General features: G+C 60.7%; 107 protein-coding genes and 4 pseudogenes (1 of these 111 only partly in view). 50 read left to right on the forward strand and 61 right to left on the reverse strand.

All coding sequences use genetic code 11. The annotated features are described in order from the left end of the window. From AC1DTN_RS20045 to AC1DTN_RS20080, 8 genes are all read right to left on the reverse strand, one after another. The coding region (locus AC1DTN_RS20045; protein ID WP_477922300.1) for an IS110 family transposase at positions 1–352 on the reverse strand (352 nt) is incomplete at its 3' end. A gap of 150 nt (positions 353–502) precedes the next feature. Beyond that, complete coding sequence (locus tag AC1DTN_RS20050; RefSeq protein WP_477922302.1) at positions 503–1,030, reverse strand: nuclear transport factor 2 family protein; 528 nt, start codon at positions 1,028–1,030, stop codon at positions 503–505. Positions 1,031–1,068: 38 nt separating this feature from the next. Beyond that, positions 1,069–2,028 (reverse strand): alpha/beta hydrolase, encoded by a 960-nt coding sequence (locus AC1DTN_RS20055; RefSeq protein WP_477922304.1) that lies wholly within the window; start codon positions 2,026–2,028, stop codon positions 1,069–1,071. 113 nt (positions 2,029–2,141) lie between these two features. Further along, positions 2,142–2,891, reverse strand: a complete 750-nt coding sequence (locus AC1DTN_RS20060) for a helix-turn-helix domain-containing protein (RefSeq protein WP_477922305.1) — start codon at positions 2,889–2,891, stop codon at positions 2,142–2,144. Between the two features lie 266 nt (positions 2,892–3,157). After that, a complete protein-coding gene (locus AC1DTN_RS20065; protein ID WP_439018804.1) occupies positions 3,158–3,511 on the reverse strand; it encodes a hypothetical protein in 354 nt (117 codons plus the stop codon). Between the two features lie 272 nt (positions 3,512–3,783). Beyond that, entirely contained in the window at positions 3,784–4,521 is a 738-nt protein-coding gene (locus AC1DTN_RS20070; protein ID WP_439018803.1) for a dienelactone hydrolase family protein, read from the reverse strand. A 372-nt stretch (positions 4,522–4,893) separates the two neighbouring features. Continuing rightward, positions 4,894–5,151 carry a CrpP-related protein gene (locus AC1DTN_RS20075; protein ID WP_477922307.1) on the reverse strand — a complete coding sequence of 86 codons (258 nt, stop codon included), beginning with the start codon at positions 5,149–5,151 and terminating at the stop codon, positions 4,894–4,896. Between the two features lie 175 nt (positions 5,152–5,326). Beyond that, entirely contained in the window at positions 5,327–5,599 is a 273-nt protein-coding gene (locus AC1DTN_RS20080; protein ID WP_439018801.1) for a hypothetical protein, read from the reverse strand. A gap of 367 nt (positions 5,600–5,966) precedes the next feature. Between AC1DTN_RS20080 and olsE the strand changes: the two genes are divergently transcribed. Further along, positions 5,967–6,884 carry an ornithine lipid hydroxylase OlsE gene (olsE, locus tag AC1DTN_RS20085; RefSeq protein ID WP_439018800.1) on the forward strand — a complete coding sequence of 306 codons (918 nt, stop codon included), beginning with the start codon at positions 5,967–5,969 and terminating at the stop codon, positions 6,882–6,884. An 87-nt stretch (positions 6,885–6,971) separates the two neighbouring features. After that, positions 6,972–8,012 carry a substrate-binding domain-containing protein gene (locus tag AC1DTN_RS20090; RefSeq protein WP_477922310.1) on the forward strand — a complete coding sequence of 347 codons (1,041 nt, stop codon included), beginning with the start codon at positions 6,972–6,974 and terminating at the stop codon, positions 8,010–8,012. 21 nt (positions 8,013–8,033) lie between these two features. On the opposite strand, the gene AC1DTN_RS20095 is transcribed toward AC1DTN_RS20090, so the two are convergent. Genes AC1DTN_RS20095 through AC1DTN_RS20115 form a run of 5 tightly spaced genes read right to left on the reverse strand, consistent with a single transcriptional unit; the run spans position 8,034 to position 13,076 of the window. Then, on the reverse strand, positions 8,034–9,299 hold the full coding sequence (locus tag AC1DTN_RS20095; protein WP_439018798.1) for an ABC transporter substrate-binding protein: 1,266 nt from the start codon (positions 9,297–9,299) through the stop codon (positions 8,034–8,036). Positions 9,300–9,324: 25 nt separating this feature from the next. Further along, entirely contained in the window at positions 9,325–10,164 is an 840-nt protein-coding gene (locus tag AC1DTN_RS20100; protein ID WP_113320261.1) for a carbohydrate ABC transporter permease, read from the reverse strand. After that, a complete protein-coding gene (locus tag AC1DTN_RS20105) occupies positions 10,161–11,087 on the reverse strand; it encodes a carbohydrate ABC transporter permease (RefSeq protein WP_477922311.1) in 927 nt (308 codons plus the stop codon). The genes AC1DTN_RS20100 and AC1DTN_RS20105 overlap by 4 nt, the downstream gene beginning before the upstream one ends. Next, positions 11,080–12,243 (reverse strand): ABC transporter ATP-binding protein, encoded by a 1,164-nt coding sequence (locus AC1DTN_RS20110; protein WP_477922313.1) that lies wholly within the window; start codon positions 12,241–12,243, stop codon positions 11,080–11,082. The genes AC1DTN_RS20105 and AC1DTN_RS20110 overlap by 8 nt, the downstream gene beginning before the upstream one ends. After that, the gene (locus AC1DTN_RS20115) at positions 12,240–13,076 is read right to left on the reverse strand and encodes a metallophosphoesterase family protein (protein WP_439018921.1); all 837 of its coding nucleotides are present in this window, start codon (positions 13,074–13,076) and stop codon (positions 12,240–12,242) included. The genes AC1DTN_RS20110 and AC1DTN_RS20115 overlap by 4 nt, the downstream gene beginning before the upstream one ends. Before the next feature lie 304 nt (positions 13,077–13,380). Between AC1DTN_RS20115 and AC1DTN_RS20120 the strand changes: the two genes are divergently transcribed. Further along, positions 13,381–13,707 carry a hypothetical protein gene (locus AC1DTN_RS20120; protein ID WP_477922415.1) on the forward strand — a complete coding sequence of 109 codons (327 nt, stop codon included), beginning with the start codon at positions 13,381–13,383 and terminating at the stop codon, positions 13,705–13,707. A 160-nt stretch (positions 13,708–13,867) separates the two neighbouring features. Next, on the forward strand, positions 13,868–14,602 hold the full coding sequence (locus tag AC1DTN_RS20125; protein WP_439018795.1) for a hypothetical protein: 735 nt from the start codon (positions 13,868–13,870) through the stop codon (positions 14,600–14,602). 38 nt (positions 14,603–14,640) lie between these two features. Here AC1DTN_RS20125 and AC1DTN_RS20130 read toward each other — a convergent pair whose 3' ends face one another. The 3 genes and pseudogenes from AC1DTN_RS20130 to AC1DTN_RS20140 all read right to left on the reverse strand — a co-directional run. Then, positions 14,641–15,045 (reverse strand): type II toxin-antitoxin system VapC family toxin, encoded by a 405-nt coding sequence (locus AC1DTN_RS20130; RefSeq protein WP_439018794.1) that lies wholly within the window; start codon positions 15,043–15,045, stop codon positions 14,641–14,643. Then, entirely contained in the window at positions 15,045–15,290 is a 246-nt protein-coding gene (locus tag AC1DTN_RS20135; RefSeq protein ID WP_439018793.1) for a type II toxin-antitoxin system VapB family antitoxin, read from the reverse strand. The genes AC1DTN_RS20130 and AC1DTN_RS20135 overlap by 1 nt, the downstream gene beginning before the upstream one ends. Positions 15,291–15,540: 250 nt before the next feature. Then, positions 15,541–16,437, reverse strand: a pseudogene (locus AC1DTN_RS20140) (LysR substrate-binding domain-containing protein); the annotation flags it as partial. Positions 16,438–16,582: 145 nt separating this feature from the next. Between AC1DTN_RS20140 and AC1DTN_RS20145 the strand changes: the two are divergent. From AC1DTN_RS20145 to fhuB, 3 genes are read left to right on the forward strand one after another with little or no spacing between them, the layout of a single operon-like run. Next, positions 16,583–18,727, forward strand: a complete 2,145-nt coding sequence (locus AC1DTN_RS20145; protein WP_477922315.1) for a TonB-dependent siderophore receptor — start codon at positions 16,583–16,585, stop codon at positions 18,725–18,727. Next, positions 18,721–19,638 carry an iron-siderophore ABC transporter substrate-binding protein gene (locus AC1DTN_RS20150; RefSeq protein WP_477922317.1) on the forward strand — a complete coding sequence of 306 codons (918 nt, stop codon included), beginning with the start codon at positions 18,721–18,723 and terminating at the stop codon, positions 19,636–19,638. Before AC1DTN_RS20145 ends, AC1DTN_RS20150 begins: the two co-directional genes overlap by 7 nt. Then, a complete protein-coding gene (gene fhuB / locus AC1DTN_RS20155) occupies positions 19,638–21,602 on the forward strand; it encodes a Fe(3+)-hydroxamate ABC transporter permease FhuB (protein WP_477922416.1) in 1,965 nt (654 codons plus the stop codon). The genes AC1DTN_RS20150 and fhuB overlap by 1 nt, the downstream gene beginning before the upstream one ends. Before the next feature lie 23 nt (positions 21,603–21,625). Here the strand turns inward: fhuB and AC1DTN_RS20160 are convergent, their stop codons facing one another. Beyond that, positions 21,626–23,884, reverse strand: coding sequence for a putative bifunctional diguanylate cyclase/phosphodiesterase (locus AC1DTN_RS20160; RefSeq protein WP_477922319.1), 2,259 nt, complete (start codon positions 23,882–23,884; stop codon positions 21,626–21,628). A 248-nt stretch (positions 23,885–24,132) separates the two neighbouring features. Between AC1DTN_RS20160 and AC1DTN_RS20165 the strand changes: the two genes are divergently transcribed. The 5 genes from AC1DTN_RS20165 (at position 24,133) to AC1DTN_RS20185 (ending at position 30,472) form a co-directional block, all read left to right on the forward strand. Next, entirely contained in the window at positions 24,133–24,939 is an 807-nt protein-coding gene (locus AC1DTN_RS20165) for a transporter substrate-binding domain-containing protein (RefSeq protein ID WP_477922321.1), read from the forward strand. A gap of 200 nt (positions 24,940–25,139) precedes the next feature. After that, positions 25,140–25,958 carry a helix-turn-helix transcriptional regulator gene (locus AC1DTN_RS20170; RefSeq protein WP_477922323.1) on the forward strand — a complete coding sequence of 273 codons (819 nt, stop codon included), beginning with the start codon at positions 25,140–25,142 and terminating at the stop codon, positions 25,956–25,958. Positions 25,959–26,253: 295 nt separating this feature from the next. Next, on the forward strand, positions 26,254–27,996 hold the full coding sequence (locus AC1DTN_RS20175; RefSeq protein ID WP_477922325.1) for a type I secretion system permease/ATPase: 1,743 nt from the start codon (positions 26,254–26,256) through the stop codon (positions 27,994–27,996). Further along, the gene (locus tag AC1DTN_RS20180; protein WP_477922327.1) at positions 27,993–29,297 is read left to right on the forward strand and encodes an HlyD family type I secretion periplasmic adaptor subunit; all 1,305 of its coding nucleotides are present in this window, start codon (positions 27,993–27,995) and stop codon (positions 29,295–29,297) included. The genes AC1DTN_RS20175 and AC1DTN_RS20180 overlap by 4 nt, the downstream gene beginning before the upstream one ends. Positions 29,298–29,431: 134 nt before the next feature. Beyond that, entirely contained in the window at positions 29,432–30,472 is a 1,041-nt protein-coding gene (locus AC1DTN_RS20185; RefSeq protein WP_477922329.1) for a calcium-binding protein, read from the forward strand. A 75-nt stretch (positions 30,473–30,547) separates the two neighbouring features. On the opposite strand, the gene AC1DTN_RS20190 is transcribed toward AC1DTN_RS20185, so the two are convergent. Next, positions 30,548–31,882 carry a calcium-binding protein gene (locus tag AC1DTN_RS20190; RefSeq protein WP_477922331.1) on the reverse strand — a complete coding sequence of 445 codons (1,335 nt, stop codon included), beginning with the start codon at positions 31,880–31,882 and terminating at the stop codon, positions 30,548–30,550. Between the two features lie 336 nt (positions 31,883–32,218). Further along, positions 32,219–33,760, reverse strand: coding sequence for a cation:proton antiporter (locus AC1DTN_RS20195; protein WP_477922417.1), 1,542 nt, complete (start codon positions 33,758–33,760; stop codon positions 32,219–32,221). A 104-nt stretch (positions 33,761–33,864) separates the two neighbouring features. On the opposite strand from AC1DTN_RS20195, the gene AC1DTN_RS20200 reads away from it, so the two are divergent. After that, positions 33,865–35,088, forward strand: coding sequence for a flavin monoamine oxidase family protein (locus AC1DTN_RS20200; RefSeq protein ID WP_477922333.1), 1,224 nt, complete (start codon positions 33,865–33,867; stop codon positions 35,086–35,088). Between the two features lie 63 nt (positions 35,089–35,151). Here AC1DTN_RS20200 and AC1DTN_RS20205 read toward each other — a convergent pair whose 3' ends face one another. Further along, positions 35,152–35,331: a hypothetical protein gene (locus AC1DTN_RS20205; RefSeq protein ID WP_477922335.1), complete on the reverse strand. Its 180-nt coding sequence runs from the start codon at positions 35,329–35,331 to the stop codon at positions 35,152–35,154. 133 nt (positions 35,332–35,464) lie between these two features. Next, positions 35,465–36,487 carry a cell division protein FtsZ gene (gene ftsZ, locus AC1DTN_RS20210; RefSeq protein ID WP_439018781.1) on the reverse strand — a complete coding sequence of 341 codons (1,023 nt, stop codon included), beginning with the start codon at positions 36,485–36,487 and terminating at the stop codon, positions 35,465–35,467. A 243-nt stretch (positions 36,488–36,730) separates the two neighbouring features. Here ftsZ and AC1DTN_RS20215 point away from each other — a divergent pair, with 243 nt between their 5' ends. The 9 genes from AC1DTN_RS20215 to glpK all read left to right on the forward strand — a co-directional run bounded on the left by AC1DTN_RS20215 (position 36,731) and on the right by glpK (position 46,794). Further along, complete coding sequence (locus tag AC1DTN_RS20215) at positions 36,731–37,504, forward strand: DeoR/GlpR family DNA-binding transcription regulator (protein WP_007812223.1); 774 nt, start codon at positions 36,731–36,733, stop codon at positions 37,502–37,504. 112 nt (positions 37,505–37,616) lie between these two features. Further along, positions 37,617–39,146 (forward strand): glycerol-3-phosphate dehydrogenase, encoded by a 1,530-nt coding sequence (gene glpD / locus AC1DTN_RS20220; protein ID WP_477922337.1) that lies wholly within the window; start codon positions 37,617–37,619, stop codon positions 39,144–39,146. A 42-nt stretch (positions 39,147–39,188) separates the two neighbouring features. Further along, entirely contained in the window at positions 39,189–40,265 is a 1,077-nt protein-coding gene (locus AC1DTN_RS20225; RefSeq protein ID WP_477922339.1) for an ABC transporter ATP-binding protein, read from the forward strand. Positions 40,266–40,274: 9 nt separating this feature from the next. Next, on the forward strand, positions 40,275–41,345 hold the full coding sequence (locus tag AC1DTN_RS20230; protein ID WP_113320245.1) for an ABC transporter ATP-binding protein: 1,071 nt from the start codon (positions 40,275–40,277) through the stop codon (positions 41,343–41,345). A 3-nt stretch (positions 41,346–41,348) separates the two neighbouring features. Continuing rightward, complete coding sequence (locus tag AC1DTN_RS20235; protein ID WP_037108406.1) at positions 41,349–42,215, forward strand: carbohydrate ABC transporter permease; 867 nt, start codon at positions 41,349–41,351, stop codon at positions 42,213–42,215. A gap of 14 nt (positions 42,216–42,229) precedes the next feature. Beyond that, positions 42,230–43,051, forward strand: coding sequence for a carbohydrate ABC transporter permease (locus AC1DTN_RS20240; protein ID WP_477922342.1), 822 nt, complete (start codon positions 42,230–42,232; stop codon positions 43,049–43,051). Positions 43,052–43,063: 12 nt separating this feature from the next. Beyond that, entirely contained in the window at positions 43,064–43,345 is a 282-nt protein-coding gene (locus AC1DTN_RS20245) for a DUF2160 domain-containing protein (protein WP_025668566.1), read from the forward strand. 79 nt (positions 43,346–43,424) lie between these two features. Next, positions 43,425–45,155, forward strand: coding sequence for an ABC transporter substrate-binding protein (locus tag AC1DTN_RS20250; protein WP_477922344.1), 1,731 nt, complete (start codon positions 43,425–43,427; stop codon positions 45,153–45,155). Positions 45,156–45,297: 142 nt separating this feature from the next. Continuing rightward, a complete protein-coding gene (glpK, locus tag AC1DTN_RS20255; protein ID WP_439018776.1) occupies positions 45,298–46,794 on the forward strand; it encodes a glycerol kinase GlpK in 1,497 nt (498 codons plus the stop codon). Between the two features lie 73 nt (positions 46,795–46,867). Here the strand turns inward: glpK and AC1DTN_RS20260 are convergent, their stop codons facing one another. The 5 genes from AC1DTN_RS20260 to AC1DTN_RS20280 form a co-directional block, all read right to left on the reverse strand. Beyond that, the gene (locus tag AC1DTN_RS20260) at positions 46,868–47,938 is read right to left on the reverse strand and encodes an ABC transporter ATP-binding protein (RefSeq protein WP_477922346.1); all 1,071 of its coding nucleotides are present in this window, start codon (positions 47,936–47,938) and stop codon (positions 46,868–46,870) included. Between the two features lie 17 nt (positions 47,939–47,955). Continuing rightward, positions 47,956–49,476, reverse strand: coding sequence for a DUF5060 domain-containing protein (locus AC1DTN_RS20265; protein ID WP_477922347.1), 1,521 nt, complete (start codon positions 49,474–49,476; stop codon positions 47,956–47,958). 29 nt (positions 49,477–49,505) lie between these two features. Next, positions 49,506–50,390: a carbohydrate ABC transporter permease gene (locus tag AC1DTN_RS20270; RefSeq protein WP_007812244.1), complete on the reverse strand. Its 885-nt coding sequence runs from the start codon at positions 50,388–50,390 to the stop codon at positions 49,506–49,508. Further along, positions 50,387–51,286 (reverse strand): carbohydrate ABC transporter permease, encoded by a 900-nt coding sequence (locus tag AC1DTN_RS20275; protein ID WP_477922348.1) that lies wholly within the window; start codon positions 51,284–51,286, stop codon positions 50,387–50,389. Before AC1DTN_RS20275 ends, AC1DTN_RS20270 begins: the two co-directional genes overlap by 4 nt. Positions 51,287–51,379: 93 nt before the next feature. Continuing rightward, the gene (locus tag AC1DTN_RS20280; protein ID WP_477922350.1) at positions 51,380–52,633 is read right to left on the reverse strand and encodes an extracellular solute-binding protein; all 1,254 of its coding nucleotides are present in this window, start codon (positions 52,631–52,633) and stop codon (positions 51,380–51,382) included. Positions 52,634–53,130: 497 nt separating this feature from the next. On the opposite strand from AC1DTN_RS20280, the gene AC1DTN_RS20285 reads away from it, so the two are divergent. Together AC1DTN_RS20285 and AC1DTN_RS20290 are read left to right on the forward strand one after the other, a co-directional pair. Next, positions 53,131–53,451, forward strand: coding sequence for a hypothetical protein (locus tag AC1DTN_RS20285; protein ID WP_477922353.1), 321 nt, complete (start codon positions 53,131–53,133; stop codon positions 53,449–53,451). After that, positions 53,448–53,681: a hypothetical protein gene (locus AC1DTN_RS20290; protein WP_477922354.1), complete on the forward strand. Its 234-nt coding sequence runs from the start codon at positions 53,448–53,450 to the stop codon at positions 53,679–53,681. The genes AC1DTN_RS20285 and AC1DTN_RS20290 overlap by 4 nt, the downstream gene beginning before the upstream one ends. A gap of 387 nt (positions 53,682–54,068) precedes the next feature. Here AC1DTN_RS20290 and AC1DTN_RS20295 read toward each other — a convergent pair whose 3' ends face one another. From AC1DTN_RS20295 to AC1DTN_RS20305, 3 genes and pseudogenes are all read right to left on the reverse strand, one after another. Continuing rightward, entirely contained in the window at positions 54,069–54,392 is a 324-nt protein-coding gene (locus AC1DTN_RS20295; RefSeq protein WP_477922355.1) for a type II toxin-antitoxin system PemK/MazF family toxin, read from the reverse strand. Next, on the reverse strand, positions 54,389–54,613 hold the full coding sequence (locus AC1DTN_RS20300) for an antitoxin MazE family protein (RefSeq protein ID WP_007812256.1): 225 nt from the start codon (positions 54,611–54,613) through the stop codon (positions 54,389–54,391). Before AC1DTN_RS20300 ends, AC1DTN_RS20295 begins: the two co-directional genes overlap by 4 nt. Positions 54,614–54,878: 265 nt before the next feature. Further along, positions 54,879–56,065: pseudogene (locus tag AC1DTN_RS20305) on the reverse strand (IS256 family transposase); the annotation flags it as partial. 547 nt (positions 56,066–56,612) lie between these two features. Here AC1DTN_RS20305 and AC1DTN_RS20310 point away from each other — a divergent pair. The 3 genes from AC1DTN_RS20310 to AC1DTN_RS20320 all read left to right on the forward strand — a co-directional run bounded on the left by AC1DTN_RS20310 (position 56,613) and on the right by AC1DTN_RS20320 (position 58,192). Continuing rightward, positions 56,613–56,747, forward strand: a complete 135-nt coding sequence (locus AC1DTN_RS20310) for a hypothetical protein (RefSeq protein ID WP_310380319.1) — start codon at positions 56,613–56,615, stop codon at positions 56,745–56,747. 129 nt (positions 56,748–56,876) lie between these two features. After that, the gene (locus tag AC1DTN_RS20315; protein WP_477922356.1) at positions 56,877–57,263 is read left to right on the forward strand and encodes a ketopantoate reductase family protein; all 387 of its coding nucleotides are present in this window, start codon (positions 56,877–56,879) and stop codon (positions 57,261–57,263) included. Beyond that, positions 57,215–58,192 carry a ketopantoate reductase family protein gene (locus tag AC1DTN_RS20320; protein WP_477922357.1) on the forward strand — a complete coding sequence of 326 codons (978 nt, stop codon included), beginning with the start codon at positions 57,215–57,217 and terminating at the stop codon, positions 58,190–58,192. Before AC1DTN_RS20315 ends, AC1DTN_RS20320 begins: the two co-directional genes overlap by 49 nt. Before the next feature lie 81 nt (positions 58,193–58,273). Here AC1DTN_RS20320 and AC1DTN_RS20325 read toward each other — a convergent pair whose 3' ends face one another. Together AC1DTN_RS20325 and AC1DTN_RS20330 are read right to left on the reverse strand one after the other, a co-directional pair. After that, entirely contained in the window at positions 58,274–59,995 is a 1,722-nt protein-coding gene (locus AC1DTN_RS20325; RefSeq protein WP_113320229.1) for an extracellular solute-binding protein, read from the reverse strand. A gap of 76 nt (positions 59,996–60,071) precedes the next feature. Next, positions 60,072–60,998: an NAD(P)-dependent oxidoreductase gene (locus AC1DTN_RS20330; protein WP_113320228.1), complete on the reverse strand. Its 927-nt coding sequence runs from the start codon at positions 60,996–60,998 to the stop codon at positions 60,072–60,074. Positions 60,999–61,475: 477 nt separating this feature from the next. Here AC1DTN_RS20330 and AC1DTN_RS20335 point away from each other — a divergent pair, with 477 nt between their 5' ends. From AC1DTN_RS20335 to AC1DTN_RS20395, 13 genes are all read left to right on the forward strand, one after another. Then, positions 61,476–62,264: a glucose 1-dehydrogenase gene (locus tag AC1DTN_RS20335; RefSeq protein ID WP_477922358.1), complete on the forward strand. Its 789-nt coding sequence runs from the start codon at positions 61,476–61,478 to the stop codon at positions 62,262–62,264. A gap of 89 nt (positions 62,265–62,353) precedes the next feature. After that, a complete protein-coding gene (locus AC1DTN_RS20340; protein ID WP_477922359.1) occupies positions 62,354–63,442 on the forward strand; it encodes a 2,3-butanediol dehydrogenase in 1,089 nt (362 codons plus the stop codon). A gap of 67 nt (positions 63,443–63,509) precedes the next feature. Beyond that, a complete protein-coding gene (locus AC1DTN_RS20345; RefSeq protein ID WP_113320225.1) occupies positions 63,510–63,794 on the forward strand; it encodes a YciI family protein in 285 nt (94 codons plus the stop codon). After that, positions 63,791–64,804 (forward strand): Gfo/Idh/MocA family protein, encoded by a 1,014-nt coding sequence (locus AC1DTN_RS20350; RefSeq protein WP_477922360.1) that lies wholly within the window; start codon positions 63,791–63,793, stop codon positions 64,802–64,804. The genes AC1DTN_RS20345 and AC1DTN_RS20350 overlap by 4 nt, the downstream gene beginning before the upstream one ends. 10 nt (positions 64,805–64,814) lie before the next feature. Then, on the forward strand, positions 64,815–65,798 hold the full coding sequence (locus AC1DTN_RS20355) for a zinc-dependent alcohol dehydrogenase (RefSeq protein ID WP_310380336.1): 984 nt from the start codon (positions 64,815–64,817) through the stop codon (positions 65,796–65,798). Between the two features lie 4 nt (positions 65,799–65,802). Next, a complete protein-coding gene (locus AC1DTN_RS20360; protein ID WP_442207238.1) occupies positions 65,803–66,861 on the forward strand; it encodes an SDR family oxidoreductase in 1,059 nt (352 codons plus the stop codon). A gap of 15 nt (positions 66,862–66,876) precedes the next feature. Beyond that, positions 66,877–67,758, forward strand: a complete 882-nt coding sequence (locus AC1DTN_RS20365; protein ID WP_113320221.1) for an intradiol ring-cleavage dioxygenase — start codon at positions 66,877–66,879, stop codon at positions 67,756–67,758. A gap of 9 nt (positions 67,759–67,767) precedes the next feature. Next, positions 67,768–68,832, forward strand: coding sequence for a maleylacetate reductase (locus tag AC1DTN_RS20370; RefSeq protein ID WP_477922361.1), 1,065 nt, complete (start codon positions 67,768–67,770; stop codon positions 68,830–68,832). Between the two features lie 197 nt (positions 68,833–69,029). Next, the gene (locus tag AC1DTN_RS20375; RefSeq protein WP_113320219.1) at positions 69,030–69,314 is read left to right on the forward strand and encodes a YciI family protein; all 285 of its coding nucleotides are present in this window, start codon (positions 69,030–69,032) and stop codon (positions 69,312–69,314) included. 420 nt (positions 69,315–69,734) lie between these two features. Further along, positions 69,735–70,709 carry an ABC transporter permease gene (locus AC1DTN_RS20380; protein WP_477922362.1) on the forward strand — a complete coding sequence of 325 codons (975 nt, stop codon included), beginning with the start codon at positions 69,735–69,737 and terminating at the stop codon, positions 70,707–70,709. Continuing rightward, positions 70,706–71,773 carry a substrate-binding domain-containing protein gene (locus AC1DTN_RS20385; RefSeq protein ID WP_113320217.1) on the forward strand — a complete coding sequence of 356 codons (1,068 nt, stop codon included), beginning with the start codon at positions 70,706–70,708 and terminating at the stop codon, positions 71,771–71,773. Before AC1DTN_RS20380 ends, AC1DTN_RS20385 begins: the two co-directional genes overlap by 4 nt. Before the next feature lie 63 nt (positions 71,774–71,836). Then, on the forward strand, positions 71,837–74,347 hold the full coding sequence (locus AC1DTN_RS20390) for an ATP-binding cassette domain-containing protein (protein ID WP_477922363.1): 2,511 nt from the start codon (positions 71,837–71,839) through the stop codon (positions 74,345–74,347). Positions 74,348–74,470: 123 nt separating this feature from the next. Beyond that, positions 74,471–74,962 (forward strand): VOC family protein, encoded by a 492-nt coding sequence (locus AC1DTN_RS20395; RefSeq protein ID WP_442207242.1) that lies wholly within the window; start codon positions 74,471–74,473, stop codon positions 74,960–74,962. A gap of 124 nt (positions 74,963–75,086) precedes the next feature. On the opposite strand, the pseudogene AC1DTN_RS20400 reads toward AC1DTN_RS20395, so the two are convergent. From AC1DTN_RS20400 to oiaX, 11 genes and pseudogenes are all read right to left on the reverse strand, one after another. Beyond that, a pseudogene (locus AC1DTN_RS20400) lies at positions 75,087–75,428 on the reverse strand (4Fe-4S dicluster domain-containing protein); the annotation flags it as partial. 107 nt (positions 75,429–75,535) lie between these two features. Beyond that, a pseudogene (locus AC1DTN_RS20405) lies at positions 75,536–75,819 on the reverse strand (ribbon-helix-helix domain-containing protein). A gap of 325 nt (positions 75,820–76,144) precedes the next feature. Further along, a complete protein-coding gene (gene apnL, locus AC1DTN_RS20410) occupies positions 76,145–77,992 on the reverse strand; it encodes a D-apionate lactonase (RefSeq protein WP_477922364.1) in 1,848 nt (615 codons plus the stop codon). Beyond that, positions 77,989–79,023 (reverse strand): Gfo/Idh/MocA family protein, encoded by a 1,035-nt coding sequence (locus tag AC1DTN_RS20415; RefSeq protein ID WP_477922365.1) that lies wholly within the window; start codon positions 79,021–79,023, stop codon positions 77,989–77,991. Before AC1DTN_RS20415 ends, apnL begins: the two co-directional genes overlap by 4 nt. Position 79,024: 1 nt before the next feature. Then, positions 79,025–80,089, reverse strand: a complete 1,065-nt coding sequence (locus AC1DTN_RS20420) for an ABC transporter permease (protein WP_007820528.1) — start codon at positions 80,087–80,089, stop codon at positions 79,025–79,027. After that, a complete protein-coding gene (locus tag AC1DTN_RS20425; RefSeq protein ID WP_477922366.1) occupies positions 80,086–81,636 on the reverse strand; it encodes a sugar ABC transporter ATP-binding protein in 1,551 nt (516 codons plus the stop codon). The genes AC1DTN_RS20420 and AC1DTN_RS20425 overlap by 4 nt, the downstream gene beginning before the upstream one ends. Beyond that, positions 81,633–82,277, reverse strand: coding sequence for a DUF2291 family protein (locus tag AC1DTN_RS20430; protein ID WP_477922367.1), 645 nt, complete (start codon positions 82,275–82,277; stop codon positions 81,633–81,635). The genes AC1DTN_RS20425 and AC1DTN_RS20430 overlap by 4 nt, the downstream gene beginning before the upstream one ends. 45 nt (positions 82,278–82,322) lie before the next feature. Then, the gene (locus AC1DTN_RS20435) at positions 82,323–83,264 is read right to left on the reverse strand and encodes a D-ribose ABC transporter substrate-binding protein (protein WP_007820525.1); all 942 of its coding nucleotides are present in this window, start codon (positions 83,262–83,264) and stop codon (positions 82,323–82,325) included. A 138-nt stretch (positions 83,265–83,402) separates the two neighbouring features. Continuing rightward, positions 83,403–84,230 carry a phosphogluconate dehydrogenase C-terminal domain-containing protein gene (locus tag AC1DTN_RS20440; protein ID WP_007820524.1) on the reverse strand — a complete coding sequence of 276 codons (828 nt, stop codon included), beginning with the start codon at positions 84,228–84,230 and terminating at the stop codon, positions 83,403–83,405. A gap of 96 nt (positions 84,231–84,326) precedes the next feature. Further along, a complete protein-coding gene (locus AC1DTN_RS20445; protein ID WP_477922368.1) occupies positions 84,327–85,661 on the reverse strand; it encodes a four-carbon acid sugar kinase family protein in 1,335 nt (444 codons plus the stop codon). Between the two features lie 2 nt (positions 85,662–85,663). Then, complete coding sequence (gene oiaX, locus AC1DTN_RS20450; RefSeq protein ID WP_477922370.1) at positions 85,664–86,920, reverse strand: 3-oxo-isoapionate-4-phosphate decarboxylase OiaX; 1,257 nt, start codon at positions 86,918–86,920, stop codon at positions 85,664–85,666. A 182-nt stretch (positions 86,921–87,102) separates the two neighbouring features. Between oiaX and AC1DTN_RS20455 the strand changes: the two genes are divergently transcribed. Continuing rightward, positions 87,103–87,807 carry a transcriptional regulator NanR gene (locus AC1DTN_RS20455; protein ID WP_310382156.1) on the forward strand — a complete coding sequence of 235 codons (705 nt, stop codon included), beginning with the start codon at positions 87,103–87,105 and terminating at the stop codon, positions 87,805–87,807. Positions 87,808–88,396: 589 nt separating this feature from the next. Further along, entirely contained in the window at positions 88,397–89,137 is a 741-nt protein-coding gene (locus AC1DTN_RS20460; protein WP_162747907.1) for a DUF6683 family protein, read from the forward strand. A 7-nt stretch (positions 89,138–89,144) separates the two neighbouring features. Here the strand turns inward: AC1DTN_RS20460 and AC1DTN_RS20465 are convergent, their stop codons facing one another. Together AC1DTN_RS20465 and AC1DTN_RS20470 are read right to left on the reverse strand one after the other, a co-directional pair. After that, a complete protein-coding gene (locus tag AC1DTN_RS20465) occupies positions 89,145–89,777 on the reverse strand; it encodes a pyridoxamine 5'-phosphate oxidase family protein (RefSeq protein ID WP_113320204.1) in 633 nt (210 codons plus the stop codon). A gap of 54 nt (positions 89,778–89,831) precedes the next feature. Then, positions 89,832–90,377 carry a carboxymuconolactone decarboxylase family protein gene (locus AC1DTN_RS20470; RefSeq protein WP_113320203.1) on the reverse strand — a complete coding sequence of 182 codons (546 nt, stop codon included), beginning with the start codon at positions 90,375–90,377 and terminating at the stop codon, positions 89,832–89,834. A gap of 121 nt (positions 90,378–90,498) precedes the next feature. On the opposite strand from AC1DTN_RS20470, the gene AC1DTN_RS20475 reads away from it, so the two are divergent. The 6 genes from AC1DTN_RS20475 to AC1DTN_RS20500 all read left to right on the forward strand — a co-directional run bounded on the left by AC1DTN_RS20475 (position 90,499) and on the right by AC1DTN_RS20500 (position 95,911). Next, positions 90,499–91,419 carry a LysR substrate-binding domain-containing protein gene (locus AC1DTN_RS20475; protein WP_477922371.1) on the forward strand — a complete coding sequence of 307 codons (921 nt, stop codon included), beginning with the start codon at positions 90,499–90,501 and terminating at the stop codon, positions 91,417–91,419. Positions 91,420–91,538: 119 nt separating this feature from the next. Next, positions 91,539–92,015: a MarR family winged helix-turn-helix transcriptional regulator gene (locus AC1DTN_RS20480; RefSeq protein ID WP_442207252.1), complete on the forward strand. Its 477-nt coding sequence runs from the start codon at positions 91,539–91,541 to the stop codon at positions 92,013–92,015. Continuing rightward, a complete protein-coding gene (locus AC1DTN_RS20485; protein ID WP_442207253.1) occupies positions 92,012–94,081 on the forward strand; it encodes an FUSC family protein in 2,070 nt (689 codons plus the stop codon). Before AC1DTN_RS20480 ends, AC1DTN_RS20485 begins: the two co-directional genes overlap by 4 nt. Before the next feature lie 5 nt (positions 94,082–94,086). Next, a complete protein-coding gene (locus AC1DTN_RS20490) occupies positions 94,087–94,296 on the forward strand; it encodes a DUF1656 domain-containing protein (protein ID WP_113320200.1) in 210 nt (69 codons plus the stop codon). Next, positions 94,293–95,156, forward strand: coding sequence for an efflux RND transporter periplasmic adaptor subunit (locus AC1DTN_RS20495; protein ID WP_477922373.1), 864 nt, complete (start codon positions 94,293–94,295; stop codon positions 95,154–95,156). The genes AC1DTN_RS20490 and AC1DTN_RS20495 overlap by 4 nt, the downstream gene beginning before the upstream one ends. Positions 95,157–95,425: 269 nt before the next feature. Further along, positions 95,426–95,911: a hypothetical protein gene (locus AC1DTN_RS20500; protein ID WP_477922374.1), complete on the forward strand. Its 486-nt coding sequence runs from the start codon at positions 95,426–95,428 to the stop codon at positions 95,909–95,911. A 184-nt stretch (positions 95,912–96,095) separates the two neighbouring features. On the opposite strand, the gene AC1DTN_RS20505 is transcribed toward AC1DTN_RS20500, so the two are convergent. The 8 genes from AC1DTN_RS20505 to AC1DTN_RS20540 form a co-directional block, all read right to left on the reverse strand. Next, positions 96,096–96,518: a type II toxin-antitoxin system VapC family toxin gene (locus tag AC1DTN_RS20505; RefSeq protein WP_442207257.1), complete on the reverse strand. Its 423-nt coding sequence runs from the start codon at positions 96,516–96,518 to the stop codon at positions 96,096–96,098. Then, positions 96,515–96,760: a FitA-like ribbon-helix-helix domain-containing protein gene (locus tag AC1DTN_RS20510; RefSeq protein ID WP_113320197.1), complete on the reverse strand. Its 246-nt coding sequence runs from the start codon at positions 96,758–96,760 to the stop codon at positions 96,515–96,517. Before AC1DTN_RS20510 ends, AC1DTN_RS20505 begins: the two co-directional genes overlap by 4 nt. Positions 96,761–96,864: 104 nt before the next feature. Next, entirely contained in the window at positions 96,865–97,194 is a 330-nt protein-coding gene (locus tag AC1DTN_RS20515; protein WP_007820508.1) for an L-rhamnose mutarotase, read from the reverse strand. A gap of 4 nt (positions 97,195–97,198) precedes the next feature. After that, a complete protein-coding gene (locus tag AC1DTN_RS20520; protein ID WP_477922375.1) occupies positions 97,199–98,317 on the reverse strand; it encodes a mandelate racemase/muconate lactonizing enzyme family protein in 1,119 nt (372 codons plus the stop codon). A gap of 8 nt (positions 98,318–98,325) precedes the next feature. After that, a complete protein-coding gene (locus tag AC1DTN_RS20525; RefSeq protein WP_477922376.1) occupies positions 98,326–99,849 on the reverse strand; it encodes a sugar ABC transporter ATP-binding protein in 1,524 nt (507 codons plus the stop codon). A gap of 1 nt (position 99,850) precedes the next feature. Then, positions 99,851–100,807 carry an ABC transporter permease gene (locus tag AC1DTN_RS20530; protein ID WP_477922377.1) on the reverse strand — a complete coding sequence of 319 codons (957 nt, stop codon included), beginning with the start codon at positions 100,805–100,807 and terminating at the stop codon, positions 99,851–99,853. After that, positions 100,804–101,823, reverse strand: a complete 1,020-nt coding sequence (locus AC1DTN_RS20535; protein ID WP_477922378.1) for an ABC transporter permease — start codon at positions 101,821–101,823, stop codon at positions 100,804–100,806. The genes AC1DTN_RS20530 and AC1DTN_RS20535 overlap by 4 nt, the downstream gene beginning before the upstream one ends. Before the next feature lie 72 nt (positions 101,824–101,895). Then, positions 101,896–102,921 carry a sugar ABC transporter substrate-binding protein gene (locus tag AC1DTN_RS20540; RefSeq protein WP_113320192.1) on the reverse strand — a complete coding sequence of 342 codons (1,026 nt, stop codon included), beginning with the start codon at positions 102,919–102,921 and terminating at the stop codon, positions 101,896–101,898. 151 nt (positions 102,922–103,072) lie between these two features. Between AC1DTN_RS20540 and AC1DTN_RS20545 the strand changes: the two genes are divergently transcribed. Both AC1DTN_RS20545 and AC1DTN_RS20550 read left to right on the forward strand, forming a co-directional pair. Next, entirely contained in the window at positions 103,073–104,062 is a 990-nt protein-coding gene (locus AC1DTN_RS20545) for an alpha/beta hydrolase (protein WP_477922379.1), read from the forward strand. Then, positions 104,034–105,050 (forward strand): GntR family transcriptional regulator, encoded by a 1,017-nt coding sequence (locus tag AC1DTN_RS20550; protein ID WP_113320190.1) that lies wholly within the window; start codon positions 104,034–104,036, stop codon positions 105,048–105,050. Before AC1DTN_RS20545 ends, AC1DTN_RS20550 begins: the two co-directional genes overlap by 29 nt. A gap of 163 nt (positions 105,051–105,213) precedes the next feature. On the opposite strand, the gene AC1DTN_RS20555 is transcribed toward AC1DTN_RS20550, so the two are convergent. From AC1DTN_RS20555 to AC1DTN_RS20595, 9 genes are all read right to left on the reverse strand, one after another. Beyond that, positions 105,214–105,978, reverse strand: coding sequence for an ABC transporter permease (locus AC1DTN_RS20555; RefSeq protein ID WP_477922380.1), 765 nt, complete (start codon positions 105,976–105,978; stop codon positions 105,214–105,216). A 4-nt stretch (positions 105,979–105,982) separates the two neighbouring features. Further along, a complete protein-coding gene (locus tag AC1DTN_RS20560; protein ID WP_113320189.1) occupies positions 105,983–106,768 on the reverse strand; it encodes an ABC transporter ATP-binding protein in 786 nt (261 codons plus the stop codon). Continuing rightward, positions 106,765–107,790, reverse strand: coding sequence for an ABC transporter substrate-binding protein (locus tag AC1DTN_RS20565; protein ID WP_477922381.1), 1,026 nt, complete (start codon positions 107,788–107,790; stop codon positions 106,765–106,767). The genes AC1DTN_RS20560 and AC1DTN_RS20565 overlap by 4 nt, the downstream gene beginning before the upstream one ends. 53 nt (positions 107,791–107,843) lie before the next feature. Beyond that, positions 107,844–108,275, reverse strand: coding sequence for a VOC family protein (locus AC1DTN_RS20570; protein WP_113320188.1), 432 nt, complete (start codon positions 108,273–108,275; stop codon positions 107,844–107,846). A 105-nt stretch (positions 108,276–108,380) separates the two neighbouring features. Continuing rightward, a complete protein-coding gene (locus tag AC1DTN_RS20575; RefSeq protein ID WP_113320187.1) occupies positions 108,381–109,241 on the reverse strand; it encodes a helix-turn-helix domain-containing protein in 861 nt (286 codons plus the stop codon). Between the two features lie 189 nt (positions 109,242–109,430). Continuing rightward, the gene (locus AC1DTN_RS20580; protein ID WP_477922383.1) at positions 109,431–110,723 is read right to left on the reverse strand and encodes an amidohydrolase family protein; all 1,293 of its coding nucleotides are present in this window, start codon (positions 110,721–110,723) and stop codon (positions 109,431–109,433) included. Between the two features lie 37 nt (positions 110,724–110,760). Then, positions 110,761–111,705 (reverse strand): ABC transporter permease, encoded by a 945-nt coding sequence (locus tag AC1DTN_RS20585; protein WP_113320185.1) that lies wholly within the window; start codon positions 111,703–111,705, stop codon positions 110,761–110,763. Then, positions 111,702–112,751, reverse strand: a complete 1,050-nt coding sequence (locus tag AC1DTN_RS20590) for an ABC transporter permease (protein ID WP_439018708.1) — start codon at positions 112,749–112,751, stop codon at positions 111,702–111,704. Before AC1DTN_RS20590 ends, AC1DTN_RS20585 begins: the two co-directional genes overlap by 4 nt. Then, positions 112,741–114,189, reverse strand: partial view of an ABC transporter ATP-binding protein gene (locus AC1DTN_RS20595; protein WP_477922384.1) — the 3' portion only. The gene runs 81 nt beyond the window's last position; the window shows 1,449 of its 1,530 coding nt (coding positions 82–1,530); its start codon lies beyond the right edge, outside the window; the stop codon is at positions 112,741–112,743. The genes AC1DTN_RS20590 and AC1DTN_RS20595 overlap by 11 nt, the downstream gene beginning before the upstream one ends.

Consider the following 114,189-nt stretch of genomic DNA (forward strand, 5'->3'; position numbering starts at 1 on the left):
GTGCCCAGGCCTCCGGCACCAGGTCGGCCCGCAGCAGATGCGCCAGCACCGTGGCATCGATCTTGTCGGTCTTGATCTTGGCGTCGGCGATCGCCTTGACCTTCAAGGGATGGGCGAGAACGACATCATCACAAATGTCGTCGAGCCAGTCGTACATCACCATCCAGTTGCGCGTCGCTTCGACAACCGCATGCGAGTTCTCGCGGTACCGCTCTAGAAACCCATCGAGCGACTGGCGATCGTTCTTCACGCGGCCGGATCGCAGCGTCTTGCCACTGCTATCCTGCACCACAAGGTGGCTATAGGATTTGTGGTAATCCACGCCGATATGGTAATTATAAGAGGCAGTCATGCTTCCAACTCCCTTGTTGAGATCTGCGAAACCCCAACAGGATAAGCCGAAAGGCTGGAAGTGTGACTGTCATCACCTGCATCTCAGTGATCCGTTCTCTCAATGGGCGCGGCCTCTTTCATGCCACCTCCTTGGGTCGAGAGGGATTGCTCAGCGCGACGCCTTGGCACGCTCCGCGGCACGGTTCACCAGGCTGCGGTCGCCGGTCTCATGCGTCGGCGTCATCACTAGCCGCGTGACCTTCCAGGCGCCGTCGCGTTTTGCGAGTTCGTACCGATAGTGGCCCATCAGCGTCCAGCTATCGGCATCAATGCGATGAACGGCCTGGAAATCGGCCTCGGCTAATGCCGCCCTATCGCCCGCCGCGACGATCGCGTGATTGGCGACAAGATGCAGCGTCCGGTCGAAGCCCGGCAGGAAGCCCGACCATTGGGCAACGATCTCGTCGGCGCTCTGGCTTGTCGCTTGCCCGCCCCAGAGGCCGGTATAATCGAGCGTCACCTGATCGGCGAAAGCGCCGCGCACGCGGCTCCACTGGTGCCGGTCGGCGCCGGCAGAGATGTCGGTGATCGTGTCGATGATGGCCATGCGGTCGTCGATGCCGATCGGCTCGGCGCCCGCTATATCCGGGCAGGCAAAGGGGGCGCAGATCGCCGCCATCAGGGTCAGGCGTTTCATCGGGCTCTCCTTGAATGGCGGGCTTGAGGACGGTCGGGTCAGGGCTTGTTGAAGCGCCGGAAATGCTGGGCCGCGGCATCGGCAGCACGCGAGACATCCTCCGGATTGTCGTAGAAATCGAACTGGCTGACACTGTCGAGCCAGAGCTCGGAGGCGTCACTCGTCAGTAGCGAGAAAAAGGCATGGGCGCCCTGCGGCACGGCGGCCGCCTCCGAATGAACGATCAGCAGCGGCTTGTAGAGGCGGCTGGCGAGCGCGACGGAATCATAGGTCAACCACGGCTCCCAGGAGGCGAGGTTGAACTTGTTGTCATATTCGCGGATCAGCCCGCGGCCGGTCTCGGTGTAATAGGGGATCTGGTACATGAGCGCCGTCTCGTCCGTCATGCTGGCGGCCGTGATGAGCTGCGGCGTGCCGTTCCGTTCGGCCTCTTCGGCCCCGCGTGACAGCGCGATCAGCCTGTCGACGCCATCCTTGCCGCCATAGACCTGCTCGACGATGCCGCCATTGTGCAGCCAGGGGGCGACCAGCGACACGCTCCGGAAATGGGCGCTCCCGGTCGCGGCCGCCGCCATATAGCCGGCCGATGCACAAATGCCGAGACCCGTGATCCTGGACGCATCGATCTCCGGCAGGCTGGCCAGGTAGTCGGCGGCGGCCGAAATATCTTCGGTCTTGGCGGTCGGGTCTTCCTTGAAGCGGATATTCCCACCCGATTGTCCCCAGCCGCGGAAATCGAAGGCGAGCGCCACGAAGCCGCGCTCGGCCATCTCGCGGGCATAGAGGCCCGACATCTGCTCCTTGATCGACGTCCAGGCACCGGTGACCAGCACGCCGGGGCGCTTCTCTCCGGGTCGGGAATCGGCTGGCAGGTAGAGCGTGGCGGCGAGTGTCGTTCCCTCGTTCTCGAAGGAGACCTGCCGCGTCTGAATATCGGCGGCAAAGGCGTTCGCGCTCATCAGGGCCGCACCGATCGTCGAAAGAGCAAGGCGTCTCATCGCAAATCCTCCATCCGCTCCTCATTGCGGTCGAAGGGAATTTGGCAGGGATGAGCGCCGGCAGCTGGAGCCATTCTTGGCGATGGGTGGGTATTTCTTGCGCTTTGTGGCTGTCAGTCCATGCGGAAGGCGGCTGGTGTGGTGCCGACATGGCGCCGGAAATGCCGGCCGAAGCGGGAGACGTCGTCGTAGCCAACGCGGGCTGCGACCTCCGCGACTGGTAGCCGCGTCGTCTTCAGGAGGATCTTTGCACGCTCCATCCGTTTGTGGATGACATATTGGTAAGGCGATATGCCGAAAGCCTTGCGAAAAGCGCGCACGAAATGAAAGCGGCTGATCGCGGCCTCAGAAGCGATCTCGTCCAGCGACAGATCTTCGGCGATATTGTCATGGATATAGCTGACGGCGCGCTGCAGGCGCCGGTCATCGATCGTTGCCGCCCCATCCGTGCGCGGCGACAGCAGATGCGCAAGATGGGCGGCAAGCGCGAGCTCCATCGTCTCGCGATAGAGCGATGCCGGTTCCGCGGCTGTCGAGACCGCCTGGCGCGCCAACTCTGCGAGCAGCGGATCGATGCGGCCGACAACCGGGCCCACATCCTGTGCCCGGTCGAAGCCAACATCGACAAGCAATGCATCGGTCAGTTCGAGCTTCAGATAGGAGAGGGCCGCATCATATTCGCAGATGCCGGATGTACCTGCCGGCAGGATCCAACCGTCGCCCGCGGCAAGCGGAATGGGCTTTCGCCTGTCTGATCCGACGGCGATGCGGTGGCCCGGTTGATCGGTGAGGAAGAGGCCGACAGCCATGCGTGGCAAGACGAATGCACCACCGCCGGGCGGCACATCAAAGCTTTCGGCCATCAGTCGCTTTTGCGCTGTGCGCGCCCGCAATCCGATCATCGAGTTGATGTTAGGCCGGACAGCGTGAAATTCAATCGGATGACGGTCCGTTCACGGCTTCGTCAGAAGTCTGAGCGTGAAAATCGGCGCCGCCTCGTGCTGGATATAAACGTGGGGACAAAGTTATGGCCGTTATAAGATGTGAGCTCTAATGCCCGGCATAGAATTTGTCCGTAAGCCCTCGGTCGGGAAACCGGCCGAGGGCGTTTCATATTGGCCGTCAGCCCCTATCGGAGCGCCGGGCAGCCGCGGACATTGGCAAAGCTGATCTCGCCGGGACCTCGCCGTGTCCAGCCCTGAACGATCACACGCCGCGGCGTGACGTCGACGACGCGAGCGCGGCGGAAGCCGAAATCACGCGCCTTGTCCTCTGCCCATCGGGGGTCACAGCCACCGCGCGGCGGCCGACCCCAACCGGGCGGCGGCGGGGGAGGCCTGCCCCAATCCCTGTCAGGTTCAAAACGGGGCGGCGGGCCTCTGTCGTAACCATCGTAATATTGCGCAGACGCGATGCTCGACGTGGAGGCAACGGTGCCAAAGGCAAGCAGAATGCCGATGGCAGATTTCGTGAAGTTGATCATCAATCCAATTCTCGTTTGGGGCACACGCCTGCGGAGGGTAGGGCACATCGTGGCAAACTGATGGCCAAGAGTATTGCCGCCACGCGGCGAGATAATTCTCTCTGTAAATACAACGGGTTAATGTTTCTTTCCTGCTTCGGTGCAACGGCGCGTCGTTCTGTAGGGCACTGCAGGTGGCCGGCATGATCGCACCAGCAAAGTCTGGATACTCTATGGCAGGTCGCAGTGATCTCAGACCCCGCCCGAGGCCGGGCGGGCCGCATCCGCTGATCTCAGCTCAGCGTTTCTGCAAAAAGTTCGAGCAGGCGCTTCCAGTGCCGCTCAGAACCCTTTTCGCTGTAGGTCTCGCCGCGGTCGGGAACGGTCCAGCCATGCGACATGCCGATATAGTTCTCGATAATGTGGTCGACGCCGCCCGTGCGGAGCGCCTCGGCAAGCCGCGCTGACTGTTCGGGCGGGAAGCTGCCGTCGACGCCGGCAACGCCGACATAGACGCGCGCCTTGATGTCGCCGGCGAGGCGATGCGGGCTGTCGGGCGCCTCGCTTGCCAGATTGCCGCCGTGGAAACTTGCCGCTGCCGCGATCCTGTCGGCATAAGTGGCCGCTGCCGTCAGCGCCCGGCCGCCGCCCATGCAATAACCGACGGTGCCGACCGGACCGGAAACGCCTTCGGCCTCAAGCGTGTCGAGGAAGGCTGCGCTGTCGCGCTTCGTCATTTCCTGCGTCGTCTCGCGGATCATCTTCATGATCTCGGCGCGCGAGGCCTCGTTGCCGAAGGAGGATCCGTCGAACGGGCCGTATGAGCCGAAACGGTAGAAGAGATCGGGTGCAAGCACGACATAGCCGGCATTCGCCAGACGCTCGCCCATGATGTCGATGGCCTCGCGCGGTCCGAGCGCATCCATATAGTAGAGAACGCCTGGCAGAACCTTGCCCTCGCTGCCGGCGGGGCGGAAAATCGACGCCCTGGCAACGCCGTCAGCCGTCGTGATTTCAATATCGCGTTTCATCGACCAATCCCTTTGATATTATTGAAGCGACTTTACGGCCGCTGCCGCCAATCTGGCAAAGGCGGGCGACAGTCTCAAGACACGAATGTGTGGCGGCAGATCTTCGCGCGCGTTTATCTGACGGTCGTATCCGGCCCTCGGGCTCACAGCGATTTTCCGGTCAAGCGGATCGTCCAGCGCATCAGGCTGCCGTCAGGCCAACCGGCACTCCAACTCTTTGAATCGACGTATCACACTTTCCAAAAATCGATTCCGATTTCGGGCCCCGATGCTCCAGGCCGATGATTTCGAACTATCGAGTGAAGTCCGATACTGCGCGATGGTGCTCAAAGGAGGACCGAACGGGCTGTTGGTGCGTGAACCGCAACCGGATCATGCGTCGAGCGCAGGCCGTTTGGAAAGCGAGATCAGTTCCTTGAAGTGAGTGGAAATTCGGCCCTCGCGACTGGCGTCTTCCGCTTCCCAACCGAATTTCCACGCGTCGTGTCGCGCAAGCCAATCGCCGAGAGCGCCGGTATCACCATTGGGCATCCTGTGCGCTTCGAGATACGGGTTCTCGTACGCCTTCAATCCGAGCACTCGAGCCCGTGAGCCTGCTTCCTGCAAATCGATCAACTCTTCAATCGTCATACTTAATCCTCAACGATACGACGAGGCTAACATCATCGAATACTAACGCAAGTAATTGCTAATTAATGAGTTAATCCGCGAAGATCTGGCTGCGGAACGGCAATCTGATCGAATGAGCAAGCCAGCGCTGACTGGCGTGCAGGCCATCAGGGTTCTTTGCGAGCCCCGGCGGTCATCAAAGCCGATTTTGCGGCGCCAACGGATCGATGTCCGATGAGGTAATCCAGACGCGCCCGTCATAGGCTAGTTCACCGTCCATGAACTTGCGGTCAGCGATACATTCGTAGAAGTCTAGCCTCTCGATGAGACCCTGGATCATATCACCAGCAGAAGAAGGAAGAGCATCGCCTGCGATGCATACGGCCTGATGCAGGCTGCCTTCCGCCATGACGAGAACAGCGTGAGTGCCACAAAGGCGGATTTTACCGGGCACAGTTACGAGCGACATTTTGGCCTCCTACAAAGTTACGGGAGAGTGCTGCTGCGTCTCCTGAAGGCTAGGGAGCCATGGTTAATCAAAGGTTAACATCAATCAACTCGGCAGTCGGTTGGTTCGCCACCTCAAAACGACGTAGTGCAGCTCGTGGAAGTTTATATTCGAACTCGGGATGACAAAGGCGCGTGGCTATGCGAATGGCGATCATTGTGATCTGTTCGATTTTGCTCGTTGCTCAGCAGGCGGCAGCCAGGGATACGGGATGGGAACCCGACCCGACTGGCCGGTAACGGGCTGCCGATCCCCTCAGGGGATCCGTTCGACTGGCGTGACAGACGACRCATGAAACGCGATGAGTGACTGAGGGGATCTGAAATCGATGTCGAAAGCCGCTGCCGCCGCAAGACATATTCTTGCTCATCTGTCATGGCCACTGGTGTTTTTCTCCGGCCTGACAGGCGCCCATTTCGCCTTCGCCGGCGATCGGCCGATGGTCGCCTTTTCGGCCGTCTATGCGGGCGAGGTCCTGCTTCTCTTCCTGCTCGAACGCACCATTCCCTATGAGCAGCGCTGGCTCGAGGCGGATGGCGAAACGGCCAACGATATCGCCCACACCGTTCTGACCAAGGGGCTGGTGCAGCTGGCAGCACTCTCGGCAGCGATCTTTCCGATGCTCGCCGCCGGCCTGCTGCAGCCGCTCGCCGCCATGCAGTTCAGTCTCTGGCCATCATCCTGGCCGATGATCTTCCAGGCGGCCCTCGCCGTCGTCATCGCCGAGTTCGGCCTCTACTGGGCGCACCGCATCGCCCATGAACGGCTGTTCTTCTGGCGCTTCCATGCGCTGCACCACAGCGTCACCCGCCTCTGGGTCATCAATACCGGCCGTTTCCACGTCATCGATTCCCTGTTCAAGATAGCGTTGAGCCAGATCCCCCTCTACCTGCTCGGCGCCCCGCTGCCGGTCTTCTGGTGGCTCGGCGCCGTCACGGCCTTCATCGGCATCCTGACCCATTGCAACGTCGACATGCGGACGGGCCTTTTCGATTTCGTCTTCAGCACACCCCGGCTTCACCGCTGGCACCATTCGAAGGATCTGCGCGAAGGTAATACCAATTACGGTGAGAATGTCGTGCTGTTCGACCAGCTGTTCGGCACCTATTTCAATCCCGACCGCCCATCCTCGACCGATATCGGCATCAAGGGCCAGATCGCCCCCGGCTTCGTCAGCCAACTGGCGCAGCCCTTCACCAAGGATGGCGTGCGCCAGATCCTCGGCCGTCAACCCAAACGCGGCTGAGACCGAAAACGGTCTTTGCCGTCATCATTTCATGACAATCTGCCCGTAAGAGCCTGCCAAACCTCGACGGAGACGGACAGGGCGGCGATGACGACGTTGAAACAGGTTGCGCTGAGGGCCGGATGTTCGATGGCGACGGCAAGCCGCGTGCTGAACCTCAGCGGTCCCGTCAGCCAGGCGGCGGCACTTCGCGTGCGCCGTGCTGCAGCCGAAGTCGGCTATCGGGCTGCCGCGCCGTCTGCCCGCAGCGGCCGCCGGCCCGTTATCGGCGTGCTGGTGCCGAGCGTGACCAATCCGGTTTTCGCTTCGTCCCTCTCGGGCATCCAGAACCGCATGCTGGTTGCCGGCCACAGCGTTCTCATCGCCCAGTCGAATTACGATCCAGACCAGGAGGCCAATGCCGTGGCGGGGCTGCTCGGCGAGCGGCCGACCGGGCTGATCCTAACGGTCTGTGATGGTGAGACAAGCCCGGCATTGGCGCAGGACCTGCCGCCCACAGTGCTGCTTGGCAGCTCTCCGACCATCCGATATCCGGCTGCCGTTACCGTCAACAATTATGCGGCTGGCTGCCGGCTGACCGAACATCTCTTATCCATGGGCCACCGGCGCATCCTCTATGTCTCGGGCAGCTTCAGGGGTTCAGACCGTGCGCTTTTGCGCTACCGCGGCTATCTGCAGACGATGGAGGCAGCGGGCGTGGCCCCGCTCGAGGCCGTAGAGGTGCCCTTCGTCATCGGCTACGACCAAATGGATCTCGGCCAGGCCTTGCGGACATTTGCCCCGACCGCCATCATCGGCTCGAACGATCTGATCGCGCTTGGCGTCATCGGCGCCATCCATCGCGAGGGCTTGCGTGTTCCCGACGATATCTCGGTCGCCGGCTTCGACGGCATCGCCATCGGCAAGCTCATCAATCCGACGCTGACCTCGATCGAAATGCCCGATCTCAGCATGGGCGCGACGGCAGCGTCGCTGCTGCTCGATATCGTCGAGAATGATGCGCCATTGAGACACCTGGAATTGTCGCATGCCTTGCGCCCAGGCGGCACGGTGCGAAACCTCCAAAACGAAGAAACCGCCGCACCTGTAGGATGCGGCGGTTCCGGATCGAGACCGCGGGCGGCTTGAGCCGCGACTTAACGGCGAGATTTAGCTGCGCGGCAGCATGCCTTCGACGTCGGAGGCTGCGTCATCGAGGGCCTCCTTCGGCTCGGCCGAGCCATCGACGATGCGCGACAGGTTGTCGACGATCGTCTGCGTGACCTTGACGCCATTGGTGCCGGGGAAGGCGTACCAGGGGATCATGCGCGGCATCTGGCTGAGGCCTGCCTGGAAGAGCGGGTTCTTCTTGTAGAAGTCGCCGAGATATTCGGCGGACTTGGCCGCAAGCTCGTTGTTCGGCACGTAGCCGGTGCCGGGAACGACGACGGAGGCGCCATAGGGGCCAGCTGCGAACTTGGCGAACTTCCAGGCGGCGTCCTGCTTGGCGGCATCCTTGGCGAGGATGACGACGGCGTTGCCGCCGGTCGGCAGATGGCCCTTGTCCGGATCGATCAGCGGGATCTGGGCGGTACGCAGATCGAACTTGGTGCCGACATTCTTGATCGTGTTGACGAGCGCGCCTGTTGTCTGGAATTCGAAGCCGACCTTGCCGGCTGCGAAGGCCTGTTCGCCGGCTGCCTTGGTGAAGACCGGCATGCCGCCTTCCTTGACGAAGCGGCTGATTAGTTCGACGGCTTTCTGGCCTTCCGGACCGTTGAAGGCCACCTTCTGCTCGTCATCGCTCAGCATCTTGCCGCCGGCACCGAAGAGCAGGGCGGAGAACATCCAATCGTCGCCCTGCCAGCGGAAGTCCATGCCGTCGACGCCGTTACCGAGCGCCTTGATCTTGCCGGCGAGCGCGATGACTTCGTCCCAGGTCTTCGGCGGGGTGTCGGGATTGCCGCCGGCTGCCTTCACGAGATCGGCATTGTAATACATGATCGGGTTGGAGGTGGCGAAGGCAAGGCCCACCTGCTTGCCGTTGACCTGGGCGAGCTTCAGGATCGTGTCCGAGAAGCCCTTCTCGGCCATGTTGCCTTCCTTCTGGACGAGCGGCGTCATGTCGATGGCGACATTGCGCTCGTTCAGCATGCGCAGGCGGTTGAGGCCGATGAACGTGATGTCGGGCATTTCAGACGTGCCGGCCTGGCGCAGGATCAGCTGGATACCATCTTCATAGGTCGCCGAGGGAGCGGCGAACTGGATCTTGATATCAGGGTTTTCTTCCATGAACTTCTTCGAGATCGTGTCCATCACGTCTTTGAAGAAGCCCGGCATCGGGTAATGGATCGTCAGCGTCGTTTCGGCGTGGGCCGGCAGTGCCGCCGCCACGGACAGAGCCGCTGCTGCGAGGAACTGGGTGAAATGCTTCATCGCTCGTTCTCCTGGGTTCAGCCGGTCAGCCTTTGAGACCGGTCATGGTGATGCCCTCGACGAAGCGTTTCTGCGCGAAGAGAAAAGCTGCAACGAGGGGAATGGTGATGATGATGGTAGCTGCCATCAGGGCGCCGTAGTCGTCGCCGGCTTCCGCGGCGCGGAAGTTCATCAGGCCGAGCGGCGGGGTGGCGTAACCCGGCTTGCTGATGACGATCAGCGGCCAGTAGAGGTCGTTCCAATGGGCGACGACCGAAAAGATCGCGAAAGCCGTGACCGCCGGCCAGGCATTCGGCACGATGACGCGTGAGACGATGCCGAGCTCGGACATGCCGTCGAGACGCGCAGCATGGATCAGGTCGTCCGGCATGGCGCGGAAGAACTGCAGGAACAGGAAGATCGCAAAGACAGAGATGGTGAAGGGAGCGACCAGCGCCGTATAGCCGTTGAGCAGCGACAGGCTGTCGAAGGCGACGTAGAGCGGCAGCGCCGTCGCATGGATCGGCACCAAGAGGCCGAGCAGCACGAGCACCATCATCATGCGGCCGGCACGGAACTTCAGCTTCGCCATGGCATAGGCGCAGGGGATCGCGACCAGCACCTGGAAGACGAAGATCAGCGCGCAGACCACTACGCCGTTCCACAAGAGCGTGCCCATCGCTACCTTGTCGAGCGCCTTGGTAAAATTCTGTACGTAGTAAAACTGCGTCGGGATCAGCGAGAGCGCGGCTGTGAAGATGTCGTCCTGCGACTTGCCGGCGGCCGATATCATGAAGATGTAGGGCGCGAGGAAGATGACCGCGCCGAGTATGAGCAGTGCCAGACGTACGAGCCGGCCGGGAGTGAAGCTGGAGCGCGTCTTCATGAATAGTGCACCCGCCGGTCGAGGAAGCGGTATTGCAGGAACATCATCACCACGAGGATGGCGAGGAAGACCACGGTCATGGCCGAGGCATAGCCAACCTTCATGTAGACGAATCCCTCCTGATAGATGGTGAAAAGCAGGACTTCGGAGGCGTGATTGGGGCCGCCATCCGTCAGCGTCTTCACCGTCTCGAAGGTCTTCACGGCGTTGATGATGCTGATCGTGGTCACAAAAAGCGCCGTCGGCCCGAGCATCGGCCAGGTGACGAGGAAAAAGCGGTCGAGCGAGGATTTGGCGCCATCGATTTCGGCGGCGGCATAGAGTTCTCGCGGGATCGCCGTCAGCCCGGCGAGGAACAGCACCATGTTGAAGCCAACCGTCTGCCACACACCGATGATGGAGAGGCTGTAAAGTGCTGTTGCCGAGGAGCCGAGCCAGTTCGGCTTCGGCAGGCCGGCGAGACCGATGAGCGCATTGAGCGGACCGATCGTCGGATGGAAGAGATATTGCCAGACGGTCGCCATGGCGACGATCAGCGAGACGACGGGGAGGAAATAGGCAGTGCGGAAGAAGCTCTTTCCCCAGCCCTCGCTCTCGATCAGCATGGCCACACCAAGGCCGAGCAGGATCGAGACGGGTGCCACGATCGCCGTATAGACCGTGGTGTTCCATAGCGACTTGCGGAAGGTGCGGTCGGCAAAGAGCTCGGCATAGTTATCGAAGCCGACGAAACGGAACTTGCCGACGCCGAGTTCGAAATCGGTAAAGCCGAGGAAGACGACGGCGACGATCGGCAGCAGCACGAAGAGGACGATCAGGATAATCGCTGGCAGCGTCAGCAGCCAGGCCGTCTGTGCCTCGCGTCGCTCATGCCTGACGGATGGTGCGACCGATCGGATCTCGCCTGCGGCAATGCTAGCCATGTGCCTTCTCCCTGCTGGTATCGGCGGAAAGTGCGGCAGTGCGCAGCCGGCGGCCGTCGGGTGCAAAGACCATAGCCTTGTCGGGTTGAAAGGAGAGGGCGACGGGCATGCCGGCAGAAAGGCCTGCGGCATCAGCAGGCGCAAGCTTGGCAAGTACGGCCTCGCCGATTGCATCGAGGCGGCAGAACAGGATCACCTCGGAGCCGAGGAATTCCATGCGCTCGATGCGGCCGGGAAGCGAGGTCTGGCCCTCTGCCGCAAGCCGCACGAACTCCGGACGGATGCCGATCGTCACGTCGGACCCGGCAGGATTGGCTTCTTCCAACGTGAGCCTGATATCGCCGAAAGCAATCGTTCCGCCATCGGCGCGCGCCGGCAAGAGATTGATGCGCGGCTGGCCGACGAAGCGGGCGACCTCGACATGAGCAGGATCGTCATAGATGACCTGCGGCGGCGCCAGCTGCAAAAGCTGGCCGCCGATCATCACGGCGACGCGGTCGGCCATGGAGAGCGCCTCGGCCTGATCGTGGGTGACATAGACGGTCGGCACGCCGGCGCGGCGATGTAATTCGACGATTTCGCCGCGTGCATGGACGCGCAGATTGGCATCGAGGTTCGACAGCGGTTCGTCCATCAGGAAGACGCTCGRATGGCGCACCATGGCGCGGGCGAGCGCCACGCGCTGCCGCTGGCCGCCAGACATCTGGCCAGGCTTGCGCTCCAGCAGATGGTCGATCTTCAGGGCTTTGGCGGTTTCCTGCACGTCGCGGGAAATGCCCGAACGAATGGCCCGGTAGCCGGGCAGGACAGGACCAAGGAAGGGAAGACGCTGAATGCGGCTTAAGCGCCGCATGGCAAGCGGAACGGCGATATTCTGGCCGGCCGTCAGATGTGGATAGAGCGCGTAGGACTGGAAGACCATGGCGATGTTGCGGTCTGCGGCCGCCACATTGGACATTTCTCGCCCGCCGATGAGGATCTCGCCGGTGTCGGCATGGTCGAGGCCGGCRAGGATGCGCAGGAGCGTGCTCTTGCCGCAGCCCGAGGGGCCAACGAGGGCGATGAATTCGCCCGGCTGCACATCAAGGCTGATGTTCTTGAGAATGGCGTTGTCGCCATAGGATTTGGAAATGGCCGAAAGTGTCAGCGCGCTCATTGCGCCGGCTCCTTCTGCACCTTGTGGGCCTCGTGCGGATAGACTTCGGCGACCACATCGTCGAGCACATGCGCCACCATGCCGGGAACGGCGACGATCTTGCTCATGACGTCGTCGCCGAGGTCGTGAAGCACGGCTCCAACAAGCTTCTGGCCCGGCATCTCTCGCTCCATCGTGCCGATGATGAAGGCGGCGGATGGTCCCCAGACGAGCGACGTGTCGTTGAAACGGCCCTTCCAGGCCCAGTGCAGGTGGCCGCTGGCATAAAGCGCGACATCATGGGCTGCGATCATATCGTAAAGCCTCCGACGCTGGGCCGGGCGGATGCTCCAGTAGCCGGTGTCGCCTTCATCGGGCGTATCGACGAAGAGCGGCTTATGGGCAAACATCGCGATGCGCCGGCCGCCGCGCTCGGCAAGCGCCTTTTCCAGCCATGCGAATTGCGTTTCCTGCTCGTCGTTCTCCATGCCCATCAGCAGGCTGTCGAGGCCGATGAGGCGCCAGTTGCCGGCATCTTCCAGCCAGTAATCGGGGCCGACGAGGCTGCGCCAGCGGCTGAGCCTTGTCGCATCGACCGGCTGCAGGGAGCCCGGCAGATGGCCGACATCGTGATTGCCCGGGACGATCAGCATCGGGATCTTCACCTGCTGCATCAGCTCCATGCAGAAGGTCAGATCCTCGTCCTTGTCGGCGCCATCGACGGCAAGATCGCCGGTATGGATGACGAGATTCGCACCGCTGCCGTTGATCCAGTCCGCAAGCGGCTGCCAGTTGCCGTTGAAATGCGGTATCGACGGGCTGAAATGCGTGTCGGTGATCTGGACGATCTTCATGCCGGCGCTCTCCAATAAGGCCCGCGGCAGTTTCCGGCGGCAGRCAATGCTCATGCCGCCTCTTTAGAGCGCCCCAATGTCAGGCGGGTTACAAGCGTTTCCACCCTTGTTCCAATTGTGTCGTGTAATTGTCATGAAGGGCGGATCGCGGCTGACGCCAAAGCCGCAATGTATCGGCAATCCATCGGCCCTATCCATCTTGGCGAGGATAAATCCACGCGCAGAGGACCGATCGATGAAGACAGGGAAACGGAGTTGGCCGCGGCCAATTCTTCTCGGCTGTCCCGTGCTTGCGGCCACGTTCATGCTGGCAGCCTGTGCCTCGCAGATCATGAAGAGCTATGTCGGCGTGCCGATCGGCAGCGTCATGCTGGATTACGGCCCGCCCGACAATCTCTATGAGATGCGCCCTGGTGAGCGGGCCTATCAATGGCGCAAGGACAAGACGCAGGTGGTCTCCGGCAGTTCCAGCGGCGAGGTACGCCAGACGCGCCGCGGCGAACGTTACGAGGTGACGGAGACGCCTGGTCATGTCGAGCGGACGGAATGTTTCTACACCTTCTACACCCGCAATTCCGGCAGCGAATGGTATGTGACGAGTTTCAGGCAGCCGCAGCTCGAATGCGAGTGAGCCCGCGCTTACAGTAGGCGATCGCACGTCGGAAGTCACCGCCACGCAGCCGATTGACCTGTCGTCGATCCCGGGCAGCGCGACGCAGCAGCATTTTATCGATTGGCTTCTCGCGTCCTTAAGCGCCGTCTGGCAAGCTTCTGCTGACGATGGAGAGACCATGACCCGCAAAAGCTTCGCGATATATAGCAGCGTGTTCACCGCGCTGTGGATTGCCCTCATCGGCGGTTTTCCGCTTCTCCTCTTTGCTGCCGTCAAGACAACCGCCTGCGCGGCCGACACCTGCGGCGCCGTCGCTCTGGTGTTCGGCCTGTTTGGCCGCATCATCCTGGTATTTGTCTACGCCGTCGCAATGCTGACGTTCATTGCGAGGCGATGTGCGCGTGCGGGCTTGAGCGTCTTGTGGACGCCTGCCGCGGTGCTGTGGCTGCTCGCAGCCCATGATGTTCTTCTTGCCGGGTTCAATTTCTGGGCCGTCGGTTTTTCCCTTGGCATATTTTCCTTCAGATTTCCCGTAACGCTGCTCTTCTTCTTCGCCTTCATCACCTTCCTGTCCATCTGGAAAGGAGAGGATGAAAACCGCGCCGGCGCGCTCACGATCTCCTGGCGGTTTGCGGGCGTGAGCGCGTTTGTCTCGACGATGATCTCCGCGGTCATCTGCATCCCGATGGTCGCATCATTCGGCTGGATCGTGGGCTTGCCGCCGGGGTCCACCACTGACCTGATGTTTCTGATGGATCGCGTTCTGAGCCTCAGGCTCGGGGAACATTGGATCACATATGTCAACGAGCTATGGATACTTCTTACCATCTTCGTCAGTGCGCTAGGGTATCTGGTCGTTAGCCAAAGACGCGCGGATGGACGATCAATACCGTCGGATCCGAAGCCTGTATGAATTGTCCTGACGATTTGCGGGCCGGCGTTGGCGTAAAATTACAGAACGGTTTCGATATCAGTCTCACGAAATTCGTTATCTGTCGCCAGAATAGGAACGCCATAGTATTTCGCACAGGCGTAGTGGAGGCAGTCGCCAAGGTTAAGGCCTCTGCGGCCGGCGCGATATCGATGCGCAGCTGAAAGAGCGAGGTGCGTTGTTTCACGAGCCGGGGGAAGGTCGCGGATCTCGATCCTACGAGCCTCCAGAAATTCCATCAGCAGCGCTTCCACTGTATCAAGCGGCAAGCCAAACTTGTCGGGTCGCGCGAGCCCCAAAGCTGCCTCGAGCATTGCGACAGGAGAGGTGAATGGGTCGCGCGCCGCCGCGATCGCATCGGATACCCGCTTGGCCTCCGGTTCATCCGACAAGAGGGCGATGATCGCGCAGGCGTCGATGAACATCAGCCTTCGCCCCATAGGGAATCAAAGACCTCATGGGAAAGCGGCTTGCGGGAGGATGGTGTCAGGGAAATACCATGCTTCTTCCTGAGCCGGGCTGCAGTCTCGGCCGGGCTCTCGCTACTGGTGCGACGCTCGATAGCCTCTTTCATGGCGATCACAATCGCATCCGTGATACTGACCCCGGCCATGGTGGCGAACTCCCGCGTCAGCGCATCCGCCTCAGTGTTGTTGACGTTGATGGCCATAGCCGGCTCCATGTAGATAGTTCTCGCAAATAATGTAGATCACCTTGTTCTTCATTCCAAGCTTTGAAGTGGGATGACAGATGGATCTGCGTCACAGATCGACTTTACGCCCTTCCTCTTCCGCTCTCGACAGATCAAGTTCGGACCCGACAAGGGGCGAACGGCGCAATGCAGACAAGGTCGTGTCCGATGGTTCGCCAGACACCGGCGCTTTGACTATCGTCTCGCCGGATGCCGGAGGGCTGATCTTCTGCCGGTGCTGGCCAATGAAAGCCTTGGTGGCAGGCGAACTTTCGCCCTTGCGGTAGGCGATCGCCACGTCCGACGTCACCGTGACGCTCTGAAGTGGCCGGTAGTGGATATCGGGCAGTTCCACCCGGCTCATGGATTGCGGCACGAGAGCGATGCCGGTGCCGATGCCGACGAGGGCGGCGATCTCGGTGAAGTCGTGTGCGATGGCCTTGACGGAGGGTTCGAAGCCCGCCTCCCGGCAGGCCTGCAGCGTGTTGCGGTGAAAGCCGATTTCCGGCGGCTGCCGCGGTGTAATGAATATGTCGGCCGCCAGCCGGGCGAGTGTATCGATGGGTCGCTCCGCGAATTCATGGTCGCTTGGAACCATCGCAACCAGCGGCTCGCGCAGCACGACCTGCACGGAAACGCCAGGCGGTATTGGCGCCGGCGCGCGGATATAGCCGAAATCGAGCAGACCGTCGGCTATGCGCTGCAGCTGCTGGCGCAGCTCCATTTCCTGCAGTTCGACTTCGACATAGGGATAGTCGCGCTTGAAGTCCCTGATCGAGCCGACGACCGCGCCGGAATAGGCAGCGGACGCGACATAGCCGATCGAGATGCGTCCGCTTTCGCCGCGCCCGGCGCGGTTGATGGCGGCGACCGTCGCCTCGGTCTGTACCAGCACCTTGCGCGCCTCCTGAAACAGCGTCTCGCCCGAATGCGTGAGCTGCACGCCGCGCCGGCTCCGATCGAGCAGCGGCGTGCCGACAATCTTTTCGAGGCTCCTGATCTGCTGGCTGAGACCCGGCTGGGCGATGCCGAGCCTGACAGCCGCACGTTCGAAATTCCGCTCCTCGACCAGGGTCACGAAATATCGCAGGTGGCGGAGTTCGAAGCCGGGGTCGGTCAGCGCCAAATTTCTCTCCTGGAACAATTCAAATCTATGACAACGGGTGAGTTTCATAATCCACACTTATAAAAAATTCGAGCCGTGTTTATTGGACCTTCGAAAAATAACATGATTAGAAAAATCCAGTTTTACGGCATATAACGAGCCCCCAATGACTGGTTCCCTTCACCTCCTCAAATTTGCTTCGACCACAGCGCTGGCAAGCGTGCTTCTGGCGCCGCTGTTTCCGGCGACCGCGCAAGAGGCCAATCCGACGACGCTCGCCCCGATCGTCATCAGCGGCTCCAAGGACGAGGACCCGACGGCGCCGGTACAGGGCTTCGTTGCGAGGACGAGTGCTACGGCGACCAAGACCGGCACGCCGCTCATCGAAACCCAGCAATCGATCTCGGTGCTGACGGCCGACCAGCTGAAGTCGCAGGACGCCGAAACCGTCGGCCAGGCGCTCGATTACGTGCCCGGTGTCGTCGGCGAGCCCTACGGCGCCGACCCACGTTTCGACTCGCCGCGTATCCGCGGTTTCGACAGCCGCCAGGCGCAGTTCCTGAACGGGTTGCGCATGATGCGCACGGCAGGCGCGCCCGCGGTCGACCCCTATCAGCTCGAGCGTATCGAAGTGCTGCGCGGCCCGGCTTCTGTCATGTATGGCCAGGGCAATCCCGGCGGCATGATCAATCTCATCAGCAAGCGGCCGGTCTTCGAACGCTTCGGCGAAGTCGGCATTCAGGCCGGCAGTTACGACACCTACGGCACCTATTTCGATTTCGGCGACATCATTCCCGGCAATTCCGATTTCGCCTATCGTCTGACGGGGCTTGCAAGGACGGCTTCGGCGCAGGTCGACGAACTGGACAATGACCGCTACTTCATCGCTCCGGCGCTCACCTGGCAGCCGGACGAAGACACCAAGCTGACGATCCTAACCAGCATCCAGCACGACAATCCGAGCACGCCATCCGGCCTGCCGCCTTCACTCACTCTCAATGCGACGGGCGCCAACCGCCTGTCGCGGGATTTCTTCGTCGGCGACAAGAGTTTCGATACGTCCGACCGGACGTTGACCAATCTCGGCTATGAGCTGGAACATCGCCTGAACGATACCTGGACCTTCCGCCAGAACCTGCGCTATCAGAATTTCGACTGGAATTATACGGCACTCGGCATGTCGACGATCGGCCTTACCGGCGGCCGGACGATCAACCGCAACGCCACCATCCAGGATGAGCTGCTTAATACGTTCAACGTCGACAATAACCTGCTTGCGGAATTCGACACCGGCGAGATCCAGCACAAGATGCTGTTTGGTCTCGACTATCGCTATTACAGCAACAATGTCGGCACGCAGTTTTGGCGCGCCACGTCGCTCGATGCCTTCAATCCGGTCTATGGCTCAGTCAGGCTGATCGCCCCGACGGTCAGCACCTATGTCGATTCCCAGATGACGCAGGTCGGCCTCTACGTGCAAGACGAGCTTGCCTATGAGAACTGGCGCGCAACGGCAGCCCTTCGGCAGGACTGGGCCAGTACCGATGGGACATCGACGAACCGGCTGACGGGCATTTCGCGTCCTGTCGATCAGGACGATCACAAGCTCACCGGCCGGGCCGGCCTCAGCTATGTCTTCGACAACGGCATCGCCCCCTATGTCAGCTACGCCACCTCCTTCGAGCCGGTGCCAGTTTCCACGACGAGCGGTATTCTCCAGCCGACGACGGGCGAGCAGGTGGAGGTGGGCGTCAAATATCAGCCGGAGGGCTGGAACGGCTTCTTCACCGTCGCCGCCTACGACCTGAAGCAGGAGAACGTACTGGCGACCTACGCTCTGCCGGATGGCACGACGAGAACCGGTCAGATCGGCGAGGTTGCGGTCAAGGGCATCGAACTCGAAGGCGTCACCAGCCTCACCGACGGCCTCGATCTGCGCGCCGCCTACACTTACATGCAGGCCGAAATCGTCGGCGGTGTCGACGATGGCAAGCGCCCGGACAACGTGCCGGAGCACGCGGCCAGCCTCTGGCTCGACTACACCTTCCCCGAGGATACCGCGCTCGAAGGCTTCGGTCTCGGCGGCGGCGTGCGTTATGTCGGCCAGCGCTACGGCGATACCAAGAACTCGCTCGATCTTGACGCGGTGACCCTCTTCGATGCAGCAGTGCATTACAAGAAGGACAATGTGACCGCCTCGCTGAACTTCAAGAACCTTGCCGACAAGGATTATGTTGCAAGCTGCAGCTCCTTCGGCTGCACCTATGGCGATGGCAGAACGGTGATGGGCAAGCTGACCTTTCAATGGTGAGTGAATTTCAAGACGTATATGGACGGGGCATCAGCCGTCGGCAGGCACTTGCACTGCTGGCGGCTTTCGCCATTCCCGGCAAAGCCCTTGCGGAGGCGCTCCAATCCCCGCCAAAGCGCATCGCGGCAATCGACTGGGCCATGCTGGAAACGCTGGTGGCACTCGGAATTATGCCAGTTGCCGCGACCGAGCTCGTGCAGTTCCGCAAGGATGCAGTCGAGCCCGTGCTGGACGAGAGCGTTGCCGATCTCGGCCTGCGTGGATCGCCGAACCTCGAACTCCTGCGCCTGCTGCGCCCGGACCTCATCCTGATTTCGCCCTTCTATGTCAGGTTCGAAGCGAGCTTTCGGGCGATTGCGCCTGTCCTGTCACTGCCCTTCTATAACAGGGGCGAGCCGCCCTATCAGAAGGCGGTCGATGCCGTTTCGGCACTCGCAAAGGAGCTTGGCCTCGAAGAGCGCGGCCGCGAAGTCGTGGCTGAACAGTCAGCCCTTGTCGAGGAGGCGCGCCTCAGCCTGCAGGGATTTGCCGCGCGCCCGACCTATCTCGTCAATATCGGCGATAGCAGGCATGTCCGCGTCTTCGGCGCCGACAGCATGTTCGGCGATGTCCTGTCCCGCCTTGACCTGCCGAATGCCTGGACAGACCGCTCCCGCTATACGTTCGCAGCACCCGTGCCGATCGAAAACCTCGCCGCAGAGCCGGAGGCGCGCATCGTCATCATCTCCGATATCCCGGTCGAAGCCCGCAACGGCCTGAAGAACAGCATGATCTGGCAATCGCTGCGGCCGGTGCGCTCCGGCCGCGTGCTGATGCTCGGCAATATCAATCCCTATGGCGGCATCTCGGCGGCCGCCCGCTTCACGCGGCTTTTCAAGGCGGCAATACTGTCGTCAGGGGAAAGGCCGTGATGAGACCCGCCGCACTCGCCGCCGCGTTTCTCGCCCTTGTCGCCTCGGCCGGCCTCTTCCTGTGGGCGGCACTCAGCCATCTGCCTTTTGCCGACTGGCCGTCCTTGCCCTTCGATGCCGGGCAGATGACGACGCAGCAGATCATTTTCGCCTACGCTGTCCTGCCGCGCAGCGCGGTCGCGATTCTGGCCGGTGCGGCCCTCGGGCTTGCCGGCGCCCTCTTACAGCGCCTCCTGCGCAACCCGATCGCCGATCCCTCGACGCTGGGCGTCTCCTCCGGCGCACAGCTTGCGATCGTCGCTGCCACGCTGTTCTTTCCCGAGGTGCTCGATGGCTACCGCGGGCTTGTTGCGCTTGCCGGTGCGGCCGTGGCAACGGCTCTCGTCTTCCTGCTCGGTTGGCGGCGCAGCTTCGAGCCCATCACCATGACGATCTCAGGCCTTCTCGTCGGCATTACCTGCAGCGCGCTGTCGGCGGCGATGACGCTCTCGCAGGGCGAATATCTGATGTCGTTAGTCACCTGGAACGGCGGCTCGCTCAGCCAGCAGGACTGGTCGGCGACCGTAAGCCTCGGCCTGGAACTGCTGCTCGGCCTCGCCATCACCCTCCTGTTGCTGCGCCCGCTTACCCTGCTCGGCCTCGGCGACAGCAGCGCTCGCTCGCTGGGCGTCGCACTCGCCGGCACACGCATTGCCGTTGCAAGCCTTGCCGTGGCGCTGAGTGCCGGCGTTGCCGCCGCCGTCGGTCTCGTCAGCTTCGTCGGTCTCGCCGCTCCGGCGTTGGTGCGCCTGCTCGGTATCCGCACGACGCGCAGCATCCTGTTGCTCTCGCCTGTTGCCGGTGGGTTGTTGCTCTGGTTTTGCGATGGCGTCGTCCAGCTCGTTGCCTCCTCGGCCGGTGAGACCTTCCCGACGGGATCGGTGACGGCCTTGATCGGCGGGCCGCTGCTGCTCTGGCTGCTGCCGCAGGTGCGCGCCGTCGAGCCGCCACAGCCGCCCGATAGCGTCGTCGTTTCCCGCGCGCCGCTGTCGCGCCTCGTCCTCATCTCCTGTCTGCTGCTGCCGCTTGCCTGGGCGGCCCTCTGCGTTGCGCGCCTGCCGGACGGATGGACGCTGCTGAGTGGCGATCTCTTCTGGGAACTCTTCCCCGCCCGCTGGCCGCGCCTGGTGGCATCGGCTGCTGCCGGCGGGCTGCTCGCCATGGCGGGCACCATGCTGCAGCGCCTGACCGGCAATCCGATGGCAAGCCCCGAGGTGCTGGGTGTCAGCGGCGGGGCCGGCGTCGGTTATGCCGTCGCCTTGAGCTTCTCCGCCAATGCCGGCGCGCCTGCCCTCTTTCTTGGCGCCGGCGGCAGTGCAATCGTTGTGCTTGTCATCGTGGCACTCTTTGCCGCCCGCCGGCATCTGCCGCCCGAACGCCTGCTGCTCGCAGGCATTTCCGTCAGCGCCTTTTCGTCGGCGATCCTGAGCGCGCTTCTTGCTGTCGGCGATCAGCGCGCCTGGCAGATCCTCGCCTGGCTCGGCGGCTCGGCTGCGGCGGCCACGCCGGATACGGCTGCGTTCCTCGCCGGCCTCACCGTTGTCATCCTGATCGTCGGCCTGATCTTCACGCGATGGCTGACGATCCTGCCACTCGGCGCGCCGACGGCGCTTGCGCTCGGCTTGCCGCTTGTCGGTGCCCGCATGCTGATGGTGCTGACGTCAGGCATTGCGACCGCTGCAGCCTCGCTGCTTGTCGGCCCCTTGAGCTTTGTCGGCCTGATGGCCCCGCACATCGCCCACCGTGCTGGCTTCGAAAAGGCCGGCAGCAGGCTGCTCGCCTCCGCCGTCATCGGCGCCGTGCTGATGGTGATCGCCGATCTCGGCGCCCGCACCGTCACTTTTCCCTATGAGCTGCCGCTCGGCCTCTTTGCGGCCTTCGCCGGCGCGCCTTACCTTGTCTGGATGATAGGCAAAGGGCCGTGAGAGCGGCCCGTCCAGGTGGACGATCAGCCGCGCGGGGAGGATGCGGCAACCGACTGTGGCCGCATGGTTTCGGCAGATGGCAATGAGGCCAGGAAGTCAGCCGGAGGCAGGGGGCGCGAGAACAGGAAGCCCTGCAAGTCGTTGCAGCCGGCAGCGACGAGAAAGTCTCTCTGCCCCTTCGTCTCGACGCCCTCCGCCGTTGTCGCCTTTCCAAGCGTGCGGCTCAAGCCCAGGATCGCCGAAACGATGGCGGCGCCCTCGGCCTGTGTTCCCAGCAACCGCACGAAGGACCGGTCGATCTTGATGCGGTCGATGTTGAACTGAATGAGGTGACTGAGCGAAGAGAAGCCGGTGCCGAAATCGTCGAGCGCAATCCTGATCCCCTGGGACCGAAGCCTGCCGAGTGTGCCTTGCGCGATCTCGTCGATGTTGAAGAGGGCGGCTTCCGTCAGTTCCAGCTCGAGGCGCGATGGCGGCAGGCCAGTTTCCGCCAGGATTGAGAGCACGTGGCGGTCGAAGTCCCGATGCCGGATTTGCGAGGGCGAGACGTTGACGGCGACCGACATGTCGGCCGGCCAGCTTGCGGCTGCCTTTGCCGCATTCCTCAGCACCCACCCGCCGAGCTGGTCGATCATGCCGGCTTCCTCGGCGATCGGGATGAATTTGTCCGGTGACAGCAATCCCTGGGTGGGGTGGCGCCACCGAACCAGGGCCTCTGCACCCGAAAGTTTCCCATGCGCGTCAGCACGATGCACGCCCTGAAAGAAGACCTCCAGATGGCCCGGATCATCTGAATGCGCATTCTCCACGCTATCAGGGAGATGCGTGTGACCTTCCAGCACGAGGCGAAGATCGTTCTTGAGATTTTCCCGTGCCTCGACCCGGTGATCCAGCGAAGGATCATATTCAATCAGGCGGCCGCGCCCGTTGGTCTTTGCTTCATAAAGGGCGACGTCCGCACGCCGCAAAATCTCGCTCGTTGCCTGGGCCGCGTCATGAAAGGCAGCGATGCCGATCGAGCATCCGATGCGAACGACCACGTCGCCGCCACGAAGCTGGAACGGCTTGCTCAGGGCCTCGATAATGGCGTTGCAGAGGAGGATGTAGCTATCGTCGCCCGCTCTGACATCGGGAAGAAGCAGGGCGAATTCATCGCCGCCGAGCCTTGCAAGCGTGTCGCCTCGTTCGATCAGGGCATTCATCCTGTCGACGGCGTCGCGCAGCAGCTCGTCACCGGCGGCATGCCCATGAATGTCGTTCACTTCCTTGAATTTGTCGAGATCGACAAGGGCAAGGACGGCGAGCTCGCCGGGTGATTTCATGGCCGCAAGGCATTGCTCGAAACGTGCTGCAAAGAGCGCCCGGTTCGGCAGGCCCGTCAATACGTCGTGCAGCGAAAGATGCCGCGCATGATGTTCGCTGGCGCTGAGTTCTCTGAGGCTGCCGCGCAAACGGCCCATCAGGGCGAAGAAGAGGCCTGCGATGACAAGGCCGGCCACGGAGAGCACGGGAACAAGCCGGCCGATGACGCGTGAGCCCGGCAGATCCGGCCTCCAGATGATGAAACCGATGGGGTCGCCTGATGCCGTTGCCTCGATTTCGAACGCAACTTCATTCTGCTCCTGGTCCGCGGTGCGGGCATAGCGAGCGCCGGCCAAGCCCTGTTCGCGGCTCAGCGTATCGAGCGTGACACCGTCGAGGAAGCGGAAAGCCACGAGGTAGAGCCTGTTGCCGTCATTTCCTTCCTGCTGATCCAATTTCGAAGAACCCGTGACCGAAACGACACCGGCGACCGAAGGGCGGCCCTCAAGCCGCATCAACTCCACCCGGCTGGGTTCCGGATCGGAGCTCGGCCCCCGCGGCGCGGCGTGATGCGCTGCTTCCAGCTCCTGGATCATCGGCTGAAGCAGCGGGCGCACCCATTTGAAGCGGCGCTTTGTCTCGGGATCGGACTGTAGGGCAAGCTCGCCTGCCGGGGTCACGAGGAATGCTGCGTTGTAGCCGAATACGGTTGTCGCGATCTTGCCGAACGTTGCGGCAGATGTCGCGCCTGCGTGCTCGCTCTTGCCGCCGTCGGTTGCCGAATCCGCCACCAGCAGCGAAGCATAACCTGCGCCCATCAGCTGGATGTCTTGCGATACGCGCTGGACCTGATCCAGGAGGCGGCTGTTGACGAGTTGGCGCTGCCGATCGAGGGCGGCTGCGTCGCTTTCCCTCCCGGCCCAGATGGCAGCCAGGAACACCAGGCCAAGAATTGCCAGGCCGCTGATAGCAAGCAGCACCAGTATCGACCCGGACGAAGTCCAGGTCGCTCTGTGAGCGAATAATCTTAAAGACGGATCAGCAGGCACGCAGTCTTCTCCCGAGCGCCCTGATACTGACCGCGATTGTTTACAAAATGCTTTTCAAGCAGCATCAAAATTAATGGCCCAAAATGATGAGCTTTTTAATCGTTTTGTGATTGGCTGCTCATTGCGCAACGCTTGCCGATGCAAGGTTGGCGATCGAGCTCTACATCAAGGTGATTGATATGTTGCGATTAGGATCTCTCTATCGTTCGAAGTTCTTCGCATTTGCCTGTGCGGCCGTTGTTGCGGTCAGTATTTTTGAGCCTGCTATTGTCCGGGCTGCCGAAAACGACAGCATCCGCATAGCCGTCGAGGGCGCATTTCCGCCGTTCAACTATGTCGATTCCAATAATCAGCTTCAGGGATTCGACGTGGATATCGCCAAGGCTCTTTGCGAGACCGCGAAATTGAAGTGCGAATTTGTCATCCAGGAATGGACGGCGATGATCCCGAACCTGCTCGACAACAAATATGACGCGATCATCTCGTCGATGTCGATGAGCGCGGAGCGGCGAGAAAAGGTTGCCTTCACCCAGAAATACTATGACAGCCCGACGGTCTTCATCGCGCGCAAAAACGACGACATTGCCAGCACGTCATCCGATGATCTGAAGAAACTGCGGCTCGGCGTGACGGCGGCAACCTCCCAGGAATCCTACGCCAAGAAATTCTACAGCGGTGTCCCGACGACCGTGTTCCATGCATCGCCGGATCTTTACAAGGGGCTTGCCGAGGGCAAGGTCGATATCATCCTGGAAGACAAGCTCGCGGTCTACGACTGGCTCGCAAACACCAAGGCGGGCGGCTGCTGCGAATTCAAGGGCGAGGATATCAAGAACACCGAATATTTCGGTGACGGAGCCGGCATCGCCGTGCGCCCGACCGACAAGCCGCTGCTGGACAAGCTCAATGCCGCGCTTGCAGAAATCCAGGACGGCGACACCTACGACACGATCAACGCGAAATATTTCCCGTTCAGCATCCGCTAACGTCCCTGCGTCTGAGTGCGATTTCCGGAATGGCTCCGCAGGTGCATTGCGGAGCCGGCTTAAGCATTCGTTTCTGCCTCAGAGCAAGGAATTCGTTCTATGGTAGATATTTAGTCATACTCCGCAATCCGCTATAATTTAGAGTTGCACAAACATTGCGCCTTCTTCAATGATCGATGTTCGTTGAAGGGGGGGCGAGTATGGCAAACGAGCAATTTCTTGAGGACAGCCTCGATACCTTGGCGAGCGCCTATTCAATCGACGATATTGCAACCGCCATTCATAAAATGCGAGATGCATACGGGTTTGCGAACATAACCTATCGTTCCCTGAGAAGGACTGAAGCGGGTAAGGTGTCTTCCAAAACTGTGATTTCCACCAGCGATCCTGAGTGGTTTAAACAGTACGAGACACAAGATCTCATAAGCATCGATCCAATCGTCAAGTCGGCGTGGCAGGCGCCTCTTCCACTGGACTGGGATCTTGTCGACCGGCGGTCGAAGTCCGCCCGTCACTATTTTCAGGAGATGAAGCGGTTCAACATCGGCGACCGCGGCCTGACGATTCCCATATCCCCGGCAAATCGTCCGCCAGGGCTGTTTTCGTTCATTAGCGACGGTATGAGCGATCAGGATTGGAAGGCGCTGAGACGACGGTCCGAAGCCGACATGATGCTGTTTGGCCAGCATATTCATTTCCACGTTCTGCGCCTGGAGCAAACGGGGCAGATCGGCGGGGTACTCACTGAAAGAGGCCGTGAGTGCCTGGAACTTGTTTTGAATGGACACAAGCCGACTTTGATCGGAAAGTTCCTCGGGCTTTCCGTGCATACGGTGAGAATGCATCTGCGTCATGCACAGGAACGGCTGGACTGCCATTCGCTGCCCGAGGCCGTCGGCAAGGCGCTGGAGCTTGGCATTATCAATAAAGCAGCGCGAGTGATCCTCTTCGGTTTCGTCACTCAAGTTCTTCAAGGAAATCCACTCTCCGATGTCTGGTCAGCGATGATTGTCGGATAGAGCCGGGCACCTGATACCATTCTGGAATTTGATGCGTCGCTAATGCATGGAGTTGGTATTGAATTCCACTGAAAAGGCAGTTTATGAAGGTTCTTGGTATAGAAATTCCATCTGCAGCAAATCCGATAATTTCATTCCAATTATTGCCAGGTCGAAAATTCCATAAATTCAAATTTTCTCCAGCAAGATCAGACACCTCGGTACCTCCCTACACCACTTTGCATATATTGCCTCCTTGTCGATTTCCCTCATAGGTTATCCCTCGCGGGCGCCGTTGTGCGAGGTGGAGGGCAGGATGCATATGGGAAAGCAAAGGTTTTTCGGCTCTGGACTAGCCCCTGTCGTTGCGGGCGTTTTTATCTTTTCCTGTTTCCTCAATCTCCTTGCCTTGGCCTCTCCAATCTTCATGATCGAGGTCTATGACCGCGTTATCCCAAGCAAAAGCATTCCCACGCTGATAGCGCTCCTGCTTCTGATCGTCGGCCTCTATGTCTTCTCCGGGACGCTTGACGTCATTCGCGGCCGGATGATGACACGAATAGCGGCCACGCTCGACGCAACGCTCTCAGAGCGTGTATTCAATGCGATTTCCAGTGCAGGCCTGCAGATGCGGGCAACGGGCGACGTACTGAAACCGGCCCAGGATCTGGAGCAGATCCGCGCATATTTGACGAGCGGCGGACCTGCCGCTCTATTCGATTTGCCATGGTTGCCCGTCTACCTGATCGTCTGCTTCTTCGTTCATCCATTGATCGGCGCAGTCGCCGCTGTGGCAATGCTGCTGCTGACATCGATGACGTTGTTGACCGATTTCCTGACGAGGCGGCTGGCGCGTCAATCCTCCGCTGCGTTGATGGCGCGGAACCGGCTCGGCGAGGCGACGTACCGCAACAACGAGGTGCTCGTGGCCATGGGAATGGGAGGACGGGCGGCCAAACTCTGGGACGAGGCGCAGGCCAGATACATCGATCTTCAGGGCCGTATTTCCGATATCGCCGGGACATTGGCCGGCATTTCGAAAATGATCCGGATGATGGTACAATCGGGAACGCTGGCGCTCGGAGCTTGGCTCGTGGTCACCGGCGATCTCACTGGCGGCATGATCCTCGCAAGCAATGTTCTGGTCGGGCGGGCGCTTTCGCCGGCGGAACAATTGATTGCGAGCTGGCGCAATCTCCTGGCGGCCCGCCAAGGATGGCAACGCCTGAAAGAGCTCTTCACCCTTTCTCCGGAAGAAGGGCCTAAGACAGCTCTCCCCGCCCCGCAAAAATCGCTGACCGTTGAACGGCTCTCGGTCAATCCTCCCGGCGAGCGGCGCTTCGTCGTTCAAAATGTCAGCTTCCGAATCGATGCCGGTTCTGTCGTGGGGGTGATAGGACCCAGCGCCTCGGGCAAGTCCTCACTTGTGCGTGCGCTGGTAGGTGCCTGGAAGCCGAGCCGCGGAGAGGTCCGTTTGGACGGGGCGACGCTCGATCAATGGGATCTCGCCGAGCGCGGACGCCATATCGGCTACATGCCGCAGACATCAGATCTTCTGCCTGGAACGATTGCCGAAAACATAGCGCGTCTGGATCCGCTCGCCGACGACTCCAGGATCGTGTCGGCCGCCAAGGCGGCAGGTATTCATGAAATGATTGTTGCCTTTCCGAAGGGTTATCAAACCGAGGTCGGTGATGGCGGCGCAAACCTCTCGGCGGGCCAGCGTCAGCGCGTGGCTCTGGCGCGCGCGCTCTACGGCGATCCCTTCGCGGTCGTCCTGGACGAGCCGAATGCCAATCTCGATATCGATGGTGACAGAGCGCTGGCGGCGGCCATCGCGGATATCAAGCAACGTGGCGGAATCGTTGTGATCGTTGCCCACAGAAACAGTGTTCTTTCGCTGCTCGACCATCTGATGATCATGGAAAACGGACACATCAAGGCTTTCGGTCCAAAGGACGCGGTCCTGAAACAGATGTCTCCGGTTCAGCAGCGTACGATGCGGACGGCGCCGCAACCAGCATTGACAGTGATTGAGGGCGAGGGATCGCAGCCATGAGCATGGGCCGGGAATTGTCTTTTCGCAGGTCGCTAGGGCGTCACCTGATTGCTGGAACCACTGCCATCATGCTGGTCTGTGTCGGGTTCGGCGGCTGGGCTTCGACCACTGAACTATCGGGGGCGGTTCTGGCTTCCGGGCAGCTTACGGTCGAAGGCAAGGCGAAATCGGTGCAGCATCCGACTGGCGGGGTCATTGCCGAACTGCTGGTCGAGGAGGGACAGCAGGTCAGCAAGGGTGACGTATTGGCTAGGCTGGATGCGACGACCACCCGTGCAAACATCGAGGCGATCCGCGGCAATCTCAATCAGCTCTATGCCCGTGAAGCGCGCCTGACGGCCGAACGCGATGGACAGGAGACGGTTATGGTGCCCGATATTCTTCGCCGGCGGTTGGGCAATGCGGCTGACGATGCGATGCAAAGCGAGCGGCACCTGTTCGATGATCGCAAGACCTCCCGGACGGGGCAGAAACAGCAGTTGTTCGAACAGATTGCACAGGCAAACGAGCAGATAGCCGGCCTGGATGTGCAGCGGCAGGCCAAGGACGATGAAATTACTCTGATCGACAAGGAAATCGAGGGCACACGAAAGCTCTACGACATGGGTCTGGTGCCGCTCAACCGGATCAACAATCTGGATCGTTCAGTCGCCCGCCTCAGGGGCGAGAGAGGGCAGCTTATTGCACAGGGCGCAACGGCCAAAGGGCGGATCGCCGAGATCGAATTGAAGAAGCTCGAAGTTGACCAGAGCATGCGGGCGGAAGTTGCCGAGGAACTTCGCGACGTGCAGAACCGCCAGATCGAGCTCGTCGAGAAGGAAATCTCGGCGCAAGACGAACTGCTGCGGATCGACATCACCGCCCCCGTTTCCGGGGTCGTACATGATCTCGCAATCCACACTATCGGCGGCGTCGTCAAAGCCGGGGACATCTTGATGCAGATCGTTCCCAAGGCTGAGCTGACGGTGGAGACCCGGATATTGCCCCAGGACATCGACCAGTTGTCGCTCGGGCAGAATGCCACGTTGCGCCTCTCCGCCTTCAACCGGAATCGAACGCCGGAGCTGCAGGGGACGGTCATTCGTATTTCCGCGGATCTGGAGACGGATGAAAGGACCGGCGCTTCATTCTACCGCACGGCCGTCGGCATTCCTGCGACGGAAAGGCAACGTGTCGCCGACCTCACACTGGTGCCCGGCATGCCCGTGGAAGCGGCGATCCGCACGGGTGATCGAACGGTCCTGTCCTACCTTGTGAAACCAATTCGAGACCACGCAGCCCGCGTGTTCCGGGAAGAATAACAACACCAGACATCGGCGGCTCCATCAGCCGTCATCGAGATGCCGGCGCTTCGCCCCTTTACCGGAGCGGAAAAGGGAAACTGCGTCGGTGGAAGTGGCACTCAGGTGCCAGATCAAACCAACGGAGAAAGCACATGGATATCATAGGAAGCGATAACTCTGAGGTGCTGAACGGCACTGCAGCAGGTGATCTCATTCTCGGTCTAGGGGGAAACGATATCATCAGCGGCAACGAGGGTGATGATACGATCGCCGGCGGTGGCGGTGTGGACACGATCGACGGCGGTACTGGCAACGACATCATCTACGGTGACAACGGAGATGGAGATCCCTTCGTGACCGGCAGCGATTCCATCCATGGCGGTATCGGTAACGACACGATCTACAGTGGTTATTACGGCGGCGATTTTTACGGCGACGACGGGAATGATCAGTTTATCTTCCGGGGCGGGAACGCAGGCTACGGAAACTTCCACGGCGGTACCGGGATCGACACGATCTACATCACGAATTTCGGCGAAAGCGACGCAGGGCATCCCGGCTATCTCGCCTTGAACATCACGTCGATCGACGGGGTGGAAAATATCGTGAATTCAGGCTCCCTGCCGGCATACATCTATGCCAACGACGGAGGCGGTACTCTTGATCTGCGCGACGTCACCAACATCATCGGCATTTCGGGGCTCCGTGGGTCAAACGGCAATGACACGATCTATGGGCATGTCATCCAGGATACGACGACGTCGACGACTGTTCATGGCGTCCAGATCGAAGGCTTTGACGGAAACGACAACATTTTTGGCACGCTGCTGACGGACGTCCTTTATGGCGGTAACGGCTCGGATCTCCTGGATGGCGGTGCGGGCGCGGACGCACTTCACGGCGATGCCGGTCACGATGCCCTGTATGGTAATGCTGGCAACGACCAGCTTTACGGCGGCGCAGATGACGATTGGTTCTGGTTCGATATCGGCCAGGGAACGGACATCATCATGGATTGGCAGGACGGGATCGACAAGATCGTTCTTGGTGCCTCGATCACGACGATCAATCTCTACAACAATGCCGGCTCCGCCCTTCTCGAATTCGGGGATGGCTCAGCCAATCACACCTATGCGCTCCTGAACGGTGTCTCCCCGGCATCGATCGACGGCGGCGATTTCCTCTTCGCTTGATATCCATCAATAACAAAAGACCCAGGGCAACAGCCCTGGGTCCCATTTTAATAGTAAGCTGAAGATGGCTGCGGATTACTGCGCGGCCAGCCGCGCTTTCAGTGCATCGGCCTGCGCCTTCAATTGGGCGCCCTGCTCGGCAGCGGTCAAATTCGTCGTCTGGTTTTCGAACATGATCTGGCCGTTGAGGATCGGCACGCGCCCGGTCACGGCTGTCGCAAGCGATTTTCTGCTGTTCGTCGAGGTCGAGGCGACATCGAGGCTGCTCTCGTCGTCGAAGGCCAAGTGAACGGTCATGCCTTTCGACATATCCAGCGTCATGCTGTCATCCGATCCCTTGAACGAGATCACCATACTGTCACCGCGGTCGTCGATGATGACATCATCCTTCGAGTAGCCCGTGAGATTGATGGTCAGGTCGTCACGCGACAGGATCGTATCCTTGCCGTCGCCCTTGGCGAAATTGACCGTCGAGCCTTCGCCCGTCAGGCGGATCACATCATCGCCCGTACCGCCAGTCACATTGGAATGGGCACCGGTCTGGATGTAGTCGTTGCCCTCGCCGGCATCGACGGTTTCATAGCCGAAAATCTGGTAGTCCTGATTGGGGCCGTTGTTGACCGATGTAATGATCACGTCATCGCCTGCTCCGGCCTGGACGGTCGAGTAGCCATAGGCAAAGACCAGATCGTTGCCTTCCCCTGCATCGACCGTCGAGTGGTCGCCGCCTTCCATCACATCGTTTCCGGCGCCGCCGTTAAGATCCACATAGCTATAGCCAATGACCACGTCATTGCCATCGCCGCCAGATGCCTGCGAGTGGCTGCTGACCTGGAGCACATCGTTGCCGCCGCCGCCTGCGACCGTCGAATAACTAGAGGTCTGGACGATATCATTTCCGTCACCGGCATCGACGGTGGCGTGATCATATGTCCGGATGACGTCGTTGCCGGCCCCTGCCGTAACGGACGAATAGGAATAGGTGGAAACGTAGTTGTTGCCCGAGCCTGTCTCGATCGTGGCACCGTCCATGGTCATGATCATGTCGTTGCCGGCACCGGCATGCACTGTCGCGTGTGAGCCGGCGAAAACACCGTCGTCGCCGTCTCCGGCGTCGATCTCGGCATCGTCCCCGGCCAGGATAATATCGTCGCCGCCGCCGGCGCTGATCTTGGCATGGGCAAGCGCCAGGATGATATCGCCAGCATCGGTGCCCTGAACCTCGGCGCCGTTCATCAAGGCAGACAGGATCGAGGAATAGGCCTGCTTCGTCGGTTCGTCGAGATGCGACAGAAGATTGCCGAGAATCTGGCTGGCTGCACTTTGCGGTTGGGGTGAATTACCCGCACGACCCAGCAAATATTGTGTATTCGTCCAAATATTGCCCCCGGCGGGAGGGATCTGCATCATGGCCATTCTCCGGATAAATCCACCCTCCGCGCTCATGCGGACGGTGGCTGGTGAATTGCAGGAGCCTCATGCGCCAAGCCTATCTTGAGTTGCAATATCTGGTTTGGAAGTAAAACAATAGTAAACAAGAGGTGGAAGATGTCGCACGGTATGCGTACATTCATTCGACCAGAAACGCTTTTCGGTTGAAAAATCAGCGATTGTCACGTTGATCGCGACAGCCTGAAGTGGCGTAGCGTCCGGCATGACGGCCGATTGGCGAGGACAGGAGCGATACCGAGGGTTGGGAACTCTGCGTCCGACCGGTACTTGCCCTTGAGCAGTCCTACCTGCGCCTCAGCTTTCGGTAATGCGCCGATCCTCGTCGGAGCCGACCGAGAGCTGCTTCCAGTCGAGATCTTCCTGCAGTTCGAGATATTGCGTCGGGCCGATCCTGTCCTTGTCGCGCAGTTCCTCCAGGCGCTGGCGCTGGGCGATCACGGCGGCGATCGTCAGTTTGCGGCGGCGCTCGAGCGGCGAGGTCCCGCCAAGGTCCGAGGGCACCGTCCAGTGGTCCTTGCAGATCGTCCGGATCGCCTCGGCCTCGGCACCGCCTTCCTTTTCGAGCCGCTGGAACGCCGCCTCGGCGAGCGAACGCCTTGCCTCTTCCAGTTCGTCATGGAATTGGTCTTGCCGCCCGAGTTTCAGGAAGTGGATCATCGGGGCAAGTGTCGCTCCCTGGATGACGAGGGTTGCCAGCACCACGGCAAAGGCTGTCAGCACGACGAGGTCCCGTTCCGGAAAGTCGGCGGGCAGGGCAAAGGCGGTGGCGAGCGTGACGAGGCCGCGCATGCCGGACCAGCCGACCAGAAAGGTCTCCCCGTGCTTGAAGGGGGCCAGCATTTTGCCGTTCCGGTGGCGCGAAATGACGATCGCATGCAGGAGAAAGGCCATCACCAGACGCGCCAGAATGACGCCGACCACGACGATGGCGGCAAAACCGAGCGCCCGCTCGAGAGCGTCGGCCGACATGGATTCGACAATGCTGCGCGCCTGCAGCCCCATGAGCAGGAAGGCGACGACGTTCAGCAGGAAGACGACGGTCGTCCAGACCGCGAAGGAATGCACCCGCATGCGCGGGGAATCGTCGACGGTCGACAGCGTGGCGATCGTCATGGCGCTCGCAACCGTTGCCAGTACGGCCGAAAGGTGCAGATGCTCGGCAATCAGCCAGGTCGAAAAGGCATAGACGAACTGAAGCAGTGTGCCTCCAACCGTGTTTTCGGTAATCGGTCGGAGCCGCGAGACGAAAAAGCCGAAGACGATGCCAAGCAAAATGCCGCCGGGTGCCGCAAAGCCAATCTGCAGCGCTGTCGGTCCGTCGAGCCCGCCGTGTGCCTGGACCGTGAGTGCCGCTCCAAACAGCAACAGCGCCGTTGCGTCGTTAAACAGGCTTTCGCCCTTGAGCAGAGCGTCCACACGCCGATCCACCGGCAGATTGGAAAGCACGGCGGTCGCGGCAGCAGCATCGGGCGGAGCAACGATGGCGCCGAGCGTCACCGCAACCGCAATCGGCAGGCCGACCGTCAGCATGCTGATCGACACCACCACGCCCGTTGTCACCAGAACGGCAATGACGGCATAGAAGATCAGCGGCACCAGCATGCGCCGCGCAGCCCCCATTGGGAAATCATAGGCGGAATCGACGAGCACCGGCGCGATGAACAGGGCAAGCGCCGTCGGTGGGTCGATCGGGATGACAGGCGCACCGGGCAGCATCGCCACGCCGACGCCGGCAGCGGCCAGAATGCCGGGATAGGGCAGGTGCATGCGCCTGGTGATCTGCAGGAGCAGGATGGCGACGGCCAGCAGGGCAACGAGGGTTTCGAAGAAGGTCATGTCGGTATAGTAGCAGGCTTTCGGGCGCATTGAAGCGGGTGTGGCTCCGATGTAAAGCTTAAGCCTATCAAGGTGATGACGAAACATGGGGCGAAGCGGTGACGATGGACTACGACGTGGCTGTTATCGGCGCCGGTGCAGCGGGCATAGCTGCGGCACGAAGGCTGACCGATGCCGGACGCTCGGTCATCATCCTCGAAGCCAGCAACCGTGTCGGCGGTCGGGCCTGGACGGTCGAACTTTCCGGCATGTCGCTCGATATGGGCTGTGGCTGGCTGCATTCGGCCGAGCGCAATCCCCTTGTCGCGATCGGCCGCGAGGCAGGCTTTACGATCGAGCGCGGGCCTACGGCCTGGCAGAACCAGTGGCGCGATCTCGGTTTCTCGCCGCAAGAACGTGCGGCTGCTGCTGCCGCCTGGGAGGCGCTTGAAGAGCGGCTGCGGGCCAATCCGCCGGCAAGCGACAGGGCCTCGGACGCGCTGGAGCCGGATGGTGAGTGGAATGCCTATTGCCAGTCGCTCAGCGGCTATCTGAACGGCGCGCCGCTGGAACGGCTGTCGGTTGCCGACTTCCTTGCCTATGACAATGCCGCAACCGATGCCAACTGGCGGGTGCATGAAGGCTATGGAAGCCTGATTGGGGCTGCCGTTCCCGATGTGACCCTGCGTCTATCGACGCCGGTCCGCCGTGTCGCGCTGACCGATGAGGGTGTCCGGCTGGAAACCGATCGCGGTCCGGTCATGGCAGGTGCGGCAATCGTCACGGTCTCAACCAATGTTCTCGCCCGCGGCACTATCGCCTTCGACCCTGAGGCCGATGATCATCTTCATGCGGCAGCGCAACTGCCGCTCGGCCTCGCCGACAAGCTGTTCATGGAGCTTCACGGCAATCACGGTCTCGAACCGGAAACCCATCTGCTCGGTGATGCCAGCAACGATGAAACCGGCAGCTATTATATCCGGCCGCTCGGACGCCTGGTCGTCGAAGGCTTCTTCGGCGGCAAGGGCGCTGTCGTCATCGAACAGGCTGGCCTGCTCGACGCCTTCACCTTCGCTCTAGACCAGCTGTCATCGCTCATCGGAAACAATATTCGCCAGCACCTGCGGCCGCTCGCAGCCTCGTCCTGGTGCCACACGGATTGGGTTCGTGGCTCCTACAGCCATGCGCTTCCCGGCCATGCCGGCGCCCGCACCATCCTCGCGCGACCGGTCGCGGACCGACTGTTCTTTGCCGGCGAAGCAACGCATCAATCTGACTTCTCGACCGCGCATGGCGCCTGGGAAAGTGGGTTGCGGGCTGCCGATGAGGTGATCGGCGGCAGTGGCTAGGACCGGCTTAAATATGCGCCAAATCCAACTTCGTTTCTTCGGTGACGGGCGGATAGTGCTCCATCAATCTTCGTCCCGGTCGATTTCGTCCATTCGTGCTTCCAGATACTTCCAGGCTTCATCGATGGGCTTGGCCTTGGTAGGATCGGCCTTATGGGCATCATAGGCGGCCGCAACGTTCGTGCGCGGCCAGTGCTCGATGGCGTTCTCGTGCTCCTGCAAAGCCCATATCTTTTCGCGCATGACTTCATTCTCCGAGGCGCAATCGCCATTGGACACTTGTGCTTAGCGAATGGACGGAGGGGCAGTCGATCCTGCCTCTCCGATACACCGATCCAGGTGTGATTTGGAGAATCGGCCAGGCGATCTTGTCGCCTTATTGCAACGTGCGGCCCTGGAGCTGCCCCGCGGCGAAGCCCGGCGCGGCAGCGGTCGCTCCAGCGCCTTCCAGGCCGGTCGCCACGACAGCGACACGGAACCTGCCGTCCAAGCTGCGGTCGAAGATCGCTCCGACGACGATTTCGGCGTCGTCCTGCACTTCGTCGCGAATGCGGCTTGCAGCCTCGTCGACTTCGAACAGCGTCATGTCAGAGCCGCCAGAAATCGAGATCAGCACGCCCTTGGCACCCTTCATCGAGATATCGTCGAGCAGCGGGTTGGCGATGGCAGCTTCCGCCGCCTTCATCGCGCGTCCCTCGCCTTCAGCCTCGCCCGTGCCCATCATCGCGCGGCCCATGCCGCGCATGACGGACTTCACATCGGCGAAGTCGAGATTGATCAGGCCTTCCTTGACGATGAGATCGGTGATGCAGCCAACACCGGCATAAAGCACACGGTCCGCCGTCATAAAGGCATCGGCGAAGGTGGTCTTGGCATCCGCAATGCGGAACAGGTTCTGGTTAGGAATGACGATGACGGTATCGGCCGCCTGGCGCAGCGCTTCGATGCCGGCTTCCGCCATCTTCATGCGGCGATTGCCCTCGAAGGTGAAGGGCTTGGTGACGACGCCGACCGTCAGGATGCCGGCCGAACGTGCCGCATGTGCAATGACGGGTGCCGCACCCGTGCCGGTGCCGCCGCCCATGCCGGCGGTGACGAAACACATATGCGAGCCGCTCAGGTGATCCATGATCTCGTCGAGCGATTCCTCGGCAGCAGCGCGGCCGACTTCCGGCAGGGAGCCGGCGCCGAGACCTTCCGTGACATGGGCGCCGAGCTGGATGCGGCGCGTCGCCTTGGAGGTCGCCAGCACCTGGGAGTCCGTATTTGCGGCGATGAAATCAACGCCCGCAAGCTTTTCGGCGATCATGTTGTTGATCGCGTTTCCGCCACCGCCGCCGACGCCAATCACCGTGATCTGCGGCCGTAGTCCTGTAATGCCGCTCTTGGCGTCTGTCATCGAACTCTCCTTTTGTCCCTCGTGCATGCTCCGCCCCGTCGCGGATAGCGAATCGCATAATACGTTAAGTGCGCAACAAGGCAGAGGCGGGGCGAGCTTTGCAATATCCAAAGGGATTTCAGCACTCGTTCATGTTCGAAAAGACCGCACGGTGAGATTGATCCGGAGGATCGCACCAGCAGCGATTGCTTTGCCTCGAGGCGAAGTTTGGCTAAAGATGAAAGTGAAACGAAGGGAGGGCGCATGTTTCTGTCGGATCGTCAGGAGAAGATCATCGCGCTTGCGAGGTCGTCGGGCCGGGTACTGGTCGATGATCTGGCGGCGCAGTTTGCCGTGACACCGCAGACGATCCGCAAGGATCTGAACGATCTTTGCGATGCGCAGCTTCTGACGCGCATTCATGGCGGCGCAACCTTCCCGCGAGGGACGGAGAATGTCCGCTATGACGCCCGGCGCCAGATCGCCGCGACGGAAAAACAGGCGATCGGTGTTGCTGCCGCTGATCTCATCCCCAATAACAGCTCGCTCTTCATCAATATCGGCACGACGACGGAAGCGGTCGGAGAGGCGCTCTCCGATCATCACGAATTGATGGTGATCACCAATAACATCAATGTCGCCAATAGATTGCGGCTGATCGACAATATCGAGGTGGTGATTGCCGGCGGCGTGGTACGCCAATCCGACGGTGGTATCGTCGGGGAAGCGGCCGTCGATTTCATCAGGCAGTTCAAGGTCGATTATGCCGTGATCGGCGCCTCCGCGATCGATCCGGATGGCGCTTTGCTCGACTACGATTTCCGTGAGGTGAAGGTGGCCCAGGCCATCATCGCCAATGCCAGACACGTCATCCTGGTAGCAGATTCGACCAAGTTCGAACGGACAGCACCCGTCCGTATCGGCCAGATTTCGCAGGTCCATACCTTCATCACCGACCAATGCGATTCGCCTTCTATCCGCACTATCTGTCAGCAGAGCGGTGTTGTGCTGGTCGAAACAGCGAAAGCTAACCGCTGATTTTAGCGGTGAACAACATTCGTTTGACATTCGAAAAATTTTCGGTTTAATCATCCTCACTTTCGCAATGGTGGGGGAACCGTTGCGCTGTCCTGGCTCAAAGAGGGGGAGCATGAGCCGTATCAACGATATTTTCGTCATTGGGGGCGGGATCAACGGCTGCGGGATCGCGCGCGATGCGGTTGGCCGTGGTTATACGGTCGCGCTTGCCGAGATGAATGATTTCGCCTCCGGCACCTCGTCGGGTGCGACCAAGCTCATCCATGGCGGTCTTCGCTATCTCGAACATTACGAATTCCGCCTGGTGCGGGAATCCTTGATGGAGCGCGAGATCTTGTGGGCCATGGCCCCGCATATCATCTGGCCGCTGCGCTTCGTGCTGCCCTATCACAAGGGCGGCATCCGGCCGGCCTGGATGATCCGGCTTGGCCTGTTCCTCTACGACCATCTCGGCGGCCGCAAGCTTTTGCCGCCGACCGCGGTCTTGAACATGCGCACCGATCCGGTGGCAAAGCCGCTGAAGGCGCTGTTTTCCAAAGCCTTCGAATATTCCGACGGCTGGGTCGACGATGCCCGCATGGTGGTGCTCAATGCCCGCGATGCCGCCGACAAGGGCGCGCTGATCATGCCGCGCACCAAGGTGGTCTCGGCGAGGCAGGAGAATGATGCTCAGGGGAATGGCGTCTGGACGATCGAGACGATCAACACGGTGACCGGCAAGAGCGAGCGCCATCAGGCCCGCATGCTCATCAATGCCGCCGGTCCCTGGGTCGATCATGTCATCCGTTCCGCCTTCGGCCAGAACGAGGCCCGGCATGTGCGTCTAGTCCAGGGCAGCCACATCATCGTCAGGAAGAAGTTCGAGGGCCCGCGCGCCTATTTCTTCCAGAACCCCGACAACCGCATCATCTTCGCCATCCCCTACGAGACCGACTTCACGCTGATCGGCACCACCGATCGCGACTACACCGCCGATCCGAAGGACGTGAAGATTTCCGAGGAAGAGACGCTCTATCTCTGCAATGCGGCGTCGGAATATTTCAAGGAGCCGGTCAAGCCTGAGGATATCGTCTGGACCTATTCGGCGGTGCGCCCGCTCTTTGACGACGGCGCCTCGAAGGCGCAGGAAGCGACGCGTGACTATGTCTTGAAGGTCGAGGGCAAGCAGGGCGAGGCACCGCTTCTCAATGTCTTCGGCGGCAAGCTCACCACCTACCGGCGGCTGTCGGAACATGCACTCGAGAAGATCGGCGAAGCGATCGGCATCAAGGGCAGGCCGTGGACGGCAGGCAGCCATCTGCCGGGCGGCGACTTTCCGGTAAAGGGCTATGAGGGCGAAGTGAGCAAGCTCAAGGCGCGCTATCCGTTCCTGACCGAGCCCCATGCCCGCCGGCTGGTCCGTCGCTACGGCACGAAAGCCGCCACGCTTCTTGGCAATGCCAAGAAGGTCGACGATCTCGGCAGGCTGTTCGGATCCGATCTCTACGAGGCCGAGGTTCGCTACCTGATCGAACATGAATGGGCCAGGCACGCCGAAGACGTGCTCTGGCGAAGAACAAAGGATGGCCTGCGTCTTTCGATGGAGCAGGTGAGATCACTGGAGGAGTACATGGCTGCCATACCGGCACAGATGGCCGGATAAGGTGGCGTGTGGTCCCCGTTGCGAGGAGGCACGGGAATCGGAATGCTGGAGCTGCGAAACGCCGCCAAGATGGTGGGCGCGGACTATCATATCTATCCGACCGATCTGGTTCTCGAGCGAGGCACGCTGAATGTCCTGCTAGGGCCGACATTGTCGGGCAAGACGTCGCTGATGCGGCTGATGGCGGGGCTTGATCGGCCGACCGAAGGCTCCGTGCATTTCGACGGCGCCGATGTCACCGGCATGCCAGTGCAGAAGCGCAAAGTCGCCATGGTCTACCAGCAGTTCATCAACTATCCGGCACTGACCGTCTATGAGAACATCGCCTCGCCGATGCGCATTTCCGGCAAGGATGCGGCTACGATCGACCGCGACGTGCGCAAGGCAGCGGAACTCCTGAAACTGACGCCCTATCTCGATCGCACGCCGCTCAATCTCTCAGGCGGCCAGCAGCAGCGCACCGCGCTCGCCCGCGCCCTTGTCAAGAATGCGAGCCTCGTGCTGATGGATGAGCCGCTCGCCAATCTCGACTACAAACTGCGGGAGGAATTGCGCGAGGAACTGCCGAAGATCTTCGCCCAGTCGGGTGCGATCTTCGTTTACGCCACCACCGAGCCTTCCGAAGCGCTGCTGCTCGGCGGCAATACGGCGACGCTGAACGCCGGCCGGATCACGCAGTTCGGGCCGACGATCGATGTCTATCGGCGACCGGTCGATCTCGCCACCGCCGGCATCTTCGCCGATCCGCCGCTGAACGCCATCGAGGTCACCAAATCAGGTCATGTCTTTGTGCGCCCGGGCGGGGGCACGCTTCCGGTTCCGGCCCATCTTTCCACCGTGTCCGATGGACCCGTGACGATCGCCTTCCATCCGCACCATCTCGGGCTGGCGCCGCAGACCGGCGATGCGGCTCGCCTCAAGGCGCGCACGCTGGTGTCGGAAATCACCGGCTCGGAGAGCTTCGTTCATCTGGACTATGACGGCGTGCGCTGGGTGATGCTGGCGCACGGCATTCACGACATCGATCCGGACATGGAGATCGAAGCCTATCTCGACACGCGCCACTTGATGGCATTCGGCGCCGATGGGCAGGCCATCGCCACGGTTGGAAAGGTTTAGGAGAGCACAATGGCACGCATCACGCTCGACCATATCCGCCACGCTTACGGCGCCAATCCGAAGAGCGATAAGGATTATTCGCTGAAGGAAGTCGACCACGAGTGGAATGACGGCGGCGCCTATGCGCTACTCGGCCCCTCCGGCTGCGGCAAGACCACGCTGCTCAATATTATCTCCGGTCTTCTGCAGCCGTCACATGGCCGCATCCTGTTCGACGGTAAGGATGTCACGGACCTTTCGACCCAAAGCCGCAACATTGCGCAGGTCTTCCAGTTTCCGGTCATCTACGACACGATGACGGTCTACGACAATCTTGCCTTTCCGCTGCGCAACCGCGGCGTGGCAGAAGCGGATGTCGACCGACGCGTACGCGACATTCTCGAAATGATCGACCTTGCCGGCTGGGCGAGGCGCAAGGCGCAGGGCCTGACCGCCGACCAGAAGCAGAAGATCTCGCTCGGGCGCGGGCTGGTGCGCAACGACGTCAACGCCATCCTCTTCGACGAGCCGCTGACCGTCATCGATCCCCATATGAAATGGGTGCTGCGTTCGCAGCTGAAGCGGCTGCACAAACAGTTCGGCTTCACAATGGTCTATGTCACCCATGACCAGACCGAGGCTTTGACTTTCGCCGAGAAGGTGGTCGTCATGTATGATGGCCAGATCGTCCAGATCGGAACGCCGGCCGAGCTCTTCGAGCGGCCAAGCCACACCTTCGTCGGTTATTTCATCGGCTCGCCCGGCATGAACGTGATGCCGGCAAAGATCGACGGCAGCAGCGTCAGGGTCGGCGACGAGACGCTGACGCTCGACTATGCGCCGAAGACCGAGGGCGCGGCCAAGACCGAGCTCGGCATCCGGCCGGAATTCATCCGGCTCGGACGGGAGGGCATGCCGGTATCGGTGAGCAAGGTCGAGGATATCGGCCGCCAGAAGATCGTGCGCGCCCGTTTCGCCGGCCAGCCGATTGCAATCGTCGTGCCTGAGGATGGCGAAATCCCTGATGACGCCCGCGTCAGCTTCGATCCCTCAGCCATCAGCATTTACGCCGACAGCTGGCGTGTCGGCAGGGAGGCCTGACCCATGCAGAAGACGTGGAACAACAAAGCCTGGTTTCTGGTCCTGCCGGTGTTGCTGCTCGTGGCATTTTCGGCCGTCATCCCGCTGATGACCGTCGTCAACTATTCGGTGCAGGATACGTTCGGCAATAACGAGTTCTTCTGGGCCGGCACGGACTGGTTCGTCCAGACCCTGCATTCCGACCGTTTCTGGGAAGCATTGCAGCGCAACCTGCTCTTCTCCTTCATCATTCTGGCGCTGCAGATTCCGCTCGGCATCTTCATCGCGCTCAACATGCCGAAATCGGGACCGGGCGTTCCCGTCTGCCTCGTCTTGATGGCCTTGCCGCTCCTTATTCCGTGGAACGTCGTCGGCACGATCTGGCAGGTCTTCGGCCGTGTCGATATCGGCCTGCTCGGTCACACGCTGGAAGCGATGGGCCTCGACTACAACTATGTGCGCGATCCGGTCGATGCCTGGGTGACCGTCATCATCATGGACGTCTGGCATTGGACGAGCCTTGTTGTGCTGCTCTGCTATGCCGGCCTCGTTTCGATCCCGGATGCCTACTATCAGGCGGCCAAGATCGACGGAGCCTCGCGCTGGTCCGTCTTCCGCTACATCCAGCTGCCGAAGATGAAACGCGTGCTTCTGATCGCCGTGCTGCTGCGCTTCATGGACAGTTTCATGATCTATACCGAACCCTTCGTCGTCACCGGCGGCGGCCCCGGCAACTCGACGACCTTCCTCTCCATCGATCTGGTGAAAATGGCAGTCGGCCAGTTCGACCTCGGCCCGGCGGCAGCAATGTCGATCATCTACTTCCTCATCATCCTGCTGCTCTCCTGGGTGTTCTACACCGTGATGACCAGCGGCGACGCGAACGGCTGAAGGAGGGCGCAGACATGACCAGCAAATACAAACCTGCAGGCAACCTTTCCTGGCTCGTTCCGACGATCTATATCGTCTTCCTGATCCTGCCGATCTATTGGCTCGTCAATATGAGCTTCAAGGAGAATGCCGAGATCACCGGCGCCTTCTCGCTGTGGCCGACGAACCCGACGCTGCGCAACTATGCGGTCATCTTCACCGACCCGTCCTGGTACAACGGCTATATCAACTCGATCATCTATGTGGTGATGAACACGGTGATCTCGGTCGCCGCAGCACTGCCGGCTGCCTATGCCTTCTCGCGCTACCGCTTCCTCGGCGACAAGCACCTGTTCTTCTGGCTTTTGACCAACCGCATGGCGCCGCCGGCGGTCTTCGCGCTGCCTTTCTTCCAGCTCTATTCGGCCTTCGGCCTGATCGACACGCATATTGCCGTGGCACTCGCCCACTGCCTGTTCAACGTGCCGCTGGCGGTCTGGATCCTCGAAGGCTTCATGTCCGGCGTGCCGAAGGAGATCGACGAGACGGCCTATATCGACGGCTATTCCTTCCCGCGCTTCTTCATCAAGATCTTCATGCCGCTGATTGCAAGCGGGGTGGGTGTCGCGGCCTTCTTCTGCTTCATGTTCTCGTGGGTCGAGTTGCTGCTCGCTCGCACACTGACGACGACGGCCGCAAAGCCGATCTCGGCGATCATGACGCGCACGGTCTCGGCTTCCGGCATGGACTGGGGCGTGCTTGCGGCAGCCGGCGTGCTCACCATCATTCCCGGCGCCCTCGTCATCTATTTCGTCCGCAATTACATCGCCAAGGGCTTTGCCCTGGGCCGCGTCTGAGGAGGACCGGACATGACCTTTTCGTGGATGGCCTGGACGCTGCCGACGGCGCTCTTCTTCCTGACGATCCTGGCACTGCTGGTTGCCATGAGCGTCTGGGAATATTTTTCGCCGGGCGGCTCGCCGCGCGTTGGCTTGCTTCGGTTCGAGACGACGCGCGGCGACCGGCTCTTCATTTCGCTGCTCGGCGCAGCATTCATTCATCTTGCATGGCTGGGTCTCATCGGACCCAACCTGTGGTGGGCTCTTGGCATCTCCGTGATCTACGCCATCGGCGTGTTCCGCTACGTGTGATGCCAAGGTGATACGGATGGCCGGGGGTACTGGCCGCCTGAGACGTGAGACCTGCAATCGCAAACCCTGGGAGGATATTATGCGAAAGCACTTACTGACGACGACAGCAGGCTTGCTGCTGGCAATGACCGCGTCGGCCTATGCCGGCATGGACGAGGCCAAGACATTCCTCGACAAGGAAGTCGGCGATCTCTCGACGCTTTCCCGCGCCGATCAGGAAAAGGAAATGCAGTGGTTCGTTGATGCCGCGAAGCCTTTCGCCGGCATGGACATCAAGGTCGTATCAGAGACGATCACAACCCATGAATATGAATCGAAGGTGCTGGCACCCGCCTTCACCGCGATCACCGGCATCAAGATCACCCATGACCTCATCGGCGAAGGCGACGTGGTCGAAAAGCTGCAGACGCAGATGCAGTCGGGCGAAAACATCTATGACGCCTATATCAACGACTCGGACCTGATCGGCACCCATTGGCGCTATCAGCAAGCCCGCAGCCTGACCGACTGGATGGCCGACGAAGGCAAGGATGTCACCAATCCTGGCCTCGATATCGACGACTTCATCGGCAAGTCCTTCACCACGGCGCCTGACGGCAAGCTCTATCAGCTGCCCGACCAGCAGTTCGCGAACCTCTACTGGTTCCGCTACGACTGGTTCAACGACGAGAAGAACAAGGCGGACTTCAAGGCGAAGTACGGCTACGATCTCGGCGTGCCGGTCAACTGGTCGGCCTATGAGGACATTGCCGAGTTCTTCACCGGTCGCGAGGTCGGTGGCAAGAAGGTCTATGGCCACATGGACTACGGCAAGAAGGACCCGTCGCTCGGCTGGCGCTTTACCGATGCTTGGCTCTCCATGGCCGGCAATGGCGACAGGGGCATCCCGAACGGCAAGCCCGTCGACGAGTGGGGCATCAAGGTTGACGAGAACTCCCGCCCGGTCGGCTCCTGCGTCGCGCGTGGCGGCGATACCAACGGCCCTGCAGCGGTCTATTCCATCCAGAAATATCTGGACTGGATGAAGGCCTATGCACCGGCCGCTGCCCAGGGCATGACCTTCTCCGAATCCGGCCCGGTCCCCTCGCAGGGCGAAGTCGCCCAGCAGATGTTCACCTACACGGCCTTCACCGCCGACTTCGTCAAGCCCGGCCTGCCGGTCGTCAATGCGGACGGTACGCCGAAATGGCGTTTCGCACCGAGCCCGCATGGCGTCTACTGGAAGGACGGCATGAAGCTCGGCTATCAGGATGCCGGCTCCTGGACGCTGATGAAGTCCACGCCTGATGATCGCGCTAAGGCGGCCTGGCTCTATGCCCAGTTCGTCACGTCAAAGACTGTCGATGTGAAGAAGAGCCACATGGGCCTGACCTTCATCCGCCAGTCGACGCTGGACCACAAGTCCTTCACCGACCGTGCGCCGAAGCTCGGCGGCCTGATCGAGTTCTACCGTTCGCCGGCCCGTCTGCAGTGGTCTCCGACCGGTACGAACGTTCCCGACTATCCGAAGCTGGCGCAGCTCTGGTGGCAGGCAATCGGTGACGCTTCGTCAGGCGCAAAGACGGCGCAGGGAGCAATGGACTCGCTTTGCTCCGAGCAGGAAAAGGTGCTGCAGCGCCTCGAACGCGCCAAGGTGCAGGGCGACATCGGCCCGAAGCTCGCCGAAGAGCACGATCTCGAATATTGGAACAAGGATGCCGTCGCCAAGGGCAACCTCGCTCCGCAGCTGAAGATCGAAAACGAGAAGGAAAAGCCCATCACCGTCAACTATGACGAGCTCGTCAAGAGCTGGGCCGAAGCCAAGAAGTAGGCTGATCGACCGGGCGGGGGCCCGGCAGCCATCAGACCTTCCCGGCAGCGTGCCGGGAAGGTCGACACCACTTCCAGAACAAAAACGGGGACAGAGCTGCCGTTCCGGCGGAACGATGGCTGCTGCGCAGGAAACAGATGTCATGAGCGGCCATATCCTTGCCATCGACCAGGGCACGACATCGTCACGAGCCATAATTTTCGACCCTCAGATGCGGACCGTATCGTCGGCCCAGACGGAGATCACCCAGCATTTCCCACAGACCGGCTGGGTGGAGCATGATGCAAACGAAATCTGGGACACGGTGCTTTCGACGGCCCGCGACGCCCTGGCAAAGAGCGGCGCAGCTCCTGGCGCAGTCGCCGCCATCGGCATCACCAACCAGCGGGAGACGACCGTCGTCTGGGAAAAAGCCACCGGCCGGCCGCTTCACAAGGCGATCGTCTGGCAGGACCGGCGCACGGCGGAAATGTGCGACCGGCTGAAAGTCGATGGCTATGAAAAGCTCTTCACCGCCAAGACCGGTCTGCTTCTCGATCCCTATTTTTCCGGCACGAAGCTGCGCTGGCTGCTCGACAATGTCGAGGGACTGCGTGCCCGTGCCGAAGCCGGAGAGGTCTGTTTTGGTACCATCGACAGCTGGATCATCTACAAGCTGACCGGCGGGCGGGCGCATGTCACCGATGCGACCAACGCCTCGCGAACCCTGCTCTACAATATCGCCGAGAACCGCTGGGACGACGAGCTTCTCGAGATCCTGCGCATCCCGCGGGCGCTGCTGCCCGAGGTCAAGGACAGTGCCGACGATTTTGGCACGGTCGATCCTGACATCTTCGGCGCGGCGATCCCGATCCTCGGGGTCGCGGGCGACCAGCAGGCGGCGACAATCGGCAATGCCTGTTTCGAACCGGGCATGGTGAAGTCGACCTACGGCACCGGTTGTTTCGCGCTCCTGAATACCGGTGACGACCGCGTCCACTCGAAGAACCGGCTGCTCACCACCATCGCCTACCGTCTGAACGGCAAGACCACCTACGCGCTGGAAGGGTCGATCTTCATTGCCGGTGCGGCCGTGCAGTGGCTGCGTGATGGTCTCGGCATTATCGGGAACGCATCGGAAACCGGTGCTCTGGCTGACAGAGCCGATCCGCAGCAAAGGGTCTATGTCGTGCCCGCCTTCACCGGCCTCGGTGCTCCCTATTGGGATCCGGAGGCGCGGGGCGCGATCTTCGGCCTGACGCGCAACAGCGGCCCGGCGGAGCTGGCGCGCGCCGTCCTGGAATCGGTCGCCTACCAGACGCTCGACCTGCTGGTGGCGATGCGCAGCGATTGGGGCGACCATCCGATCGAAACCGTGCTGCGCGTCGATGGCGGCATGTCGGCCTCCGAATGGACCATGCAGCATCTCGCCAACATTCTCTCAAGTCCGGTCGATCGGGCGGCGACCTTGGAGACGACAGCGCTCGGTGCAGCCTGGCTTGCCGGATCGAAGGCCGGTGTCTGGCCGGACCGGACGGAGTTCGCGCGCGCCTGGGCGAGCGACCGTAGCTTTGAGCCCGATATGACTGACGTAGACAGGCAGGCGAGAATTGTCGGTTGGCGCAACGCGATTGCGCGAACACTCAGCACGGTGACCTGACCTAGCGCGGACCACCACCGTCGGGAAAGAGCCGGGCGGTGTCAGGCCGCCCGGCTCATCGATATGTCTTGCGTCAAGCGTCGAGCCGGTTCTGTGTCTGCCGGTCGAAGAAGTGCACTTTCGGGGTCGCAAAGGACAGTTTGATCCGTTGTTCGGGTGCAAGGCTCACGCGTTCGCGCACAACCCAGGTGAGTTCCTTGCCCTCGACCTCGACGGCGACATGGGTTTCCGAACCGGTCGGCTCGATGAGCTTCACGATCGCTTCGATGCCCTCATCGCCACCGAGCGAAATATCCTCCGGACGGATGCCGAGCGTCAGCGACTTGCCAGCGGAATTCTCCGGCGCTTGCGAGAGTTTGACGCGCGCGCCGCCGGGAAGAGCGAGGCTCGGGCTACCGGAGTTCTCAAGCGTGCCCTCGAGGAAATTCATCGCCGGTGAGCCGAGGAAACCGGCGACGAAGATGTTGCGCGGCCGGTCGTAGAGTTCGAGCGGACTGCCGATCTGTTCGACGTGGCCGCCCTGCAGCACGACGATCTTGTCGGCCATGGTCATGGCCTCGATCTGGTCATGCGTGACATAGACGATCGTCGTCTTCAGGCGCTGGTGCAGCGCCTTGATCTCGGCCCGCATCTTGACGCGCAGTTTGGCGTCGAGGTTCGACAGCGGCTCGTCGAAGAGGAAGACCTTCGGATCGCGAACGATGGCACGGCCCATGGCGACGCGCTGGCGCTGGCCGCCCGAAAGCTGCGCCGGCTTGCGTTCGAGCAGCGGCTGCAGGCCGAGGATCGCGGCAGCCTCCGCCACCTTTTTGTCGATCTCCGGCCGTTTGGCGCCGGCCAGTTCCAGCGCAAAGCCCATGTTCTGGGCGACCGTCATCTGCGGATAGAGCGCGTAGTTCTGAAAGACCATGGCGATATCCCGGTCCTTCGGCTGCAGGTTGTTGACGACGCGCCCGTCGATGCTGATCTTGCCGGCGCTGATCTCCTCAAGACCAGCGATCATGCGCAAGAGCGTGGACTTGCCGCAGCCGGACGGGCCGACGAGGATGACGAACTCGCCATCGGCAATCTCGACATCGATGCCGTGGATGATGTCGACCGAACCGAAGGACTTCTTGACTTTGTTGATGCTCAATCCGGACATGGGGGCTCCTTCTATCCTTAGCGCTTCCTGCGCACGCGCAGCGCCTGATGCGGCTTGCGGGGAAGCTTGACGCCGAAAGCAGCATCAGGCTTGCCGCCGCGCACGATCGCGCCATGACGGGTGGGATGCGGGATGGGTGCGGCGACCTTCTCGGCCGGTGTGATCGTCATCTCCCAGGTATCGATGATATCGACATCGTAATTGTCGTCGTCGAGCGGCAGACCCGATGACCAGATGACCGGCTGGTGCTCGCCGAGATAGATCAGCCGGAAATCATCGTCGCCGTCCCGCGCACCCGAGACACGCGACCAGGGCCATTCACCGATAATGCCGAGCGGCTCCAGCCCGTGCTTCACATCCGCCTCGAGCAGATCGCGCAGGAAACCGATGCGCTTCCAGGCCTCGCCACGCAACTCGCCGCCCTTGGCCCACCAGATCAGGTCCTCGGGATGCGAATAGGTCTCGCCGTGGCCGGCATAACCGCCGCGCGCCATGGTGATCCAGTAGCGATGCACCAGTTCCTGAGCGGAGAGATTGCCCCAGGACTGCAGGATATCGCCCTCGTATTCCGGCTCGTCGTTGACGACCGGCTTGCCATAGGCGTTGCGCCATTCCTGCGTGCGCTTGACGTCGGGGTTCTGGATGCAGGTATGGGTGACCCAGGGCTTGCGATGGTCGAAATTCGCCGTCACGTCGCCATTATGGATCGAGCGCAGGTGTTGGTAGGGATCGTTTTCTTCGAGGATATGGAAGTAGCGGTCCCACTGCTCCATTGGCTTGGTATCAATCAGGAAGTCATATTCATTGGCAAGCGACCACCAGACATTCCGGTAAGCAGAAAGCCGCGCCGCGAGATAGGCGACATAGCGGAAATCCTGCTCGGCCGACATGTCGGCATAACCCCAGCGGTCATAGGGGTGAAAGATGATGATATCGGCCTCGATGCCGAGCGCGCAAAGGGCTGCCACCTGCCGGTCGAAATGCTGGAAGAGGGCAGGGTTCGGCCGGTCGAAATCCTCCCTGCCATCAGCCCCTTTTTCGAAGCAGGCATGTAGCGGCTCATTGGTATTATAGGGATAGTCCTTCGGGAAGACGCCCATGCGGATCTTGTTGAAGCGGGTTTTCTTCAGCGTCTCCAGTGTCTGGTTCTGCATCTCCAGCGGCTGATGCGTCCAGGCATAGCAGGTCGTGCCGAAGGAGAAGAAGGGCGTTCCGTCGGCATAGCCGAAATGGAACTTGTTGCGCACCCGCACCGGTCCATGATTGCCTGCCGACGGCGCGGCTGCTGTAAACGAACCCGTCTTGCCGTCGAGTGCCGACGTCTTCGAGCGCGTCTTGAAGGACCATTCGCCCTCGACGTCGGGCATGAAGCGGATGCGGTAGGTGCCGTTTCCGTCATAAAAGCCCGGCACGCGGACCTCGCGGCTCTTGTGCGTGAACACGGCATCGAATGCCACGTCGAGATAGGGATTGCCTTCGGACGGGCCGGCAAAGGCCGCTTCGAACACGCCCCATTTTTCGACTGCTGCATCGGACATTCTGTCTCTCCTCGTAAACAAGATTTCGGTCAGCCCTTGACGGCTCCGGAGGTCAGTCCGGACACGAAGTAGCGCTGGAACATGAGATAGACGATCGTCGCCGGTAGCACGGTCATGACGATCGCGGCGTTGAGCTGGCCGTAATTGCTGGAAAACTGACCCTGGAACGACATGAGGCCGAGCGGCAGGGTCCACATGTGCTGGTCCTGCAAAAGGACGAGTGCCATGGCGAATTCGTTCCAGGTGGAGACGAAGTCGAGGATCAGCAATGCGGCGAGAACCGGCAGGCAGACGGGCAGGAAGATCCGCCGGAAAATGGTGAAATGCGTCGCGCCATCGATGAGGGCTGCCTCCGACAGCTCCTTCGGAATGCCCTTGAAGAAGCCGTGCAGGATGAAGACCTGATAGGGAACGCCGAAGGCGATATAGGGCAGGATGACGCCCGGATAGGTGTCGATGAGCCCGAAGGAATTCACCAGCGTGAAGAGCGGTGCGAGCATCACCTGGAAAGGGATCATCGTGCCGAAAACGACGAGCAGCAGGAGCGCCTTGCTGATCTTCAGCTTGATCTTGGCAAGCGCGTAGGCGGCCATTGCCGACAGCGCGAGGCCGAGCGGCACTTTGATGACCGTGATGATGACGCTGTTGAAGAAGGAGCTGGCAAAATTGCCGCGGCTCCAGGCGTCGGCGTAGTTTTGAAAGGCGAGTTCGGTCGGCGGCATGAAGGCGCCGGTGCTGGTGACTGCGGCCGGTGTCTTCAGTGAGGTGAAGACGATGAAGACGAAGGGTGCTACCCAGATCAGCGCGACAAGGATGAGGGCGATCCACAAGCCGATGAGGATGGGATCGCGCTTCAGGCGAAGGGGCTTGGTATCGATGTCGAGATCATCGGCTTGCGCTCCGAGAACTGTCACAATTCGACCTCCTCATGCTTTTGCGTCCAGCGCAGATAGGGGATGACGATCGCCATGGTGATCAAAAGCAGCACCACCGAGATCGCAGCACCGCGGCCGAAATCGAATATCTGCATGGCCTGGGTGAAGGCCCAAAGTGCCAGCATCTGGGTCGACTGGGCGGGACCACCGCCAGTCAGGCCATAGACGATATCGAAGGCCTTCAGCGACGAGATGATGGAGAGAACCAGAACGATGGTAATGGTGGGCCGCAATGCCGGCAGCGTAACATGCTTGAAGACGGCCCAGCGGCCGGCGCCATCGATGCGGGCGGCTTCCACCAGCGTCTGCGAGACGTTCTGAAGACCTGCGAGGAACAGCACCATCGAGAAGCCGACGGTTTGCCAGAGATAGGCGATGAAGACGGAATAAAGCGCGATATCCTTGTTGCCGAGCCAGTCCTTGATCCAGGTCTGCATGCCCCAGGAGGTCAGCATCTGGCTGAACAGGCCGAAGAAGGGATCGTACATCCACTTCCACATGGTGGCGACGGCGATCGGCGCAATGATGACGGGCAGGTAGAAGATGGCGCGCAGGCTGTTGCGGCCGAAAATCTTCTGATTGAGGCTGAGCGCCAAGAGCAGCCCGRCCAGCGGCGGGAAGATCAGGCTCATCAGCGTCCAGATCACGGTATTCCGGAAAGCAACCCAGAAGACCGGATCGCGCGTGAAGATCGCCGTATAATTCGCGAGGCCGACGAAAGGCCGTTGCGGATCGAGCCCGTTCCACTTCTGGAAGCTGATAATAACCACGTTCAGCATCGGGTAGAGCGCGAAGATCGCGTAGATGGCCAGAGCCGGGACGAGCAGGATGAAGGCCTGCATGCGTGGATCATGAGTTGTTTGGCGCAATGACATGCTCACCTCCGGGCAGGGCACGGCCCTGCCGGTCTTGCGAATGCGGCGCCAGCCGACCGACATTGTGTCGGCCAGCCGGCGTCTCGGGAGGAGTTAGGTTCTACCGGCGATGAAGGCCTGCATCTGCTTGGCTGCTGCGGCCGGCTCGATGCTGCCGGAGGCGACATCGTTGATGACGCGGAAATATTCCGTCGTCACGTCAAGCGGGAAGGCCTGGTCGCCGTTCATGTAGATCTTGCTATAGGTCTTGAAGATATCCAACCACTCGGCTTCCAGAGGCTTCTGGTTGGCGTACTGGACATTCTTGTTGACCGAGATCGAGCTGATCTGGCCGACGAGATCCTGCTGCACTTTCGTCGACAGGAAATAGTCGATGAATTTCGCAGCCATGTCCGGGTTCTTGGTCTTGGTGCTGATGTAGTTGTACTCGGCGAAACCGTAGAGACGGTTGGTGTTGGTCGGGAAGGGGAAGATCCCGTAATCGTCGAGATTGACGCCGCTGCCGGACAGCTGGCCGACCAGCCAGTCGCCTTCCAGCATCATCGCCGCGCGACCGGCGGTGAAGAGACTATAGGACTGCTTGTTGTCGATGCCCATGAAAGGCTGCAGCGTATAGTCCTTCGTCCACTTGGCGAATTCGGTGAACGCGTCGGTCGCGCAGGGCTCCTTCGACCAGTCGAGCTTCATCAGCTTCAGCTGGTCGTGCTTTTCAGCACCGCACTTGGTTTCCAGGATCACATCCATCAGGCGCATGACGTGCCAGTTGACGGTGCCGCCGAAGGTGAAGCCCGGAATGCCGGCTGCCTTCAGCTTGTCGGCTGCGGCCAGAAGCTCGTCATAGGTCTTCGGCTCTTCGGTGATGCCGGCCTGCTGGAAGAGCTTCTTGTTGTAATAGACGGCCTCACCCTTGAAGGTGAAAGGGGTGCCGTGCTTGCCGCCCGGATAAAGATCGGCAAAGGCAGCCGCAGAGGGAAGCAGCTCGTCGTTCCACTTGTATTCGGTGTAGTACTTGTCGAGCGGCAGCGACAGGCCGGCCTTCACATATTCGCCGCCGAGGCCAAGGCCTGCCCAGCTGAAATAGATGTCCGGGCCGCGGTTGGAACCGGCAGCGACGCGCAGCGCCGTCTTGTGCTCATCGACGGCGCGCTGGACGATCTCGATATGGGTTCCCGGGTTTGCCGCTTCGAAGTCGCTCGCAACCTTCTTCAACGCCACGTTGGCGGCATTATTGTCGAAGTTCAGCGTCCAGAGCGTGATGTCCTCGGCCTTGACGGGGGTGACCGCAACAGCCGCAATTGCGATGGCGGCCATGCATGAAGACTTCAATTTAGCAGAAAGCGTCAGCATTACGTCCTCCTCTTGTAAGCTGGAGCCTTTCTTGCCGGATGCTCATTGACATGTCAACTGGTATGATGAGCTAACCATAGGAATGGGCGTCTTATGATCGATGCCAGTTTCGTTGAGGCCCTGGGGGCGGCCGCGGCCGGGGAGGATGCGTTTGTTGGAATGGTTATTTCGGGTTGGAAAACCTGGCGCCTTCTAGCTTCGGCGTCCAGCCTCGTGCGTGCACGGTAGCTCGATGCTCGTTGCGCTGACCAATGAGGAGATTGCCCCATCGCCTCTGATGAAGCATTCTTTGCCGCACTGAACAAGATGGAAATGATATCGGCTCAAGTGACAAGCTATCGATAAACGCGTGCGGCGTTGAGCGACATGCTCGCTCCGATCGACGTTTTGAAGGTGCTCTGCCATGGGCAAGTCTGGAAAGACGATCGTGAAGTCGCGCTCATCATTGACCACGACGGCAACCCGCCGCCGCCAACCGTGGGCATCGATTTGGCCGTATGGCGCTCAAAAACCAGACGACAGCGGCGAAAACGGATTTTCTCAGGGCTTGTTCGTCGGGTATCGTCTCCATCGGCGGCCTGGACGAACGGACGAGCTTCGCAACGCTCCTGAGCCGTGTCGGCACGAGCGCTGTCGTAGCGCCGCGCTGGAAAATTGACGCAGAGCTGGCATTGCCCATCCTCGACGAAGCGATAGCGGGCTTCGTGGCCGGGCAACCGCTGAACAAGGCGATGAGCTCGGCCGTCGCCGCCGCGATCAACCGGGGAGTGCCGGCATGGCAAGCCCATTCTTTTGTCATCGAGGGAGCCTGGGAATGAGCATTGCAGATGATCTCAACAAGAAGGGTGCGACGCCCGAGACGATCCTTCAGGTCCTGGATACGACCGTCTTCGAAGCATCGGGCGACCTATCGCCTGATGAGATGATGTCGAATTTGAAAGCGGTGGTCGATGACGAGGCAGACGTGGATGAGGCCCTCGAAACGCTTCGCAAACATCCAGAACTCCTCAATGAAATTGCGTTGCTGTGGATTGCGCACGCTGCGTAGCAACCGGAGACCGAGCAACTGATTTCCGAGGCGATCGCGGACGCGGATCGCCAGATGCCGATGCTGGAGATTGGCGCGGTGACACTCATCGCCCTCTAAGCGATCTACACCTTCGGCCCGAACAAACCGACGAATGTGAAATGGACCATCAGGCAGCGCAAGGACGGGACATTCGAAGAAATCAAAAGTGACGCCGAGTTTGCCGACTTCAGCGAACCAGTGAAGGCTTTTGGATTGTTTACCGGCGCGACCAAGGGGAAGAAATAGACTGACTGGGATGGCATTTCCGGCCGCCGGTCCTTCAAATCAACCACTATCGATACTTGAACCTCGTGGTCACTGAAACGTCGAAGTACACAGGAATCTGACGTAGGCATAAATTCGTAATTACGCGATACCCAAAAAAACGGCGAGGGACCGGGTGACTGCTAGGAGAGCAGCATCTTCCAGGCGACCAATCATTGTACCAATTCTTTCGCGTTTCACGGACATGGCTTTGTCCACCATCACTTGCGAGGCTTTGCGCAATCCGCTTTGCGCGGTTGGCTGAATTGTTGGCCGAATGAGCGGCGCGTCGATGAGTGTACTGGAAATCAGCAGCACAGTGACCGTGCCTGTCGCGTCGAACTGATCGGCCTGGATGACAAGTGCCGGACGAGGCTTGCCGAAATCGCCGCTGATTACGACGGTGACGATATCACCACGCCTCACGCTTCACCTTCGGAGTCCAGGTCGCCGAGAGCGGCATCGAGGAAATCTTGCAAATCACGGTCGCCAGCATCGGCAAGGGCTGTCTGAACGGACTGACGATGGCATTCGGCGGCAAAACCGGGGCGGCGAGTATCGGGGACCCATATCTGCACCGGTCGCAGGCCGGCAGCCCGCAATGTTTCACGACGCTTTTGAACTCTTTCGTTGACAGAGGTGGCCATGAGGAAACTCCCTTGACGTTGTTACATGTAACATAAGAACCAGCTGCTGTCATGTCAACGTGGCCGGAGAAGAGAAGCGCCAGCTTTCCTCGGCTCATGGGGAAACGAACAAGCTTTTACCGAGGCAACGATTCGACTAGAGAATATACGACCGTCAGCAGGGTGTTCGCGACCAGCACCAGCGACCAGCGATAATGTCCCTGGGAGTGGTGTAGCTCGTTCGATCGTCGAGCTTCCCGAGCGGAGCCGGGAACGGGTCAACTTGAGCGGGCAAGTTGATAAGCGGATCATCGCTCATTGTAGCGATGGTTTCCAGTGTCATGTATCGCGAGCGCTGAACAGCCCACTCGTCATTTTGCTCCAGCAACAAAGCGCCGACGAGTCTGACGATGGCATCGTCGTTGGGAAAGATGCCGACGACCTCTTTCCTTCGCTTGATCTCGCCGTTCAGCCGTTCAATCGGATTTGTCGAATGAAGCTTGGTCTAATGCTGCCTGGGAAAGGTCAAGTAGGCGAGGACATCTTCCTCGGCGCCATCCATGAGGCCGGCAAGTTTCGGCACTTTCGGCCTGATCTGATCGGCGACGTTGCGCCACTGTTGGCTGGCAGCTTCCGGCGTGTCCTGGGCAAAAGCGGTTGCAATGAACGCTGAGACCACGCGTCGACCGCTCTTGCCGGCATGCGCCAGCGCATTGCGCATGAAGTGAACCCTGCATCTTTGCCAGGTAGCGGAAAGGGCCTTGGACACGGCGGCTTTGATGCCTTCGTGGGCATCGGACACGGCGAGTTTGACGCCACGCAAACCGCGCCGTGTGAGCTTACGCAGGAACTCCGTCCAGATCGGCTCAGCCTCAGAGGTACCGATTTCCATGCCGCGCACTTCGCGTCGACCATCGGTGTTGACGCCGATGGCGATGATCACCGCGACGGAGACGATGCGTCCGCCCGCCGGACCTTGAGGTAGGTGGCATCGATCCAAAGATATGGCCAGTCACCTTCGATGGGGCGGGAAAGAAAGGCCTTCACCTTGTCGTCGATCTCTTCGCAAAGCCTGGAAACCTGGCTTTTGGAGATGCCACTCATGCCCATCGCCTTGACGAGGTCGTCCACCGAGCGGGTCGAAACGCCCTGGATATAGGCTTCCTGGATCACCGCGGTCAGTGCCTTCTCAGCCATGCGACGCGGCTCCAGAAAGCTTGGGAAATAGCTGCCCGTGCGTAGCTTCGGAATACGAAGTTCGACAGTTCCAGCGCGGGTCTCCCAGTCGCGATCGCGATAGCCGTTACGCTGAGCAAGCCGAAAGTCGTTCTTCTCGCCGTAGGCCGCACCGGTCTTGGCACCGACCTCCAGCTCCATCAGCTTCTCGGCCGCAAAGCCAATCATCTCGCGCAGCAAATCCGCATCAGCACTCTTCTCAACAAGAGAGCGCAGGTCCATCATGTCATTGGTCATCGGTGGTCTTTCCAAAAGGTTGTGCTTGAACAACCCAACCCTACCGGAAAAAGCCGATGACCACCGCTATCGACCTACACCACCTCCCGGGACAGCATCGGTGGCGCTGAAGTGACTCCAAGGCGAGATTTGCAGTAGATGAACGCAAAAGTCCGCGGCTACAGTTTCGAAATCCAGAGGTCCACAGTCATCGCCGCGACCGGGCACAAACGGGTTCCTCAATTTAGAAAACCGAAAATATCGGACCGACCGCGATTGAGAGACGCCGAAAATCTGCTCCACGCCGGGGGTGTGACTACGGTTGGACTACGCCCTCCCTTCGTGGCGGGCGCTAGTCTAATCCTGACTGAGAGAGAATCGGACCTTGATCGCCGCTACGCATTAGCTGCCAAGCAATCGCGGAAACGCTTCGGTTTTGGTCGCGGTCACTTTTAGTGAGCGCTTCAGCAACGTGTGGCCGTAGCTCTAGCGCCTCTACATGCCTTCATAGGTTTGTGTAGGACCGGGCAAGTCGAGCAGACCTTCGTTCGGTCGAAGGCGGGTTGCCATGCGTCTCGACATGACGGACTTTGAGGCGTCCATCGCCGCGAGGCTGCACCAGCCAGTCATGGCCCGGACGATCTCGCCCGGCTCGGAGGTCGGGCTGCGTGATTGGACGACGCCCGGCATCCAGAATGGATAATTGCGTCGTTTCACATTTTGGAGATTTTTCCTACGATCTCTCACGAAATCTCGGGAGGATTTCGGCGTATCCACGGACATCGGCCTCTAACCGAGTGGCGTGATGGATCATCGACAGGGGAGGTTGCTGATGATGTCGGATACGCTGACAACCGCTCTCCAGGATTGGCGCAAGGGACGGCGCGCGGAGGTCCTCGATCTCAACGGTCACGTGGTCGAAACCTTGAAAAGGGCGGGCCAGAGCGCGCCTGTCAATCAACGGATCGTCGAGATCGCCCGCGCCATCGGAGCGCGGCAGCCTTTCGGCGCAACCGTCAAACGCCACCCTTATCGAGGCATGAATGGCCGTTACCGGCCGGAGCAACAGTATGAGAGGAGAAGTTCATGGGTTGGGATGAGACGCGCGGTCCGCGGATTGCATTTGTTGGAACGGGCGCGCAAGGCGCGTCCATCGGGGCGGATTTCGCCTTGGCAGGCCTTGACGTCACCTTCATCGAGCAATGGCCGGAGCATGTGATGGCGATCCGTGAAAAGGGCATCACGGTGAACCTGCCGAAACGCACCATCAATGCGAAGGTCCCGGCTTTACACCTGTGTCAGGTCGCCGAAATCAAGGAACCCTTCGATGTCGTGTTCCTCGTGGTAAAAGCCTACGACACCAAATGGGCATGCCAGCTGATCGAGCCATGTCTGGCGCCTGATGGGCTGGTCGTCGGTCTCCAGAACGGCATGACGCATGAGGATATTGCCGACGTGGTCGGCCGCGAGCGGACGATCGGCGCCGTCATCGAAATCGCCTCCAATATGTTCGTGCCCGGCGTCACCAACCGGCAGAACGATCATGACGCGTCCTGGTTTGCGCTCGGCGCGCTCGATCCGAAGACGCAGGATCGCGTGGAAGCAGTCGCCGATCTGCTGCGCAATTCCGGCACGGTCGAAGTGATGGACGACATTCGTTCCGCCAAGTGGATGAAGCTTGTCGTCAATGCCGCCGAACTTATTCCGTCGGCCATCATCAATCTGCCGCTCGCCGATGCAGCGCGCGCACCGGGCATGCTCGAGGTCATGCGGGCCGCCGGATATGAGGCAATGCGGGCAGCACTCGCCGACGGAGCCAAAATCGTTCCGATCATCGGCATGCCGCCGGTGACCACCAATCATCCGGAACGTTATGTCGATCAGATCTTCGACGAAGTGCTGAAGACCTTTTCACAGGCCGACACATTGACGACGTCGCTGCAGGATTGGCGCAAGGGACGCCGAGCGGAAGTTGGGGAGGTCAATGGCTGGGTTGTCGATATACTGCGCGTGCACGGACAGGAAGCCCCGGTCAATCAACGGGTCATGGACGTGGCTTTTGATATCGAAGCCGGTCAGATCGATGCGCGACCGGAGAATGCAGCACTACTGATCGAGGCATACCAGGCCGTGATGGCACACAGCTAGGACAAGAACAGGCGGCTTTTGGGGCCGTGGTAAATATCCACGGCCACCCGTCGTCGTTCATCGCCGGTGCATTTTGATTGGCTAGACCGTGCTTTGCCGTGTCCAGCTCCTCTGCGTGGATTTGAGGCTTTCTTCAATTTGAGCGGCGGCGTGCTCAAGGGCAAGCCGCGGCGTCTTATTGCCGAGCAATGCCTCATGGATCTCTTCGCCGAGGACCTTCTCGATCGTCGTATATTGTGGGATCTTTGGGCGCTGCCAGGTCTGCAGAAGGTTCTTCTTGGCGAGCTGGTCCACGAAACGCACGATCGGCGAACTTGCGGCAGCCTCCGGATCGGCACTGACGGAAAAGCGCGGCGCGACCGGAAATCCGTTTTTCACATGCGCTTTCATTGCTTCTCTCGATGCCATCCAGGCGATCGCATCGGCGGCCAGTTCCACTCGTTCCTCGGGCAGATTTGTCGGAATGCAGAAGAGAAAGCCCCCGATCGGCGAGGCGCGCGTGCCGCCCGGGCCAGAGGGCTGAGGCAGATATTCGACCCTGCGCTTGACGACCGACTGGACGTCATATTCGAAGCGAGCCGCGCGCATGGTCCAGAAATAGCCGAGACTTGCTTTTCCTTTGAGAAACACTGCGAGCGTCTGGTCCCAAGCCATTTCAAGGATCTTGGGCGGAGAGATTTCGAGCAGCCTGCGCATATAGTCAAGCGCCGCAAAACCAGCGTCGGACAGAATCGTGCAGCTCAATTCTTCGAGGTTGACGCCCTCAAGCGTGAAGCCCGCGCGGATCTTGCGCAGCGAAATCGCCGGTTGACCGCAGGCGCCCATGAAAAACAGGAAGCTCGAGGCGATCGGCATGCCGCGCGCACCATCCCAGACCGCGCCGAACATTCCCTCATCGGGAGCGTGAAATTTGCGACCGGCATTGATCACATCATCGAATGTCTTCGGGAACGACAGGCTCGCATCGGCAAACAGGTCCTTTCTCGCTGCAAGGACCTCGATGGTGCAATAGCCGGGAACGCCATAGTCACGCCCTTCCCAGGTCGCTGAAGACCAGATGGAGGGATGGAAATCGAGCGGGTTGATGCCCGTCTTCTGGATATATTGGTCGATCGGCCTGATAACGCCGCTCTCGGCGAATTCGCCGAGCCAGGGCATGTTGATGGCGATGACGTCGTAATCGGAAAGCCGCTTGGCGCCATTTTCGCGCGCGCGTCGATAAAGGTCGGGAAGCGGCAGAAGGTCGAAATTCTTGCGCGAAGCGAGGTTGCTGCGGAAGTCGGCCCACATGTTGCGCATTGCGGAGAAATAATTGTCGTCGTTCAGGAGAAAACGAAGCTCGATCTGCGATTCCGCGCGCTTCTGCACCAGCCGCATCGGCGGGATGATTTGCGAACCGAGCGGGGTTCCCCCGAAATAATACTCATCCTCCTCCTCGCCTGCCCGCAGCCCCAATGTCTGGGCGAGCAGGGATTTCGTCTTGCGGGCATAAAGCTCGAAGGAGCGAAGCAATTGCTCGCTCGGCTGCAGCGCGAAGCTCTTGCCTGTCTGTCCCTTGGCGACCTTGAGAATGTAACCGGCATCGATGAGGCGATTGATCAATCGCATCGAGGTTGCATAGGGAAGACCGGATTCCTGCCCGAGCGTCGAGATCGAGACAGGCTGGCTCAGAATATGCGACTTGATCAGGAACGTGACGATAAGCCAGATCGCATCATCATCGGCCGCTTCGACGACCTCTCTGAAGGGGCGGCGCGTTTTCTCGATGAAATCGATGACGCGCAGCATTTCATATTCGTTCACGTCGGCCTCCCAACCGTCGCGCTGCCTGCAATCAGACTAGCCGGCAACTCTTCCGCTCGCCAGCCCCGTCAATGCGCTAAATGGCCTTGAGGGTGTGCGAAGCAGCAGCCTTTTCCCGGCCCAGGCCAGCAAGGCGCTCATATTGTTCGAAGAGCACGAAGAAGTCCTTTTCGGCAAGACCATCGGCGAAGGCTGCCTCGTACTGCTGGCGGATCATCGAGGCGAGATACATCGGAACATGATCGGATTTTGCCGCCCCAAGGATCAGGTCGAAGTCTTTCATCATCTGTGAGACGGAAAACGCGGGATCGAAATTGCGGTTGACCAGCAGGTCGCGCTTGTAGGCGATCAGCGGTGACGAGACAGCGCTCTCGCAGATGACGTTGAGCATGGTCTCGACGGTCAGATTTCCCTTTAATCCAAGCGTCAATGCCTCCCCAAGAAGGGCTGCCGTTGCGCCGACGAGCGCATTCAGCACGAGTTTCAGATAGCGTGCCTGCTCGCCTTCGCCGAGATAGAACCGTTTCGCTGAAAAGCTCGCCAGAACGGGCTCGACCTTTTTATATGCCTGTTCGGGACCAGAGACCATGACCGAGAGCAGACCCGAGGATGCGGTGATCGTACTGCCCGAAACGGGCGCACGCACATAGTCGACGCCCTTGCGGTGAAGGGCTTCTGCAACTTCGGCCGAAAGCTCTGGCGAAACGGTGCTCATCTCCACCAGGATCTGGCCGGGCTTGAGCAGTTCGACAAGCGTGGAGGGTGCAAGTGTGAGCTGACGCAGCACCTCGTCATTCGGAATGGTCAGGATCACTATGTCGGATGCCTCGACCAGATCCTCCAGGCTGTGGGCGACGTTCGCGCCCTGCGCAACGACGGAAGCACGGTTTTCCGGAAGTGGCTCATAGACGGACAAGGCATATCCGTTCTCGAGGACGCGCCGGCTCATCGGCGCGCCCATCTTGCCGATTCCGGCCCATCCCACTTTCAACGTCTCGCTCATGCAAAACCTTCCTTCCCCGGAGGCGTTCGCCAACCGGAATTCTCGATGCAGCTCTATGTCGAAGGAGCGCCAGCGAACCGGGCGAAAACATGCCTCAACTCGGCGCGAGCGCCGTCTCCTCCCGAAGAAATACTAGCGTCAGCCGAAGACCTATTGCTGCATTGAAAATATCCATTTCGGACAATTAAGGATTTGTCGAAGCGCAGGTTGATCCTCTAGCCTTCGCTTCGGATCGCACGGCGGTTCCTGTGGGAGGAATATTGCCGTCAACATGTTGGAGATGACGCGGAAGCCAGCGCTTCCGCGCCTGATCCCGCGTAGTCAGTGGTTCGGACAGTTCAGGGGAGGGGTGGATCAGATGAGGCGGCCTGCCGTCCCGGTCGGATCCCATCGCACCGCGACCTGTCGCATTCGCCCTGTCCGTCACGTCTGACGGTCTCAGCTGAAGCGACGGGAGTTCTATTGGGAGGGAATGCCATGAGTGGATCGGTCAACAATAAGGTCGTCATCGTAACCGGCGCGGCGCGCGGTATTGGCGCGGGCATTGCCGCCGATCTTGCCGAAAATGGAGCGCGCGTGGTGATTGCAGATCTCAATCTTGATAGCGCGCAGCAAACCGCATCAAAAATTTCCTCTGCGGGCGGCAGCGCGGTTGCAATTGCCGTCGATGTCTCGAGCCGTTCCAGCGTCAGGGCGCTGATCGACGAAACCGTATCTCGTTTCGGCCGCCTCGACGTCATGTTCAATAATGCCGGCATCAGTCAGACCTGCCCCTTCATGGAGGTGACGGATGAGGATTTCGACAGGATCATGGCGATCAATGGCCGCGGCGTTCTGATCGGAACCCAGGAGGCGGCACGGCAAATGATCGCTCAGGGCGATGGTGGCAAGATCGTCAACACGGCCTCGATCGCCGGAAAGCAGGGCTACCCGTTGTTTGCCCATTATTGCGCTTCCAAATTCGCGGTTGTTGCGATCACGCAGGCGGCTGCCCGCGCGCTTGCAGAACACAAGATCACGGTCAACTGCTTCGGCCCGGGTGTCGTCAAAACCGAGCTGTGGGAACAGCTCGACCGCGAGTTCATCGAGCGCGGCCTGACGGAAAAGCCGGAACAGGCGATCAATGATTTTTCCCAATCGATCCTTCTGGGGCGGGTATCGCTTCCCAAGGATATCGCCGGCGTCACGACGTTTCTCGCCTCCCAGGCATCCGACTATGTCACCGGCCAGACCATCATGGTCGATGGCGGCATGGTGCTGATCTAAAAGGGCGAGCGCTGTGACAGGACCGACCGGAAACGTCTTGCTTTGGGCATCGGACCGGTCTGCGACGGCGGCTCAATAACAAGTTCATCATGAAAGGCGTGAAGATGAAGGCTGTACGGTACTATTCCAAGAAAGATATTCGCGTCGAAGACGTGCCGGCGCCAAGCGGCCGCCTGGGCGACGACATGGTGCTGATCGACCCCCTGGTTTGCGGCATCTGCGGTACCGATATCCACGAGTATATTGCAGGGCCGATCGTCACACCGGCCACCCCCCATGTCTATTCCGGCGCCACGCTGCCGCAGATTCTCGGTCATGAATTTTCCGCACGTGTGCTGGAGGTCGGCAGGAACGTCACGCATGTTGCTCCAGGCTCGCGCGTCTCGATCCAGCCGCTGATCTCGCCGCGCGACGATTATTATGGCCGGCGTGGGCTCTTCCACCTCAGCGAAAAGATGGCCTGCGTCGGCCTGTCATGGGACTGGGGCGGAATGGGCGAGCGCGCCGTCGTCAATGGCTATAACGTCTTTCCGGTCCCAGACAGCGTCTCCGATGTTCAGGCAGCGATGATCGAGCCTGCTGCCGTCGCGCTTTACGGCGTCGATCGCGGTCGCGTCACCTCCGGAAGCTCGGTGCTGGTGTCTGGTGTCGGTCCGATCGGCGCCCTCGTGCTCCTGGCGACAAAGGCGGCAGGCGCCACGACGATTTTCGTCTCGGAACTCAATCCCAACCGCAGGGCGCTGGCCAAGACGCTCGTTCCTGAAGCGATTGTCTTCGATCCGCGCGAGACCGATACCGAAGCGCTGTTCCGCAGCCACACTGAGGAAGGCGTCGGTGTCGACGTCGCCTTGGAATGCGTCGGCGCCGAGGCGTCGCTCAATCTTTGCGCCAAGGCCGTCCGGCGTCAGGGCACGGTCGTGCAGGTCGGGCTTCACGTCCGGCCGGCGGCAATCGATGCAATGCTCTGGGCGCTCAAGGACATCACCGTCGAAGCCACCTGGTGCTATCCGGTGCAGATCTGGCCGCGCATCGCGCAGATGATCGGAGCGGGAATCTTCCCGGTCGAAAAGATCGTCACGGCGCAGATCGCCCCGGAGTACGTAGTCGAAGAAGGCTTCGAGGCCCTGATCGATCCGGCTGCCTCCCACATGAAGATCCTCGTCAACATGAAGGCCTGATCAAGGAATTTCCAAACGCCAAACCTTCGACGACCACGCCATTGCCTGAATTCGAAAGGAATTAGACATGCATTATGTTGTTCATTGCCTTGATCACGAGGGCGCTGTCGACAAGCGCCACGCCAATTACGACGCCCACAAGGCCTATCTGTCGACCGGCAAGACCAAGACTGTCATCTCCGGTCCGCTTCTGGCCGACGACAACGAGACCATGATCGGTTCGCTTTTCGTTTTCGAGGCCGATACCAAGGAAGAGATCGTTGCGTTCAACAAGGCCGATCCCTTCACCAAGGCCGGCGTTTGGAAAACCGTCAACATCCACCCGTTCAACAAGCGAGTGGACAATCGATGACCATGCGCGAAGATAAACCCGTCATCGCAGCGCTGGTCGGTCTCGGCTGGTGGGGTCGCAAGATGGCGAGCCTCGTCAATGCCGGGGGCGCGAAAATGCATTTCGTCCGCGGCATCGATCCCAATCCCGACGCAGCCGCCTTTGCTGGCGAGATGGGCTTGCAATATTCCCATGACATGGCGGAAGCGCTCGCGGATCCGACGATCGAAGCCGTTGTGCTCGCGACACCGCATTCGCTGCACCGGGAACAGATCGCGCGTGTCGTTGCAGCCGGAAAACACGTCTTCTGCGAAAAGCCGCTGGACCTGACAAAGGCTGGCGCGCAGGCATCGGTGGATCTCTGTCACGATGCGGGACTTGTCCTCGGCATGGGCCACGAGCGTCGTTTCGAGCCGCCGATCGCTACAATCTTGGAGACTGCAAAATCGGGCAAGCTTGGCAGGCTTCTGCAGATCGAGGCGAATTTCAGCCATGACAAGTTTCTGGCACTCGATCCCTCCAATTGGCGGCTGAAGGCCGATCAGGCGCCAGCAGGCGGCATGACGGCGACCGGCATCCATCTGACCGACCTCTCGGTGAAGCTGATGGGCCCTGCCGCGGACGTGCGCGTCGTTTGCGAAAATCTCGCGTCTAGCATCCCGCAGGGCGATACGATGAGTGCTCACATCCGTTTTTCAGGCGGCGGCACGGCCTATGTCTCGGCAACGCTCGCCACCCCCTTCATCTCCCGCTTCGCCGTCTTCGGGACGGAGGGATGGATCGAAGTGCGCGACAGGGCCCATGTCGAGGCACCCGATGGCTGGGTGGTGACCGAAGGCTGGAAGAACGAGAAGATCACCGTTCGTGAGCTGCCACCCGCCGAACCGGTCCGTGACAATCTGAGGGCATTCGCCCGGGCGATCCGTGGCGAGGCGCATTATCCGATCACCGGTGAGGACATGATCAACAACATCGCTCTGCTGGAAGCGATTGTACGCTCCGCAAAGAGCGGCACGCTCGAGAAGGTCTGAGGAGAAGGACATGAAAGCTCTGGTTTTCGAGGCTCCCGAAAAGCCCGTCGTCGCCGAGGTTGGAATACCGGACCTGTCGCCGAACGAGGTTCTCGTCCACACCAAGGCGGTTGGGATCTGCCACTCCGATTATGAACTGCTTGCCGGCCGCTACATCATCCCGATCTCCTATCCGGTGACACCAGGGCACGAATGGAGCGGCGAAATTGTCGAAGTCGGACGCAACGTCCAGGGCTTCAGCAAGGGCGACCGCGTTGTCGGCGAATGCGTGGTGCGCACGCCTGAGCGCCTGCATCATTTCGGCTTTTCGATCAGCGGCGCTGACCGCGAGTATTTCACGGTCAATCCGGAATGGCTTCATAAGCTGCCGGACGCCGTGGACGACAAGAAAGCCGCGCTGATCGAGCCGTTTACCTGCGGTTTTTATGCCGTCCTTCGTTCCGGCGGGACAAATGCCAGCGAAACCGTCGTGATCTCGGGTGGCGGTACGATCGGCCTTGTGTCGGCTGCAGCCGCCATCGGCATGGGCGCGCGCGTGATCGTCGTCGATCCGCTTGCCTCGCGCCGGGACGTCGCAAAGCGGCTCGGCGCAGACGTCGCGCTCGATCCATCTGACGGCGGTGCGGCAGAGACGATCCGCGAGCTGACCGGCGGAAAGGGGGCCGATCTCGTCATTGAGGCCTCCGGTCACGATGCCTCGCTTGCGGCAGCATTCGACTACGCGCGCGAGGAAGGCCGTGTGTCGATGGTCGGCATCAATATCGGCCGCAAGGTGCCGGTCGTGATCGGCCAGATTCAGATGAAGAACCTGACGGTGCGCGGTTGCATCGGCTCACCGGGTGTATGGCCGGCTGCTATTCGCTTTCTGGAACGGACAGGCATCGATCTGTCGCCGATCCAGACGCATGACTTTGCCCTGACGGAGGCGGTCCAGGCCTTTGCCTTCGGACAGGATCCGACCAAGAGTATCAAGATCACACTGTTGAACGGTTGAACCCATGACAAAGCATGCCCTGATTGTCGGCGCGACCGGCATTACCGGAAGCAACCTAGCCGAACTCCTGCTTGCCGCGGGTGACTGGGGCGTATCGGGCCTGTCCCGATCCGTCAGCCCGATCGCCGGGGTGCAAACGCTTCAGTGCGATCTCGTCGATCCGGATTCCGTCCGTGGTGCGCTGCTCGGTCTGCGGCCAAGCCACGTCTTCATCACTGCCTGGTCGCGCCAGGAGACGGAAGCGGAAAACTGCAAGGTGAACGGGGCGATCGTCCGCAATGTGCTCGATGGCTTGCAGGGCGCAAGTGTGGGCCATGTCGCGTTGACGACTGGCACCAAGCATTATCTCGGGCCGTTCGAATCCTACGCCAAGACACAGCCCGAGACCCCTTTCCGCGAAGAGCAGGAGCGCCTGCCGGGGGAAAATTTCTACTATGTCCAGGAGGATGAGGTGTTTGCTGCCGCAGCCCGCGACGGCTTTACCTGGTCGATCCACCGGCCGCACACGCTGATCGGCTATGCCGTCGGCAATGCAATGAATATGGCTGCAACACTCGCAATCTACGCATCGATCTGCAAGGAGACGGGAAGGCCGTTCGTCTTCCCTGGATCGCCGCAGCAATGGCAGGCGACGACCGATGTCACCGATGCGCGCCTGCTTGCCCGGCATCTTCGATGGGCCGCAACCACGAAGGAAGCGGCCAATCTCGCGTTCAACGTCGTCAACGGCGAGGTCTTCCGGTGGAAATGGTTGTGGCCGCGGATCGCCGCCTATTTCGGCATTGAGGCAGCACCCTATTCCGGTTCGCCCGACCCCCTCGAAAACCAGATGGCGGGCGCAGACGAGATCTGGAACGGAATGGTCAGAAAATATGACCTGCAGCCCAATGCGCTCTCGCGGGTCGCCTCCTTCTGGCATTCGGACGCAGATCTTGGTCGGCAGGTCGAGACCTTCAACGATATGGGCCGCAGCCGCAAGCTCGGCTTCATGGATTATCAGGACACGACCCAGTCCTTCACCGACGCTTTCGACCGCCTGCGCGCGGATCGCATCATACCCTGATTGGAGGAGGACCGCATGAGTGCCGACCTCACAGCACCGGTTTCGCCGGCGGGATATTTTACCGAGGAAAACTCGATCGAGACCGTCAATGCGCGCATGGCCAAGGACGTCAATCCGCGGCTCGCCAAGATCATGGCATCCCTCGTGAAGCATCTCCACAATTTCGCGCGCGAGATCGAGCTCACGCAGGAGGAATGGGAATTCGGCATCGATTTCCTGACCCGCACGGGCCACATCTGCACGCAGGAACGCCAGGAGTTCATCCTGCTCTCGGATACGCTCGGTCTTTCCATGCTGGTCGACGCCATTAACAACCGGCGGCCACAAGGGGCGACCGAAAACACCGTCTTCGGCCCGTTCCATGTCGAGGGCGCTCCCGTACGCCGTATGGGCGATCTGATCTGCCTCGACGGCAAGGGCGAAAGCTGTCTGTTCACCGGCCGGGTGATCGATCTTGACGGCAATCCGGTTGCGGGCGCCCGCATCGACGTCTGGTCGGACAATGCGGAAGGCTATTACGACGTGCAGCAGCCCGATATCCAGCCGAAGTGGAACAATCGCGGTGTCTTTATCACCGGCTCCGACGGAGCCTACAGCTTCGTCGGCATCAAGCCGGTTTCCTATCCCATTCCCGATGACGGACCGGTCGGCAAGATGCTGGCGTCGCTCGGACGCCATCCCTATCGTCCGGCCCACATGCACTACATGGTCCGCGCCGACGGCTTTGAGAAGCTCGTGACGCACACTTTCGTCGGGAAAGACCCCTACCTTCAATCAGACACCGTTTTCGGGGTGAAGAAGACGCTGGTCACGCCTTTCGAACCTGTCGAGAACGGCGATACGCTGTGGCGCTCCGATTTCGATTTCGTTCTCACCCGCACCGGGCAGGGGCGCTAGGAGGCCGGCATGGAACACTTCGTCTATACCGGAAATCCCGGCCGCGTCATTTTCGGCAGCGGCACGATCTCAAGGCTCGCGGAGGAGGCCGACAGGCTCGGTGCAAGACGCCTGCTCGTGCTCTCCACACCGGAACAGGAAAGCCAGGCGCAGGATATCGCCGCTCATCTCGGTACGCGCGTGGCCGGAATGTTCTCCAAGGCGACCATGCATACGCCGACCAATGTGACGGCCGACGCCATGCGACAGGTCGAGGCACTCCGAGCTGATGGCCTCGTCGYGATCGGCGGCGGGTCGACGACGGGTCTCGGCAAGGCGATCGCCTATCGTACCGATCTTGCACAGATTGTTGTTCCGACCACCTATGCCGGATCGGAGGCAACGCCAATCCTTGGAGAAACCGAGGGTGGACGAAAAGTGACGCGATCCGATCCTCGCATTCTTCCGGAAATCATCGTCTACGATGTCGACTTGACGCTCAGCCTGCCGGTTTCAATGTCCGTCACGAGCGGCATGAATGCCGTCGCCCATGCGGTCGAGGCGCTCTATGCCCGGGAAGCAAACCCGATCATTTCGATGATGGCGCTGGAGGGGATCAATGCGATCGTTCGCGCCTTGCCCGGGATCACCCAGAACCCTGGAGACAAGACGGCCCGTTCGGATGCTCTCTACGGCGCCTGGCTCTGCGGCATTTGTCTCGGGTCGGTCGGAATGGCGTTGCACCACAAGCTCTGCCACACGCTCGGCGGCATGTTCAACCTGCCGCACGCAGCAATGCATACCGTCGTATTGCCGCATGCCATCGCCTACAATGCCAGTGCCGCACCAGCAGCGATGGACATGCTCGGCGGCAAGCTTGGTGCCGCCGATCCCGCCCAGGCACTCTTTGATCTTTCGAGGCGGCTCGGCGCGAAGATGTCTCTGCAGGAGCTCGGCATGCCGCAAGGCAGTGTCGGAGCTGCCGTCGAACAAGCCATGTCGAATGCTTACTGGAACCCGCGTGCTCTGGAAAAGGAAGGTCTGACCGACCTGCTCGAGCGCGCTTTCCGGGGCGACGAACCCCGGGCAAAATAGGTTTGCGGCCATACGGGAGCGTTGGACGCGACGAGGAGTTTTGCGTAGTGGGGGCAGGGAAATCCGGAAATCCAAAATGGATAATTCCACTGTTTCCTTTGCTCAGAGTGCGGTTACCATCACTATTGCGATGTCTCCGATATCCGAAATTGGACGGGAGACGGAGGGCCGATTTGGCTACCAGGGAGGGAGAGGTCATGCTTGCAGTTCGTGTCGCAATATCCAATCCCGGCAAGGCGGCCGAACGCGAAACCTATCTCGAGGACCACAAGCGCCATCTGCGGTCCGGTCGGGTCGGCATCGTCCAGTCCGGACCGATCGTGGATGAATTCGGCGAAGGCAGCGGAGGAGTTGTCGTGGCCGATGTCAGTTCGCTGGAGGAAATGCATCGCTTCAGCGCGGAGGATCCCTTTGTCCTCCACGACGTCTATGCAAGCGTCGCCATCTACGAGTGGCGGCCAACGATCGGCGGCCATCGCTAAGATGACCGCATCGGGATGCCCGCGTGTCCCGGCAGCAGCTGATTTTCTGAGGAGGAGGGAAAATGAAAGCGGCAGGTACAATCAACTGGGACGAGATCCGCGACTGGCTCGCAGAAGCCGGGAGCATTTGCAGCGGATTTCACGTCGAGTACCAGGAATCGCGAAATCCGCCCCACTCACTGTCAGCGCGTCGACGGCCTAGTCGACTGCGACCTCCGCCAAAGGCCGGCCCATCGGTGGGTTGGGTTTTTCCGAAACGGGATACCTGACGTCGGTCTTCTCTCTTGAATATTTGCCGAACGGGCCCTCCGGTTTTTGCTGGGAGCTCGGCGGCGGAGCCATGACATTCAGCGCGAAAGACAGACTTTGATGACGAACGCCTTTCCCATTGCTTCCAACAAGCATCCAAGGGGGACAATCTTGCCGATACCGCTGGCACGAAGCTTCGTGACCGTCGTCTTCTCGACGCTCGTTCTCCTTCTCATATGCGCGGTCTTTGCGCCGTCGAGCCTGTCCTGGGGCGCGCTTTCGGGAAGCCTGCCCTTCGCGGCAATCATCGCCATTGTCGGTCTCGGTCAGTTGCTCGTGGTGCAGCAGGGTGGCTTCGACCTTTCCCTTCCTGGCGCGGTGTCGCTTGCCGTCGTCATCGCAACCCACTTTCCGCAGCAGAACGATGCGTTGCTCCATCAGGCAGTCCTTCTGTCGATTGGCATTTCGCTCGTCGCCGGCTCCCTGAACGGGCTTCTCGTCAGCATCTTCAGGGTGAACGCAATCATCACCACGATCGGCACCAATGCGCTGCTTTACGCAGTCGTCTTTGCTGTGTCGGGCGGCGTCCCCTCGATCACCACCAACCTTCTGGCCGAGATCGCGGGCGGCGAAAGTCTCGGCCTGCCAAACTCGGTCATCTTCGCGCTGGCGGGAATGGCGCTCGTGAGCTTCGCGCTCAAGAAAACGGTGGCGGGTCGACGGTTCGAGGCGATCGGTGCCAATCCTCTTGCCGCACGAGCTGCCGGCCTGAACGTGCGCATTCACCAGATGATGGCCTATGTCTATGCGCAGCTTCTCTATTGCATGGCCGGCACACTGATTGCCGGAATCACCCGCGAACCCACCGCCTTTCAGGGGGACAGCCTGCTGCTGCCCTCCGTCGCTGTCGTGGTTCTCGGCGGTACATCACTTCTCGGTGGGCGAGGTTATCCCGTCTCGACGGTCATCGCTGCATTTTTCCTCAACCAATTGAGCCAATTCGCACTGACGGTCGGGGTGCCGTTTTCAGCTCAAACCATCATCCAGGCCTTGGCTCTGGGTTTTGGCATCGGTGTTTACTCGATCCGCTGGACGGTAAACCGCAAGACAACGACTGGGACAAGAAAAGTGGAGGACAAAACATGAAACATGCATCTCTCTCGAAATACCTGGCGCTTTCCGTTGTGGCCGCGACCACTGCATTCGCCACTACCGGTATCGCCAAGGCCGAGGCCCCATCCTGGTGCGGCCCGAAGAAGGCAACGCTCGGACTACTGGACGGTTATGGCGGCAACAGCTGGCGCCAGGTCACGACGGCCTCCGGCAAGCAGACCGTGGATCTTTGCCCCAGCATCACCAAGTACGAATATGCTGACGGTCAGGGCGACACGTTGAAATCGATCTCCGACATCAAGAGCATGGCGGCCAAGGGTCTTGATGCGCTTGTCGTCTTTGGCGATGCAGGCCCGGCCGTGCTTCCAGCCATTACCAGCGTCTTCAAATCAGGCAAGGTCGTCGTGCCCTATCGCGTCGCCGTTGGTGGCAAGGATGGCCAGAATTATTCGAAATTCGTCGGCGCATCCTTTGAAAACGATGGCGAAAGCTGGGGCAACTGGATCAAGAGCGTCCTGCCGAAAGGCGGAAACCTCCTCTTCCTCTCCGGGCCTGCCGGCAACAGCCAGGGCCTCGATGAACTCAAGGGCCTCAAGAAGGTTCTTGGCCCCGAATATGTGTTCGTCAATCAGGAGCCCTTCGCCGTCACCAACTGGGATCCGGCGCTGACACAGAAGGTACTGACGGCGGAAATCGCCAAGAACCAGAAGATCGATGTGATCATCTCCGACTTCGGTCCCTCTCTCGTCGGTGCGCTGCCGCTCTTTGCCAAACAGGGGAAGTCGATCCCGGCGCTTGCTACCTCTGATGGCAATTCGCTCGGCTGCTTCTGGCAGGACAACAAGGACAGCAATCCGGACTTCAAGCTCTTCACGGTCGCAACCGGCAACGACAATGTCAGGCTCGCGGTCCAATGGGCCGTCGCGCTTGCCACCGGCGGCACGCCGCCGAGCGAACAGGTCTTCAAGGCACCGGCCTTCGAGGATTCGGTATCCGGCAAGCCAAGCGCGGTGCAGTGCCGCAAGGATCTTCCGGGCGCGATCTACCTGTCCTCCGAACTTTCAGCCGAGGATCAGGCAAAGGCGGTCGGAAAGTAATCGTAAACATCCAGGACCTGCCCGAGCTCCGGGCAGGTTTTCTCTTCCAGCGGATGACAAGCTATGGCTGCAGCAGAAATCAATGCAATCGCGACACCGTTGTCGACCCGTTCCGACCAGACGATCTGCCTGACCGGAATCCACAAATATTTTGGGGGTGTTGCCGCGCTTCGCGACGTGAGCGTCGAATTCCGGCCGGGCGAAGTCCATGCCATTCTCGGTGAGAACGGTGCAGGCAAGTCGACATTGATGAACATCATCGCCGGCACGCTCCAACCGAGCGAGGGCGAGATCAGCTTCGAGGGCGAGCGCATCAGGCAGATGACGCCTGAGTTCGCAAGCACCATCGGCATTGCCATCTGTTTCCAGCATCCCGCCATCCTCAACGACCTGTCGATCCTCGAAAATCTGAGCGTTGCCCTGCCGCCATCGATGTTTTCCGGCAGGCCCATGAGCGAAGTCGCAAGGGAGATGCTCGACACGGTCGGACTGGCACTACCGTTACACATGCGCGCCGGCCAGATGACGGTGGCGCAGAAGCATTTGCTCGAAATCGGCAAGGCGCTCGCAATGAAACCGAAGCTCCTCATCCTTGACGAGCCGACGGCTTCCCTCGACCAGGAGGCAACTGACATGCTCTTCGGTCTCATCCGCAAGGCGGTGAAGGCGGGCACCTCGGTGATCTACATCACCCACCGTCTGGCAGAGCTGCGCCAGATCGCCCAGCGCGTCACTGTCATGCGAGACGGGCGCGTGCGCGGTTCAGCACTTGTCGATGACACGAGCGATGCCGAGCTCGTCAATCTCATCGTCGGCCGCACGCTGGAGGCTGCCTTTCCGCCAAAGTCGAAGCGGGTCGGCGGTGAGGCCAGTTTGTCCGTTGCGGGTTTGAGCGGCCACGGATTTACCAATGTAAGTTTTGATGTAGCGCGCGGCGAGATCATTGGCGTCGCCGGCGTCTCCGGCAACGGCCAGACAGAGCTGATGCGCACGCTTGCCGGTCTGCACACAGCAGAGGGGGCGGTCACGCTTCACGGGCAAGCCGTCAATCAACCGACGCTGTTGCGTCAATCTGCCTTCATGCCGTCTGACAGACATCTCGAAGGCGTGGCGAGCGGCCTGACGGTGCGCGAAAACGCCACCTTCTCTGCGCTGGAGAAATTCGCCGCAAGTGGCGTCATGAACAGTAGGAGAGAGCACGAAAAAGTCACCGCGATCTTCGGCGAGCTGGCAGTCAAAGCTCCCGGTCTCGAAGCACCGATCATGTCCTTGTCCGGTGGCAATCAGCAAAAGGTGGTAATGTCGCGCGCCCTCCTGTCAGAGCCTGGCATTGTAATTGCCGACGAGCCGACGCAGGGTGTGGACGTTGGCGCGCGCTTCGAGATCTATCGTATCCTGCGTGACGTATCGGAGGCAGGAACGCCTGTTGTCGTCAACTCATCCGATGCGGTCGAGCTCGAGGGGCTGTGCGATAAGGTCATCGTCATGTCGCGCGGTCACGTCGTCGAAACGTTGACCGGTGATGATGTCACCGAAGAGCGCATCGTCGCGGCGGCCGTCAAGGCCGCAACTCACGATGTCGAAAGCGGTTCGATATCAGGGGGGACCGCACCGAACGGGCTGCGCCATTTCCTGCAGTCGGATATTGCGCCCGCCGTGCCGTTGGCGCTTGTGACTATTCTTCTCGGGCTTTTCGTCAATGGTCAGAACGACAACTTTCTGTCGATCTACAACATCTACAACATCCTCCTGCTGTCGACCGCGCTGGGCTTCATCGCCCTCGGACAGACGATCGCGCTGCTCATGGGCGGCATCGACCTATCCGTCGGCCCGCTTGCCGGTTTTCTCGTCGTCGTCGCCTCGTTCTTCGTCACCGAGGATATGTCGAGCGGTATGATGTTGATTGGATTTCTGCTCATGCTGACGGGTGCGTTCGTCACGGGCGCCGTGAATGGCGTTTTGATCCGATACGCGAACTTTACGCCGATTGCGGCAACACTTGCCATGTATATCGCGATACAGGGTTTCAGCTTTCTGCTGCGCGAAAACCCGGACGGCTATATCAGCTCGACCGTCACAGATTGGATCAACTGGCAATGGGGGCCGCTTCCCGTCGCCTTCCTCATCCTCGTCGTCGTGACGCTGATTGGTGAATACGCGCTGCGCGGATCGAGACTTGGCTGGCGCTTGCGGGCGGTCGGTTCAAACGAGGAATCCGCACGCAGAATGGGCATTCGTGTCGATCTGACCTATATCAGCGGCTATATCGCTTGCTCCCTGATGACCGCCGTCGGCGCACTCATGCTGATGACACAGATCGGCGTCGGTGATCCACGCCAGGGCGTCAACTACACCTTGTCCAGCATCACGGCAGTCGTACTCGGTGGTACGAGCCTGACGGGTGGTCGCGGAACATTCATCGGCACGGTCCTCGGTGCCGTCCTGCTGACGGAAGTGCTGAGCGCGGTGACATTCCTCAGTCTCACACAGACCTATCAATATCTTTTCCAGGGCATCCTGATTGTCGTCGCGGCGCTGATCTATTCGGCTGCCCGCAGGCGGACAGCACACTAGCTGTGGCGACCTCCTCCGCGACTGATGGCAAGCCGCAGTTTCTATCAGCACACGCACGTCCGGCATTYTCGAGCGTCTCAACAAATTGGATAAGGTTATCATATGACGGGCAGGGTCTACGGCATGCACCACATCGGCATTACGGTGCCGGATATTGAAGAGGGCATTGCATTCTTTCGGGCGGTCTTCGGTGCGATCGAGGTCTTTCGTACTGGACCCTTCGATGTCGACCAGGATTTCATGGCAAAAAAGCTGGGCGCATCCGCACAATCGACCATACGCGATCTGGTGTTCCTGCGTTGCGGCGAAGGGACGAGTGTCGAGCTGTTTGAATATAGTGGCGAGGAAGACAGCCGACCGAAGCGATCCTCGGAGGTCGGCGGCATGCATCTTTGTTTTGAAGTCGACGACGTTCATGCGTGCGCGAATCGATTGCGAGCGCAGGGCATCGACATGCTGGATGGACCCAACTTGGTTGAAAGCGGACCATTGGCGGGATTCAATTGGATCTATTTCCGAGCCCCGTGGGGGTTGATTTTGGAAGTCGCGAGCTTCGCCGAACTCGGCTATGAGCGCAATTCGCCTCATCGGTTATGGAGAGTGGAGCGGAAGTGAACTTCGGCGCCAGCTGTTGAGTTGTTGGTGGGTCAAGAGCGCCGGTGCTAGTGCGAATGTTGTCCTCGCGTGACTGTCAAAGAACCGGACGCCTGCCAGGTTGGCGGCAGCGTCGATGAAACGGTCACATATTCGGATAGACCGGCCCTTCGCCACCCTGCGGCGGAACCCAGTTGATATTCTGGTTGGGATCCTTGATGTCGCAGGTCTTGCATTGGACGCAGTTCTGGGGCGTTGATGACGTAGGTTTCCTGGCCATCCTTCTCGACCCATTCGCAAACGCCGGCCGGACAGTAGCGGGTCGAGGGACCGGCATAGATGTCGTGCTCGGACGACTTCTGCAGCGCATGTCCTTGACCTTGAGATGCACCGGCTGGTCTTCCTCGTGATCGGTGTTCGACAGGAACACCGAGGACAGCCGGTCGAAAGTCAGGACACCATCGGGCTTCGGCCAAAAGGCCGACTTTCTGCCTAAACTGCTCATAATAGCGTTCAGCGGCTTGAGGTTGGTGAAGACCTATCTCGACATAAGTATTGATGACGTCGTCCTCGGCTTGAGGCGACCAAACGAGCTTAACCGCCATGATTGCGAGCGGCGTTCAGTTTCTGACGGGCTTTTCGTGGGTTGCCTCGAAATTAATAGCTTGCGGCGCGCCACTGGCTTTGCCCTGCGCTCACAATTCGCGAAGATGCACAATATCGTCCTTCCGGCTAGCCCATTTCGCAGACCAGTCACGCATGGCTTCGCGTACAACTTCGCTGCTGCTGCTGGCATAAGCACCGCTTTCGACCGCATCGCGCAAAAGCTCAGCTTGCTGCGGTGTTACTGCAATGCTGACCTTTGAGACGTTAGACATGATTGCTGCGCGGCGGCAAGTATGTCTTAGAGCGTCAGGGCCAGCAGCAGGCAGTGATACAGTGCTTCCGTAGCCTGATGAAGCAAGAAAGCGCGTTGCTTAGGGTACTACTGTCCCAATGCGTCTTCTGCCTTCACCACATCAAAGCCTTCGGTGGGAATCGTATCCATCGTAACGGCTCGCCCGATATTTCGCATATAAACGTTTTACGAGAATAGAAACATAAAACCAACCACAGAATGTGCCTGGCCTGGATTTTTAAACGGTATATCCTCCTCGGCACAGACACTGATGCCCACCGGTCTGCGCGATGTGCCCGAAAGCCCTAAACGGCGAGTTTGATCGACGCCGTACCAAAAGGCGCAAGTGCCATGCTCTTGCCTTGCGAGTCCGAGCCGAAGGCACTGATATCGATGCTTTGCTCTTGGGCCGTCAGATTGACGATATGCAGCGTCGACCCCGACAGGAAGGCCAGAACCTTCGACGGATGCGAAGACGTGCAGCCAATCCAGGCTGACCCGGCAAGGCTGGACAGCAGCTTCACGATGGTAAAAAGCGGCCTGTTGCCGCCTTCTTCCGTTGGTTCTGCCTTACCGGCAACCAGGCCGAAGGGGCCGGTCAGCGCTGCGAGCGTCAGGCATTCGAGATCGGCATCCAGCACGCGGATGGCGTAGCCGAGCGCAAAGGCTTCCGCGAAGCGGCCATTGTGGCGTGGATCGCGGTTTGCCATCGGAATGCGGCCGCCGGCGGGATTGTCCATGGTGCGGTTGCCATAGGGGTTCTGCCGCATGGGAATGGTCGATGGACCGATCCGGTAGGGCTTGTCGCCATAGATGGCGCGTACCGAGCCCGTGATGAAGGGCAGCGCTTCCAGTGTCTGCATGACGCTCAGATCATCGGCGGCATGGACGATCGGGTTGGTGCAGTGGCTGATAAAACCGAGGCGATCGGCCGGCACGCGCTTGCGGTTGAGCTCGGTGAAGTAGCTCAGCATGCCGCCGCCGATGCGAATGCCGGCAAAGGCCTCGTGCGCTGCGGCATAGACCTCTTCAAGCGGCGGGCATGCGGGCCATGTGCTGCCCGGAGGCGTCGACTGCCGGTCGACGGAAGGGGAGATCATGATGGCATCGGGGCGGAAACCCGCAGCCTGCATTTGCTTGGCAATTTCGGCAGTTTCGGATGCTGGCGACTGCTTGCAGGGCAGGGCGATCTCCAGCGTCGACCGTCCGCGGTGAAGCGCGGCAATCGCGGCAAAATCCTGCAATGCATCAGCGCCATGCCCGGCATTGGGATCGAAGTGGAAAAGCAATTCCTGCGGGGCAATCCCCGAAAGCAGATCACGGGCCGCAAGCACGGCCTTGGCTTCATCAGGCGCGACGATCAGGCCAATGGCCGGCATGGTGCCGCTGTGCTCACCCGGTTCGAGCCGGATCGCGCCAGCAGCGGAGCCGGCGGCGGTCGTTTGTCCGCTCCTGGTGTCGCGGATGGAAAGGACGATCCTGTGCCGTACCGGTTCGTTGGCGGCGATCTGGTAGGGCCAGGGAAGCGCCAGCGGGCGCACATAGGTCTTGTAGGAGGCATCCGACCAGTTGCGCTGGTCTTCCATCTCGAATGTATCGCCTTCCATACGGCACTCGGCTGAAACGCCCGGCAGCACATGATGGGTGATCGCCCGCATATCCTTAAAGGGCTGCCAGGGGTCGATCCGGTCGGGAAAGCGCGTCTCGTTTACGCGACCATCCACATGCTCGACCTTGGCCGGGCTTCCGGCAAGGCCGACGATCGGGTGCAGGATGCAGAAACCGCAGCGATTGGTCTCGAAACCGGTCGGCGAAAGCGCGCTGGCTTCGAAGATCAGTTCACGCTCCGTTGCCGCAATATGCACCGAAATGGCAAGCCTGCTATCCTCGGGTCCCTTGCAATGGGCGACATAGCGGACGGAATAGGCACCGTTGCCCTGCTCGACCCAGAGATCTTCGATCCGGGGGCTATAGGTTCCCCAGTCGCGGTCGCGCACCAGATAGGAGACGGCGCGCAGCACCTCGATACCGTCATAGCGGATCGTGCGCAGATTGCCCTTTGCGAGATCGGCTGAGAGGCGCCCGGCGGTCAGGCGGACTGGATGCTCTTCGGCCTCATGCGTGCCGTAGAGGGCGAAGGCGTCCGTCGTCATCTCAGCATCGCCTCCACGTCGATCGTCTTGCCGGACGCGGCACTGTCATAGGCGGCTTCGACAAGGGCAAAGGTCTTGAGATTGTCGGCGCCCGACGTTGCCGGCTCGCCGCCATTTTTCAACTTGTCGACCCAGTGCTTCTGGATCGCATAGACGCTTTCCTGAATATTGTGCCAAGGCCGGGAGGCCCAGGAGAGCAGCTGCGGCGAAGCGTCGGAAACGACGGTACCTGCCGCATTGGTCACTTCGAGCCGATAGCCGGCCGAAAGGCGGATCGTGCCATCGGTGCCGTCGAGCTCGATCAGCGTTTCCGGGAAGGGCTCGGTGCCAAGCTTCGTCGCATAGCTGACGTCGACGATGGAAGTTGCGCCGCTTTCGTGGTCGAGCAGGATCGTCGCGACATCCTCGCCCGTGATCTTTGGGTTGACGCGTTTCGTGCGCGCCGTCAGCGCTTTCACGTCGCCGAGGATGAAGCGGGCAATATCCAGTGTGTGGATGCCGAGATCCTCGATGATGAAGCGTTCGCCTTCGGCGAGATAGGGCTGGCCGGAAAATACGTCATAGGCGGAGCGGAAGGAGAAGCGGCCCCAGAAGGGTATGCCGATCGCTTTATTGTCCAAGAGCCGGCGCACGGCCTGGATGGGTGTCTGCCAGCGGAAATTCTCGTGCACCATCAGCGGAATGCCGGCCTTCCGGCAGGCTTCGACCATCGCCTTGGCATCGGCAAGCGTCTTGGCGAAGGGTTTTTGGCAGATGGCCGGGATGGTGTGGCTGGCCGCCATTTCCACCAGCGCCCGGTGGCTCTGGACCGTGGTGGCGATATCGACGAAATCGAAGCCGCCGTCGGCAAACATGCCTGCCGCATCCGTGTAGCGCCTGTTAATGCCGAACTGCTCGCCGACGATTTTCAGGCGCTCCGGATCGCGGTCGCAGATCGCCACGATCCCGGCACCATCAACATCCTTCCATGCGTGCATCTGATTGATCGCAAAGAAGCCGCAACCGGTCAAAGCACCTTTCAAGTCAACCATTTCAACCTGCCTTTGCCATCTGCATGAGGGTCACGCGCTGCTGCAGCCGACGCTGCGCCTGGTCGACGACGACGGCGATGATGATGACGAGACCCTTGATGACCATCTGCCAGAAAGAGGAAACTCCCATCATCACGAGACCGTCCGAGAGAATGCCGATGACGAAGGCGCCGATGATCGTGCCGCCGATCGTGCCGCGCCCGCCAGACATCGAAGTGCCGCCGAGTACGGCCGCGGCAATCGCGTTGAGTTCGAAGCTTTCGCCCGTTGCCGGATGCGCGGCCATCAGCTCCGAGGAGATGACGATGCCGACGATCGCGGCGCAAAGCCCGGAGAACATGTAGACGAAGATCTTGACCAGATCTACGCGGATGCCCGACATGCGGGCGGCGCGCTCATTGCCGCCGACGGCAAAGATGTGGCGCCCGATCGGTGTCGAGCGCGCGACGTAAGCGGCCACCAACGCCAGCACGATCAGGATCCAGATCGATACCGGCAGGCCAAGAACGCGGCCCGCACCGAAGAAATCGAAACCGGTCGTCGCATATTCCGGCCGCCCGACGAGGTTCGGAAAGGTCTGGCCGTCGGATGAAAGAAGCGCCAGGCCGCGGGCGACATAGAGCGTGCCGAGCGTGGCGATGAAGGGCGCGACATTGAGCTTGGTGATCAACAGGCCGTTGATCAGGCCGATGAAGAGACCGATTGCCAGCGTGATCAGCACGATCTCGACGAGATTGAAATAGACCGTATAGCCGATCGGCAGTTCGATGCCGTAGAGGATCAACCCGCCGGCGACCATGCCGCACAGGCCGACGATCGAGCCGACCGAGAGATCGATACCGCCAGTGATGATGACGAAGGTCATGCCCATCGCCAGGAAGGCATTCAGCGCCACATGTTTCGACATCAGGATCATGTTCGCCGTCGAGGTGAAGTTCGGCGCGAAGATCGAGAAGAAGATGATGACGGCAAAGAGCGCGATGAAGGTTCGAAGCTTCATCAGCGTCAGGAGGAAGGAGCCGTTCGCGCCCTTCGGCGCGGAAGTGGATGCGGTAGCCGCCGTCATGACGCAAGTTTCCCTTGATGTTCGTGCCCCTTGGCGGAGGCCGCGATAATGGCCTCTTCCGTTGCTTGCGCGCGGTCGAAGACGGCGATGAGATGGCCGTTGCTGAGCACCGCGATGCGATCGGAAAGCGCCATGACCTCTTCGAGGTCGGATGTTGAAAACAGGATGGCGAGGCCATTGGCGGCAAGCCGGCGCATGGTGCGGAAAACATCCGCCTTGGCGCCGACATCGATGCCGCGGCTCGGCTCGTCCATCAGCAGAACCTTCGGATTGGTCATCAGCGCCTTACCGATGACAACCTTCTGCTGGTTGCCGCCGGACATCGAGGTCACCTCGAAGGCCGGGTTCGGCGCTTTGATCGAGAGATCGCGGATCGCCTCGACGATGGCGTTCTTCTCTGCCTTGGCATTGATATGGAAGAGGCGCGTGAAGCGGCCGAGGCTTGCAAGCGTCAGGTTCGATGCGATGGAGAGCACCTGCACCAGCCCTTCGCGCTGCCGGTCCTCGGGAATGAGCGCGAGGCCCCGGCGGATGCGCCGCGTTGTATCGCGCGCTCGTACCTCCTTGCCGTCGATGAAGATCTTGCCGGTCGAGTGCGCATGGCGGCCGATGACGCATTCGAAGAATTCGCTGCGCCCGGCGCCCATCAGCCCGTAAATGCCGAGGATCTCGCCTGCCCTGACCGACAGTGAGACATTATCGACTGCAAGCCCGCCGGTCGGCCGCGGCAGGCTGATATTTTCGGCGCGGAACATTTCCTTGCCGAGCGCATGATCGTCGGATTTCGCAAAATCCTTGGCATCTGAGCCGATCATCGAACGCACGATCCAGCGGGTGTCGATATCCCTGACCATGGCATGGCCGGTAATCTGCCCGTCGCGCAGCACGGTGATGTAATCGCCGATCCGCATGAGCTCTTCGAGGCGATGCGAGATATAGACGATCGCGACCCCTTGCGCCTTCAACTCGCCGATCACCTTGAAGAGGATCTCGACTTCGGCTGCCGACAGCGCCGACGTCGGCTCGTCCATGATGAGGATGCGGGCATTCAGCGACATTGCCTTGGCGATCTCGACAAGCTGCTGCTGGCCGATCGGAAGATCCTCGACCATGGTCTCGGCATCGATGCCGGCATCGAGACGCCCAAGGAATTCGTTGGCCTTGCGGACCTGTTCCTTGTGGTCGATGCCGAGCACGCCGCGGGTCACTTCGCGCGTCGCAAAGATGTTTTCGGCAACCGACATATTGGCGAAAAGATTGAGCTCCTGGAAGATCATGCCGATGCCATGCGCCTGCGCATCGGCGGGGCTGGCGAAGGAAACGGTTTCACCGTCCAGAATGATGTTCCCGAGCGTCGGCCGTTCGACGCCGGCGATGATCTTCATCAGCGTCGACTTGCCGGCACCGTTTTCGCCGACCAGCACGTTGACGGCGCCGCGGCGCAATTCGAGATTGGCACGCTTGACGGCGACGATGCCGGAATAGACCTTCGACACGTCGTCGAGGCGCAGGATGATCTCGTCCTTTGGAGCCTCGGCGATCGTCATGGTGCCACCGTCAGCGCCGAAGGGGTCACGAGCGGCAGATCGCTGCCCGAAGGCAGCGGAAAAGCGCCGGTCACGGTCACCGTCTTGCCGACCAGGCCGTCGCGCGGGATCGCCGACAGGAAGGCGCTATTGGCCTGCTCATTGAAGGACTTGCCGAACTGTGCCCATTCGATCTGGTTCTTGAACTCGTTGAAATTGACGAAATCCAGCGTGTCGCGCAGCGCCGTGCCGCGGATGGCAGGCCCGATCTGGACTTTTGCGTCGGGTTTGCCGTCCCCATCGGCATCGACATCGAGCGTTGCTGCCCGCGAGGCGGTATCGGCGGCGACGACCTTGCCGCTGAACTTGACGGCATAGGTCCAGGGCGAGCTCGTCTGCTTGTGCGGATTGCCGTATTTCTCGCCGGCCTGGTCGGGGCTCGAAACGGCAAGTGCTGCGACATCCTTCAGCGCGCCGGCGCGCTTTTCATAATAGGGCACGACTTGCGGCTGCCAAATGGCATCGACCTTGGCATTCGGATCGAAAGCGCTCTTGGCCGCCGCTGCGGCTTTTTCTTCCGCAGTCGGTGTCTTGATGATCTYGCAGCCGGGCAAAGCCGCCGCGACGAGCGCGGCGATCAGGGCGCCCCTGATCCTCAACATGCGATAAACCTCGAAATGAAAGAGAATAGGCTGCAGTCGTCCGCTTTACTTTGCGATGGCAAAGGTCTCGAGCTTGCCCGCATTGTCGGCGTTGATGAGGACGCAGTCCATGAGCTGCTTTTCTTCCTTCGGTGCCGTCTTGTTCTTGATATAGGCATCAGCCTGTTCGACAGCCATCTGGGCCTGTGCATAGGCCGGCTGCAGCACGGTTGCCTTGATGCCGCCTGATTTGATGGAGTCGCGCACATCGTTGGAGCCGTCGAAACCGACGACGATCACGTCCTTGCGGCCGGCAGCCTGAAGAGCGGCGATTGCGCCCATGGCCATCGTATCATTGCCGGAGATGACGCCCTTGATATCGGGGTTCGCCTGCAGGATGGTTTCCATCTTGGCGTAGGCTTCCGTCTGACTCCAGTTGGCCGACTGCTTGGCGACAGATTTCAGATCAGGATAGTCGTCGATGACGTCATGATAGCCCTGCGAGCGGATGCCGGCATTGGTGTCCGACTCCTTGCCGACGAGCTCGACATAATTGCCCTTCTCACCCATCAGCTTGACGAATTCCTGCGCGCCGAGCTGGGCGCCCTGATAGTTGTTGGAAACGATTTGGGCGACGGCAACGCCGGTCGCATTGATTTCGCGGTCGATGAGGAAGGAGGGGATGCCGGCATCCTTAGCCTTCTTGACGGCGGCAACCGATGCATCGGCGCCGGCATTGTCGAGGATGATCGCCTTGGCGCCGCGGCCGATGGCGGTATCGATCATTTCCGACTGCTTGTTGGCGTCGTCGTCATGCGTCATGACGAGCGCCTCATAGCCGAGTTCCTTGGCCTTGGCTTCGGCGCCGACCGCTTCCGCCTTGAAGAAGGGGTTGTCGTGGGCCGGCGTGATGATGGCGATCAGGTCCGCCGAAAAGGCCGGCATCGCAACACCAAGCGACAGGGCGCCGGCGAAGGCTGCAAGGGTCAGTCTACGTGTAAGTTTCATGGTTTCTCCTCCCAGGTTTGACGCATGGCCGAACCAATCCCGGTTCGGTTCAATCCATGCGAGATCGAAAACCGGCCGGTCTTCAAAGTCCCCCCGGGCCGGCAAAGGCGGCAAGGCTCGAGCCCTGCCGCGGCAGTATCAGGTGATGCGCCGGATGCTGTCGGCGATCTCCTGAGGTTCGAAGACCTTCTTCCAGTCGTCGCGCATGAGGGCCGGAATGCCGAACTCGATCGCCTTGTTGCAGGCATCCGAGAACACACCGTCGACTTCCTTGAAGATGACGGCGCCGAGCACGTTCATATGCCCGAGCAGGAAGTCGCGGGCGGCTTCCGCTGGAACACCGCGGGCGACGCATTCGTCCATCGCCTGGCGCATGATCACGAGCAGCGAGGCGCAGACGGTTTCCGAAAGGCCGGGCTCCAGCATCGCCATCTGGTCGACCGTGACGCGGTGCGAGCGCATGACCGGCGCCCAGATAACCTTTGCGATCTCTTCGCCGAGGCCATAAGCGCTTTCCGGACCCTGCATCAGGGCGGAGACGATGTGCTGCTTGGCAAAGAGGCCACCAAAATGGTCCTTCTTCGCCTGCATCTCCGTCTCGTCGTTGAAGATCGGCGGATGGCAGGGGTGGGTCACGAAATAAGTTAGGTCCGCGCGCTCAGGCAGGTGGCCGGCAAAGGGGGCGGCGGCGTCGAGGGCGACGACCATCGTGCCGGGCTTCAGCTTGTCGACGATACCAGCTGCAACCTTGCCGATCGCGGTATCCGGTACGGCGAGGATCACGACGTCAGCGCCATCGAGCGCGGCATCGGCCGGCGTACAATCGATGCCGAGATCGTTCTTCAGGCGCGCCTTGCCGGCGTCGCTGACCTCGACATGACGAACATCAAAACGGGAACCTTTGAGATTTTTGGCCAGCCGGTATCCCATTTTTCCGCCGGCGCCAAAGAGGGCAATTGCAGTCATGTTTCCTCACCTTCATATGCGGGATTGGTATCGTAGCTGGTATGATGAGTCAATCACCATTCCATTATCGTTCGCGGACGAAGTCACCCGCTTGCATCATGCTGTCCTTCCGTCCCGGATCTGCGCGAAATAGCCGTCGGCGCCGACTTGCCCGCCCTTCAGCGCAATCTGCAGCCCGTCCGTCGACGCGTAGCCGCCATGGGCGGTGCAGAGCGGCGAACCGGGGGTCTGCGGCAGCGGCAAGAGGGTCGTCAGTGCATCGACGCGCAATTCCTGCAGCGCATGGCTCGACGTGTCGCCGCCGGCAATAACGGTGCGCGAAAGCCCTTCGGTTTGGACAAGGCGGCGCAGGATGGTTCCGAGCGCGCGACCCAGCCGATGACGGGCGCCGGGTAGCTGGTCGATATCGGCGCCGCGATCGGCCGAGGGTCCAAGGGCGGTGTGCAGGATGACGCTGCGGCCGGCTTTCAGCGCGGCAAGGCCTGCTGCGACCGCGACGTCGAGTGCCGCCTCGGCATTGGTGCCGACCAGTGCCAGAGGATCGAGTGGAATATCATGAAAGCCGTCGGCAATTGCCGTGCGAATCTGCCGTTCCGTCGTCGGCGAGACGCTGCCGGAGACGACGGCGAGCCGATCCACCTTACCCGGCGACTGAAACTCGACGCCCTGGCCGATCAGGCCCTTTTCGCGCCACGCATCGATGAGCGCATATTCGACGCCGGAGGAGCCGGCGACGAAACTGCCCTTGGCAGCCGCGATGCGCTGCAGCTGCCGGCCGGCGGTGGTCTGGCTCTCGGCGGAATCGACATCGAGAAGCAGGATGCCTGACGCCTCGGCGATCAGCTGGTCGGTCCTCGCGTCCGCATCAGGTGATGCAAGCAGCGTCAGATCGGCGAGCGAAACGGCAAGGTCGGTCTGTTTGCCGAGATGAACGGCAAGATCCGCCTCCTGCATGGGCGTGACGGGATGACGGCTCATGACCGGGTGGCGGTCGATTCGGAAAACGCGCCCCTGATAGGCGGCAAAGAGATTGCCGAAGGCCGTATAGCGCTTGAGTTGTGGCGCACCGACGATGATGGGCACCAGCTCCTGCTCGAAGATCTCTTTGCCGATCTCGATCGCCTTGCCGATATTGCCGACTTCGGGCGCGGAATCGAATGTCGAACAGACCTTGTAGTGGCAGATATTCGCCTGCAAGCCTTTCAGCCATTGGAAGGCCGGGGCAAGATGTTCCTGCATCCAGGCCGGGCTCTCGCTGCGGCTCGTTCCGGCAATGCCGACAGCCCGGCAATCTCGGAAGCGGTCAACCAGTGCCTGCTCGGGAATGCCTAGGAAGAGCACGGTTGGAATGCCGTTGCTGGCGAGCGCTTCCATCACATCGGTGGAGCCGGTGAAATCGTCGCCGTAATAACTGACGAGCAGGTCGCGCATCCTCACGCCGCCTTGCCGTCGCTGAACTTGGCAATCGATGCAGCGAGCTCGGGATGATCTTTGGCGTAGTCGTCGAGCGGAATGTCGGCGACTGCCGCCTGCCAGGCCTGCTGTACGGCGCGTACGCCGGCTGCCGGTCCCTGCGGATGGCTGACGATGCCGCCGCCGCAGAGATAGAGAAGATCGGTGGTGCGGCCGGTGCGCTGATAGGTTTCAGGTGCCTGGCCGCCCCACTGGCCGGAGCCGGCAACGGGAAGCGGGCAGTCGGAGGGGGTAAAGAGTGGCGTGCTGATCGCCTTGAAGGAAGCAACGAAGCTTTCGTCCGGCTCCCAGTATTTCACACGGATGCCGTTGATCTGGAACTGGTCGACGCCGAGCATCCGCCAGAGCTGTTGATAGACCTTGAAGTCGAGGCCGATGCCGGGGTGGCGCGTCAGCACGTCCCAGCCGTTGCGATGCGCATGCAGCACAAGGCCGGAGCGTTTGCGCAGGAAGCTCATGCCGCCAAAGCCGATCGAATTGATGTTGACGACGGCGCAGTTGCCGCCAGCCGCAAGCACGAGATCGTGGTTGCGCATCATCTCGTCGGGATCGGCATGCGAGATGCCGAAGGCATACATGACCTTCTTGCCGGTCTTATGCTCGTGATCGAGAATGCGGGGCATGATCGCCGCCACGCGCTCTTTCAGCGGCGAATAGGCGGGGCTCATCAGCTTCTCGTCGTCCTTGATGAAGTCGACGCCGGATTCGATCAGTTCGCCGACAAGCTCCGCCGTCTCGTGCGGGCGCAGACCGAGTGCCGGCTTGACGATCGTGCCGATGATCGGCCGGCCCTCGACGCCGGTCAGGCGCCGGCTGCCGGGAATGCCGAATTGCGGGCCGGGATGGGCTTGTCTGAAGGCCTCCGGAAGCTTCATGTCGACGACGCGCAGGCCGGTCATGCCCTTGATGGAAAAAGTCCCGCCGATCGCGATCGTCATCAGGGCGGAAAGATCCGTGCCGATCGCATCGAGCGGGAATGCGATATCGACATCGGCGCGCTGCAGCCGTACGCCTTCGGGCGCCTCCGGCCAGGAGGGATGGCCCGCATCTTCCAGCGAACGGATGGCAAGCACCCGGGCGGCGACCCGCGACTTCAATTCCTCTGTCTCGCCCGGAACCGGAACGAAGGTGCCGGTCGATTGATCAGAGGCGATCTTGCTCGCCATCGCTTCGACGCTGCCGGGTGTCTCGATGCGGTAAGTGAGGGTTATCATCATGAAATTGCCGGTTGCTCCTCTCGCCACGTCAAGAAGCCATGGCGTCAACTTGTAATCTGGTATAATGAGTATTCCATCTTCTGCAACGGAAATTTTCAACAGGTGTGAATTTCGCTTGGCGCGCTTTGTCGTCGGTCGGTGAAAATGCTAAGGGGAGAGAAGATTTGAGCCAGCGAGACGCCATGACCTCAGCCATCGAGCCAATTGTCCGTCGAAAACTGTCTGATGAAGTTTTTGACCGGCTGGAACGGCTGATCACATCAGGAGAGTTGCAACCGGGCGACGAAATGCCCTCCGAGCGCGTTCTGATGGAACGCTTCGGCGTCGGCCGCCCCGCCATCCGCGAGGCGATGCAATCTCTCGCCAACAAGGGCCTCGTCAGCATCTCGCACGGCGAGCGGGCGAAGGTCTTGAAACTGACTGCCCAGTCGATCTTTCGCCAGGTCGACCTGACGGCGAAGATCATGCTGTCGCAATCGGCGGATTCGCTGGAGCACCTGAAGAGTGCCCGTATCTTCTTCGAGCGCGGCATGGCGCGGGAGGCCGCCCAGCGCGCCAAGCAGGCCGATGTCGAAGCGCTCCGCGAGATCATCGACCATCAGCGCGCCTCGCTCGGCCACGCCGAAGAATTCATTTCCGCCGACATGCGGTTCCATACTCGCATCGCCCAGATCTCCGGCAATCCGATCTATGTGGCCGTCAGCGAAGCCATGCTGGCATGGCTGAAGGAATATCATACGGAAATGCTGATCTGGACCGGCAAGGAAAAATATACGCTCGCCGAACATGAAGAGATCCTGGAGCAGCTTGCCGCCAACGACGTCGATGGCGCCGAAGCGGCGGTGCTCAAGCATCTGGAGCGTTCGCGTTCGCTTTATATGAAGTAGAGCCAGCCGCTTGCGGCGAACGGCGCGGCAACGCCATTCACGCGCAAACAGAATGTCAGTGGTGACAGCAATCCTGAGCCACTTCAGGCGCTGGCGGAACGTAAGCGGCAAATTCCTGCTCAAGTGCCTTTATGACGCCGGTGCGCCAGCCATCGGCAACGCGTTCGGAATAGGGGTCGGGGAAGATATCCTCCTCGCCTCTTTCGGGGCGCCATATCGATATTCTTGAAATCCGGAAACTGCGCGAGACAGGTCTTCGTGAAGACCTCGGCGACCCTGCCCTCGGCCATTGCCGGCGATGCCAGGAGAGTGAGACCAAGACATGCCGCAAGATGAGCCTTCACCGGAGCCTCCATCGTTTCTATCCGGATATTGCTCGAACTATCCCCGGAGGCTGGGGCAAAGTCCAGTTGCTGCTCAGGCTACAGGCGGGGGGATGTTCGATGCCGGTCAATGTCGCACATTCGCAATACGGTTCTGCGAGGATGCGAAACTGCGGGGACGCGAAGTGGCCCCCAAGCCATCTGTTCACCTTGCCGACGCGAACACGCCGCATATATTCGCCGCGGCTGCGCCTTGGGGTTCATTGATGAGATATGCTCGGATTGTCGTCGTTGGGTTCGTTCTCTGCCTGCCGGTCAGCGCAGGCGCCCAGGCAGATTTTGCCGGGCCGCTGAGCCCCGGTGCCTTCGAGGCCACCTTGAATATGGGGCCGATCGCCGAGACGCTGCGTCGGCAGATGCAGCGCCCGGTGCCGCGATCGAACTCGGGAAAGCAAGCGCCTGCCGCCACCAAACCGGTCAGCGTCGCAGACTTTCGCTATACACCGTCGAAGTCGCGCCGTTCCGCCAATCTCGAGAATTTCGTATCGAAGACCAAAGCCGTCGATCCGAAAGGTGCTGACACGCTCGCCAAACTCTTTGCCTCGCAGGATATCATCGAGGCGATGCGCCCACCACTTGCCCGCTACGGCCTGAGGATCGACAATGTCGTCGATGCCTATACCGTCTGGCTGATCAGCAGCTGGCAGGCGACGCGCGGCACGACCGATGACCCGAGCCCGGCTTCGACGGCCGCCGTGCGCCGGCAGGTCATGAATGCCATGGCATCGGCCGCTATGGTCACCACCGCAGACGACGCGTCGAAGCAGGAGATGGCTGAAGCCCTGCTGCTGCAGGCGGCGCTGGTCGAAAGCGCCGTCGAGCAGTCTCAAAGCGATCCCGACCAGCTCCAGGCCGTCGGCCGGGCAGCAGCCCAGGGCGCTCGTGGTATGGGCATTGATCTCGCCGGTATGACGCTCACTGATCGGGGCATGGTTTCGGCTCATTAGCCAGGCGCTACTCTGCACCTCCAGCTCGCGCGATCTGCGCCCTTAAGGCGTCATTCTCGGCCTCCAGCTCTGCGAGACGCTGACGAAGCGGCTGGACGGCGACGCCGATCTCCGCCTCGGTATAGCGCGGTGTGATATGCTGCGGGCAGTTCCAGTCGAAAGCTTCGAGGCGCAGGCGGAAGAGGCGTTCCGGCTTTGCCCGATAGGACGGCGTGGCGACAAGCTCCGTCAGTGCAGGCTCCGCATCGAGCGCCAGCTTTTCGGCATGCGCATAGATCTTTAGCCGCGCGCGGCGGGGATAATCCATGAGAAAGAGGCAGACCCGCTCATTGGCCGCGAGATTGCCGACGCTTATATACTGCCGGTTGCCGCGGTAATCTGCAAAGGCAAGCGTGCGATCATCGACCACCTTGAGAAAGCCCTGCGGACCACCCCGATGCTGGACGTAGGGCCAGCCCGTTTCGGAAACGGAGGCCATGTAGAAACTGTCGCGCGACGCAATGAAGGCGCTCTCGTTTTCCGTGAAGCGGTCGAAGCTGCGGTCGGTCGGCAGGTTGGTCCAGAAATCCTGAACACCCATTTCGGCCTGGGCGGCGCGCACGCTGGGCGTCGAGGCTATGTCGAGAAATCCATAGGACATGATCCATCTCCTCAAGGTTGGGTGGGAGCGGGGCTTTAACCCGCTCGTCATCCGTTAGGCGGCATTGGCTGCGGACACGACCGGGAAGTCGATATCGGTCTTGGCGACTTCGTTCAGATAATTGGTGAAAGTGTTTTCGGCGACCAGAGCGACGATCTCGACGATCTGCGCATCAGAAAAGCCGGCAGCGCGGACGCTCGCGATATCGGCATCGGAGACATGACCGCGCGCTTCGGCAATCTTTGCCGCAAAGCCGACGGCGGCATTCGCCTTGGCATCGGCTGATGCGCCCTTGCGGTTCAGCGCAATTTCTTCCGGGCTGATCTTTGCGAGGTTGAGGCCGAGATAGGTATGGGCCGACAGGCAGTAGTCGCAGCCGTTCACCTCTGCGACGGCCAGAGCGATCCGCTCACGTGTCTTGACATCGAGTGTCCTGGAAAGGGCGTTCTGGAAGCTGGTGAAGGCGGTCAGCGCGGCCGGGCTGTTGGCGACGAGGCGGAAGATATTCGGAACGGAGCCCAGCGCCTTCTGGATGGCGTCGAGCGTTGGCTTTGTTGCTTCTGGCACATCGTCCTTGGCGGGAATGAAAATGCGGGACATGGAGATCTCCTTCGCTGCTGGCAAACCGTGATTGGCTTGTGGATGCAAATGTGTCGATTTCCATTCACCAAGAGAATATGCTTAAAATGAAAGTAATTTTACCGGAAAATGGAAGAATGATTTGGACCGGTTCGAAGCCATGTCGATGTTGCTGGAGGTGGTGGACAGGGGAAACCTGTCGGCGGCCAGCCGTTCGCTGAAAATTCCCCTGCCGACTCTGAGCCGCAAGATCACCGATCTGGAGACGCTGCTCGGAACCAAGCTCTTGACCCGCACCACGCGCAAGATCGCCTTGACCGATGCAGGCACGACCTATGTCGATGCCGCCAGACGAATCCTCGAGCAGGTGGAGGAGGCCGAACGTCAGGCATCCGGCGAATTCGCCATGCCGAAGGGCGAGTTGGTGATCACAGCTCCGGTGCAGTTCGGCCGCCTTCACGTGCTGCCTGTCGTGACGGACTTTTTGGCCACCTTTCCGGCGATCAACGTGCGGCTGATGCTGGCGGACCGCAATATCGATCTCGTCGACGAGCATGTCGATATGGCCGTGCGCATCGGCAATTTGCCCGACAGCGCCATGGTCGCCACGCGCGTCGGTACGGTTCGCAGGGTCGTCTGCGGCAGTCCGGCCTTCTTTGCCGGCCGCGGTGTGCCGAAGGAGCCAGCCGATCTTCTGGGCCTGCCCTGCATCAGCGTCGAGATCCTGACGCCATCTGTCGGCTGGCAGTTCCAGAAGGTCGGAGCAGCAAAGGCCATTGAGGTGCCGATCAGCCCACGGCTTTCCGTCACCACGACCGAGGCGGCGGCCGAGGCCGCCATTCGCGGCGCCGGCATCACCAGGCTGCTTTATTATCAGGTCGCAGGGGCGGTCGCGGCCGGCGCGCTGAAACTCGTGCTCGAGGATTTCGAACCGGAGCCGGCTCCCATCCACCTGGTCCATCTCGCCCGTGGCCAGATGCCGCTCAAAATGCGCCACTTTCTGGATTTCGCCGCACCCCGGCTGAGGGTGAGTGTCGCTGCCCTGCAATCTTCCTCCAGGTAAGGCAATTCCTGCCCATCTCCATCCTGACGCCAGCTGTCTTCGGACATCCGTCGGGAGCAATTTCCGTTCGTCTCAGAATATTGTTTGAATCCTAACTATTTTAATGCTACTAGAATGGCATGCAATCATTTACGTCCCTTCAGCGCGTTTTCACTGCGAACCTTTTGTCGACCGGCCGCAACTGGCGCCGGGCGGTGGATCTTGCGCTGACCTCCCACGGCATCTCGGAAGCTTGCGCAGCACCATTGCTCTGGATTGGCCGTTTGGGTGGTGGCGTGCGCCAGGTCGTGCTGGCCAATCACGTCGGCATCGAAGGCCCGTCGCTGGTCAGGTTGCTCGATCAGCTGGAAGCACTCGATCTCGTCATGCGCAAGGATGATCCGATTGACAGGCGGGCAAAGGGTCTCTGGCTGACGGAGGAGGGCCAGAGCCTCGCAACCCGGATGGAGGCCGTTCTCGATGACCTGCGCGGCAGGATCCTCGTAAACGTCAGTGAAGCCGATCTCGAAGCGGCGGTCCGCGTTCTGCAGGCCTTCGAAGAGATCAGCCCGTCGCAGGTTGCGGCGATCGCACAGCAATTTGAGGAAACATCGTGACCCTTCCCTCCTGGCGGGACTGGCTCTTCTCGGCCAAGGCCTTCCTCGCATCCATGCTTGCCCTTTTCATTGCCTTGTCCCTGGACCTGCCGCGGCCTTACTGGGCAATGGCGGCCGTCTATGTCGTCGCCAATCCGCTCGCGGGTGCGACAAGTTCGAAGGGCCTCTATCGCGCGCTCGGCACCCTTCTCGGTGCAAGTGCGGCCGTTTTCTTCGTGCCGCTCTTCGTCAATGCGCCGGAGCTTTTGAGCATCGTCATTGCGCTCTGGACTGGCACGCTCCTGTTTATCTCGATGCTGGACCGTTCTTCACGCAGCTACGTCTTCATGCTGGCCGGCTATTCCCTGCCGCTTATCGCGCTGCCGTCCGTCGGTTCGCCTGACACCATCTTCGACACGGCCCTTGCCCGCTCGGAAGAGATCATTATTGGCATCGTCTGCGCCAGTCTCGTCAGTGCCGTCGTCTTCCCGACCAGTGTGCGCAGCGTGCTCGGCCAGCGCATTTCCACTTGGCTCGACGATGCCGGCAGCTGGGCAAATGATATTCTGCGCGGCGAGGGTGCGACGCCGGCAACGCCCTTGAAACGGCAGAAGCTTGCCGCCGACGTCACCGGCCTCGACCTCATCATCAGCCAGCTTGGTTACGACGCGGGCAGCCGTGATATTGTGCGCCATTCGCGCGAATTGCGCGGCCGTCTCCTGATGCTGTTGCCGCTCTTCTCCTCGCTCGCCGATCGTCTTCATGCACTGAAGACCGAGCGCGAGGTGCTGCCAAAAGATTTGATCTGCCTGCTGAACGAGGTCGCCGACTGGCTGAGCCTCGGCGCAAAATCTCAAGCTGACGACACGGCTGAAAAGCTGGCGCAGCGGATCGATAGTCTCCGCGAGGCCGACCCGGATCGGCGCTGGGGCGACCTGCTGCTTTCCAGTGCGCTGGCGCGGCTGAAGGAGATCGTCGATCTCTGGCAGGATTGCCTGACGCTGCGCGACGAAATCGTCAGCGGCAGACATTCCGGCCCCTGGCGGCCGGCCTTTCGCCATCGCCAGATCGTCGGCCGTATCAGGCATTTCGATTATGCGCTGCTTGCCTTCCAGGCCGGCGCGGTCGTTGCGGGCATTCTCGTCGCCTGCCTGTTCTGGATCTATAGCGGCTGGCAGAATGGCGCCGGTTTCGTCACCATGGCAGCCGTTGCCTGCTCCTTCTTCGCGGCGCTTGATCGGCCTGCACCCTTCATCACCTCGATGTTCATCTGGTGCGGCATCAGCCTCATCATCTCCTTCGTCTATATTTTCGGCATCCTGCCGATGGTCAACAGCTACGAGCTCCTGGTTCTTGTCTTCGCTCCGCCCTTCCTGCTTTTGGGGCTGATGATCCCCAAGCCGCAGTTCAACATGTTGGCCATGCTGCTGACAGTAAACAGCGCCTCCTTCATCGCGCTGCAGGATCGTTACACGTCCGATTTCACCACCTTCACCAATGAAGCGATCGCCGCGCTCGCCGGCATCGGCTTTGCGTTGGTATGGACGCTGATCGCCCGCCCTTTCGGCGCCGAACTCGCCGCCTGGCGGCTGGTGCGCGCCGGCTGGACCGATCTTGCCGAGACGGCGGCAGGCGAACGCCGTGCCGATCACGAGCGGCTTTCCGGCCGCATTCTCGATCGCCTCGGCCAGCTCGTACCGCGCCTTGCCGTCGTCGAGGACCGGGAATTGAAGAAGGTGGATGGCTTTGCCGAAGTGCGCATCGGCTTCAACGTGCTGATGCTGCAGGGTGAACGCAAGAGACTGCGTGGGGCGAGCGCCGCATCGCTTGGCGCGGTTCTCTCCGGCATCGCCGATTTCTATCATGACCGTATTGCGGCCGGTCGGGCGCTCGCTCCGCAAGAGGGCCTGCGTCAGTCGATCGACGACAGCCTCAAAATCATCGCGCTCGAAGACAACAGGCGCGGCGCCGACAGCATCGACGCCCTTGTCGGCCTCAGGCGCGCCCTTTTCCCTGACGCAGCCCCGCCAGCAAGCTGGCACGCGGCCGAGGCTGCGCCGCAACTCCTCCCGCTTGCCGCTGAGTAATTGTCATGCCTGCAGAATTTGATGTTTACGGCGTCTATGTCCCACGCCTCCTCGTTCTCATGGTGCTGAGCCTGATGCTAATGATCGTCATCAGACGGATGCTGGCCTGGCTCGGTGCCTATTCCCTCGTCTGGCACCGTGGTCTCTTCGACCTCGCCCTCTACGTGCTCGTCCTTGGAGCCGTTTCCTCCTTCACACGCTGGTATTTCGCATGAACTCCCTGAAATTCATTGGTCGCCTCATCGTCACTCTTGCCGTGGTCGTCGCCGCCGTCTTTGTCGGCCGCGGGCTTTGGGGCCACTATATGGACGAGCCCTGGACGCGCGATGCTCGACTGCGCGCCGATGTCGTCGGGATCGCGCCCGATGTCTCTGGCCTCGTCAGCGAGGTGCTCGTCATCGATAATCAGGCGGTGAAGAAGGGCGATATCCTCTTCCGCGTCGATCGCGCACGTTTCTCGATAGCGCTCGCTCAATCCGAAGCGGCACTCGAAGGCAGCAAGGCCGCGCTCGACCAGGCACACCGTGAGCGCGAGCGCCAGGAGCGCCTCGGCGAAGCCGCCTCGCTGCAGCAGAAGGAACAGGCGCAGACGGCTGAAGAGCAGGCCGAAGCCGCCTTCCGCCAGGCAACCGCCAACCGCGATCTGGCTGCGCTCAATCTCGACCGTTCGGAGATCAAGGCGACGGTCAACGGGACGGTCTCCAATCTCAGCCTGCGCCCGGGCGATTATGTTAGCGCCGGAACCGCCAAGATCGCGCTGATCGATACGGATTCGCTGCGCGTCGAAGGCTATTTCGAAGAAACCAAGCTGCAGCGCATCCACCCCGGCGACAAGGTATCCATCCACCTGATGGGCCAGACGAAAAGCCTTGACGGCCATGTCGAAAGCATTGCAACCGGCATCGAGGACCGCGAACGCACCGCCGGCAGCGGCCTGCTCGCAAACATCAACCCCACCTTCAGCTGGGTGCGCCTTGCCCAGCGCGTGCCGGTGCGCATCAGCATCGACGCCGTGCCTGATGATGTCAGGCTGATCGCCGGCCTGACGGCGACGGTAGAGGTGGACAGGAGCTGATGGCAAGCTTTCGTCTGGCCTCCGAATCTGGATAATAATGCAGGCTGAACAAGATCGAAGGTCGGATCCTGGGGCTTCGCAGAATGATAAAATCCGCTTGCAGGCACGCGGTCCTTGTGGCTGCTGTGCTGCTGTCATCGGTGGTCGCGACAATGGCTCAGAGCCAGCCAGCCTCCGTCTGGAGCGACTTCATCCGGGACAGGCGCGATCTCGCCGCTCTCAATGAGCACAAACGGAAAAAAATCCTCAATGACCTCGGTGCGGCGATCATGGCCGATCCCGACGGCGTGAGTACCGAGATCGAAAGAAGCAGGGGCGCGCCGGCGCTTTGCCAATATATGCGCGTCATGTTCGCAAGCGACAGAACGCCTGAGGTGGTTGATCAGCTTGACGCCGTGCTCCATTGGGGCAAACCGGATAAATCCATCCGCGAGATGCTGAGTGCACCAGCCTATGACGACGGCAGCACCTGGTTTCCAAGGGCGAAGAGAGCTGGCTATTTCACCGGTTGCGTGGCCGGAGTGCTCGATGGAAAGAGGAGAAGCAGCACGAGCCTCGCGGGCCGATTGCCTTTGCTCCTGAGTTCGAGGGATCAAACGATCATTGCCCTGCAGATTGCCGAGCGCTTGAAGATTGGACGGCCATCCAAAGGCGATAGCTATGGCAAGTGGATGCTGAATGGCCTATCGAAAGAAGACCTTGTCTCGCCGGATGTGATGGATTGGTTCGAGCTTGGTTTCGACAGAGCGTATTGAATGGGTTCAATAAGCACAGCTGTCGCACTCGCGATGGGGCCCGGCAATTATCTTGCCTGCCGGACGTCGAGCAGCACCGCCACACTGACGAGAATGATCAGCAAGGAGGGGGCGGGCCCAGGCGTGGATAGTCGGAAAATTTGCAACGGACCGACCCCGGCCCTGATGAGATCGCCTATTTAGATCAGCTTGCCTTCCATGGGTTCACGATCGCCAGGCCGATATTCTCGAAATCGGCTTCGTTGCGCGTCGCAAGCGACGCGCCGCGAGATAAGGCTATGGCTGCGATTTGTGCATCAAATTGGCTGATTGGGCGACCGGCAGCGCGCCGCCTGGTCGCTATAGTGGCATAGACGTCCGCTGCTTCGCGGTCGAAGGGTAGGACACGCCCTGCAAGATCCTCATTGAAGATCGGTAATATTGCGGCCTCTAGCTCCCGACGGCGGCGACCTTCTGGTAGTAACCGCAAGCCGTATAGGATTTCTGCCTCGGTGATAGACGTCGTGAATACCGAAGCTGGGCCCTGCTCGGCCAACCAGTCGATGACGGCTGGGCTCGGGGATGACACCAACAGCTCGGAAAGAACATTCGTATCGAGGATGATCACTGTTCGAAGTCCGGCATGTCACGAATAGGCTCACGTGCGGGAATATCAAGGTCAACGCCACCGGTCGGTGCAACGCGTGCCCTGATGGATTGAACAAGGTTGCGTGGTGTCTCGCCGGTGGCCAGTGCCGATCGAAGAATATCGCGCGCTTCGTCTTCCATGGACCGGCCGTGGCTCGCAGCCCGGATTCGCAGGCGCCGTTTCAGCGCATCATCGATATTGCGGATAGTCATGCTGGCCATAAAAGCCTCCTGATATCATTGATTGCATATAAGGCAATGATATCAGAATTGCAATTCCATGGATCCCGGAAGCGTTCTGCTTCGAGCGCCTGAGCAACGCCAGTTCAATCAAAGTGAAACACTTCCGGCATCATCGCCCACCACTCACCGTCCTTGCGTGTTGCAAGCGGCTTCTGGCAGGGCATGCAGACGGCCCACCATTGCCGATTTGCCGGATCGGCGGCCATCTTGGCCATATCGGCTTCGAAATCGTCACCGACATATTCCCAATAGCCAAACAGCAGGTTTTCCGGCTCCTTCAGAAAGATCGAATAGTTGGTGATGTTGCAGGCCGAGATCAGTGACAGGATCTCCGGCCAGACGGCGGCATGCAGTGCCTTGTAATCTGCGACCTTGTCCGGCTCCAGGCCGATCACCATGCCCATTCGCTGCATATTGCTACCGCCCTCGGGTAATTTCTGTCGTGAATTCGGCGATGCTGCGCTTCTTGACGGCATCCCAGTCCCATCCGATGCCGATGCCGGGTTCGGAGGGGGCGATGGCGTGGCCGTCGCGGATTTCCATGCCCCTGGTGGTCAGATCGTCGAGCTGCGGGATATATTCGACATATTTGCCGTTCTGGATGGCGCAGACCAGGCTGACATGCAGCTCCATCAGGAAATGCGGGCAGACGGGGATATCGAAGGCTTCGGCCGCGTGCGCAACCTTCAGCCAGGGTGTGATGCCGCCGATGCGGGCAACATCCACCTGCACGATCGAGCAGGCGCCCTTCTGCATATATTCGCGGAAATGCCGGATCGAATAGAGGGATTCGCCGACGGCAATCGGCGTCGGGGTCGAGCGCGACAGCCGGATATGGCCGTCGAGATCGTCGGCCGGCAGTGGTTCTTCGATCCAGGCGAGATCGAGTTCCCTCAGCCGTTCTGCCCGGCGGATCACTTCATCGACGGTAAAGCCTTGATTGCAGTCGGTCATGATCTCGAAGCCATCGCCGAGGGCGGCGCGTACCGCAGACAGACGGGCATAATCCTCAGCGCCGTGCGGCTTGCCGATCTTCACCTTCGAGCCGCTAAAACCCTTCGCCTTCGCCTGCAGGGCGTCTTCGACAAGCGCCTCTTTCTCGATATGCAGCCAGCCGCCTTCGGTCGTATAGAGCGGGCAGCTTTCCTTGGCACCCCCGGCAAGTTTCCAGAGCGGCAGCTTCTGCTTCTTGGCTCTCAGATCCCAGAGTGCGGTATCGACGGCCGCGAGCGCCAGCGCCGTGATCGCGCCGATGGTCGTTGCATGCGTGGCAAATTCCATTTTGTGCCAGATCGCCTCAATGCAATCGGCATCCTCGCCGATCAAGAGCGGCGCCAGATGGTCCGACAGAAGCCGGATGACGGAGGAGCCGCCGGTACCGATCGTGTAGGAATAGCCGGTACCCGAGGCACCGTCGGAATCGGTGATGGTGACGATTGGCGTTTCCTGGCTGACGAAGCTCTGGATCGCATCGGTACGCTTCACCTTCGGCGGCAGGTCCACCATGCGCAGTTCGATCTTTTCAATGCGGGCCATGGTTCCTCCTAACGTGCCGTGCGGGTTTGGGCGGGTTCGGCCGCGTGGATTGCCGACATGATGGCGCGGCTTGCCGTCTCATATTTGCGGTCGTTTTCATGTTCGTGGACGATCCTGAAATCGTGCATGACGAGGATGCGGTCGGCGAGCGCCACCATTTCCGGCATGTCGCTGGAGATCAGCAGGATCGCCATGCCCTTGTCGGCAAGCCCGTTGATCAGCTCGTGAATATAGGCCTTGGCCTTGATGTCGATGCCGACGGTCGGCTCGTCGATGAAGAGGATATCGACATCGGCGGCGAGCCACTTGGCAAGCGACACCTTCTGCTGGTTGCCGCCCGAGAGATTGCCGACGAGCTGTTCGAGATTGGGCGTGCGGATTTCCAGCTGCCGGGCAAGTGGTGCGGCGGTCCGGCGCTCCTGGCCGGCGCCGATCAGGCCGAAGGTCGAGGCGATCTTGCCCCAGACGGTCATGGCGATATTCGAACGGATCGGATGAGCGAGGATGACGCCCTCATGTTTCCTGTCTTCGCTGACATAGCCCATGCGAAAGCGCTTGATCGCCTCCTCCACCGAGCCGATCCGCACTGGTTTGCCGTCGATCAGAAACGTGCCCGACGTAAGCTTGTCCTTTCCGATGATAGCGCGGACGAGCTCAGTGCGGCCGGCACCGACGAGGCCGTAGAGGCCGAGGATTTCACCGCGACGGAGGCAAAAAGAGATATTGCCGTGGCCGGTCGCTGTCGCGACATCGCGAAGCTCAATCTTTGGTGAGCCTTCCTGCGGCTTGCCTGAGCGGGCAATCACCGGCCGCTCCGCGCGGCCAATCATCGCCTCGATCAGCGTCTGCCGTGTCATGCCGGCCATCGGCGCGCCACGCAGTGTCGTCTCTCCGTCGCGCAGAACCGTGACCCTGTCGCAAAGGCTCAAAACTTCTTCGAGCTTGTGGCTGACGAAGAGGATCGCCGTTCCCTGATCACGCAACTGCCGCACGAGCCTGAAGAGGATTTCGGTCTCGGCATCGGTGATCGATGCCGTCGGCTCGTCGAGCAGCAGAACCTTGGCCTGGTGGCTGAGCGCCTTGGCAATCTCCACCATCTGCATCTGGGCGACGCTGAGGCGGCGCACTTCCGTTGCCGGATCGACATCGAGGCCGACTTTGCGAAGGTGTTCGCGCGCCTGTTCGTTGGCGCGGAGAAAATCGACGAGTCCGTTTCGAACCGGCAGCCCCTCCAGGAGAATGTTTTCGGCCACCGAGAAGCGAGGGATCAGGTTACGCTCCTGATGCACCGCCGAAATGCCGAGCGCGATTGCATCGCGGGGCGATGAGAGGGATAGAGGCGTGCCGTCCAGCGTCACTGTCCCGCTGTCTGGCCGATGGACACCGGTGATGATCTTGATCAGCGTCGATTTGCCGGCGCCGTTTTCGCCCATCAGCGCATGGATCTCGCCGCCATTGAGGGTCAGAGATGCATTGTTGAGCGCCCGCACGCCCGGGAACGACTTGCCGATCCGGTCCAGAATGAGTGCCATCTCAATCCTCCCCGACCCGGACTGCGCGGTAGCGGTTGATCCAGACGGCGGCGAGGATCAGCGCGCCGAGCAGGAAGGTCACCCAGTAGGGATCGACCGCCAGCAGCACCATGGCATTCTGGATCAGCCCGACCAGCAACACGGCGATGAGGGTGCCGAGGATGGAGATCGAGCCGCCGGCAAGGCTTGCTCCGCCGATGATCGGCGCMGCAAAGGAAATGACCACCCAGTCCGCGCCGATCGTCGGTTGCGCTGAGCCGAGCTGGGCGACGGCGAGCACGCCGGCAGTTGCGGCCAGCAGGCCGGAAAGCACATGCGCCATGATCGTCGCGCGGGCGACCGAAATGCCCGACAGCTCCGCCGCATGGGCATTGCCGCCGACCGCCAGCATGTAGCGTCCCTCGACCGTGCGGACAAAGAAGATGATGAGCAGCACGGTCACCACCAGCGGCACGATCAGCAGCAGCGGGAAGGGACCGAGGCGTCCATTGCCGAAGGCGACGAAGGCCGGCGACAGATTGTAGAAGGGAATGGCCTTGGTGATGCCGAGATTGACGCCGGCAAAGGCTGATCCGGTCGCGAGTGTGACGATGAAGCCGTTGATGCCGGTGCGCACCGTCAGCCAGCCATTGATAAAACCGGCAAGGCCGCCGAAGGCGAGGCCGACAATGATCGCGGCGATGGCCGGCAGTCCCCAGACATCCATAAGTCCACCGGTCACGACAGCGATGAGCCCGCCGAGCGCCCCGACGGAAAGGTTCATCTGGCCGACGCCCAGCATGACCATCTGGCTGAAGGCGACGAGCAGTGATACGCAGATGCTGCGCAGCATGACGAACCAATTGAATTCCGTCATGAAGGCGGGGGAGGCGAAGGCGAGCGCGATGGCGCCGGCGATGACGCCGACCAGGATGCCGGACCATTGTGTCCTTGCGGCAAGGGAAATCAGCGTCTTCATGCGCGCCTCGTCTGTTCGCGGATTGCGAGCTTCGTCCGGTAGCGTTCGAACAGGATAGCCGAGAGCAGGAAGATGCCGAGGAAGAGCTGCAGCCAGAAATTCCCGACCTGCAGCACCAGCAGGCCGCTGCGGATGGTTGCGACCAGCATCGCACCGAGGATCGTACCAACCACCGACACCATTCCGCCGGCAAGCGCCGTGCCGCCGATGACGGGGGCAAGGAAAGAGGGCAGCAGCCAGTCGTCGCCGGCAACGCCGGGCATGGCCGCTGACAATCGTGACGTCAGCATCAAGGCTGCTGCTGCGGCCAGCATTCCCGAGAGCACATGCACGAAGATGGTAATCCGTCCGACGGGGACGCCCGACATTTCCGCCGTACGCGCATTGGCACCGACGGCCAGGATCTGCCGGCCGAGCACCGTATGCTTGAAAAGGATGTAGAGCAGGGCGCCGATCAAAAGTGCTGCGACCGCCAGCGACGGCACCGGGCCGATGCCGCTGCGGCCGAAGGCGCCGAAACTCGCCGGCAACCCGTTCAGCGGCACGCCCTTGGTGAAGATCAGCATGCCGCCGGAAAACAGGCTGGCGCTGGCGAGCGTGACGATGAAGCCGTTGACGCCGGTCTTGACGATCGCGAGCCCATTCAGCGCGCCGAGAAGGCCGCCGAAAGCGAGCGTCAGGATGATCGCAAGCGGAATGGGCAGGCCTGCCGTCTGCATCAGATAGCCCGCAGCCATGACGGAGCAGACGCCGATCGCGCCGACCGAGAGGTTCATGCCGCCGGTCGCCAGCACCACCATCTGGGCGAAGCCGACCACGACATCGATTGCGACCGAGCGGCCCATGGAATTCAGGTTGAAGCGCGACAGGAAGCCCGGCGCCAGACTGGTGAAGACGGCCCACAGGATCAGAAGGATGATCAGCAGGCCGAGCTGCGCCGGCCCCCTGGTCAGCAATCCCAGCAGGCTGTGTCTGGCTGCATCGGGGACGGGGCTATCATTGTCGATGGGTGCCATGCGCTGGGATGACCGGTCTCGTGGAACAGGAATGATTGGGCGGCGGGCGCTTTCGACCCCACGCCGCTCTCGTTATTTGCAGGAGAGGTAGGTGTCCTTGAAACTCCCCTGCAGTTTCTTCGTCAGCGCCTTCAGATCGTCCTTGTAGCTGTCGACGTTCTTTTCCGAGATCAGCAGCGTGCCGGAATCGACGAAATGCGCCGTCTGAGGTGTGGCGATCCACGGGGCGTCCGCCTTCACGCTGCAGCCTGCAGCCATCTGATCAAGCACATAGGCGCCGATATAGGCCTGGCCATAGGGGTTCTGCGCCATGGTGCCGGCAACGAAACCGTCACGGATGCCGTCAAGGATGATCTTGTCATCGTCGATGCCGACAAGCTTGATCTTCTTATCGCCAAGGTTCTTGAGCGCGGTTGCAGCCACCACCGAGGAAATATAGCCGGTGGCGATCAGGCCGTTGATCTTGTCCTTCTGCGCGGCAAGCAGGGCATTGATCTTCTGGTCGCCCTGTTCCTGGCTGTCGGTATCACCGACCGTCTGCAACAGGGTGACGGCGCCATTCGTCTCGCCGACGGCCTTTTCGACCGCCTTGACGCGCAGCGTCGTATTCGGATCGACGAGCAGGCCTGCCAGATGAACGATCGTGCCCTTGCCACCCATCGCCTCAATCAGCGCCTTGGTGCCGAGATAGGCCGACTGCGAAACATCGGTCGCCAGGCAAAGCCCGACATCGGTCGGATCCTGCGCGCAGCCGCCAAGTGCCACCGAGGGAATGCCGTTGCTCTTCATTTCCGACACTATGGCGTTGACGCCGACTGCGTCACCCGGAAACACGCCGAAGCCATTGGTACCCTGTGCCGCGAGGCTTTCCAGAAGCTCAGTCTGCGCCTCCAATTTCCATTCGCTCGGCACTTTGTACTCGACAGCGGCGATGCCGAAATCCTTGGCGGCATCGGCGGCAGCCTGTTCCCAGGGCGCGAAATAGGGGTGCGGACCGCCCGGAACCAGGGCGATCTTGTTGTCCGAGGCGAAAGCGCTGAGCGGCGCGACTGCCACGGAGCATGCAAGGCCTGCAGCAATGAGACTGCGAATAGTCATGACATCCTCCCGATTTGGGCAAGTCCGGTCCTCTTCCAGCATTGCCATACCCAATCGCTAGCACAATCGAATATCGCATGCAATATTCGCTTATTGACTTTTTTGGCATCTTCCCTTTCCATCGCACCAGGCAATCGGCGAGGAGGAGTTGATGGAGCCGCAAGAGAACGGGGCGCGTGTCGACCGGTCGAGGCTTTTGCCGGAATATCGGACCATGTTGGAGGAGCAGGAGGCGCTTGGCGGAGCTGCGATTGAGACGCTCCCACCGCAACAGGCGCGCGCCGATTCCGAAATCCGGCTCGCCCTTCATTGGGGTGCGAAGGACGCGGTCTCCAGCATTGAGAATGTGGAGATTCCAAGCGGCGACGTCAGGCTCAAGGCGCGGCTCTACCGCGTGGCCGGCACCACGCGGACCATCCTGTTCTTCCATGGCGGCGGCTGGATGGTCGGCAGCATCGAGACCCATGACGGGCCGGTTCGTACGCTCGCCAATGCCGCCCACGCCAATGTGCTGTCTGTCGAATACCGCAAGGCGCCGGAAGCACCTTTTCCGGCGGCCTTCGAGGACGCCGAGACGGCACTTCTCTGGCTTCAGGAAAATGGCGAAGCGCTTGCACTTGATGCCGGCAAGGTGATCGTTGCGGGCGACAGCGCCGGCGCCAGTCTTGCCGCATCGCTGGCGATCCGGGCGCGCGATCTCGCCATCCCGCTTGCCGGGCAGGTTTTGATTTATCCGGCTACCGATCTCTCCGGCACGACAGAAAGCCGCCGGGAATTCGCGAACGGCTTTTCCCTGCAACAGTCGACGATGATCTGGTTTGCGGAACATTATCTTTCGGGCGGCACGCTACCCTCCGACCCTCGCGTCTCGCCGCTGCTCGCCGCCGACCTCTCGAGCTTAGCACCGACGCTGTTGATCACCGCGGACCACGATCCGCTGCGCGACGAGGGCCGCGCTTATGCACAGCGCTTGATTGCCGCCGGAAATGACGTCTGTTACGAGGAATGGCAGGGAACCATCCATGGCTTCTTCATCATGGATCGCGCAGGAAAAACCGCCCGCAAGCTGATCGGGCGCATCGGGAAATGGGCAGACGGCCTTTGGAACAGACATGACGATGGCAAGCGGGGCGGGGGCTGAAACCGCGGCCACGGCTGTGCGGTCCGAGCCGATCTATCTGACGATCTATCAGGTTCTTCGTGACCATCTGGAGCGGGGTGCGCTGGAGCCCGGCCTCATTCTCGGGCAGGCAAGCATCGCTCGCGCTTTCAATGTCAGCCGTATTCCGGCCGGTATCGCGCTGGCGCGGCTCCTGTCGGAAGGCCTGATCCAGACCTTCGAAGGGCGCGGTTATATCGTGCCGGGCGGCGAGCCGCAGCGCGGCGACCTTTTTGCTGCGGGCCTCGACCTGCCACGTTCGCTCACCGTTCCGGTCATCAATCGCCGGGAGCAGATCTACCCGGAAGTCGAACATGCCGTTGCCGTCTGTCTTGCCTATGGCCGTTTCCTGTTGAACGAGTCAGCACTTGCCCAGCATTACGATGTCAGCCGCACCATAGCCCATGAAGTGCTGACCCAGCTGGAGCGCAGCGGCATCATCGAGCAGGACAGCAATAACCGCTGGTATGCCGGTCCGCTCAGCGCCAAGGTCTTTCGTCATCACTACGACATGCGTCGCCTGCTGGAGCCGGAAGCCCTGCGCCAGGCCTATCCTTTCCTTGAGAAGGAGGGTCTTGAGGAGCGCCGGCAGAGATTGAAATCCCTCGGCCCCTATCCACAGGCGCCGGAAAAGCTGGAGCGGGCGGAAGCAGACCTGCATCTCGATTCACTCGCGCCCTGCCCCAATACGGTGCTTCTTGCGGCTGTGCGCCGCAGTCAACGCGTCCTCATCGCCACCCACTCGACCTTCGCCAAGCTGCGCACCGAAGCGGAAATTTCAATGATGATATCGGAGCATACCCGTGTCTACGACGCGCTGCTCGCCGGCGATATTGACAGGGCCTGTGCAGCCCTTGCCGACCACCTGCGCCGGGCGCTCGACCCCAACCTGAAAATCCTCCAGCACCTGCCCGCCATGCCTTCAGGCCTGACGCCGCCCTACCTCATCCAGGTCAAAGGTGAGCGCTGATCGCTCCACTCAATCTTGCGGTTGGGATGATCGGCGCACGGGCTGCCCCTCGACCGTTGTCGGACGCCCGCCAAGCCGCTGAGGCTATCTGGCAGGTTGGCATTCTGCACAATGAGATCAAAATCCATTCAGACGTTCCTGCTTGTCAAAGGACATACCTAATTCAAGAGGATGCCTGCCGATGGAAGATTCGCTCGATTTGGCCAACGATCGCAAAGAAGATGATGCCGGACAGCGAGGCAAGCAGTACCGCCGCAAAGAGCCTTTCGGCTTGGTAGTTGAACGTCGACTGGATGATTACGGCGCCAAGTCCGCGATCTGATCCGATCCATTCCCCCACGATCGCGCCTATTACAGAGGTCGTTGCCGAAATCCGCAGCGAGGCGAACAGAAGCGGCACCGATCGTGGAGCCCGCAGACGCCAGAAGGTTTCCCATGGGCTCGCCGAGAGAACATGCATGAGCTCCAGCTCGTTGCTTGTCGCCGATGTCAAACCACGGACCATGTTGATGAGAGTCGGGAAGAAACAAAGGAGGGCGGCGATCACGACCTTGGGTAAAATGCCGAGACCGAAGACGAGGATGATGATCGGCGCCAGGGCCAAAACCGGAATGGTATTGAAGAGCAGCACGACGGGAAAATATGCCGCCCGGACACGCGGGCTGTAGACGAAGACAATGGCAAGGATCACTGCAGTCAGATTGCCGAGAAAAAAGCCAAGAAGAGCCTCGTACCAGGTGGGTAGCGCGTTCTGGACAAGCCCCCGCCATTCACTGCCAAATGTGTGCAGGACCGAGAGTGGCGTGGGGACGATATAAGCCGGAACGCCGAGCGCCGGTAACACCCATTGCCAGACGATCAGTAATGAGAGCGCGCCGGCAACTGGAAGAATAGTCGCTTCCAACAGGGAAAGTTGGTCTCTCTTCAAGGGATTACGCTCCACCATCGCGCAGCAGCCGACGCAGTTGCGCTGCTATCTCCTGTGCCTGCGGGCTTTCCCTGCGACAGACGCCGTTTTCGTCCTTCAATGATGCCAGATCGATGAGGGCCTGGCACCGGCCAGGGTTTGCTGCAAGCACCAGTACGCGCCCTCCGAGATAAATCGCCTCGGCAATGCTGTGTGTCACGAAGAGGATCGTCGCGTGTGTCCGACGCCAGATGGAGAGAAGCTCATCATTGAGCCGGTCGCGGGTGATTTCGTCGAGCGCGCCGAAGGGCTCATCCATCAGGAGGATGTCCGGCTCGCACTGCAAGGCGCGTGCAATCGAAACGCGCTGGCGCTGTCCGCCCGAAAGCTGGTTTGGATAGCGATCCGATAGATGGGCAAGGCCGACCAACTCCAGCCAATGGTCGGCCCTTGGCTGGACCGATTTGGCTATGCGGCCTTTTCCAACCTGCAATGGCAGGCAAACATTGTCTCGCACCGTGCGCCAGGGAAGCAGGGTGGCCTCCTGGAATACAAATCCGACCTCCCGCTGCCTTCTCGCCTCCGCCGCCGACTTCCCAAGTACGGAAAGCCGGCCGTTGATCGGCGGCAGCAGATCGGCAATTGCGCGAAGGAGCGTCGACTTACCGCATCCGGACGGGCCAAGAATGGTCAGAAACTCGCCTTTGGCGACGCTGAGATCGACGCCCTCCAGAACCGCCTCACTCGATCCCGGATAGCCGAGCCCAAGGCTCCTCGCCTCGATTGCAATTTCGTTTGTCACAGGGCTCATCCGATCTTCGGACGGTCTCCTGCCGTCATCTCCAATATGGCGGTCGAAAAGCATTCATCGAGCTTTGGTGGGCCGGACTTGAACTGGCCAACCTTGTCATAGACCGAGATCTGTTCGGCGATGCCCTTGGGATCGAAGGTACCCCATCCATCCTTTGCCGTCGTCTCATCGAAGCTCAGCGACATGATCCGTGGTATCGTTTTCAACTCCACTGCCAGATCGAGCTGCGGATAGGCTTCGACCGTCAGCTTCACTGCGTCTTCTGGATGCTCGTGCGTCCATGACCAGCCCTTGGCTATGGCTCGCATTGCCTTCGCAAGCGTGTCGGAGTGCTTGTCGATCGCATCGTCGGTTGCGAAATAGACGTTGGCATAAGACGGCAGCCCCGTATCCTTCATCATCAAATCGATCCGGTCAGGTCCGATAACGGATAGAGCCTGGGTGTTGGTGATCCAGCCCGTCACCGCATCGACCTGGCCCGTCGTCAACGGCGTCATGTCGAAGCCAATGTTTGTGATCGTGAGGCTCGACGGGTCGATGTCATTCTTGAGAAGGATTGCATCAAGGACGTAGCGGGCGGTTGGCTGAATCCCGATGCGTTTGCCGACCATATCCTTGACAGCGCGGATTGGCGCCTTCGGCAGCGAGTAGAACGCGAAAGGCGCCATGCGAAATCCGCAAGCGATGATCTTGATTGGTACCCCTGAGGCGCGTGCGAGCAGCAACTGCGCCGAGTCCGAGAACTGGCCGAGCCCGGCCTGGCCGGTAACGACCGGAGGCACGGTCGCGGAGTTGGGACCCCCGGGGGAAAACTCCACCTCCAGTCCCTCAGCTTGGAAAAACCCCTTCTTCGCCGCGACGATGTCCCCGATCTGACCGTTGCTCATCAACCAGTCGTACTTGATGACAACCTTTGCGCTTTGGGCGTTCGCCCTGGTGGGTGTAAAGATACTTAGGCCGCCGGATAGAGCAGCAAGCGTAAGCGCACCGTTGGCCAAAAACCTGCGTCGGTTCATCGTCATCGCCATTCCCCTTCTGTTAACGCCCTTGCCAGCAATCGGCGGCAGAGACTTGTTTAGTCGAGATCGCCCACCGGACCGCCCTCGGCCCAGGCATAGAGTTCCCAGAGATTGTCATCAGGATCTGCAAAATAGCAGCAGCGCGCGTTCCAGCTGTAATCCTGTGGAGGCCCCTGGAAGGTGACGCCCGCAGCTGCCAATTCGGCGTAGGCTGCGTCCACGGCCGCGGGAGAAGAAAGCTCGATCGCAGCGCAGGCTTTGTGAACACCGGGCGGTGCCTTCAGGCCGGATACGCCGGTATTTTGAGCAATATGGTCGATCTCCCAAAGGGCGAGGGTAACGCCCGCACCCTTGAAATCGGCAAAGCCTGGAGCGCGCCGGCGTGGCTTGAAGCCGAGGCTATCGACGTAGAAGGCCACTGCCCGGTCAATGTCTTCGACCAGAAAGCAAATATCGGTGATTGGATTAACTTGCGCAAAGGCAGACATTCGATACTCCCTTGTTGTCGAGAGTGTGTCTTGCAAACGCGGGGTGCGATTTCAAAATCGTGCGCTATTTTTTCGCAAAGCTGCTTTTCTGCGCATCAGCGCCGATCATTGGAATGACTTGCGATAGTTAGCGGGAGTTACGCCGACCATCCGGCGAAATACGCTTGAGAAATGTGCCTGACTGGAAAAGCCGATGGCATAGGCGATCTCAGAGAGAGTTTCCTTGCCATCAGCCAGGTAAATTCGAGCCTTCTCAATCCTTCGATCGAGTATGAACTGATGCGGCGGCTTCCCGACGGCCTTCTTGAATGCGCGGCTGAAATGAAAGTGGCTCATGTGGGCGACGCCGGCCAACTCATCGACGTTGAGGTCGGCACGATAAAGGTAATCCTCGACATACTCGGTCACCCGCTTCAGCTTTTCCGACGTGATCGACCGCATCCCGACAGGCGCTTTTGCCCCCAGGAGCCTGACGACCGAACAGGCGAGCGCCATGCCAAGGTGCTCCATCAAGAGAGGGTCCACGCAATCGGTTTGCTCGACGGCTGCAGCAAGTGAAAGGGCCACCTGCAAGGTGGTCGGGTCCGATGCTGCACTGAATGCATCGTCGTTGAGGCGGTCAGGGTCGAAATCTCTCAAGCCCAGGTTCTCGTAGAGCTTCGGAGCCTGGAAGATCGATATGTAGTCTGCGGCGTCGCCTTCGACTTCGAAATTTATCAAAGCCGGCTGGAAGCCCAATGTGAAGGACGGTCTATCGACAGATCTGAAATTTGCCGAACCATATCGGTGTGCATACTTCCGGTGAGCAGTGCGGTTGATCGAGATCCTGTGAAGTGAGCCCTGCGAGACCATCTCGCCGGACGAGCTGTGGTAAGTCTCTATGATGAGGTCGCGCTGAACGAACGCTTTGTATTGCTGAAGCGACGGCCGGTTTATCGAGAATATTCGCGGGTCAATGTCGAGCATATGGTGTTCTCCATCGCTCATGAAAAGCAATTTTTGCGCCAAGTGAGGAAGTCCGCATCTGTCCCTGAGTCGAATGCGACGCCCCGACAACCGCAAAGGCGCGCCGCCTCGACCGGGCGAGAGCAGGCGCTCGGGGATCAGGATATGGTCGGACCGGCAACGGCGCTTCGTTCCTAGAAAAACCCGTCGTCAGCCCGGTAGGCTAGGATAGAAATCCGATGCGTCTAGCCGTGCCGGTCTGCCCTCGATCTCAAGTTCGCTCAAGCGAGGCATGCTTCGCGCGATGACCTTGCCGCGGCGGATGACGATCAGCCGGTTCGCTTTCAACCGCAGCGCTTCCAGCGGATCGCGCGCCTGAAGGATGACGAGATCGGCATTCTTACCCTTTTCCAGGCCGTAGCCTTCGAGGCCCATGGTTTTGGCGGAGTTGACGGTCAGCGCGTCGAAGATCTTCTTCTTGTCCTCGATGCCGGCCATCTGCGCCACGTGGATCGCCATATGGCCGACTTCCAGCATGTCGCCGGAACCCATCGAGTACCAGGGGTCCATTACGCAGTCATGGCCGAAGGAAACGTTGAGGCCGGCTTCCATCAGTTCGCGCACCCGCGTCATGCCGCGCCGCTTCGGATAGGTGTCGTGGCGGCCTTGCAGCATGATGTTGATCAGCGGATTGGGAATGACGTTGATCTCCGCCTCCGCCATCAGCGGAATGAGCTTGGAGACGTAATAATTGTCCATCGAATGCATGGAGGTCAGGTGCGAGCCGGCAACGCGACCCTGCAGGCCGAACCGCACCGTCTCTGCTGCCAGCGTCTCGATATGGCGTGACAGCGGATCGTCGGTTTCATCGCAATGCATATCGACCGGCAGATCACGATCGGCAGCGATGCGGCAAAGAGCTGCGACGGAGGCCGCACCATCAGCCATGGTGCGCTCGAAATGTGGAATGCCGCCGACGATATCGAGGCCCATGTCCAGCGCACGGTTCAACGCTTCGACGCCCTCAGGCGCACGATAATAACCATCCTGCGGAAAGGCGACGAGCTGCAGGTCGATATAGGAGGCGACCTTCTCGCGCACCTCGATTAGCGCCTCGGCAGTTACCAGCCGCGGATCGCTGGTATCGACATGGCTGCGGATGGCGAGAAGCCCCTGCGAGACGGCGAGATCGCAATAGCGCAGCGCCCGCTCCACCAAGGCTTCGCGCGTCAGGATTGGCCGTAGTTCACCCCAGAGCGCGATACCTTCAAGCAGCGTGCCGGAGCGGTTCATGCGCGGTAGGCCAAGCGAGAGCGTTGCATCCATATGAAAATGCGGATCGACGAAAGGCGGGCTGACGAGGCGGCCGCTCGCATCGATCTCCTCGGCCGCCTCGGCGTCGATCCTGGAAGCGACCTCGGCGATACTGTCCTTCTGAATGGCGATATCGATGCCGCTGCGGCCATCGGGAAGATTTGCGTTTTTGATGATCAGGTCAAACATGGCGGCACCGGTCTGTTGAGGTTTCTGGGCATGGCAATCAGCGCTCGCCGCGGCGATAGGGCTGCATGAGCGCCTGCGGCACGCGGGCGCGCCGCGCCATCACGGCAAGGGCTACGATCGACAGGAGATAGGGCGTCATCAGGAAAAGCTGATAGGGCACGTACCCTCCCAGCACCGTCTGCAGCCTCAGCTGAAAGGCATCGAAGAAGGCAAAGAGCAGGGCGCCGAAGAGGGCCCGGCCCGGCCGCCAGGAGGCGAAGACAACGAGCGCGATGGAAATCCAGCCGCGTCCCTGGACCATGGTCGGGAAGAAGCTGTTGAAGGCTGCGAGCGTCAGGAAGGCGCCGCCGACGGCCATCAGCGCACTTCCGGCAATGATCGCGCCATAGCGGATCCTGATCGGATCGATGCCTTGGGCTTCCGCCGCATGCGGATTTTCGCCGGTCATGCGGATCGTCAGGCCTAGTGGGGTTCGAAAGATCAGATAGCCCATCGCAAGCGCCAGGAAGATCGCCAGATAAGTCGGCGCTGTCTGTGCAAAGAGGGCAGGGCCGAGGAAGGGCAGGCTGGAGAGAAGCGGGATGTCGAGCGGCTGGAAGGGCACGATCGTCGGTGGCGTGCCGGCAAGCGGCACGACCAGGCGGAAGACGAAATAACTGAGGCTGGAGGCAAAGAGTGTGATGCCAAGGCCCGTGACATGCTGCGACAGGCCGAGCGTCACGGTCAAAAGCGCATGCAGCAGGCCGAAGACCGCGCCGGCGAAGGCTGCGACCAGAAGGCCGGTCCAGAGATCGGCGCCGTGGAAGACCGCAAGCCAGCCGATCATCGCCCCGAAGGTCATTATGCCTTCGATGCCGAGATTGAGCACGCCGGCCCTTTCGCAGAGAAGCGCGCCGAGCGTGCCGAAGATCAGCGGTGTCGCGATGCGCAGCACAGCGGCCCAGAGGCCTGCGGATGAGACGATGTCGATGAGAGCCATCATCTGCGGATCCTGTATTGGGTGAAGAACAGGGCAATAAGCATGGTGAGCAGCGAAACGGCAACCGTCACGTCGGCGATATAGGTCGGTATGCCGAGTGCCCGGCTCATACCGTCGGCGCCGACGAACATCGTGGCGGTGAAGAGGGCGGCGAAGATCACGCCGATCGGGTGCAGGTTGGCGAGCATGGCGACGATGATGCCGGAATAGCCGAACCCGGGCGACAGATCCGTCGTCACATAGCCCTTCACGCCCATCACCTCGATTGCGCCGGCAAGACCCGCCAGCCCTCCGGAAAGGCAGGCGACCTTCACCAGCGTCATGCCGAGCGGCACGCCGGCAAAGGCGGCGCCGGCGGGATTGAGGCCGGCTGCGCGTGAGCGCAGACCAAAGACGGTGCGCGACTGGAGGAGGTGAACGGCGAGCGCAATGAAGATGGCGATGATGAAGCCGACATGCAGCCGCGAACGCGCCACCAGCTTCGGTAGCAGCGCATGATCGCTAACCGGCATGGATTGCGGCCAGCCGAAGGCGAGCGGATCCTTCAGCACACCATCGATCAGCATGGAAACGAAGAGCAGGGCGACGAAATTCAATAGCAGGCTGGTCACCACTTCATCGACTGAAAAGCGCAGCCGCAGCCAGAGCGGCACGAGGATCAGCACCATGCCGGCGACGGCGCCCGCAATCAGCAAGGCGGGGATAAGCAACGCTGCGGGCAGTCCGGCCAAGAGCTTGGAGCCGAGTGCGGCAACTGTAATGGCGCCAAGATAGAACTGGCCTTCGGCGCCGATATTCCAGAGCCGGGCGCGGAAGGCGACGGCTGCGGCAAGGCCGGTCAGCATCAGCGGTGTGGCCCGCGTCAGCGTCTCGGTCGCCGAAAGCCGCGTGCCGAAGGCGCCGGTGAGGATACGCCAATAGGCTTCGAACACGGGCGCGCCGGCAAGCGCAATCAGGATGCCGGCAATGGCGAGTGCGGCGATGACGGCGGCAATGGGTCCCGCTATGACCAGATAGAGCGGGCGGTGATCGCGGCGTTCAAGACGCATGCTGGGCCTCGGACGTCCATTCGCCTGACATCATCAGGCCGAGTTTTCTGGGATCGGCACTTTCCGCATCGATGGGCGGCGACAGGCGCCCCTTGACGATCGCCTGGATGCGATCGGCAAGGCCGATCACCTCGTCCAGATCCTCTGATATCAGAAGCACGGCCGTGCCCTCCTTGCGTGCCTGCAATATCCTTGCATGGACAGCCGCGACGGCGCCCTCGTCGAGCCCGCGTGTCGGCTGCGCCGCAATCAGGATCTTCGGCCTGTCATGCAGGTTGCGGCCGAGGATCAGTTTCTGCATGTTGCCGCCCGATAGAAGCCGCGTGCGTGTCGCCGGGCCGCCACCGCGTATATCGAATTCTGCGATGATCTCCTGGGCGAAGGCCATGCCGGCCTTACGGTCGACCAGCCCGTGACGCGAAAAGCGCGGCGAGGTGATGCGCTCCAGCACGGCATTTTCCCAGACAGCGAGTTCGCCGATCGCGCCTTCCTTGTTGCGATCCTCAGGTATGCGGCCGATGCCGGCAGTAATCAGGCTTTCGACGCCGATTTCGGTGACCGGCTGTCCGAACAGCAGGATCTCCCCGCTGCTCCAGCCGGTAAGTCCGCTGACGAGATGGCTGAGCGTCGCCTGGCCATTGCCGGAGACGCCGATAATGCCGAGCGTTTCGCCGGCATGAAGCTGCAAGCTGATTTCCTTCAGCCGCTCCTGGCCGCTGTAATAAACGGTGACGCCGACGGCTTCGAAGACGACAGCACCGGGCGTTGACGCCTCACGCACGGGGCGTGTCACCCGCCTGCCGACCATGAGTTCTGCGAGCTCGGACTTGCTGGTCTGACCGGTCAGCCGTTCGGCGACGACCTTTCCGCCGCGCAGCACGACGACGCGGTCAGCTGCGCTGATCACCTCGTCCAGCTTGTGTGAGATGAAGATCAGCGACAGCCCCTGCCGCGCCATTTCCCGAAGCGTCCGGAAGAGACGTTCCGCCTCGATGTTGGTCAGCACCGCCGTCGGCTCGTCGAGGATCAGGATGCGGGCGTCGTTATAGAGCGCCTTGAGGATTTCGACGCGCTGCTGTTCGCCGACTGAGAGATCGCCGAGCCGGGCATCGGGATTGACGTCGAGGCCGAAGCGCGAAGAGATCGACAGCAGTTTAGCACGGCCGGCCGCCTTCTCCGACTTCCAGGACCAGAGCTTTTCCGTTCCCGTCATGACGTTTTCGAGCACCGTCAGGTTCGGCGCCAGGGAAAAATGCTGGTGCACCATGCCGATGCCGGCGCGGATCGCCGCCCGCGGCCGGCCGGCCGGCAATTCGGTGCCCTCGATATGGATCGTTCCCGCATCCGGTACATAGTGGCCGAAGAGGATGCTCATCAATGTCGTCTTGCCGGCGCCGTTTTCGCCGAGCAGCGCCAGCACTTCGCCCTTGGCGAGGCT

It is taken from the genome of Rhizobium sp. 01T444, from assembly GCF_056398305.1.

Bases quoted from the DNA above. Each gene is read 5' to 3' on its own strand.
- AC1DTN_RS20050 (WP_477922302.1), bottom strand. From the start codon at position 1,030: ATGAAACGCCTGACCCTGATGGCGGCGATCTGCGCCCCCTTTGCCTGC.
- AC1DTN_RS20055 (WP_477922304.1), bottom strand. From the start codon at position 2,028: ATGAGACGCCTTGCTCTTTCGACGATCGGTGCGGCCCTGATGAGCGCG.
- AC1DTN_RS20060 (WP_477922305.1), bottom strand. From the start codon at position 2,891: ATGGCCGAAAGCTTTGATGTGCCGCCCGGCGGTGGTGCATTCGTCTTG.
- AC1DTN_RS20065 (WP_439018804.1), bottom strand. From the start codon at position 3,511: ATGATCAACTTCACGAAATCTGCCATCGGCATTCTGCTTGCCTTTGGC.
- AC1DTN_RS20070 (WP_439018803.1), bottom strand. From the start codon at position 4,521: ATGAAACGCGATATTGAAATCACGACGGCTGACGGCGTTGCCAGGGCG.
- AC1DTN_RS20075 (WP_477922307.1), bottom strand. From the start codon at position 5,151: ATGACGATTGAAGAGTTGATCGATTTGCAGGAAGCAGGCTCACGGGCT.
- AC1DTN_RS20080 (WP_439018801.1), bottom strand. From the start codon at position 5,599: ATGTCGCTCGTAACTGTGCCCGGTAAAATCCGCCTTTGTGGCACTCAC.
- olsE (WP_439018800.1), top strand. From the start codon at position 5,967: ATGTCGAAAGCCGCTGCCGCCGCAAGACATATTCTTGCTCATCTGTCA.
- AC1DTN_RS20090 (WP_477922310.1), top strand. From the start codon at position 6,972: ATGACGACGTTGAAACAGGTTGCGCTGAGGGCCGGATGTTCGATGGCG.
- AC1DTN_RS20095 (WP_439018798.1), bottom strand. From the start codon at position 9,299: ATGAAGCATTTCACCCAGTTCCTCGCAGCAGCGGCTCTGTCCGTGGCG.
- AC1DTN_RS20100 (WP_113320261.1), bottom strand. From the start codon at position 10,164: ATGAAGACGCGCTCCAGCTTCACTCCCGGCCGGCTCGTACGTCTGGCA.
- AC1DTN_RS20105 (WP_477922311.1), bottom strand. From the start codon at position 11,087: ATGGCTAGCATTGCCGCAGGCGAGATCCGATCGGTCGCACCATCCGTC.
- AC1DTN_RS20115 (WP_439018921.1), bottom strand. From the start codon at position 13,076: ATGAAGATCGTCCAGATCACCGACACGCATTTCAGCCCGTCGATACCG.
- AC1DTN_RS20120 (WP_477922415.1), top strand. From the start codon at position 13,381: ATGCTGGCAGCCTGTGCCTCGCAGATCATGAAGAGCTATGTCGGCGTG.
- AC1DTN_RS20125 (WP_439018795.1), top strand. From the start codon at position 13,868: ATGACCCGCAAAAGCTTCGCGATATATAGCAGCGTGTTCACCGCGCTG.
- AC1DTN_RS20130 (WP_439018794.1), bottom strand. From the start codon at position 15,045: ATGTTCATCGACGCCTGCGCGATCATCGCCCTCTTGTCGGATGAACCG.
- AC1DTN_RS20135 (WP_439018793.1), bottom strand. From the start codon at position 15,290: ATGGCCATCAACGTCAACAACACTGAGGCGGATGCGCTGACGCGGGAG.
- AC1DTN_RS20145 (WP_477922315.1), top strand. From the start codon at position 16,583: ATGACTGGTTCCCTTCACCTCCTCAAATTTGCTTCGACCACAGCGCTG.
- AC1DTN_RS20150 (WP_477922317.1), top strand. From the start codon at position 18,721: ATGGTGAGTGAATTTCAAGACGTATATGGACGGGGCATCAGCCGTCGG.
- fhuB (WP_477922416.1), top strand. From the start codon at position 19,638: ATGAGACCCGCCGCACTCGCCGCCGCGTTTCTCGCCCTTGTCGCCTCG.
- AC1DTN_RS20165 (WP_477922321.1), top strand. From the start codon at position 24,133: ATGTTGCGATTAGGATCTCTCTATCGTTCGAAGTTCTTCGCATTTGCC.
- AC1DTN_RS20170 (WP_477922323.1), top strand. From the start codon at position 25,140: ATGGCAAACGAGCAATTTCTTGAGGACAGCCTCGATACCTTGGCGAGC.
- AC1DTN_RS20175 (WP_477922325.1), top strand. From the start codon at position 26,254: ATGCATATGGGAAAGCAAAGGTTTTTCGGCTCTGGACTAGCCCCTGTC.
- AC1DTN_RS20180 (WP_477922327.1), top strand. From the start codon at position 27,993: ATGAGCATGGGCCGGGAATTGTCTTTTCGCAGGTCGCTAGGGCGTCAC.
- AC1DTN_RS20185 (WP_477922329.1), top strand. From the start codon at position 29,432: ATGGATATCATAGGAAGCGATAACTCTGAGGTGCTGAACGGCACTGCA.
- AC1DTN_RS20190 (WP_477922331.1), bottom strand. From the start codon at position 31,882: ATGATGCAGATCCCTCCCGCCGGGGGCAATATTTGGACGAATACACAA.
- AC1DTN_RS20195 (WP_477922417.1), bottom strand. From the start codon at position 33,760: ATGACCTTCTTCGAAACCCTCGTTGCCCTGCTGGCCGTCGCCATCCTG.
- AC1DTN_RS20200 (WP_477922333.1), top strand. From the start codon at position 33,865: ATGGACTACGACGTGGCTGTTATCGGCGCCGGTGCAGCGGGCATAGCT.
- AC1DTN_RS20205 (WP_477922335.1), bottom strand. From the start codon at position 35,331: ATGCGCGAAAAGATATGGGCTTTGCAGGAGCACGAGAACGCCATCGAG.
- ftsZ (WP_439018781.1), bottom strand. From the start codon at position 36,487: ATGACAGACGCCAAGAGCGGCATTACAGGACTACGGCCGCAGATCACG.
- AC1DTN_RS20215 (WP_007812223.1), top strand. From the start codon at position 36,731: ATGTTTCTGTCGGATCGTCAGGAGAAGATCATCGCGCTTGCGAGGTCG.
- glpD (WP_477922337.1), top strand. From the start codon at position 37,617: ATGAGCCGTATCAACGATATTTTCGTCATTGGGGGCGGGATCAACGGC.
- AC1DTN_RS20225 (WP_477922339.1), top strand. From the start codon at position 39,189: ATGCTGGAGCTGCGAAACGCCGCCAAGATGGTGGGCGCGGACTATCAT.
- AC1DTN_RS20230 (WP_113320245.1), top strand. From the start codon at position 40,275: ATGGCACGCATCACGCTCGACCATATCCGCCACGCTTACGGCGCCAAT.
- AC1DTN_RS20235 (WP_037108406.1), top strand. From the start codon at position 41,349: ATGCAGAAGACGTGGAACAACAAAGCCTGGTTTCTGGTCCTGCCGGTG.
- AC1DTN_RS20240 (WP_477922342.1), top strand. From the start codon at position 42,230: ATGACCAGCAAATACAAACCTGCAGGCAACCTTTCCTGGCTCGTTCCG.
- AC1DTN_RS20245 (WP_025668566.1), top strand. From the start codon at position 43,064: ATGACCTTTTCGTGGATGGCCTGGACGCTGCCGACGGCGCTCTTCTTC.
- AC1DTN_RS20250 (WP_477922344.1), top strand. From the start codon at position 43,425: ATGCGAAAGCACTTACTGACGACGACAGCAGGCTTGCTGCTGGCAATG.
- glpK (WP_439018776.1), top strand. From the start codon at position 45,298: ATGAGCGGCCATATCCTTGCCATCGACCAGGGCACGACATCGTCACGA.
- AC1DTN_RS20260 (WP_477922346.1), bottom strand. From the start codon at position 47,938: ATGTCCGGATTGAGCATCAACAAAGTCAAGAAGTCCTTCGGTTCGGTC.
- AC1DTN_RS20265 (WP_477922347.1), bottom strand. From the start codon at position 49,476: ATGTCCGATGCAGCAGTCGAAAAATGGGGCGTGTTCGAAGCGGCCTTT.
- AC1DTN_RS20280 (WP_477922350.1), bottom strand. From the start codon at position 52,633: ATGCTGACGCTTTCTGCTAAATTGAAGTCTTCATGCATGGCCGCCATC.
- AC1DTN_RS20285 (WP_477922353.1), top strand. From the start codon at position 53,131: ATGGCGCTCAAAAACCAGACGACAGCGGCGAAAACGGATTTTCTCAGG.
- AC1DTN_RS20290 (WP_477922354.1), top strand. From the start codon at position 53,448: ATGAGCATTGCAGATGATCTCAACAAGAAGGGTGCGACGCCCGAGACG.
- AC1DTN_RS20300 (WP_007812256.1), bottom strand. From the start codon at position 54,613: ATGGCCACCTCTGTCAACGAAAGAGTTCAAAAGCGTCGTGAAACATTG.
- AC1DTN_RS20310 (WP_310380319.1), top strand. From the start codon at position 56,613: ATGCGTCTCGACATGACGGACTTTGAGGCGTCCATCGCCGCGAGGCTG.
- AC1DTN_RS20315 (WP_477922356.1), top strand. From the start codon at position 56,877: ATGATGTCGGATACGCTGACAACCGCTCTCCAGGATTGGCGCAAGGGA.
- AC1DTN_RS20330 (WP_113320228.1), bottom strand. From the start codon at position 60,998: ATGAGCGAGACGTTGAAAGTGGGATGGGCCGGAATCGGCAAGATGGGC.
- AC1DTN_RS20335 (WP_477922358.1), top strand. From the start codon at position 61,476: ATGAGTGGATCGGTCAACAATAAGGTCGTCATCGTAACCGGCGCGGCG.
- AC1DTN_RS20340 (WP_477922359.1), top strand. From the start codon at position 62,354: ATGAAAGGCGTGAAGATGAAGGCTGTACGGTACTATTCCAAGAAAGAT.
- AC1DTN_RS20345 (WP_113320225.1), top strand. From the start codon at position 63,510: ATGCATTATGTTGTTCATTGCCTTGATCACGAGGGCGCTGTCGACAAG.
- AC1DTN_RS20350 (WP_477922360.1), top strand. From the start codon at position 63,791: ATGACCATGCGCGAAGATAAACCCGTCATCGCAGCGCTGGTCGGTCTC.
- AC1DTN_RS20355 (WP_310380336.1), top strand. From the start codon at position 64,815: ATGAAAGCTCTGGTTTTCGAGGCTCCCGAAAAGCCCGTCGTCGCCGAG.
- AC1DTN_RS20360 (WP_442207238.1), top strand. From the start codon at position 65,803: ATGACAAAGCATGCCCTGATTGTCGGCGCGACCGGCATTACCGGAAGC.
- AC1DTN_RS20365 (WP_113320221.1), top strand. From the start codon at position 66,877: ATGAGTGCCGACCTCACAGCACCGGTTTCGCCGGCGGGATATTTTACC.
- AC1DTN_RS20375 (WP_113320219.1), top strand. From the start codon at position 69,030: ATGCTTGCAGTTCGTGTCGCAATATCCAATCCCGGCAAGGCGGCCGAA.
- AC1DTN_RS20385 (WP_113320217.1), top strand. From the start codon at position 70,706: ATGAAACATGCATCTCTCTCGAAATACCTGGCGCTTTCCGTTGTGGCC.
- AC1DTN_RS20390 (WP_477922363.1), top strand. From the start codon at position 71,837: ATGGCTGCAGCAGAAATCAATGCAATCGCGACACCGTTGTCGACCCGT.
- AC1DTN_RS20395 (WP_442207242.1), top strand. From the start codon at position 74,471: ATGCACCACATCGGCATTACGGTGCCGGATATTGAAGAGGGCATTGCA.
- apnL (WP_477922364.1), bottom strand. From the start codon at position 77,992: ATGACGACGGACGCCTTCGCCCTCTACGGCACGCATGAGGCCGAAGAG.
- AC1DTN_RS20415 (WP_477922365.1), bottom strand. From the start codon at position 79,023: ATGGTTGACTTGAAAGGTGCTTTGACCGGTTGCGGCTTCTTTGCGATC.
- AC1DTN_RS20420 (WP_007820528.1), bottom strand. From the start codon at position 80,089: ATGACGGCGGCTACCGCATCCACTTCCGCGCCGAAGGGCGCGAACGGC.
- AC1DTN_RS20425 (WP_477922366.1), bottom strand. From the start codon at position 81,636: ATGACGATCGCCGAGGCTCCAAAGGACGAGATCATCCTGCGCCTCGAC.
- AC1DTN_RS20435 (WP_007820525.1), bottom strand. From the start codon at position 83,264: ATGAAACTTACACGTAGACTGACCCTTGCAGCCTTCGCCGGCGCCCTG.
- AC1DTN_RS20440 (WP_007820524.1), bottom strand. From the start codon at position 84,230: ATGACTGCAATTGCCCTCTTTGGCGCCGGCGGAAAAATGGGATACCGG.
- AC1DTN_RS20445 (WP_477922368.1), bottom strand. From the start codon at position 85,661: ATGCGCGACCTGCTCGTCAGTTATTACGGCGACGATTTCACCGGCTCC.
- oiaX (WP_477922370.1), bottom strand. From the start codon at position 86,920: ATGATGATAACCCTCACTTACCGCATCGAGACACCCGGCAGCGTCGAA.
- AC1DTN_RS20455 (WP_310382156.1), top strand. From the start codon at position 87,103: ATGACCTCAGCCATCGAGCCAATTGTCCGTCGAAAACTGTCTGATGAA.
- AC1DTN_RS20460 (WP_162747907.1), top strand. From the start codon at position 88,397: ATGAGATATGCTCGGATTGTCGTCGTTGGGTTCGTTCTCTGCCTGCCG.
- AC1DTN_RS20465 (WP_113320204.1), bottom strand. From the start codon at position 89,777: ATGTCCTATGGATTTCTCGACATAGCCTCGACGCCCAGCGTGCGCGCC.
- AC1DTN_RS20470 (WP_113320203.1), bottom strand. From the start codon at position 90,377: ATGTCCCGCATTTTCATTCCCGCCAAGGACGATGTGCCAGAAGCAACA.
- AC1DTN_RS20480 (WP_442207252.1), top strand. From the start codon at position 91,539: ATGCAATCATTTACGTCCCTTCAGCGCGTTTTCACTGCGAACCTTTTG.
- AC1DTN_RS20490 (WP_113320200.1), top strand. From the start codon at position 94,087: ATGCCTGCAGAATTTGATGTTTACGGCGTCTATGTCCCACGCCTCCTC.
- AC1DTN_RS20495 (WP_477922373.1), top strand. From the start codon at position 94,293: ATGAACTCCCTGAAATTCATTGGTCGCCTCATCGTCACTCTTGCCGTG.
- AC1DTN_RS20500 (WP_477922374.1), top strand. From the start codon at position 95,426: ATGGCCGATCCCGACGGCGTGAGTACCGAGATCGAAAGAAGCAGGGGC.
- AC1DTN_RS20510 (WP_113320197.1), bottom strand. From the start codon at position 96,760: ATGGCCAGCATGACTATCCGCAATATCGATGATGCGCTGAAACGGCGC.
- AC1DTN_RS20515 (WP_007820508.1), bottom strand. From the start codon at position 97,194: ATGCAGCGAATGGGCATGGTGATCGGCCTGGAGCCGGACAAGGTCGCA.
- AC1DTN_RS20520 (WP_477922375.1), bottom strand. From the start codon at position 98,317: ATGGCCCGCATTGAAAAGATCGAACTGCGCATGGTGGACCTGCCGCCG.
- AC1DTN_RS20525 (WP_477922376.1), bottom strand. From the start codon at position 99,849: ATGGCACTCATTCTGGACCGGATCGGCAAGTCGTTCCCGGGCGTGCGG.
- AC1DTN_RS20535 (WP_477922378.1), bottom strand. From the start codon at position 101,823: ATGGCACCCATCGACAATGATAGCCCCGTCCCCGATGCAGCCAGACAC.
- AC1DTN_RS20540 (WP_113320192.1), bottom strand. From the start codon at position 102,921: ATGACTATTCGCAGTCTCATTGCTGCAGGCCTTGCATGCTCCGTGGCA.
- AC1DTN_RS20545 (WP_477922379.1), top strand. From the start codon at position 103,073: ATGGAGCCGCAAGAGAACGGGGCGCGTGTCGACCGGTCGAGGCTTTTG.
- AC1DTN_RS20550 (WP_113320190.1), top strand. From the start codon at position 104,034: ATGACGATGGCAAGCGGGGCGGGGGCTGAAACCGCGGCCACGGCTGTG.
- AC1DTN_RS20560 (WP_113320189.1), bottom strand. From the start codon at position 106,768: ATGAGCCCTGTGACAAACGAAATTGCAATCGAGGCGAGGAGCCTTGGG.
- AC1DTN_RS20565 (WP_477922381.1), bottom strand. From the start codon at position 107,790: ATGACGATGAACCGACGCAGGTTTTTGGCCAACGGTGCGCTTACGCTT.
- AC1DTN_RS20570 (WP_113320188.1), bottom strand. From the start codon at position 108,275: ATGTCTGCCTTTGCGCAAGTTAATCCAATCACCGATATTTGCTTTCTG.
- AC1DTN_RS20575 (WP_113320187.1), bottom strand. From the start codon at position 109,241: ATGCTCGACATTGACCCGCGAATATTCTCGATAAACCGGCCGTCGCTT.
- AC1DTN_RS20580 (WP_477922383.1), bottom strand. From the start codon at position 110,723: ATGTTTGACCTGATCATCAAAAACGCAAATCTTCCCGATGGCCGCAGC.
- AC1DTN_RS20585 (WP_113320185.1), bottom strand. From the start codon at position 111,705: ATGATGGCTCTCATCGACATCGTCTCATCCGCAGGCCTCTGGGCCGCT.
- AC1DTN_RS20590 (WP_439018708.1), bottom strand. From the start codon at position 112,751: ATGCGTCTTGAACGCCGCGATCACCGCCCGCTCTATCTGGTCATAGCG.